Here is an 88,461-nt window from a genome sequence, read left to right as displayed (position 1 = left end):
TTTTAGCATCTCTCATCATTCTTTCTACTGGGTATTCTTTAGTGTAACCATATCCACCAAAGATTTGAACTGCTTTAGTTGTAACTTCCATTGCAACATCTGCAGCAAATAATTTAGCTCTTGCAGCATCCACTGAGTAAGGCTCACCAGCTTGCTTCTTTGTTGCAGCTAAGTATACTAAGTATTTAGCAGCTTGGATTTTAACATCCATTTCAGCTATATACCATTGTAATCCTTGGAATGCTGATAATGGTTTACCAAATTGTTTTCTTTCTTTCATATAGTTAACAGCTTCTTCAAAAGCTCCTTCTGCAATACCTAAAGCTTGAGCAGCTATACCAATTCTTCCTCCATCAAGAGTTTTCATTGCTATGCCAAATCCCTTACCTTCTTTGCTAAGTAGGTTTTCTTTTGGTACTATACAGTTTTCCATAACTAACTCAGTAGTTGAAGATGCTCTGATTCCCATCTTATTTTCTAATTTTCCTATTGAGAATCCTGGGAATGACTTTTCTACTATGAATGCAGAAATTCCTTTTGTTCCTTGACTCTTATCTGTCATAGCAAATATTATGAAAGTTTCAGCAACTCCACCATTTGTTATGAAGATTTTTGAACCATTTAATACATAATGGTCTCCTTCTAATACAGCAGTTGTTTGTTGTCCTGCAGCATCTGTACCAGCGCCTGGTTCTGTTAATCCGAAAGCACCGATTTTCTTACCACTACAAAGATCTGGCAAATATTTTGCTCTTTGTTCGTTAGTTCCATTTTCATTAATTACTGATGCACATAATGATGTATGCGCTGAAAGAATAACTCCTGTAGTACCACAAACTTTTGATAATTCTTCCACAGATATTATATATGAAAGAACATCTCCGCCTGCTCCACCAAATTCTTTAGAAAATGGGATACCCATCATTTTAAGCTTAGCCATTTTTTCAACGTTTTCCATAGGGAATCTTTCTGATTCGTCGATTTCAGCAGCTATTGGCTTAACTTCATTTACTGCGAATTCTCTAACCATTTGTTGTACTAATTGTTGTTCTCTAGTTAATTGGAAATTCATTAAATTACCCTCCTTGTTAATTAAACCTATTTGATACAAACTATATATAAATCTCTAATAGATTTTTAACTAATTATTAAAAAATTATTTATTTTGAAAATTCTTTTCTGCTCTTCTTTCTAAGAACGCAGTCATTCCTTCTGTTTGATCTTCTGTTGCAAAGCACTTTCCAAAGTCTTCTGCTTCTATTAATATAGCTGCATCTATATCAACTTGCATTCCTCTGTCTATAGCATCTTTACAATATGCAACTGCTTTTGGAGCATTAGCTGCAATCTTGTTAGCCATTGCTTTTGCTTCTTCCATCAATTTTTCTAATTCAACTACTTTATTAACTAAACCTATTCTATAAGCTTCTTCTGCCTTTATAAGGTCACAAGTATAAATTAATTCTTTAGCTTTTCCTGGCCCTACAATTCTAGCTAATCTTTGAGTTCCACCAAATCCTGGAGTTATTCCAAGTCCTGCTTCTGGTTGACCAAATTTAGCTTTAACTGAAGCTATTCTTATGTCACATGACATAGCAAGTTCACATCCACCACCAAGAGCAAATCCTGATATAGCTGCGATAACTGGCTTATCCAATTTTTCTAATCTTCTGAAGACATTGTTTCCTAAAATACCAAATTCTTTACCTTGTTCTTCATTAAGATCTTTCATTTCTGAAATATCTGCTCCAGCAACAAAAGATTTCTCACCAGCACCTGTAACTATAACTGCATACACATTGTTGTCTGCTTCTAAATCTTCTAAAACAGCGTCTAAATCCTTTAATGTTTCTGAATTTAATGCATTTAGTGCTTTGGGTCTATTGATTGTAATAATAGCTAGATGTCCTTCTTTTTCAAGAATCACATTTTTTAGTTCCATTTTAATGACCTCCTTCAAATTTGGTTATTTATTTTTTAAATTTAATTTTTAAGTATCTACCACCTTATCTATTAATGAAAACATATTTCACTATGCATATAGGAATACGAAATTGTTTACAAAAGATATCCTATCCTTAAATAGCAAATAGCATTGCACTAAAGATTGTGGAAAAATTAAGTTATATATATTAGTTCACTTACTACTCCCGTTAATTTTATTATTAGCAATAAGCATGCCAATCATATTTTTTCCATGAAACCTTATATATTGTGGTTTTCGTAATCAATTCCTAAATATATCAATTTTATTTATGTCTATATTTTGTACACCTTTAATTATATTTCTTAGAATGACTTCTTCTAGATTGAGTTTCCTAATTTTTTGAAGAGTTAATTTTCTACTTTCTTAACGAGATTTAGTATACAACTCGTTGTTCTTTATTTTTAATTCTTGTTCATATATCTTAATATCACAATTTGAATCCGAATATTCATTTAAAAACCTCATAATTCTACTGTTTTCATCTAACTTTAACAGCATACATATTGTATAAAAATATGCTATTGAAATAAATGCGCCAATCAATCTATTATTTCTAAATATAAAGAGAATGAGAATGATTGGTACTACATAAAGCAAGTTGCTTAATCTTAGTGCATACTTAAGTATTTTTGCTAAAAATATTTTATTCTTTAATTTTTTAATTTGCTGCTTATACTGTTTATTTTCTTCAACGTGTTTCAATAAGCGTTCCGTTTTATCCATAAATTCCCTCCTTGATAAATTTATTTATTTTCAAGTGTTACTTTTATTATTAGCAATAAGCATGCCAATCACTTCTTTTTTATGAAACCTTATATATTGCTGTTGTCGCAACTAAGTCCCTTAATATATCAATTGGATTTATGTCTATTTTTTTTACATGTCTTAACAATATACATATGTAAAAATGGAGATATCTTATCAAAAGATAAATTTGCTGAGGAGTTTAAGCCTTTAGTCATTAATATTTCTAATAGAATCTCTAATAAATAGCCATATATCTTTTAAGAATAAACATAAAAATACTTCTAATAAACTGCCAAAAAAGGATTTATAATTTATGGCTGGAAAAAGAGCCGCAAAGGTTCCTAAAAATGATTTTGAATATGATGAAGGTGAAGTGTGTGGTTTTTCTAGTGAAGCTCCTTTAACTGGTGACGATTCTCATAAAATAACTAAAAAAGGCAATAAACACTTGATGATGTTTATTGCCTTTAATTTTAAAAATATTATTTGTTATTTACTTGAAGTAACCCCAATATTTATACATTAAACTGTAACACTTCCACTTCTTTGAGTGAGAGATAACAGCACGATCCTTGACGAGGTACCTTTTGAGGATATAAGTTCAACTAAGATTCAGCTTGAGATCAAACCACACCTGAATCTTAGTTGTTTAACTTGATAAAGTTATTTTGAAACTCTTTTTAATGTTTCCTTATTGCAGCTGCCTAAAAAGAGCGGGACATTTTCAATATCAACATCACTAGTATCAAGTCCAAACCATTTTGTCGGAGAAACAGTAAATCTTTTTATAAACAACTTAGCTCTGTATATGAAGGATTCCCAAAAATTCAATTCTGTTTCATATGAAAGCTGTTCTACAATTAAAGAGAAACGAAAATCGCCAACTTTTCTATCGGGCATAATAGTATAGTTTCTAGATTGAATATTTATTTCTCCACTTTTAACTAATTCAGTAGAAATCTGACGTAAATACATATTTAATCTCTGTTCCATTCTAAAACCAAGCCTTAATTGAACTTTTACTATATAAAATGTTCCAAAGGTTTCCACTTCATATTCCGCATCATAAGGATTATCAGTAACAACAATATTAACAAACCAATACACATCTGCTTTCTTAGGTCTTTTATCTAAGATAGAGTACATTATATTTCTTTCAATTTTCTCTGCATACTCTGAATTAGTTAAATATACAAGATTTGTTGCGTATTTAGGTCTATCAGTATCTTTTCGCAAGAGATTTAGCTGTGCTTTATAATCTTCAATTTTTACATACTGTAATAAGCGAATTTTAGTATAGTGACCTTGGATCCATATATACATAACAGATAAGAACGTTAACGCAATTAAAACTGCTACATATCCACCATGCATAAACTTAACAGCATTTGCAATAAAGAAAGAAACTTCAAATGTACCAAAGAAAACTAACATACTAATGGCAATGGCAGATGAAATCTTTTGTTTTAATAAATAGTTAAATAGTAGAATAGTTGTCATCAGCATAGTGACAGTAATTGATAATCCATAGGCACCTTCCATATTTTCAGAACTTCTAAAGTGTAGAATAAGTCCAATACAAACAATCCATAAAAGTTTATTAATTGAAGGGATATACAATTGTCCTTTATATCTAGATGGATACATTATATGTAATCTAGGAAATAAATTTAATTTAATCGCTTCAGAAACAAGAGTAAACGATCCTGAAATTAATGCTTGAGAAGCAATAATTGTAGCCAAAGTTGAAATTATTATACTACAAATCAAAAAGCTATGTGGGACCATTTGAAAAAATGGATTTAAGCCTTCTACATTTGTATACATTGGGTTTCTTATAGCAGATAAAACCCAAGCTCCTTGACCAAAATAATTTAATAATAAACAGATTTTAACAAAAGGCCAAGATGCATAAATATTTTTCCTTCCAGCATGCCCAAGGTCCGAATACAATGCTTCCGCACCTGTGGTTGCTAAAAATACGCTGCCCAGAATAAAGAATCCTAATTTATTTTCATTGCTAAGAAGAATCTTTATTGCATAGTATGGAGACAATGCACGTAATAGTGTCCAATCATGAGAAATTTGCATAATTCCTAAAATTGCCAACATTGAAAACCACACAAGCATTACTGGTCCAAACATTTTTCCGATCAAATCAGTTCCAAAATGTTGAATAAAAAAAAGTATACTTAATATTACTATTACAATGGTAATAATAATATCTTGATTACTGCCAAAAAGAGCGTTAAAACTTGGAATAAGCTCTAATCCTTCAACCGCCGAAGTTACAGATACAACAGGGGTCAACATCCCATCAGCAAGTAAGGCCGAACCACCAACCATAGCTGGAATAATAAGCCACTTTGCACGATTACGAACCAGAGTAAAAAGAGAGAAAATCCCCCCCTCACCTTTATTATCCGCCTTTAATGTAACAAAAACATATTTTATTGTTGTTAAAATAGTTATCGTCCAAAAAATTAATGATAAAGATCCAAGAATAAAATTTTCAGATATATTTTCCAAACCACCATTACCTTGAACAATTGATTTCATTACATAAAGAGGTGAAGTTCCAATATCTCCATAAACTACGCCTAACGCAACTAAGATTCCTCCTAGACTTAATTTACTGACATCATTATGTTTTATAGTTGATTTCATATTAATCATCCTTTGCAATAAATATAAATATATTATGTCTTGTTCTAAATACAATTTCAATGCTTTTTCTAACTTTCAGATTTCCACCATTAAATCTCGTCATAATAAGCAAGTTTTCTACTAATCTTATAAGCCACTCAGTGTCATCATAAATACCTTGAAGGAGCTCTCCTTTAGTTTCTTCTGATATAATTTAAAGGAATATAATATCCTTTTGCTCCATAAAAAGTGTTAGTACCTGCACCAGATTCTTTATCATTTACAAATGTCCAATACGCAGCAGCTTCTTCATCCTCATTTAATAAACTTCTATCTTTTCCCCCTTTAATTACTGTATAAATAAATGAAGTTGATAGCTTATTTTCTTGTGCCAAGTAGCAGATAACTGTTCTTTCTAGTAACCTAGATAAGTATTTTATACCTATCCCTATAACATCTGATGTGCCTGTTGCACTTAATAATTTTCTGCTTACTCTATATAAAATTTGAGTTGTATTTTCTCTTGCTAAAGAATTTTCTGCTTCTCTTCTTATCTTATTTGTAAGTGTACCTATTGTAAAAGCTACTATCAGCATTATCGGAAATGTAACCAAATAGCTTTTATCATAAAATTGTAATGAATATCTAGGTTTTGTAAACAGATAATTAAATAAAATCACGCTAATTGTAGAACATATAAATCTTAAAATATACCCTCTGGTTTTAATATTTACAATAATAACTCCTAAAATAAAAATCATAATAACATTAGCTTAGCCATAGCCTAACTTATCAATAAATAATGTAGCCAACGCAGAAATTAACATTATTAGGCTTGATATTAAAATTTCTTTTAACGATATAATAAATTTGGTCTTATTCTTTTTTATATGATTTTCATTTCTTCTGATTGCTATTGAATTTGGTATAACATATACATCTATATACGAATTGAATTCCATAATTTTATCAACTATATCTCTTGCATAAAAACGAAAAAATACATTTGGCTTTTTGAGATTTTTACCTATAAGGTTCAATATATCCAATTACTATGTCGTGCCCTAATTTTTTCATATTATGAGCTTCCATAAGCATAGCATAACTTTTTCCGAAGCCAGCTGCATACCCAAAAAATATCTTGAGTTTTCCTCTTGAAGACTCTTTTTCTTCTTCCTTTATTTGATTTAAAAGATAATCTGGATTTTATTTTTTATCAATATCTACTTAAATCACTCCTAACTTTCACTTAATTTTACCCTATACCTACAAAATTATATAGATATATATAAAATAAAGCTAGTATTATTCTATTTTTGAATATACGCACTCTTTTCCTTCTTGTATATAATCATAAAATACTATATTACTTCCTTTAACTTTCCCTTTTAAACTTTCAACATTTAAGTAATTTCGTTTATCTTTATCAAAAATTATTTCTATTTCATTATCGCTTATTGTATATCGACCATAGGTGTAAAATACATCTTTATAAAAATTATTTATAACCTTGCATTTTCCAGTTGAATTAAGTTCTAAAATAGTATTATTTGAAGTTATGTATTTGCCACTATAAGGATTACTACTCCTCCCCATCATAACAATACTAATAATTGCAAAAAATAAAAATATAGAAACTATTTTTTTCATTGTATCCTCCTTACTCCTAGAAATAATGATATAACGGAAAAAAATCAAAATTAGTAAGTGTATAAGCATAAAATCTAAAATTGTTTTCATCTTGTCAGAATTCAATCTTAAATATAAATAATACTATTTAAGGTATAAAGATTGGATTAAAATTCTTATATTCGTATAAAGATTATATAAAGATTGTAGTGTTTTATGAATAAAAAAATATAACAGTCAACTTATACTCGTAACTGCTATATTTTATTTAAGTGCATATTCAAAAAATATATAAAATAAACTTTATTCTTCAAATATATAGTGTTTCTTTTGAATATCTATGATGCTACTTACATCTTCTTAATAATTTTTATTAAAATTCAGTTTAACAATATACTTCCCGGCAAATTTAATATTTCTTCAATTCAGAAAGTCTTGGAAAAAGTATATTGTTTTCTAAATGTATATGCTGAAATATATCTGATTCCATTTCTTCAAGTTTAGCATAAGTTAATTTATAAGTATTGCATCCATCTGATGGAGCTTTATAATCATTAGTCACTTTTCTTAATTCTTTAAGTATATCACCTGCTCCAGTGTGCTCGTCTTGCAATTGATTGATTATATTTATTGCCTTATCTAAATCCACTTCACTGTTGCTTCTTAAATACTCCTTAATTGCCGGATATTGAATTGTTTCTTCTTCTATTAAATGAGCTTCCAATTCCATTTTTACAGTATGAAATAACTTGTGTACTTTTGAAAGTTCAGGATGATTTCCTCCATGTACTCTCAATATTTTAGTTGTTAATTCACTTATTTTAGGAAGATTCTCATAAAGATATCCATGATGGACATTTACAATATGATCAACTAATTCATCAAAAGGTGCTTCTACCCAATTTTTATTATTTGTGTAAAGCTTATTTTGTAATTTTTCATATGAAGCATTTATTTTTTCTAGTATTTCTGCTTCATTAACTCCTTGCTCATCAATTGCTGTAATTAACGGTCTATCTCCACCACAACAAAAGTCAATTTTATATTCTTTAAATATATCTGCAGCATTTGGAAACTTAGTTACTATCTCTCCAATTTTTTGATTACTATTAAATGTATTCATTCTTATTCCTCCTCAAGTTCTATCTTATGAATTAATTATATTATTAATAAGAAAATACATCTTTGATTTAAATCACGTTTTAATATTTTTCGATAATTATTTGTCTATACCTTTTTGAGAACATTTACCACAATTCATTTATTCGAGTTTTGATACTCTATCAAATGGACATAAGATAAAAAATTACCCTCCTCCGATAAAAAACCGAGAGAGGGTATAGTATTTCTCATTTAGGCTATCTTTGCTACCGCCTTAACTTGGTGAAGGTGAAGCCTGACCTTTAAAATTCACAATAAGTTAACATCTATTAACATTTACCACTACCATCTATAGAGCAACTATTTACAACCTTCTTAGGCTTTTCTATATCCAAATGATCAAATATGTCTAACGTTTTTGTTCCATCTTCTAAAATAAAAAATGGGATACCTATTTTACCCTCTTTAACAACATTAGTAAACATTTTATCATTATCACGATAAGATAAAAATTCCTTTAATATTTTAGTACTCTCAGTAATATTTTTATAATCTAATTCTATATCTTTATGTTTTTCTAAAATAACTTTTGCTTCAACACAATCTGGACAAATTGCTGCCCCATACATTGTTAGTTTCATGTTATTTTCCTCCCTTTTTTTAAGTATTTAATATGCTTATTTTTATAATTATGCTTTTTGTATTAATCTAACGAACAAATATCAAGCCTATTTATGCTTCTATTACTACCAAAAAATATGAATAGAGCGACAAGTAATGTACTCTTCAGCAATATTTTTGTTCATAATCAATTCCTCATCTCTTTATTATAGCAAATATACCATTACTAAATTCAATTATTGTCAATTTTAATTTACTATATTACTTATCTTATTATTTCCACTTAAATACCATAATTATTTTGTAAATTGGCTTATTATACGTCACCCGCTTTACTTAATACAATAATTCTTACAGAAACATTTGATTGAGTGAATTATAAAACTTTTTAAACCCTTTTTACATCTCTTAACCTAGAATTTTCTTTTATAATACTTTCTATAATTTCACAAAATAACTACTAGAAAAGCTAACTAAATTGATTTAATAATTTGCCTTTGATATACTATTATAAAAAACTAGGAGGATATATATGTTTGAAGAAGATAACTATGAAGAGAATGTAAAGTTATTTGAAAAAGTGATTTCTACACAAGCAGAAGAATTATTATCTAATGAAGACTTAGCTGTTATCTATATTGGTCGTGCAACATGCCCATTCTGCCGTAAATTTACTAAAAAATTAAGTGCCTTGACTAATAAAATTAACACAACAATTTACTATGTAGATAGTTCTAATTTTTCAGATAATTTAATTGACTCATTTAGAGAAAAATATAATATTGTAACTGTACCAGGATTTATTGTTAGTAAAAATAGAGAAATAGAAGTTCGTTGCGATTCTTCAATTACAGAAAACGAAATATTGGACCTGTTAAAATAAATAATCAACGAATTTAATTATTATAAACTAAAGATACGCTAATTATAATAATACAAAAAGGGTGATAGTGCTTTTCTATGGTAATCATAAAAATTTTAGCACCTGTAATATTTTTAAAGGTAGCAGTAAAATATCCTAGTAAGGCATAAATAAGCTTTACTAGGATATTTTAATATGTCTAATGTCTCAAATTCGTATTATTAGCCTAATGAGAATATGAATAGTGTCAAGTTTAATTATTAAGATTTATATAAATTACAAAGTGCTAAAATAGAAAAAATAATTAAGAACCGATTTATTAAACACATAAGAATTGCTTGCTTTATGTACAATTTTCTTTGATTATATCAATCCTTTATGCATGAATAATATAGATACATTTAATAAATAGTCGGTACCATTCCTCCATCCATGCGAATTGGAGAACCTTTAAATGCTCCTGCACAAGGACTGCATACAAATGTAGTTAATCTACCTATTTCACTTGGCCTAATAAAACGCTGTATTTCAGATTTAGGTAAATTTGCAGCCATAAATTTTTTCTCCTTTTCTTCAAAAGTCATATTTGGTTCAGAATATACACTATCAACTATTTCATATACATTTTCAGAAAGTGTTGGTCCTGGCATAATTGTATTAACTGTAACTTCTTTTCCTATGGTTAATTTAGATAAACTCTTTGATAGTGATAATAACATTGATTTTGTCATGCAATATTGTGGCATTTGTCCAGAAGGCATAATTGCTTCTTCACTTGCAATAAAAATAATACGACCGTAATTATTTTTTAACATTTTAGATAAATAAAATTTACATAATCCGTTTGCAGCAAGAACATTAGTTTTAAAGTATTTTTCCCATATTTCATCTTCAACATCATTGTATTCCATAATTTCATAGATACCCATATTATTAACTAAAATATCAATGCTAGAATATTTCTCAAATAAAGCTTCTCTTTGTTTAACATTTACTATATCTGCTGTAGCATTTTGAGGAGAAGTAGTTGGAAATTTTGATTTAATTTCATTTACAATCTGTTCTACTTCTTCATAATTTCGTCCATTAATTAGTACATTAACACCTTCCTTAGCAAGTTCCATAGCAATTGCTTTACCTATACCTTTTGTTGATCCCGTAACTAAAGCTGTTTTATTGCTTAATCCCATATCCATGATACATTTCTCCTTTTAAATTATTTATTAAGATTTTAAAAAGTTAATGCAAACAAATACTCTTATTCTTTTGTAATTTTTATTAGATTAACTTTTTTATAATATAGTGTTATACATTTTACTTTTCAGACAAAGTGAATTTATCTAATTTTTACCTACATGCTCAGCACGCCAATTTGAAGGAGTATTACCTTCCCAAAGTCGAAAAGCGCGGTAGAATGAATTTTTGTCTTCATATCCAATCATGAAGGCTACTTCTTTAATGTCGAGAGATAAGTCTGTCAAATACTCTATTGCCTGCTCATGCCTGACTTGTGTTAATACATTCTTAAAGCTCGTACCTTCGTCAATAAGACGGCGCTGCAATGTACGATTGCTCATCCCCAACTCACTAGCGACGGTCTGAATATCTGGACACCCTCCTGTTAGGCTACGTTTTACAATCCACTTGACCATCTCAGTAATTGAATAGCTTCGTTGTCTCTCATCCAGCGATTGTTCAAGTGCTGGAGTCAGAATCTCTAGCAACTCTGCATTATATGAAACAAATGGGCGGTCCAAATCTCCTCGATGTAACGTCAAGCGATTACAATTTGCACCGGTCTGAACTCGGCAGCCAAAGTAAGCTTCAAGCACTTGTACATTACCCATAGAATCTGAGAATTCTACCAATTTAGCTCTTAAAGGTTGAGCTGTCCCTCTGCGACCTAGCTCCAGAAGAAATGCCAAAGTAATACCAACCAAAATCGGTGGACCAGGCTGTTCAACATACAACCATTCCAATTCTATTGTACACTCATCACCTTTCTCGGTAATGCGTAAACCTTCAGGAGGACACATTTGTTTATATCGAGCCATTCGCTTTAACGCATCACGATAATCGCGAGCGTGATAAGTCGCTAAGACTGTGGGCGGATAATGGGTTGTTTCAAATACGGTCGCAAGCTTAATAATTCCTTTAGCAGTATCATCAATGATATCTGAATAAGCTTTCCAGATTGCAAAATATTGAGTGGTTGTTACAAAAGGGTCAGTAATAATTGTAAGCGGTAGTCGTGCTTTTCTAACTACATGCTTAGCATCAATCCCTAATTGATATAAACTTTCCCAAAATCCTGCCGTGATTTTAATGCGGGCATTAGATGTCATGTATATAAACCTCCTTTAAATGCTTACATATTCACTAATTTAGTTATAATTACATTTTGCATTGCTAGTTCAACATTTATTACATTATACCTATTAAATATGACTATGTAACTAGCAGAATACGACAAGTTACTTGCTAATTACGCCAAACAATATTAGTCAAAGATACAATTAACATTATTATTACCTTACTTATAAATTGAAATATCCCTATCATATAGTGAGTACAGATATCACTTAACTCTTTCTAAGAAGTGATGCTATATATATGATTAACGATACTTTAATATTATTATTTCAAAGTGGATTGTTCTTAATATCATTGTTAACATTAGTAGTGATTCTTATAGAAAAAACCTAAAAAAAATAGTAGCCTAGGTCAAATTAATATGCTACTAATTTTTTTAATAAAAAATCTTAGTGATATTAGTTCCCTAAGCAACTAGAATTATATACTATAGTGAAAAACATATTGCAGTATGTTTTCACTACTTTTATTTTGCTGCTATTTAATTATATTATCTAAAATAAAACGTACCTAAGAAATACTTCTTACCATAATATTTAAGATAGAAACCAAGAAAAAAAGGCTCCTTTCAGTAAATCTACAGTGTTATTAGTTTTTCGAAAAACTATCAAAACTAGTTTTTATCTTTATTGATAGATCCTTCAGTTAATATGAGTTTTGAATTCAATTTATTTTTCAACATCTTTTTTAATATAATCTCAGTTTTATTTAAATTTTCTTTTTGCTCTTCTACTTCCTTTATCTTTTCTTGCAAGAGTTCGATCTTTGTGTCAATTGAAATTATATTATCATTACCTTTTTGTATCTCTTTGATCTCTCTTAAAGAAAAACCCACAGAATGAACTGTTTTTATCATCAATAAATACTCAATTATATCTACAGAATAACTCCTATAGTTATTTGCGCCCCTGCTAACATATTTTTCAGGAATCAATCCTTCCTTTTCATAAAATCTAATAGTCGATATAGACAACCCAGTTTTTTTTGACACTTCATTTATTTTCATAAAATACCTCACTAATTTCCCTTGACTATAAACATTACTTCATAGTTTATACTATATTTAAACACTTTACTAGTTAATATAATAAAGAAATGGGGAATATTATCATGCAAAATATTAATAAAAAAACACGAGCTGTTGTATTAGGTGGTGGCGGAGTAACCGGAATTGCTTGGGAGATTGGAATAATTGCGGCATTGTTACAAGAGAGAATTAATTTAGCAGACGCAGATGTTATAATCGGAACATCCGCTGGTTCATTTGTTGGATCCTCATTAGCAAGTGGCTACAATATGAGAAAACTTTATGAGTCTCAACTCATCCAAAATGCATCTGAAGTAAATGTATCTGTTAGTTCTGAACTTATGATGTTATGGACCCAAGCCTTTCAATATGGTAAAGATAATAAAAAAGAAATTGGAAAGATGTTTGGAGATATTGCAAAAAAATATCCTACAAAAGTATCAATAGAAGAACGTAAATTAGTTGTTGAATCAAGGCTCACCACAACTATCTGGCCTTCAAAGTTAAAGGTCACTGCAATAGATGCAAAAACCGGTAATCTCCATGTACTCGATAAAAATTCAGGAACAACGCTAATAAATGCAGTAAACGCAAGTGGTGCAGTTCCAGGACTCTGGCCATTAGTACACTTTAATGGAATAGACTGGATTGATGGGGGAATGGTTTCGAGTACAAATGCACATTTGGCAGCTTCTTATGATAAAGTTGTAATTTTATCGCCTATGCCCCAAAAATATGGTCTAGTTCCAAGCGTTGAAGAAGATGTTGCTGAAATGCAAAAAAGCTCATCTGTTTCCCTTATTGTACCTAATAAAGATAGTATTTTAGCAATAGGAAAAAATCCTTATGACCCAACTCATACTACAGCATCTGCAAAGGCTGGATTTAATCAAGGAATAAAAGAAGCAGAAGCTATTTATGAAGTATGGTCATAATTAAAAATAAGATAGTATAATATATATTTCATTATACATGTTGCAAAAATAATTCTTCATCTTAATTCTAAAAATATTGCACAAATTTTAGCCCTAATTGTGAAATGTGAATTGCAACATATATAAATAAAACTGCCTCAAAATACAGTTTTGAAGCAGTTTTATTATATGTTAATAACTTTTTTTATACTTTAAAGTTATAATTTTCACTTTAATACTTTTAATTTATTAACTAAGTTGTTGTTCTAATTGTTCTAGATCACTTATGACCATATTTATAACTTCGATTTTAGACTTAGCATAATCATTCTTAGGAAGCCATTTCAACCCACATTCTAAGGATTCCTTTGTACTCTTATATTCTTGTAATAATTGTGTTATATTTTCTACCATACCCTTCACATCCCTCTCTTTATTCAATCCTAAATTATAATTTTCTTATTTTGTAAAATAAATTACTTTATTTATATTATTACCACCTCCGTATGAAAATATAATAAATTTTCAACTTTATATTTATATACGTTTATTATAGCATATATTACATTTAAAGCTTATATTTTTTTCTAAAAATTTTACCATTATCAAAATAATTTGCCAAAAAACATCCTATAATTGTAATATATATATAACCGATTTAAGAATTCTATTTATTAGATTGACATATTTACAAAGTTGCTAAAACTTTAGGTGCATATCTTCACTAGAAATCATAAATATATTTGTGGATACAACCTGCTGCTTAGAACCTTCAGCGATATTTTCATAGCTTTTCGGAATCAAAATATTTATGATTTCGGTAAGCTATCACTTAAATTTAATTTCAAATTTTACCATTTAATTTAAAATTAATGTTTTCAAAATAATACATATCATTTTCAACTTTTAGTAATTCCCAAAATAATTTATGCTTCTTTGCTTCATTGTTAAATTCCTTTTTAATGCTTTTATTACTTTTCTTAATGTTGTTTATGATTGTATTAATATTGTTTCTTCTCCAATTATTATAATCAAACTCCATCTCTGAAAGTACTTTAGTAGTCGATGAAAATTCTATACTTGGCCCATTTAAATCTCTTTCAAGATTTCTTATAGTATATGAGTTTTGCCCTGGATCTAAAATTATGAAATATCCATAATCAAAAGTGCTTCTAATAAGTCTACCATATATTTGCTTAGCTTTAATACATACCTGCGGATAATTCACATCCTGATACCCCTTCTTCTGGTATGTAGTAATTGCTCTTAAAATAGGATATTCTGGACTATAGTTAGGAATTTTATCTAACATAACACAGCTTAATGCGTCTCCAGGTACATCTATCCCCTCAAAAAATCCCTTGCTTCCAAGTATTATAACTTGCCTATTTTTATCATTTAAAGCTCTTACTGATTTTTTACTCATGTGTACTTCTATTTTTGTTCCTCTAGTAAGCAGCTCAAGCTCTTCACTCACAGCAGTTCTCCTTGCATTATTATTGAATAAAACAAGAATATGACCATTTATTTTTAATGCAGTATTATAAATAAATTTGGAAACATTTTTTATATATGATGGTTCATCATACCTCCCAACATCTTTTAAAGCAAAGATTTTAGTCCTTTTCTTTAAATCAAAAGTTGGTGGAATTATAAACTCCTTTGCCTTTTCCTGTCCTAAATGCTTTTTTATTTTATTAAAAGAATTTTCTATTCTCAATGTTGCCGATAAGAACGTTGTACTTTTAACATCTTTTAACATATGTTCATTAACTAGCTCTCCAACATTTAAAGGAACATTTTTAAGTGTGAATGATTTATATTCTGAGTCTACTTCTAATATTTTTGCATAGAACACTGAGCTTTCTAAAAACTTATCTAAAACATCAAATGCACTTTTAAGCTTTGCTATGAAATCAGATAAATTCTTATGGTCAATATCTCCATCTATTTCGTCATCTAAAGTTATATTATAAATATAATCATTTAACATCTTATATAGTGGATATATACTTTCTTTCAAAACTGATATCTCAGATCCTATAGCATTTGTTATTCCTTTTAAATCTTCTCTTGGAAGGAAAAATTCAGTAGTAAAATTATATTCCCCGCTAACAAGCCTTATACTTCTAAAATCATTTAATAATATATTTATATTTACTATAATGTCATTTGCTAAATACATAATTTTATCTTTTTCTATGGTTTCCCTATAACCATAGCTGGCATTTAAAGTTAAAAGCATAGCTATAATACTCGGGTGACCTTTTTCTATAAGATCTAGCAATTGTATAAATTCAGCTGACGAAAATTCCTCAGCAAAAAAATCATAACACTTTTCCATTAAGTTATGACCCTCATCAATAATTATGTGGTTAATTTTTTTCTTTTCAGTATATGGCCAGCATGCTAAAAGAGAATGATTAATAACTGTGATGTTTTCCTCAGGCAGCTCATTATACCTTTTTCTCAAAAAGCAAGCCCTTGTGCATTTATCAAGCTTACATTGTTCACTATCACAATTAACTTCCCTTATGTACTTATCCAATTCCAGATGTTTTTGAACTAGATAATTTATATTTTCTATATCTCCATAATTACCATTTTCACAAAGTCTCCTTAGAAAAAGTAATGCTAGATTACCTTTTTCATCCATCTGAAATTCTTCACATCTATTTATTCGCTCTATGCAAAGATAATTTCCTTTCCCTTTCATAGCACCGTAATTTAATTTATCATCTAATCTTAATTTTTTAAGTATAGTCGGAATATCTCTCTCAATAAGTTGATTTTGTAATTCCTTTGTATTAGTAGATATAATAAAGCTAGCATCATCTTTTCTATTTTTCTGCTTATTTAGGTACGTTTCAATAGCAGCTATTATTACATACGCAAAAGTCTTCCCACTTCCAGTTGGTGCCTCTATAAATATCCTCTCACCTTTTTCAAAATTTTCTCTTATCTTTTTTGCAAATTCCTTTTGATCTTTTCTATACTGGTATCCAAAATCCCCACCATTGTTCCATATCTCTTCATTTTCAAGTAAATCTTCATATTTCAAATAATCTATAGGAATTTTCTTTAGCTTAAGTTCCTCTTCTTTGTTCTCTAGGTAATTTACATATGTATAACCTTCATCAATGAAAAAAGGAGGCTTCAATAAATGCTTAGTCCATGGCCATTTTTGTAAATACTGATATTCTTTAATAATTAGGTTATGTAGAGATTTATTCTTTTTTCTGCTATTTTCTTCTCTATTCCATTGCCTTAAAAGTAGTGAATTAACTACTTTTAAGGTGTCTATTGAATCTGATAGTCCTCTATGTAACTCATCCTTATTTAAATTAGTAATTTCTTTAATTAAAGAATTTAAATTATATTCTTTTCTCCATGGTTCTAAAATTATTGCAAGTTCCATGGAATCCATTATTGTATTTTTTATTTCAGGAATATAAAAAGATAAAAATTTTCTTTCAAAATTTCCATTATGACATATTAAAGGTAAATCTTCTAAAAATTTCAGTACTTCTTGTTTTATTGAATTCAAACTTCTAGCACTTAGTAAATCTGCCTCCTTTAAATCACTGCAAAGACTGTAAATACTTATTGGCACGCGTCCTCTTGGTTTTATTAATGTATTATAAGTAGTTATAACTCCATTCTTAACTTTAACAGCTCCAATTTCTATAATTTCTGAGCATGTTTCATCAAGTCCAGTTGTTTCTATATCTAAATATATTACATTATCTAAAACACTGATTAAATCTTCTAGCATCTTTTCCCCTACTTACTCTTTTAAATACTGTTTTGCGATATTTAAAATTTTCTTAAAATCATCTTTATACTTCACAACATGCTCAAATAATTCTGCATGTGCTGGTTCTTTATATCTATGTGAAATTCTATTTCTAAGAAGTCTTGATTTTTCTAAGAAGTTAAACAACTCAGCATCAAGTACTTTCTCCTCTTTTAACACTTCCAAACTATCATTTAAAGTCATACCTATTTTATACTTTTTTAATGACTTAAGAGTTACTGATGTAAAGTCTTCTAGTATTGTATTAAAACTTACAAATAATTGTCTTAAACTAGATTTTGCAAGCTTAATCATTATTTTATTATCACTATTGTTTTCTAATATCTCAATGCACTCATCGATATCACTTATGCACTCTTGAAAATCTTCAACTATCTTTATAAGTCTTTCTTGATTCATGACAACACATCCCTTCTTCTAAACCAAAAGAAATTCTCATTTTCTCTATATATTATATCAACTTCTTCTTTATACTTTTCTAAAATAATGTTATTATCATTAGAATATATAATTTTCCCTTCATTTAATACATTTATCTTTAAAAATATAGTTAATTCTCTACTTCTTAAATCTATAACATCAATTTCTTTACCCAAAGTTCTTTCTAAAAATAATTCAAGTTCTAATATTTTATCTAAAGGTATATTTTCTATACCTATTACTGCTATATCTATATCTGACTCTTGAGTGAAATCATCGTTGTTAAAACTTCCAAAAGTGAGCATACTCGAAATGCTATATCTTTCTAGAAGATTATTTACTTCTTCACTTTTTAGTTTGCTCATAATTTGTTTTTTTTCATCTGCCAACTTCATCTTGTTCACCCGCCAATTTACAATAATTTATGTAATAAATTATAACACAATTTTATTTAAACATATTTATTATTTTGGACTTTATAAATAATACTATGCAACTTATATTTTTTCAATATAGATCTCCCACTCTAAAACTAAATTTGTGTGATAACTTACCGAAATCATAAATATTTTGATTCCGAAAAGCTATGAAAATATCGCTGAAGGTTCTAAGCAGCAGGTTGTAACCACTCTAGCATGCTCCCACTTTCAGTGTGACAAGCTAAAGTGTAACAACCTACAACTAAGAACCTTTAACAGCTCATTTTCAAATGTTTTCTCCACAAATATATTTATGATTTCTAGTGAAGATATGAGCTTAAAGTTTTAGTAACTTTGTAAATATGTTCATCTAATAAGTCTAAATATTAAAATTATAAAGCCCATAATTGTATTTATAGGCACCTTAAAATACTCTCATGGGCTTTTATCTTACTGGAACTCCAGAAGGAATTTGAACTCACAATACTATAATGAATGAAACAGTATACACCATTCTATTATATTATGATTGCCTAAATTCTTAATAAAAAAAGCATTCTCTAATCAGACATTCCACTGTTTGACATAATCATTAATATCAATATCAGGTTTGTACATTATCATAAATTAAGCATATTTCATTCACACATTATTTCTAATTTTACTAAAGTAATTTCTTTTCCTTTATAAGATTTCGGGATTATCCATGTTTCACTGAAATCACCCACTACATTTATACTATTATTCTTAATATAATCAGCAAGCTTTTTATAATATTTATATTTATTATAACTGTTATCATCAAATATTATTGAAACATAATAACCTTCTGGTAATATATTATAATTATTAGCATCATATTTATCATCGATATAATATCTAATATCCATATTAACAATCTTATTTTCTACTATGTATTTTTCATATAAAGTTCCAACCCCAAAAATTGAATATACTTCCCTTTGCTTGCTTTCAACATCTAAAATTGCTCTTCTTAAATTTACTTCTTGTTCTTCGATATTATTAGAAACATAATTATAAGAAATATATCTACGCTCTTTATTAAATTCTATAAATACCTCATTACTTTTCGAATTCATTGCATCAGTTATAGTAGTTCTTAACTTTTCCATAGAATTTTTTATTTCTAGCAATTCTGAAATTTTTAAATCAAATATATCTATCTGGTTATCAATAATTGACAAAGTGTCTTCTATTGAAGAATCATGATTAATAACATTTTTTATTTCTTCCAGTGACATTCCCATTAATTTAGAATTCTTTATAATATCAATAATTACAAATTGATCAATTGAATAATATCTATACTTATTTTGCTGATTAATAAGTGTTGGTTTAAATAATCCTATATCATCATAATATCTTAATGTTTTTACTGGTATATTAAATAATTTTGATATTTCTCCAATAGTAAAATATTTATTCACTTCATCCTCCACGTTGAAAATAATTTATCCTAATCATTCTATTACACGTTAAAAATAATTAATCCTAAATACATTATATTATTTTTAGTATAATTAGTCTTTTCATTAGTACTCTGTTTTATTTAGCATTGTAGCATATGAACCTACTGGGAAGTTCTTCACTTTTCCCATTTCATATGATTCATATCCATATATTTTTCCATATGAACGCATTTTATTTAAATCTAAATCCTCAATTACAGTTCCTACTGTTGGTACCACTCTCTCCAACCAAGTAAACCAATATAAATTTTCTTCTATTTTTAAATAAAAGCATCTATCAGTATCACAAAGTCCTTTTTCTATTCCACTTACACAATGCCATGTATAATAATTTTCATTTAAATATATATGCTCATAAGTATCATTGGAACTATACTTAAATAATATTCTTTCACCTATTAACTCGCTTGTAAACTTATGTTTTAATGTATTACTATTAAATTTTGTATCTATTGAAGCATGTGTAAACTCTGCTTTAACTGATGTTAATGGTAATCCCTTGTCTCCTCTTTCAAACTGCGAGATAGCTACTTCCTCTTTATTAGGTAATTCAGCTATTACTGTTGTGGCTATATTTTTATTAAAATCAATAACTGTAGTAAATGATTTAGCTTCTCCAAATGACCATATAAAATCTATTATATATATTTTTTCTCTTGGAGATACTGCTGTATAAATAGCCGATATTTTTTCCTCTACTTCTCCATTTATATATTTTACTTTTATAGTTTCATTATCTAAAAATTCATAAATCGTTTCATATCCATTTTCATAATTTAGTATTACCTTTCTTCCTACTAATTCATCCGCCTGAGGCAACTTAAATTCGCTAAATCCTTGTGATAACTCTTCAACTGTTGGGAAATCTCTTTCTTTTACTTTATTCATAAAACCGTTCTCCTTACACTTCATAATTTTCTTGTGATTACAATTATAAAGGATACAGTAGCTAGAGTGTCAATTATATTTCTATCTATAATATATTTATCAATTATTTCACTATTATGATACAATACCATATTTATATACATCCTTGTAAATTCTTCTAATGTTAAGATTTCATCTAATCTATAGTCTCTATGATACACATCTTCTAAATTCCTTTTGAACTACTCAAGGAGTGTATATCTTATTTTTTTTATGCTCTTTACAAAACGTAACTTTCTAAATTAGTCTTTATCGTAACTTATCCGCAAATTTAAATTGAATATAAATTTCAAGAGAATAAAATAAGCTTGAAATAATATTTACATTCTTCAAGCTCACTTTTTTATTTATATAATTTTCTCAATTATTTTTAGAAATGTTTTATATTAGAACATATTGTAATTGAGTTTCTACATTGTTATTCTCATTTAATGCAATTAGCTCAATAGAGTTCCACTTGCAAATTTATTATTACAAAAATAATTCTTCATGATAATTCTAAAAAAATATTGCAAGAATTTTAGCCATAATTTTGAATTGTAAAATGTGCATTGTGAATTATAGCATATATATCTAAATCAATCCCTCAATTTTTTTATTTCTTTTTAAATATGCATTTGATATTTTTAAAAACTCCTGTAGATTACAATTTCCTGTTCTTTCACCTATTCCGCCCAACGTGCAATCCACATATTTAGCACCACTTTTAACTGCCTCTAGGGAAATTGGAATCGCCATTCCAAAATCATTATGAGCATGAATTTCTATTTCTATTCCAGTATTGTTTACTAAAGTTTTAATTGAATCCTTTATAAGTGAAGGCATTGATATTCCTACGGTATCTGCATATCTTGCCCGCTTTACGCCCATACCAATAATTATTTCACACAAATTTATAAGATAGCTAATGTCTGCCCTAGAAGCATCTTCAAAACCTATAGTAACTTCATAACCTTTGTCCCTCGCTAAAAATACACATTCCTTAAGATTTTCTTCAACCCACTTTTTATCCTTTCCTAAATTCGAATATATTTGTATATCCGATGTAGGAACGCTAATATGAATAATATCTGGTTTACACTCCATTGAATGAAATATATCATTTTTATTCATTCTATTCCAAGCGGAAATTAGTGAATTTTTTCTTATTTCTAATATCCTCTTAATGCATTCTTTTTCTAAATCTCCCATTGCAGGTATACCTGCCTCTATCTGATAAATCTTCATTTTATCCATATATTTCGCAATTTCAATTTTTTCATCAATTGAAAAAGCTTTTCCTGCACATTGTTCACCATCTCTTAAAGTTGTATCTACAATATATATTTCATTGTCTAATTTTTCATTATAAATCAATATATCACCACCTTATAAAATCTAAACACACAGTTTCTTATATAATCTTTTTATTTCATCATTACTTAATCCACCACGCTTTTGTGTGCTCAATTTCCTTACATCTTCCAACATAATTGTTAAATTATCATGCTCATATTTTATGTTTAGTTCTTCTAATTTTATTTCTAATGCATTTACACTTGAATGCTTACCTATAATAATATTTCTTTTCCTTCCAATTTCACTAGGGTCATATGGTTCAAAAGTTCTTGAATCTTTAGCTATTCCATTTACATGAATTCCTGATTCTACATTGAAAATATCTTTTCCTATAAAAGGTGCATTTCCTCTGATTTTACTTTCAGTAATATCTTCAAATATACTTAATACCTTAGGAAATAGCTTATAATTACTATGATCTTTTATTTTCTCTAAAAAAGAAGACCCTCCTAATATTTCTTGAAGAGGAGCAAAGCCATCAATTCCTGCAAAAGTCGTTACAACTTTTTTTCCTCCAGCTTTAACCCATTCTAAACTCATAGCCGTAGCTGATTTATAATTATTTTTTATACTTAGCTCTATATTATTTCCAAAGAACTTTATTATCTCTAAAAAAATCTGCTGATAATCATAAAAGATAATGTCATCAAGTCCTACTATTCTTGCATTCATTTTGTTATATATATTTAGCTTATTGTCTAATATCTCATATAATACATTAACACTTTCTATTTCAATTTTATTATTGTTAGATATTATGAATTTTACATCTTGAGGCAATGGTGATAGTTCTTCATAGAGCTCTTGCGTAATTTCTATATAATCGCTTCCTATTATATATAGTAATTTTATCAATTCTCTTACCTGTGCGCTTTTCTCTTTTAACTTATCACCAAATATTTCTCTCAAAACAATTATTGTCCTATCTATAATTTCGATTTTTCTTTCATCCATAATTCCACCCCTTTTTAATTGCAAATTTTTTCTACATGTGAATATAATCTATCTAAAAGGAGCCTACTTAATATATTTATATATATTAAACAGGCTCCCTTGCCAACAAAAAATAGCCTAAAACAAAACTTCTTAGTTTGGTTTTAGACCACATTGTCTTTGTTAATATGCTATTTTATACATATATTATCACATAACCAATGCTTTGTATATATATTTATTTGAAATATTTCATGCTAGTCTTTTTTAATTCTCTTGTGCTATACAAAATTTTGTAATTTTCAATTCCTATATCATCAGCTATCTGCTTAATAATTTTGTTACAGCTTTCCTTATCTTTCTCGTGTATCATTGTGTATAGATTATAATCCCACGAACCAAAAGGTTTCCTTTCATAACAGTGTGTAACTACAGAAATGGATGCCACATATTCTCCAATTTCATCTAATCTTTCATCATCAATCTTCCAAACTACCATTGCATTAGCTTTAAATCCAGCTTTTCTATGATAAAGTATTGCTCCTATTCTTTTTAATATTCCAGTTTCACTATAATTTCTGATTTTATCTATAAGCACATCTTCATCCATACTAAGCTCTTTAGCTATATCCTTATACGGATTAGTTATTATAGGAATATCCTCTTGCAATCTACTTATTATTTTCTTATCAAAATCACTAATCATTTGTATCATCTCCTTGAAGATTTAAAGCCACTTTAATCTTAAATAACTTAACTGAAGGTAAACTCATTATTTCTTCCAAACCAGTATTTCTCTTTATTTCTTCAAGAATATTAATCAAATTCTCTTCTGAACGCGTTATCATGGTAAACCACATATTATACTCGTCTTCTCTTATATAATTGTGAGTCACTTCATCATACATATTTATATATTCTGCAACCTTTTCAATTTCATTTTCAGGCACTTTAGCTGCACAAAGAGTACTTGTATATCCAATTTTTCTCGAATTAAAAATTCCACCTATTCTTCTTATTATTCCTTCATTTTTTAACTTATTTATTCTTTTTAATACTTCATTTTCTGTAAGTAATAATTTTTCCCCTAGTATTTTAAAAGGATTCTTATCTATTGGAATTTCATTTTGCATTAAATTAAGCAATTCTTTATCTATTTTATCCATAGCAGTTCCTCCTCACTTAAAGTTTTGGAATGTCAAATAAAATCCTTGCCTTTAATTATTAAAAATGCAGATTTTATCTGATGCCATATAATCTCCGTCATTATAATATGCAGCTCTTGCTCTGCAGCCTCCACAACTTTTTTTATCTTTACAACTGTTACAAGTTCCTTTATATTCTTGAGTTCTTAGATTATTGAGTAATTCACTATTTTTCCATATTTCATCAAATGGGATTTCTCTTATATTACCAGCTACTTCTGTTAAATAAGCACAAGCCTGAACATCTCCTTTTGGATTAATAATACAATAGCTTGTTCCTGCAATACATCCACGTTTAAATCTACTATTTAAACCTAAATCTTCTGCAATTCTAACAAATTGTGGAGCACAAGTTGGCTTTATTTCTATGTTTACTTCACTTTGCTTTTTCATTATTGACGTTAATAACTCTTCATACTCTTTTGAATTTAATAATTCATCTTCTATATCTTTTCCTCTTCCTGTAGGTACAAGGAAGAATATATGATGAGCTGCTGCTCCCATAGCCACTGAAAAGTCAGTCAAAGTAATTATCTCATCTTTATTCCAATCCATGACAGTTGTATGAATTTGAAATCTAATTCCTAAATCTCTACAATTTTTCATTGCATAAATGGTATCTCTAAAAGCTTCATCATTTCCTCTAAATTTATTATGTTTTTTTGAATCAAGACTATCAAGACTTATGCCTATTGCAGAAATACCAGCAGCTTTTAATTTTTCTGCCATTTCCCTTGATATAAGGGTGCCATTTGTTCCAAGGACAGGTCTTAAGTCAGCTTTGGATGCATACTTTATTAATTCAAAAATATCCTCTCTCATTAATGGTTCTCCACCAGAGAATATCATTATTTTAAAATTAGCTTTTGCAATTTGATCTATAAGTAACTTTGCTTCTTCTGTATTTAATTCACCTTGACTTTCTTTGCCTGAATCTCTATAACAATGACTGCACTTTAAATTGCATTTATTTGTAGTATTCCATGATATTATCATTTGCATTCACTCACCTTTACATAAAATCTCATATACCCTTTTGTATTTCTTATTTCATAATATTAATTTCATCATCTGTAAGATAGCAAGCAGGATCCTCTGCCCAAAAATCATTATGTACAGCTTCAGCTCTAGTTCTGAAATTGCCATTACAAACATTTAACCATTTACAAGAAGAACATCTACCCTTTAATAATTTTTTTCTATTTCTAAGACCATTTAATATTTCATTTTCAGAATTTCTCCATATATATCCGAATTTTTCTTCTTTCACATTTCCAAAAGTATGTTGCCAAGTAAATTGATCTGGATGAACATTTCCAAAAAAGTCTACATTAGCAAAAGCCATTCCTGATCTATTTCCACCATTAGTCTTTAAAAGTTTTAATATGTTATCTGATTTATCTTTAAATTTCTCTAATGACTTTAAATATGTATAAACGGCATCTGCATGATTATCAACTGTAAGTATCTCAACACTTGGACCAAATTCTATTGCCTTACTTATGATTAAGTCTAGAGCTTGTCTTGTTTCTTCCTTAGAAATATCTTCATCTACCATTTTACTTCCTCTTCCCGAATATACTAAATGATAGAAACACACTCTAGGTATCTTTTCTTCTTTTATTAGCTTAAATATATCTTCCAATTCTTTATAATTGTTTTTATTTATAGTAAACCTAAGACCTACTTTTTGATTAACTTCAATACAGTTTCTAATTCCTCTTAAAGCACTGTCAAAAGCACCATTAACACCTCTAAACGCATCATGATTTGATCCTATACCATCAAGGCTTACACCTACATACCCAAGATTTATTTTCTTTAAAGATTTGCAAACATCTTTATCTAAAAGAATCCCATTAGTAGATATTGTACTTCTTATTTTTCTTTGACTTGCATAATCTAATAATTCCAAAATGTTTTCCTTCATCAGAGGCTCTCCTCCAGAAAACAATAATGCTGGTACGTTAAAATCTTTTAAATCGTCTATGAACTTTTTTGATTCATCTAACGTAAGCTCGTCATCATATCTTTTATTATCTGAACTTGCATAACAGTGTTTACATTTTAAATTACAAGTTTTTGTACAGTTCCAAGCAACTACAGGTCCTCTTCCTGGACTCACCCCATACTTTTCTATGGCTGCGCCTTCTACATACCTTAAGCTATCTCCATAATTATCAGAATTACACAAAAGTTTAGTTATACTTATCATTTTCAAATCTCCTTACATCATTGATTCGTTATGATCTAAGCAATTTTTTAAATTCATAAATAAAAACAAATCTAAATTTTTTAAATGAACAGAGCTATCTTAAAATCAAAACCATAGAGATAATTACTCTCTATGGCCTCAATTAATTATTCTTCATTATACCATGAATTGTTAATGCAGTAAAACAATACTATTCTAAAATATATGGCACCTTATACTATCGATACTATCCGAAATCTGTAGCATAAAATACCGCCAATACTTTTGTAATTGGCGGTATCAAATATTTTTATTTTTTCACTGTTTGCTTGACAGAGAGCAGTTCATAGTGCGACAGCTCACTTTTATGGACTAGTATAAAATTATTTTTAAATAACTAATTCTTGTACTACTTTTCCACCCTCGATATGTTCTTCTACAATTCTTTCTACATCTTCAACCTTTACATTTCCATACCAAGTTCCTTCAGGATAAACAACTACTATAGGACCTTTATTGCAAACTCCCAAACACCCTGTATTAGTTACCATAACTTCATTTATTAAATCCCTATCTTCAACTTCTTCCATAAACTTTTGTACAACCTTTACCGAATCTTTAGAATAACACATTCCTTTTTGCATTCCATTAACTCTACAACTTGCACAAACAAAAATATGATGTTTAATATCTATCATTTCACTCATCTCCTATTTTTATTAAATATTTATACTTTGATGTATATTCCATACCAGAAAGAAGAGGTACTCTTTTGTGTAGTGTTGCATTGATAATATGGCTGTAGGCATTTCTTCATTAGAAGTTGTTCCATTTTTGCTTGTCCTTAGCTTGCCTAAGGAGCATGCAGAAATGGGTGCAACTTCTAATGTTAGAAATTCACAGATATATTATCTAGCAACCGAAACAACAGAGCACCTGTTCTTTCGTTGGATATCACATTAAGCTCTTAGCATTTCTTCAACTTCAGTTCCTTTTAATATAGCTTCTGCTGCTTTTTCAACAGCTGTTTCAATGGTTTCACATGTCATAAAAACTTCTATATTCATACTTTTAAATTTTCTTTTTGGTTCATCACCAATTCTAAGACAAAGTACTCCATTGCAGTCTGAAACAACTTTTGAAAGCTTAGCAAACTTATCTTCCTCTTCCTCACAAACTTCTTTACCATTACAATATTTTTCAACATTTCTTTTTTCCAAATATCTTGGCTCTCCATTTTTATATTCATAGATATAAAATTCAGATGCATGTCCGAAATGCATGTCCACGCCTATTCCACTTTTTGATGCAATAGCAAACTTTAGTGGTTTTTCTTCTGTAACTTCCTTTACATTTGATGGCTTATTAAATTTTTGAGATTGATCATCTCCAAGTAAACCAATAGCATCTGCTCTGCATTGCTTACAATGATACATCTGTTCAATATGCTCTCCACATTTTTTTCTTAAATCCATTATTTCCTTATTACTTGTAAGAGGCATATTTTCAAAGACACTTCCTTTTACAGGAATCATTTGCATTATATTTGTTATTCCTGCTCCAAGTTCCTTTGCTTTTTTTGTTACTTCCTCTATATGATGATCATTAATTCCCTTAAGCATTACTATATTGACCTTAACCATAATTCCTCTATCAGCTAAATACTTAATACCTGATAATTGGTTATTTAAGAGAATTTGAGCTGCCTCTTCACCAGTATAAGTAACCCCTAAATAATCTACGAATTTATATACTTTAGCAGTTATTTTAGGATCAATAGCATTCATTGTTACAGTTACATGACTTACTCCTAAATTAATCAGCTCTTGAGCATAAAATGGAAGCATTAATCCGTTTGTTGATAAACAAAATGTAACTTCTGGATCATGTTCTCTTATAAGCTTCAAAGTTTCCCTAACATTATCAAAGTTAGCAAGAGCATCGCCAGGTCCAGCTATTCCAACAACTTTTAAGTTGTCCATTTTTGATTTTACTAGTTTGTATTTAGCAAAAGCTTCCTCTGGCGATAATACTTCAGTTGTTACCCCTGGTCTGCTCTCATTAACACAATCAAATTTTCTTAAACAATAATTGCAGCTAATATTACACTTTGGCGCTATAGGAATGTGCATTCTTGCATACTTGTGAGCTGATGAACAGCTAAAACATGGATGAGTTTTTGTTTTTTCTTCTACTTCTTCTCTGCTGATAATTCTTGCTTCCATCTTTTTCTCCCCCTCAATTGCTATATCTTTATTACTTATTTCAACTTCTTCCTTATAATATTCATTGTATAAATTCTCTCTAAATGTCATTTCAGTCTTAGCAAGCATAACATTAGTAATTTGATCCCCTAAATTTAAAGATCCTTCATAGCCTATAGATAATATTCTTTGTCCACCGATCCTATCGTGAATAGGAAATGACATTCGAATTAATGGAATCTTATGTTTTTCCTCTATTCTTCTTCCATCCGAGCTTCCAATCATTACATTTACCTTTAAATCTAAGGCGAATTTTTCTATTTCCTTAAAATCTGCCTCATCTATGATTTTGCATTCACCTGCAAATAACTGATTTGAAAGTTCGTCAACTTCTTCCCTTAAGCTTGGTTCAAGTTTTTTACATACATCTCCACTTGCAATAAGTACTGGTACAGCTCCGTTTTCTACAGCTAGTCTTGCAGTAGCGTATACAAAATCAGGTTCTCCAAATATAGCAATTCTAGCTTCTGCATTATATTTATGAGAATCAATCATAGCATCTAAATATCTTCCTCTTTGTTTTTTATATTTTTCTGGAATTGGATTTCCTGATATTTTAGCTAGCACTTTTAAAAAATTATCAGTATCTCTAAGACCTCTTGGAACATTAATTCTAAAATTCTTAACTCCAAAATTCTCCTCTAAATAAACTCCTACAGAATATTCTTCTTTAATAAATGTGGTTAATTCAATGGTAGCCTTTGCACCACCCATAAATTTAATTTCTTCTATACTCGTACCATTGCTTGGAAGCCTATTATATTTTTTGCTATGAACTCCATCTAAATTCTCAGATAAGTCAGGTAACAATATATAATCAATTTTAAAATCCTCCAAGATCTCTTTTATCTCCCTCATATCTGCACTACTCATTGGCCCGGCAATAACATTTACCTTTTCATTTTTATCTGGATACATTTCTACATTTTCTACAACTGCCCTTAATGCTGTAAAATATCCGCCATATTGAGTTCCACCATATCCAGGAGATTGTATTGGTATTAATTTAACTTTACTATCTGGATGTTTTTCATAAAATATCTTTGAAAGCCTTACTACATCCTCTCCTATGGTTTCTGCAAGGCAAGTTGTTGCAATACCTATAACTTCTGGGTTATATAATTTAATTAAATTTTCTAATCCTTTAATTAAATTATTTTCACCACCATAAACAGTTCCTTCTTCAGTTAGTGAAGATGAAGCAATATCTACAGGCTCATTATAGTGTGTTGCCATATGTCTTCTAATATATGTACTACAACCTTGTGATCCATGTAATATAGTCATACAATTCTTAATTCCATATAAAGCATTGCTAACTCCCATAGGCATACACATTTTGCATGGATTTACGGTTAGATTTACATAACTTTTAGATTCCTTCATTCTCTTCACTCTCCTTTACATACTTCCATACAGGACTATTAATTGAAAGATTAATTTCCTTTGCGAAATTAACAGCTCCCACAAAACCTCCAAGTGGATGCTTTCTTTCATGATTATGGTCACAAAAGGCAACTCCCAGTTTATAAGCAAGTGGTCTTTCCTTAACTCCTCCAACTAAAATATCTACATCCTGCTCAATCATAAATTTTTCTAATTCCGAAGGATTTGCATCGTCCAAAACTACTGTTCCATCTTTAACTAAACTATTTATAACTTCATAATCATCTTTCTTTCCAGTTTGTGTTCCAACCATCACTGTATCTATTCCAAGTTCATTAAACTGTTTGATTAAGGAGATTGCTTTAAATCCTCCGCCTACATATATTGCGGCTTTTTTACCTCTAAGATTTTCCTTATATTTTTCTAATATAGGCAATATCTTTTCTTCTTCTTCCTTAACAAAAGCCTTAGCCTTTGCTAACATTTCTTCATCTCCAAATAAGCTTGCTATTCTGAGTAATGAATTTTTTGTATCTTCAAGTCCCACAAAACTTATTTTAACGAAAGGAATGTCCATTTCTGCTTCCATTCTCTTTGCTAAATATGTCATGGAGCCAGCACATTGAACAACATTAAAACTTGCGCTGCTAGCTTTGATTAATTTGTCATAGCTGGAATCTCCAGTAATAGTTGATATCACATCTACTCCAATTTTCTTTAGATACTCTTTAACAATCCATATTTCACCAGCTAAATTGAAATCTCCTAACATATTAATTCCTTTTCTCTTAGGGAGAATATTTCTAGAAAATAAATTCATTAGTGCATTACATGCTAATTTATATCCTTTAGATTTATTTCCAGAAAAACCTGGCGACATAACTGGAATTACAGGTACATTGTATTTTTCCTCAGCCATTTTACATACTGCCTTAACATCGTCACCTATTACTCCAACAATGCAAGTTGCATAAACGAAAATCAACTTAGGATTATGATTTTCCATTATCCCTTCTATGGCAGCAATTAATTTTTTTTCACCACCAAAAATAACATCTTGTTCACTTAAATCTGTTGAAAAACTATTTCTATATAAATTATCACCACTTGAAAGACTTCCTCTTATATCCCAAGTGTAACTAGCACATCCAATAGGTCCATGAACTATGTGGTATGCATCTGTTATTGGATTTAATACAACTCTTGCTCCACAATATACACACGCTCTTTGACTAACTGATCCTGATACACTATCGCCATCACACTTCATAGATTTTTTGTTATGCCCCTCTTTAAAACACACAAAATCTTCTCTTTCTTCAAGAAGTGAATTACTTATTTTCTTTTCCATAATGCCACACCACCTTTTGAATTTATAATTATATATTGAGAATTGAGAATAAAGGATGAAAGTTAACTTTACTTTAAATAATGCACATAATACATTTTTTACAAATTCCTTATAACTAAATTTATTACTCATTCTACATTCTCAATTTTCAATATTAATAAGCATTAAAAGCCTTATTAATAGATAGAGCAATTGACATGCTTTATCCATGTTCAATTGCTCAATCATTGAAATTATTAACTTTTTTGAATTTAACATATCTTTTAAAATCTTAATTACATCATAGCTGCTTTTTTTATATTGTTATATATATGTTGCAAAACTAATTCGTCATCATAATTCTAAAAATATTGCAAGAATTTTAGCCTCAATTGTGAATTGCAACATATACATATGATTTGGTTTATACTATTTCACACACTCTTTCCAAATAAATAAATTTAAAAAACAAGTTTAAATTTTAGATATACACCGCACCAGAAATGGTGGGTACTTTCTTAAATAAATAAATCAACATTTACACTTAACTTGCAGTGAAAACTTTATCCAAAATACACATCTTTCCACTAAATACTTATTAAACACTCACTTCACACACTATTTTTAGATAAATAATTTTAAAAATAAATTTAAGTTTTGGAGTATACATTACACCAGAAATGATAGGTACTCTTTTGTAACCACAATGGTCATAATATGCAGTGTTGCATTTAGAATACTAATGTAGGATTTCTTCATTAGAAATCATTCCATTTTCACTTATCCAAAGTACACGCCCTTCCACTTAATACTTACTTCACAACTCTTTTAGATAAATAAATTAACATCTAAATTTAAACTTTTGAGTATATACTACACCAGAAAGTATGGGTACTCTTTTGTGCAGTGTTGCATTTAGAATATAGCTGTAGATATTTCTTCATTAGAAGTTGTTCCAAATATGCTTGTTCAAAGCATGCTTTGAACAAGCATTTTGGGCACAACTTCTAATGTTAGAAATTCACAGATATATTCTATAGCAACCGAAACAACAGAGTACCTGTACTTTCGGCTGACTACCACACAACCTTAAATTCCACATATTTATCTACATTACTAATTCAAAATCTTCATCTTTTACGTCTCTATCTTGTCTATCCATTAATGCACCAAGCATTAATTCTAATAATCTCATAGCACCTCTATATCCAACATTAGGCATATATGAATGAACATATCTATCTAATACTGGGAATCCAATTCTAACTAGTGGGATATCTTCAGCTCTTGCTATGTATTTACCATGAGTTCCACCCATTAGTAAATCAACAGATTCATTCTTAATTAATTGATGTAATTCAAAAAGATCAGCATCTTGTTTAGCTATGCAGCCTTCAACACCAAATTCATCAAACAATGCTTGCATTTGTTTTTCAAATACATTTGATGGAGTTCCTGTAATTACATACTTAGGAATCATTCCAAGCTCTAATAAGAATTTAGATAAAGCAATTAGCACATCTGGATCTCCATATAAGGCTACTTTCTTTCCATCATAATATGGATGAGAGTCAATCATTATATCAACTAATTGTCCTCTTTCTTCTTCAAGTTCATAAGGAACTTGTTGCTTGCTGAATTTACTTAATTCCATAATTAATTCATCTGTAGAACCAATACCTATTGGCATCTTTAATGTAGAGTATGGAATCTTGAATGATTTTTCAAGAGTAGATGCTCCTGCTTCTGAAGCAAAGCTCCCTAGTGCTAATGTTTTTTCGCAGTCACCTAATTCAATAATATCTTGAATCTTTGTACCACCCTTTGGATACATTTCATATTTTCCAGTCATTGGGGCATCTAAAACTCCAGTTGTATCTGGTAACATTGTAAAATCTACACCCATAAGTTTTAATAATCTCTTTACTTCACGCATATCGCCAGGGTTAACGAATCCAGGAATCACGCACATTTTTCCGTTCTTTACTCCAGTTGTTTTAGATAAACCTTTAATAAAGCCAGTAACCATATTAGAGAATCCAGTAATATGTGATCCAACATAACTTGGGGTATTTGCATGTAACACATATTTTCCTTCTGGAATATCTATAGCATCAATAAAACCTTTTAAATCATCACCAATTGTTTCTGATAAACATGTAGTATGAACTGCAATTATTTCTGGATTATACATATCAAAAATATTTTTAACAGCAGTTTTAATATTGCTACCACCACCAAATACGCAAGCACCTTCACTAAATGATGAACTAGTTGCTATAGCTGGTTCTTTGAAATGTCTAGATAAAACTGTTCTATGATATGAGCAACAACCTTGTGAACCATGACTGTGGGGCATACATCCATGAACTCCAAGAGCTGCATACATAGCACCAACAGGTTGACATGTTTTACTAGGATTAATAGTAATCGCTTTTCTTTCCTTAATTTCTTTAGGAGTTAAATCTAACATTATACCTCACCTCCAAATGTTCCTTCTAATATTGATTCAGTTTTCCATGGAGCTACAGTGTATTTCCATGCTGGAGTATATAAACTCATTGTTACATCTCTACCAAAGTTTGCAGCACCCTTAAATCCTGCATAAGGTCCACTATAATCATAAGAGTGCAATTGTCTTGATAATACTCCACCTTTTTGTATTATATATTTATCCTTAATGCCCGAGAAAAACATGTCAAGTTTTAACTTTTTAATAAATTCTTCTGTTTCAAATTCATTTAAGTCATCAACTACAATCGAACCTTTTTTCATGTCACGCATCATACCTGGATAATATTCTAAATTAATGATTTCTTTCTTTAATTCTTCTAATTCTTCATCTGTTTTAACTGGTTTATATTTACCTTCAATTTTTTCTACTTCTAATACTTCGATATTTTTTAAATCCGCATCTTCAATTATAGTTGGTATTACTTCTCTACCTTCATAGTCATCTCTATGTGCAAATTCAAATCCTGCAACTAATGTTTCTACACCTAAATCATTTAATAGCATTTGATAATGGTGAGATCTTGAACCTCCAACATACAACCCTGCCTTTTTACCAGTTAACTTGCTTTTATAATAATCCATATCATCTTTAATATCTTCAAGCTCTTCAGCTATAACAGCCTCTGTTCTTTCTGTGAACTCTGGATCATTAAAGAATTTCGCAATATCTCTTAAAGTTCTAACAGTACAATCAACCCCGATAAAATCAACTTTTATCCATGCAGTACCATATTGAATTTTCATCATTTCTGCGATATAATTAATGGAACGGTGACATTGGACTAGATTTAAATCTGCAGTATGGGCTTTTCTTATATCGTCAATGCTAGCATCACCTGTCATGACTGATATAACTTCATAGCCTATTTTCTTTAGAATTCTTTCTATTTCCCAAGCGTCACCACCTATGTTATATTCACCAAGGATATTAACTGAATGAGTTTTTGGTGTGTAATCCATAGTTCCGATTACAGATTTTATCAGCTTGTTATTTGCAATATGATGTCCTGCTGATTGAGATACACCTTTATATCCTTCACAAGGGAATGATATAACATCAATTCCATACAATTCTTTAGATTCATTTGCAACTGCTGGTAAGTCATCACCTATAAGTCCAACTGGACATGTCGCACATATAAATATTGCTTTTGGATTAAATATATCTACAATTTCTTTTATAGCAGCCTTTAATTTCTTTTCTCCACCAAATACGATATCACTTTCACCTAAATTTGTAGAAAAACAATATTGTATAAAGTTTCCGTCGCCTTTCTGTGGTATTGCTTTATTTCTTCTAGTACCCCATGAATAATATCCACATCCTATCGGTCCATGAGTTAAAAGTACTATATCTTTTAATGGTCCAAGAACAACACCTTTACATCCAGCATAACAACATCCTCTATGTGTCATAACTCCTGGTATAGTTCTTCTATTTGCATCTATTTCTTGAGTTTCCTGCTCAAGTTCAAGCATATGTTTCTTTCTGTTTTTATATACTTTGGCACTATACTTGTCCAAAACACTATCAACTTTACTCATTAACTTCACCTCCACACTTTAAATTGCCTCTTCACCTATTTGTCCATCTCTGACTCTGTATACTTCTTCAACTGGTAATACAAATATCTTTCCATCTCCTGGAGTCCCAGTCGAATTTACACTTATCACGGTATCTACTACTGTTTTTACTTCGTCATCTTTTACTACTAAAGTTATAAATCTTTTAGGTATTAATCTTCCTCTTTCTGATAAATTCTCACCATACGATGTTGGCGGTACTTCACCAGTTTCCATGTAAGCTTCAACTAAAGCTATATCAATTGATTTCTTGCCTCTTCCAAGTACTTTTCTGCAAGTAATGGATGGAAAGCCAGCTTCTGCGAGTGCTTCTTTAGTTTTATTAACTTTATTCAAACGAATAATACACATAACTTCTTTCATAAAGCTATTCCTCCTAATTCTTTTTATAATCCTGATTTTCCACTACTTACAGTGTATACTTCCTCAATTGGTGCAACGAATATTTTTCCGTCTCCAAATGCGCCCTTTTCTCCTGTTCTAGAATTTCTAATTATTACCTTTATAACATCATCTTTATCTTCATCTTTAACAGCAATTAGAAGCATCTCTTTTGGAAGTTCATCATAATATATTTCTCCAACTTTGATTCCTTTTTGTTTCCCTCTACCATAAACTGCCATCTTCGTTACTTCTGGGAATCCAGCATCCAATAATTCTGAAAGCACAGTACTAACCCTTTCTGGTCTTATTATTGCTCGAATCATATACATATCTCTCTATCTCCTTTTATTTAATATTTTGTTTTATATATTTTTCAACTTAAATTTCACATTATAAATAATTGAATTCAAAAAATCCTGAATGGAAAAGTGGTGCTCCAAAAGTGATGCTCCAAATCTTGTATTTGGATAGCATAACTTTCGCCTTGTGGGAATCTTCTATTTGTTTAGCAAAACTTTCTTTATGAGCTTCAACATTAATCAATAATTGTGAATTGTAAATTAATAATTATGCTTTTATCTTAGATATCCATTAAACCATATTCCATTAATATTTCTTCTAATCTTTCTTGTTTCATTGGTTTTGGAATAACAAACATTTTATTTTCGTTTATATTCTTAGCTAATGTTCTGTATTCATCAGCTTGATCAGCTTTTGGATCAAATTCTATAACTGTTTGTTTGTGTATCTCAGCTCTTTGAACCATGTTATCTCTTGGTACGAAATGGATAAGTTGACTTCCAAGTTCTTTTGCAAAAGCTTCTAAAAGGTCTAATTCTTTATCAACTTTTCTACTATTACAGATGATTCCACCTAATCTAACACCACCAGTTTTAGCATATTTTTGAATACCTTTTGAAATATTATTTGCTGCATATAATGCCATCATTTCTCCAGATGCTACGATGTATATTTCTTGTGCCTTACCTTCTCTGATTGGCATTGCAAAACCTCCGCATACAACGTCTCCTAATACATCATAGAATACATAATCTAAATCAGGTGTATATGCTCCTAATTGTTCAAGCATTCCTATTGAAGTAATAATACCTCTTCCTGCACATCCAACTCCTGGTTCTGGTCCGCCTGATTCAACGCATCTTATATTTCCATATCCTGTTTTTAAGATTGCATCTAATTCAATGTCGTCTCCTTCTTCTCTTAAAGTATCTAGAACTGTTTTTTGTGCTAAACCTCCAAGAACTAATCTTGTGGAATCTGCTTTAGGATCACATCCTACGATCATTATATTCTTTCCCATTTCAGCTAAAGCTGAAGTTAAATTTTGTGTGGTTGTAGATTTTCCTATTCCACCCTTTCCATAAATAGCTACTTGTCTCATATTAGTTTCCTCCTCATAATTAAATATATTATATAAGCCCAAATGGGTCATTATAACTTATTTGTATTAATATAACAATAAATTAATTTTAAAAAATAAGCCTAATTTATTTAACTATTAATAGTTATAATAAAATAGACTTCTTTGTCCTTTCATTGTAATAAAAAAATCTAAGTCGTTAACTTCCTCATTGAGTTAAACACTTAGACTCCATTGCCTTAATGACAGGTTAATATTTTTTTAATTTAAGTTATATTATTTTAAAAAAACTTGTATATAATTACTTTTTTATTAATTTCTTTTTTTCATTTGCTTGTTTTATTTATTGAAATTATAATATCACAAAAAACTGATATTGCAAACTATTTTTTTATTTTCTATAACTTTTCTAATGATAACGATATATTTTTATCAATTTATCAAAATCATTCGTGTTTTGTTAAATTTAATGAGAATTATTTATTTCTATCTCCATTAAGGGTAAAGTGTCTTTCTCCAAATGCTTTTATCTCAAATTTATTTTCTTTAATCTCATATTCATATTGTTTATCTATTATGACCTTATCATCAATAAATTCCACCTTTAAAGTTATCGTATCCAGAACTTCACTGTTAGAATACAATCTAATTTTTTTTGGAGAATGAAAAATCGTGTCACCTTCCGATGTTTTAATTGTAATTGTATTAGTAGATGTGATAAGAGATTTTATGCTTCCATCTTCATAAAATTCTAAAGAATTACTATCCCCATGAATTCCCATTGCATTAACGTCATAAGCTTCAATTTTTCCAATGGGCGTTTTTATATTTGTTGCAATTAATGGCTCACAGGATTTTATTTTTCCACTTTTATATAAAGAGACTCCTATTCTGCCTGCAAAATTATATTCTCCAACATTTATTTTAATTCTTTCTTTTGGCCACAATGTGATACTTTTAAGTTCTTGTGTTTCATAAAAATGAAGAGACATAATCTTAGCTTCAAATGATGAAAAATCAAAACTAAATTTATAAGCTTTTGCTAATTTATATTCATCATCTTCAGTCCAATACCCTGACAATCTTCCATCCAAAGGAAACAATCTATTTATTTCACCATCTTCATAGAATGTTATTTTTTCAACTTCAAATACACCTATACTAGTATTTATTACTGTCAAGTCATTTAATGAAATACTCTTAATATTGCCATTCTTAAATACCTTTACTGGTGGAAATTCTTTTCTTCTTTCATCTACAAATCCATGCAACGGTACTAAATTATAGTCTAAAACTTTTAATTCACTGTATTCTTCCACCTTATACGCTTCTGGTTCCCCAGTGGAATAATACTCAGCAATAATAGCATCATTTAAAATACCATACTTAGTTATTATTTTCTCCATAAATTCGCCTCCTAGTCTATTATTTCTTTCATGTGCCTCAAACATTTTTCTGTACAGTTACCATATAATCATTTCTTTTTATCTCATTAATGGATAATAAGATTTCACCCTTGTCCATTTTTGCAACCAGCCAAGGCGGTACATGACAACAGCGTACTTCTATTTTTTTTACATCCTCTTTTTCTAAATAAGGAATTATTGCCTTTTTAGAAGTTATTTCAGGATTTATCAGCTCTAATTCCTGTAGATCTATCATGAAATATCCATCGCCAAGTTTCTTAGCAATTTCAACTTCTTTATTTTCATTCTCCTCTTGGACCATTTCATTTTTAATAATTTCATCAAAATAATCAAATGGGTTTCCTTCCAATTCCCAAACACTAAAATCCCCCATATAAAATACACTATACGGAATTCCAAAAGCCTTTGTTACTATTATAATTTTACAATCATCCATTTCATTAATTACATTTTTGTATTCCTGTCTGATTTCATTTATTGATTTTTCACCACCTGCCCTATTAATTAAAATAGTTTTTTTTGTTTTCCACAAATATTTTTCTTTTGCAAATATTTTTACATATCGTGCTTCTTCAAAAGAACTTATAAGATCTTTTTCGTTTAAAAATACTCCTATTTCATCCATATACCATCGCTCCTTTATTTAGATATATTCAAAAAATAATCAATCATCATCTATTATTTTCTTTCATATACCTTATTTTTTAATAACAAAAAGGCACAGTAAAATTATAATATTAATCTTATACTATATCATTATTTATGTTTTATCAAGTATTTTGCCTATATCTTTTAAATCATATCCGCCTAAACTTTCAATTTCCCTCTTAAACTCTTCACTTTGAATGGTTCTAATTATAAGTTGATATATAGGATATTTTAAATCAGATTCCTTGATAACTAAGTCATATCTTTCTTCCTGAATTTTAATAAAATCAATCCCATCAACCTGGTTAGCTGCTTTTTCATTTCCTATCCCAACATTACCTTCCCCTCTTGCAATACTTCTTGCTACTGCAGAGTGGGATTGTTTTTCAATATTATATCCTTTAATTTGTTCTCTATTTATATTATTAACTCTTAATTTCTCGTCAAGCAAAATTCTTATTCCAGAACCTTTTTCCCTATTTATCATGGATATATCTTCTTTAATCAAGTCTTTCCAATTAGTTATTTTATTGGGATTTCCTTTTGGAACATAAAAACCAACATTTCTGTAAGCCAGGTTTATAATTAAACAAGATATACCTGGAACTAGTTTTCTTACAAAAGCAGTATTATATTCATTAGTATCTCCATCCCATAAATGTACTGACGATATAGAAATTTTATCATTATATAAGTCATATAGACCTGAATAGCTTCCTGTATTAGACCTAAGGACCCTTATATCATTTGCCTTTTCCATAATTTTTTCTGCTAAAACATCTAAAATCACATCTTGCCCTGATATTATAATATCATTTGAATTTTCCACTTTTTTTATATTACTCAGGTTTTCTTCTATTACTGGCTCATCTATTAATATCTTAATCTGATTATTGCTACCTTTTGTTACCTTTTGACTATTGATGTAATTCTCAACATCCTTTTTATCAATTCTAAGCTTTTTCCCTACTTTGTATCCAGGTAATTCACCTCTTTTGACCATTTCATACACTGTATTTTTAGTTATCTTTAATAGTTCAGCGACATCTACTGCCGTTAGGGATTCTTCATTATTCATAGAACTTCCCTCCTCCGTATAATAATTTATTCTAACATTTAGAGGTGAGAATTTCTAGCATTTAGAAACATTTATTTAACTTTGGAAGTAATTTGTTTATATCATTATTGCTTATAAAATCCCATCCCAACCAATTTAACTTATAATTGTTTTCTTTTAAATACTCTAAATAATCCATTGGATGAGGCAGTGCTGCATCTTTGCATACATTTTGTACTTGTTCACTAGTAAAATAATTTACCACATTTTCCAACATGTTTGAAATATCATTTTGGACTAATAATGTCACTGGACTAACTATTGCACCTTCTTCAGGCCAAACAATCTTAACATTCTTATTATTTTTAAGGAGCCTTGCATAAAAATAAGGAATAACACTAATTGTAGGTGAATTCTCAATTCCTTTCCCTGCATTCTTTACCATTTCAGCTGGATGTCCGCCAAATCCAACAAGTTCTTTTAATTTCATAATTCCATCCATACCATAATCTTTATATATCGCTAGCAATGTTGTTTCACAATACTTTCCTCGCTTTCCTCTTATGGCAACTTCTTTTTTAAATGAACTATTCAAAAGTTCTCCCCACGAGGTTGGTATATTTCTATTATTCAATTTAGTTAAATCTACTGCCATAACTAAATGATTTAATGCCATTATATAATAATTACCTTTTGGATCACTAAAATCATTTTCAATTAATTTTCCATCTTCTATGCTTTTGACTTCCTTAAAGTATTTCTCTTCTATTGCCTTAGCTCTAAAATCTTTTCTATAAAAGCTATTAACTCCGGCACTTATAATAATCTTTGGCAATTCTTCTTTTTTAGGAATATATGAAGACTCATCCATCCACATGACCTCATAATTAGCATTACCTTCAACAAGATATTTAAAATCACATTCACTTTCTAAATCATTTATCATTTCATCAAAACCAACTTCTATTGGGACTTTTATAGGACACGGTAACAATCCAAGAACATCATATTCTGATTTATCAATTATATTTTTCATCTTTCCCATATTTTTAAACCTCCATCTTATATTTTTTTCACTTATTTTTAATAAGAAGATGTTCCATTTTTGCTTGTCACGAACTTGACTCGGGAGCATGCAGAAATGGTGCAACTTCTGATGTTAGAAATTCACAGCTGTATTCTATAACAACCGAAACAACAGAGTTCACCTAATTTCGGTTGGCTATTGCATAAGTCTAAAGTCGCATTTGGATATCTATAGAAAATACTCTTTCATATCCCAGTCTATTACTTTACCACTTCTTAAGGCATTTCTGAGTTCTAACATTTTATTATCAATTTGTTTCATAATCTTAAGATTATCTCTTTCCTTTGGAACTGTTGTGATTACTTTATTTATCGCACCATTTTTTATCACAATTCTCTTATCCCCAAGTAATGCTAATATAGGGTCATGAGTAGATACAAAAACTATTTTTCCTTCTTTAACTAAAAGTTCTAATGCCCTGCTTCTATCTACCCCTGCATTTTCAATTTCATCAATTAGTACTATTGGGGAAACGCTTAATAATGCTGTATCTGCAATCATTAATGCTCTTGATTGCCCCCCGCTCAATGAAGTTATCGGTGTATCCCCAGTGAATTCCTCTCCTGCTAGTTCATTTGCATATTTTACTATTTTGTCTGTAATACTTTTTATCTCTATAACATTCCTGCTTTTTGCATGCATTCTTATAAATTCTTCTACAGATACATCCATTACAAAATTCATATTCTGTGAAAGCTCTGCAACCAGCCTGCTACAATTTAAATTTTCTCTATTTATTTTTATAATTCTTCCAGTTGGAGTATCACCACTCGCAATACACTCTATATCTTCGAGTAATCTACTTTTACCAGATCCTGTAGGTCCAACTATGCAAATTACTTCTCCTACTTTAATTGTAAGTTCAATATCTTCTTTATTTCCACCTTTATCATGTCCTCCTACAATTGTTAATGAGTTAACTATTGTGCAGTCTATTTCAGATATTTCACTATTATTGTCTAAAGAATAACTCCTTTTAAGTTCTCTGTTACCTTTAATTTCTTGGAAATTTATTTTTTTTGTATTTCCAGTTTGGTAATCTTCACCTATTATTGTTTCTCCAAGGCAATAAGAGCATAATGCTGAAGGCATTGTAAATCTAAGTTTTTCTCCTTCAAGACTCTCAATAGATTTTGCTTTTTTTATGCTTAAGCTTAATTCATAAGCGCCTTGACCAGTAAGACCATTAACATACACTATGTGTGCCTTGGGATTAGCCTCTTTTACCATAAAACTAAATACTTCTCTTTCAGCTTGAGAAACTATGTCACCTTTTGTAATTACTATAATATCCGCATATTTTAACATTGGTCCAATCTTTTTAGGAGTGTTTACTCCAGAAAGACTATCTATTACGCATACCGCTAAAATACCTTTAATATGAGGTGAGCACCTATTACATAACCCCGCACTCTCGCTTATCAACAAATCGAAACCATTCTCTGCTCCATATTTAACACAATCATCTATATTACTGATATAAAAGTGATCTGGGCAAAGATTTCCTGATAATCCTACCATAACTTCAATTCCTGCCTTTTTATAAAGTAAATCATCATAAGTTGTAAGACAGTCAAATTTTATAACTCCAAATTTTTTTTGTTCCGATTTTAAGCTCTCAATTACCTTTAATATTACTGAAGTCTTGCCCGATGATGGTGGTCCAGAAAATGTAACAAATTTCAAATTAATCACTCCATTCTTGTTCAACCTTTTAAGATACCATTATTGGGATATCATAATTTAATTTTTTATAAACAAAAAATCTCAAAGAGTTTTCTACATTTCTGCATTCTCCTCTTTGAGATCATTATTAACGATTCCGAACATTGCATATAGATATCATAAATATACACACATATACCTATATTCTTGTAGTATTGTAAAGAATTATTTTTTGATATATATCTTTTTATCTGAATATATATAGTAAACTGCTAGTAAAAAAAGAATATCTTAACTTAAGATATCCTCTTTTGATTATGATTTCATATGTAGTATAAGATGATAGCGAACTAAGCCATAACCATTACTGATGTTGCCTTAATTACTGCTGTAGCTTCTGATCCTACTGTTAATCCTAGTTCCCTTACTGCGTCCATTGAGATAGTTGCTGATATTATAATATTTTCAGCAATTTCGATTTTTACTGATGCATTTACTGCCCCTTCTTTAATTTCAACAACTTTTCCTGCCAATTGGTTTCTTGCACTTAATTTCATTTTTATTTCCTCCCCCAAGTTAAATTCAATCAATGTTGTTATGTTACTATTGATTATGTACATTATAAGATATTCTGACTAAATTCTCAACAATATTTTCCTATTGTGTTAATTTTTTTCATTTGTTAATACAATTTGAAAATAGTTTTACATCAGTATCACATTTATAAAATCCTTTATTATTTCAATAAATACAATGAGTCAAAAATATCTTGAAATAATTATAAAGGATTATGGGTAGAGGCAATAATATTACGTAATTACTGTTTCTACCTGACAAATGCAATATAGAGATGCGATATTACAAGCTATATTACTTTTACATAATTATATATTTTCTCAACATAAGCAAAAAAAAATCTCAAAGAAGCTCATACATTTCTGTAATCTCTTCTTTGAGATCTTTATCTAATAAAACATACCGTAACATCACATTACCATTAGCCTAATTATAATCATCTCCTAATAATTTTGTCAATATTTCTATTCAAGTACTTATTTTTACAATTACATATTGTTTTTCTTATAAATAAATGCTAGTATAATAATCAACAAGCAAAACGTAACGAAACATATCCAAACGTAATGAAACATGATTATAGTAAAAATATTTTTATGAATGTGAGGTTTTATTTATGAAAAAGAAAATAGGATTATTTAGTTTAGTAACTGTTTTATTAACAACGTCACTTATTGGTTGTGGAGCTCAAAAGGCATCAACTACTCCACAAAAGGAATCTGCTACTAAAGCTTCAATAGAATTAAATATTTCCGCTGCTGCTAGTTTAAAAGAAGCACTGACAGATATACAAGACGAATATAAAAAGACTGCTCCAAATGTTACTTTAACTGTTAACTATGGTGCTTCTGGATCTCTACAGCAACAAATAGAACAAGGTGCTCCTTGTGATATCTTCATTTCAGCTGGTCAAAGCCAAATGAAAGCATTAGACAGCAAATCTTTATTACTTGAAAATACTAAAAAAGACTTAGTTAAAAATGATTTAGTTTTAGTCGGACCTAAAGACACTGCTATAACCGGTCTTTCTGATCTAACAAGTGATAAGGTTAAAAAGATAGCTGTTGGGGAACCTAAAAGTGTACCAGCTGGACAATATGCTGATGAAGTTTTCACTAAGCTTGGTATTAAAGATTCTATTTCATCAAAACTTGTATTTGCAAAAGATGTAAAAGAAGTACTTGCCTGGTCGACTTCTGGAAATGCTGAAGTTGGATTTGTATATAAAAGTGATGCATTAAGCAGTAAAGATGCTAAAATTATAGAAACAATAGCAGAGGACAAGCATTCACCGATTACATATCCAATCGGAATAATTAAGGCTAGTAAAAATACTGATGCCGCAAAAGCATTTGAAGATTTCTTATTTACTGATACTTGCAAAAAGATCTTTGAAAAATATGGTTATGGAATAGCTTAATATAGTGAAAAAAAATAACAATTCAAAAATATCACTTGAATTGTTATTTTTCTTATTTTAAACTATTATAATATTATCTCCTGCTTTAATATACCCCTCTTCTAGTACTTTGGTAAATATTCCTTCTCTAGGCATTACACAATCTCCTACCAATTTTCTAATTTCGCAGCCCAAATGACATTCCTTTCCTATCTGAGTAACTTCTAGCGTAACATCGCCAATTTTAAGCTTTGTTCCTATAGGAAGTTCATATAAAACTATTCCCTCAGTAGTGATGTTTTCAGCAAACTTTCCTGGAGTAAGTCCTTCGACTCCTGATGCCTTCATTTTATCAATACTTTCAGTTCCAAGCAAACTTACCTGCCTATGCCACTCTCCTGCATGAGCATCCCCATCTAGACCATGATTAACTCTAAAGAAACCTTTTTCTATAGGATGTTTTATAACACCTTTTTTCTCACTTATATTCACTGCAATAACCTTACTCATCATAATCCCTTCCTTTCAAATATGCCTGATTTCCCTCCACTTTTTTTTACAAGCATAATATTGTTTATGACCATTTCCCTATCAATAGCCTTACACATATCATAAATAGTTAATGCTGCAGTGGATACAGCAGTAAGGGCTTCCATCTCAATGCCTGTCTTTCCTACAGTCTTAGTAGTTGCAGTTATTTCAATTTTATTGTTTTCAACGTCAATTCGAAAACTTATATCACAGCCCGATATCATTATAGGATGGCACATTGGTATTATTTGTGGAGTATTTTTAGCACCCATTATACCTCCTACCTGCGCTACTGATAATACATCTCCTTTTGAAATAGTACCTTCTTTTATTCTTTCAATGGTTTCTCTTTTCATGGAAACTGTTCCAATTGCTACTGCTTCTCGCACAGTATCAAGTTTTTCAGATACATCAACCATTCTTGCTCTTCCTTCTTCATTTATATGAGTTAGTTCCATTTTTCCTATTCTCCTATCTTATACTTCCTAAGTTTTTACATTCTATTGATGCATACTGCTATAACTTTTCCAACAGTATTTATCCTCCTATTTGAACCATGTTTTTTAATTCTATATTTTCCGTGTCGCTGCTATTAAAACCATGGTGACTTGGTTTGTTATATATTGCATTTTCAATAACTCTTTTTAATTGTTCTTTACTTATTCCACTACGTAGAAGAGGCTTTAATGCAACTCCATTATTATAATGAAGACATAATTTCAAATTTCCATCAGCAGTCAAACGAATACGATTACAAGCGTGGCAAAATTCATTTGAAATTGCACTTATAAAGCCAATACTTCCTTTAAAATCTGATAAATTATAATACACAGCTGGTCCATTACCATGTTTAATTTTTGAGTTCTGAAGAGTTCCAAAATTCTGTTCTATCTGCTCAAATATTTGTTCATTACAAACAGGTGAATAACTTTTTCCAAAACCAATAGGCATAAGTTCTATAAAACGCACATCGATTGGATTTTCTTTAGCAATTTTCAATATATCTATTAAGTCATCACCATTTAACTGAGATATTGGGACACAATTTATTTTTGTTTTCAACCCAAGCTCCACTGCTTTTTTCAATCCAAACTTCACTTTATCTAAGCAGTCTCTGCGAGTAATTTTATTAAAGTTTGTACTATTTAATGTATCAAGACTGATATTTACACTATCAAGACCAGCTTCAGCTAAACTATCTGCCATGTCACCAAAAAGTACGCCATTTGTGGTCATTGTTATCTCTTCAATGCCATCAATATCTTTGATTCTTCTAACTAAATTTACAATCCCCTTTCGTACTAAGGGTTCTCCTCCTGTAATTTTGATCTTGTGAATACCAAGCTGTGAAACAGTTTTAACTATTAGCATAATCTCCTTAAAAGTAAGTATTTCGTCATGTTCTAAGTTTTCAATTCCACATTCCGGCATACAATATACACATCTAAGATTACATCTATCTGTAACAGAAATTCTAAGGTATTCAATATTTCTACCACTATTATCTACCATTTTATTCACCTCATATCAACCAAGTTTATCACAGATAATTTTTAAATACTTATCCAAGATATTGAGCCATAGGAACACTTTCAGGCTGACCTTGTAATATTTATCTAATATTCATATGGGGATCAATCCCCACCTTAATCAAGTTTCACTTGATTAAGCTTTGTTAGTCTTATTTCCCAAAACCACAATTAGGGAATGTACAAATATCGCATGAAAGACACAATCCACCATGCCCAAGGTTTGCAATATCCTCTAAAGTTATTTTGTCATCTACCATAACTCTTGGAAGAACCAAATCAAAAATAGTACGCTTGGCATACATTACGCAGCCTGGAAGTCCAATAACTGGAAGTGTATCATTGTAATATGCTAGTAAAAACATTGCACCTGGAAGCACAGGTGCCCCATAGGAAACAATCTTTGCACCTGTATTTTGAATTGCAGTCGGTGTTGTATCATCAGGGTCTACACTCATTCCACCTGTACATATTATTAATTCTGCACCTTCTTTAATAAAATCCTTTATAGCTTCTGTAATTAATTTAGGATCATCACTTAGAATCTTCTGCCCTAAAACTTCAACATTATATTCTGCAAGCTTTTCTCTAATAACAGGCCCAAATGTATCTTTAATTCTTCCATAGAAAACCTCATTACCTGTAGTTACAATCCCTGCTTTTTTGTGGATAAATGGAAGAATCTCCATTAATGGTTTATCACCGGCCAATTTAACTGCCTCGTCCATTTTCTTTTGTTCAATTACAAGAGGAATAATACGTGTGCCTGCTAATTTATCACCTTTTTTTACTGGGAAATTACTGTGGCGTGTTGCAATCATCATTTCGCCAAGAGAATTTATTTTACGAAGCTTTTCAATATCAATTTTAAACAAACCATCTTCTGCCGCAATTAATTCAATTTTGCCTTCCTTCACCTTAGTTGCACTCATATAGTCACTTTTACATATTTTACAGAGAATTTCCGCTGCTTCATTTTCATGAAGTATTCCCTCCTTTTTTTCCCATACATAAAGATTATCTTTACCTATTGATAATAAAACTGGAATATCTTCCTCAGTAACAATGTGTCCTTTTTTAAACGCAACATCTTTTTTTTCTCCTTTGATAATTTGTGTAATATCATGACAAATTACATTACCTACAGCTTCTGTAGTTTTAATCTTTTTCATTTTTGTTCCTCCATCATTATTTGGTAATTTTGTATAAGTATAATGAATTATAAGTAAAATTTTTTTCAAAAATTTTGTTAAATATCAAGTGAAACTTGATTCAGGTGGGGTTTGATCCCCCTCTGAATCTTAGTTGAACTTATCTAGGGTCGTGCCGCTGTTATCTCCCACTTATTGAAGTGGGAGTGTTACAGCGGCTAGACATCAGATTAATTGCAACTTCTAAAATAACCTTTCAAATTCATTCTTTGCATACTGGTGTACATTCTGTTCAAATTGCTGATATTTTTCCAAAAATTCAGTACCTTCTTTTGTAAGATAAGTTTTCCCACCATTGCTCCCACCATGCTTTCTTTCAACTACTGCATAATCTAGTTCTTGTTCCAACTGATTTAACATACTCCATGCTTTACTATAAGATAATGCCATATGTTTGCATGCACTTCGTACAGAGTGGGTATCTTGAATCAGAATTAGAAGCAATTTTGTTCTTGAATCAAAAAACAAGGATTCTTTTTCAATGCTGATTTTAACAAAGGGATGAAGTATATGTTTATTATGTTTTATTAAAAGTTGATCTAATCGGCCAATATAATCAGTATCATATAGAATACCTTCATCTTCTACATCTATCCATTGTCTTTTAACTCCAATATTTTCAATGGCTCCTCGTAATCCCATATTCCCATTATATTTTAGAATCTTAGGAATCAATTCAGATGATATCAAAAGGGGATGCCCAGATTTTCCACGATATGCTGGTGAAAGTAATTTTTCATCATATTCTATCATCATTTGAAGCGTCTCTGGTGTAAACATAGGAATATTAACTGGAGTGAATAATACCTGGTCGCATTTATTCTGTAAAAAATCTAGTCCTATCTTTGCAGAATCAAACTTTCGCGAGTTTTCATATTGATCATTTCGCAAAAATACAACTCCGTAATCAGCTAAATGATGTTCTATTTCTTCAGCTTTATATCCAGTAATCACTACAATTGGTGAAATTCCAGCTTTTTGAAACGTTAAAACAATTCTTTTTACGACAGTAATGGAACCAATTTTCAATAATGGATTTAATCCATTTCTTTCTGATGTTTTTCCTGCGGCAACAATTATACCGCCTGTTGTTCTCTTCTCTTTACTCTTCATATCTATACCTCTTGCTCTACTTAAGTAGTATTATCTTATTCTTCCATAAAACTCAAATAGGCTTGTACATATCATTCAAACTTTAACAAATTGATTAATATCTTATATTTTGGTTATTAGATTCCAATTTTATCTCTCAAACTAATTGGTTATATTTTACTTTTCATACAATATTATTCTACACGTTTTTATAAAATAATTAAACCCTAAAAATACATATTATAGATTATTATTATATCTGTTTAGAATATATCCTTATTTATCAACAATTTTAATAATGAGGCATATTCAAAAAATAACGAGTCCATCTGCTACGCCTATTTTCCATCATCCTGCGTCAGCAGATTGCTCTAATAAGCCCGCTATGAGACCAATCTACTTCCTTGCTTGATGAAAAATAATCATGGCATTTTGGACTTGTTATTTTCTTTCATATGCTTAAAAAGCATTCAATCCTGTTGAGATTAAATGCTTATATTCTATTTAACTTTACCTTATATTTAGCCACTAAGATTCAGACGGGAATCAAATCATGACTAAATAAAATTTCATTTGATGCCCGAATTTTATATGAGTTAAATTCCATTACTTTCAAGAAAATCACGTAGTAAATTCATACACACAGTTTTTCTGTATTTTGCTGATACTCTACCCCTTATTGGAACAATTTCCTTTTCGTATGCTGCTAGATACTTATCCTTGAGAGCCTTAGCTTCTTCAACAGTCTTTCCAATAAGCATTGCATCAATATCTGGACGACTTATAACAACATCACTTACTGCACCAAATGCTGTCCTACAATTAAAAACCTTATCATCAACTATATTAATGATGCCAACGAAAGAAACCCTTGAAATTGCTAAAGCATTTCTTTCACCAACCTTCTTGTAATAGTAATTATTTAAATTATTTTTATTCATTAGAATCTCAACGAGGAGTTCATCTTTCTCAATCGCAGTATTCTTTCTTCCAAGGTAAAAGTCAGAAATAGGAATTACTCGTTCGCCTCTGTTACTTGCAAGACGTAGTTTAGAGTCAGTTGCAAAAAGGATCAGTGCACTATCAGCCTTTGGAGAACCATTGCATATATTTCCACCAACAGTACCAATATTTCGAATTGCTGGTGCTGCAATCTGTGAAACTGCTTCTTTCAGTACTGCTGGAATAAGTTTATTTTCAATAATATCAGTATAAGTACATGCTGCACCAATACGAATATATTCTTTATCTTCTACAATATTTTTCATTTCTGCTACTTTATCAAGGAATAAATATGTGGCATTTTCTTCTGGTTTAATCATCAAATCAGTACCTCCAGCATAAGGCGTAACACTTTCCTTTGCTAGGATGTCCAATGCTTCTTTTAAAGATGTTGGTTTATAACAATCTACCATAATCCTTTCCCCTCCTTTGCTGCAATGCCAATAGCCTTAACTATGGCATTATACCCAGTACATCTACAAAGATTTCCAGAAATACCTTCGCGAATCTCTGCTTCCGTAGGATTTGGATTCTTGTTAAGGATACATTCAGATGCAAGGATCATGCCTGGAATACAAAAACCACACTGTACCGCACTGACTGATGCATATGCCTTATCAATAACTGCAAAACGTTCAGTTTCTCTATAACCTTCAATAGTGACAACAGTACTGCCTTCAATGCTTCCAATAGCCACCATGCAAGAATTAACCAGTCTGCCATCAAGAATTATAGAACAAGCACCACATTCACCTTCTTTACAACCGCACTTTACGCCAGTAATACGAAATTCATTTCTAAGTACATCTAGTAAGCGCTCATTTGCTTTGGAATTTGATGCGACCTCTTTGCCATTAAGAATAAATTTTATCATTATTTATGCACCTCCTGTAAAACGATCATTGTATCTTCTGTTGTGAATGGAACCTTATTTAAGTTTCCACCAATGGCATTTTCCATAGCTTCAACATAAGCTGGGGCTGCACCTACGAGAGGTAACTCACCTGCACCCTTTGCTCCATATGGACCATGTGTATATGGATTATTGATTATTTCAGTAACTAGATTTGGTACATCTACTGCTGTAGGAATAATGTAATCACTAAAACTATTATTTCGAATCACACCTTTATCGTTGTAATCCATTTGTTCCATAGATGCATATCCAATCCCTTGAAGGAATCCGCCCTGCATCTGTCCTTGTATAATATTCATGTCAATAGGAACACCAACATCAAAGCTGCCCCATGCTCCCAGTATCTTTGTAGTGGCAGTAAGTGTATCTACTTCCACTTCAATAGCATTTCCCCCCCAAGAATAGGTTGGATACGCATCTCCCTTAAATTCATCAAGACTGAATGGAATTACAAAATCAGGTTCAACGAAATGTTCTTCTATAACTTGAACTTCTCCTGCTTTCCATTCTTTCTTAAGCCTCTCTGCTGCACGCCTTAATAATTCTCCAACTGTCATAAGCGAACGACTTGCAACAGTTGGGCCTGAATCAGGAACAAGATCTGTGTCTGGATTATTGATAAATACTTGTTCATAGGAAATACCAAGAGTATCCGCAACAATTTTAGAGAAAGTTGTTTTAAGACCTTGACCTATATCTGAATTACTTGCAAGAATATCTACAGTATCATCTGAATTTTTCCTTATTTTGGCAACCGCCTTAATGAAATCACGTTCTCCACTGCCAGTAAAACCGCATCCATGGAAAAATAAAGACATTCCAATACCTTTACGATATCTGCCATTCTGAATCTTATACTGGTCTCGTTTTGCACGGTAATTGCAAAGTTTATCAATCTGTTCAATCATTTCAGGTAGAGGTACATGGAAATGATATTTGCCACTAGTAGACGTAGAATCACCTTGTTTAACAATATATTCTTCCTTAAGCTTAAGGGAATCAACACCCATTTCTTTTGCAATATGATCCATAATCATTTCTACTGCAAAGAACGTCTGTGGTGCACCAAATCCACGATATGCGCCACAAGGTACAGTATTGGTCTTAACAGCACGTCCCACAACGCGGAGATTATCTACACGGTATACGCCGTTTGCACAAATTAAGCCACGCTGTAAAACCACTGGAGAAAGTGTAGTGTATGCACCACTATTAAATAAAACATCAATGTCCATGCCAGTAATCTTACCGTTCTTAATAGCTACCTTATAAGTAGATATAGATGGATGACGTTTTGAAGTAAACTCCATGTCTTCTCTTCTATCAAATATAACCTTAACAGGTCTATTGGACTTTTTAGCAGCAACTGCAACCTGGCAGGCAAGTATTGAAGGAAATGCTTCTTTTCCTCCAAATCCTCCACCAGTAACATCTTGAATTATTTGTATATCCTTTGATTCATAACCCAATGCTTTTGAAACTGCTCCATAGACATAATATGGACATTGCATAGAACCTCGTACAGTCATTCTTCCATCATGGGGATAAGCAATCATCCCCTGAGTTTCAAGGTAAGCTTGTTCTTGATATCCAGTCTGAAATGTTTCTATGAAAACACGATCAGCTTCTTTTAACGTCTTATCTATATCCCCTTTTGCATAGTTGTAATGGAAAAAAACTGTATCAGACTTACGCATATCTAAAATAGGAACTTCTTCTTCGTATGCTACAATAATCTCATTTAAAATTCTTTCAACCTCTTTTAACTCAGGTCCAACAACCATTAAAATCGGTTCCCCAACATACTCTACAGTATCTTCAGCATAAACCGGAGTATCATCTTCAACAATATGGACACGGTTTACACCCGTTACATCTTTCTTATCAACAACGAAATAACCTTCCGGTAATTTAGGAATCGAAATATTGGTGATTCGTGCTTTTGCCTTTGCTGAATGCAGTAGTTTACCATAAAGCATACCATCCATCACACGATCATCCACGAAAAGAGCACTACCCCTTATTTTAGATTCATGATCCTTTTTCTTTACAGATTCACTTATTTTTTCCATGCATAGCGCCTCCCATATATCTACTAATTATTTTTTGCAAAATTTCAAAGTCTTTAACTTTATGTTATCTTACAAAAATATTTGCAATTTATTTCCTTACTTAAAATCCAATTTTAATATATTAAAATCTCAATTCTTTTCATCCATATAATGTACTAGCCTATTATAATCTTCCTTTGTATCTGCATCTATCGTACACCCAAAATCCTCAACAGGAACTGTTACTATTTGGTCTTCAAGCTGATTCCATAATTCTCTAAGACCCCCATCTCCATGAAAATTAATGATAAAATCTATGCATTTCCAAGAAATCAAGGGTGGATGTTTTCGTTGTCCATTAATAGTAGGAAAAGCCACCATAGCACCTGTTCTGCTTATTGAATCTTTCACCATAAGGAAAGTTTTTGTTTTAATTGCTGGCATATCTCCCGGAAGAAGATAAAAGGCATCACAGTTATCCAATGCTAATACTCCAAGCTTAACAGATGCAAGCATATCCGTTTCAGCATATTTTTCATTGTATATAAATGTTAATTGTGAGCAATCATATTTATTACGTAGTAAAGTCTCAACTTCTTCAGCATTAAATCCCAAAACTATAATAATCTGATTCACTCCAGCATTAAGCATACTATCAATACTGTATTCAATTATAGTTTTTTCTTTCAATTTCAGGAGTGGTTTAAATGCCTTCATACGGCTAGATAAACCAGCAGCCACTATAATGCCATTAGTTTTCATCTAAGAATCTTCCTTTCTTAACAGCAAAAGAATAAATGCTTCCTCTTATATATTATTTATTCTTTTGTTTTTTATAAAATGTATCTTTTAGTGGCAACTGAGCACGGAATTTTCCGTCTAATCTGTAATAAGCAAGAGAACAAGCTGGAGCTGTTGGAATCAAGCATAATTCTCCGCAACCTTTGGCACCATAAGTCTCTGGAATTTTATTTTTGCTCTGTACAAGAATAACTTCAAGCTCAGGAGCCTCAGTCGCTCTCATAAGTCCTAGTGTGCCTAGTTTTGTTTTAGGATAACTTCCTTCAATTTTAAATTCTTCTGTCAAAGCATAACCTAATCCCATAACCATACCCCCTTCAATCTGCCCTTCAACAGACTGAATATTAACAGGTGTTCCAACATCATATGCTGCAACTACTTTTTCAACTTTTCCTTCTTCATTTAAAATAACAACTTGAGCTCCATAACTATAGCTTACATGACTAATTGGATTTTCTTTTATAGATCCCATTGGGTCTGTCTTTGCAGAATACTCTCCATAAAATTCTCTGCCTTGTAAATCATCAATCCCTAAGCCTTTATCTAATTCTGCTTTCAATTTTTCAGATGCTCGTCTTACAGCTTCTCCAGTTACTACAGTTTGTCTAGAAGCTGTACTAGTTCCTGAGTTAGGTGTACGAATAGTATCTGGTCTTTCGTGTATAATAAGAACCGGATCTAACCCAGTTGTCTCACATAATACAGTAGTGCACATTGTTGCAATCCCTTGCCCCATACATGCTGCAGAAGTTCGAATATGAACTTTTCCATCTTCAATTGATAAAATACAGCGCCCAATGTCTTTATTACCTACACCAGTTCCGCTATTTTTGAATCCAATAGCAATACCTGTATATGGATTTGATTCATATACATCCTTAACAGCTTCCAAACACTCTGCCATAGCAACACTTTCATCTGCTATCTGACCATTTGGCAGAACCTCCCCAGGACGAATTGCATTACGATAACGAATTTCCCATGGTGAAATTCCAACCATTTCAGCAAGTAAATTAATGTTATTTTCAGTAGCAAAGCAGCTTTGTATTACACCAAAGCCTCTAAATGCGCCCGATACAACATTGTTTGTGTAAACTGACATTCCCAAGATATCAATATTCTGATAATTATATGGTCCAGGTGCGTGAGTACATGCTCTTTGTAATACAGGCCCACCAAGAGATGCATACGCACCTGTATCGGCAATAATAACACCTTTCATAGCTGTCAAATAACCATTTTCATCGCAAGCTGTTGTAAACTCCATTTCCATTGGATGACGTTTAGTATGATAATCCAGACTTTCCTGTCTCGAGAATTTTACTTTACATGGTTTTTTCGTATACCATGCCATTAATGCCGCATGATGCTGAACGCTCATATCTTCTTTACCACCAAATCCGCCTCCAACAAGTTGTGCATGACAATGTACCTTTTCTATTGGAATTTTAAGCATATTTGAAATCTCACGTTGCTCATCATAAACAGATTGAGAACCTGAATACAACAATATGCCATCTTCTCCTTCAGGCATTGCGATTGCACATTCTGGCTCCATAAATCCATGTTCCTGAAATGGTGTCTTATATTTTCTTGTTACAACATATTTAGAATTTTTAATTGCTTCATTAGCATTACCCCGTTTTAGAATATCACGGCTCATAATATTTCCATCAGAATGGATTAGAGGTGCATCTGCCTTTAAAGCATCTGTCGGACAAGTAATGGGTTCCAATTCAGTATAGTCAATTTCAACTAATTGACATACTTCATCAAGTTTGTTTTTATGGTAAGTTGCTACTAATGCCAATGCATCTCCTACATATCTAGTTGTATCTCCTTCAGCAATCATTACATCCCAGTCCTGCTTTATATGCCCAATTTTATTGTTTGGAACATCTTTTGCAAGTAATACTTTTGCGCAGTCTGGATGCGCTTCTGCTTTCTTTATATCAATTTTATTTATAATAGCTCTTGGATATTTTGTACGTACTGCTTTTACATATAACATTCCAGGTATTTCGATATCATCTACGAAAATACCTGTCCCATTTATTTTTTCAGCTGCATCAACACGTTTAAATTTCTGTGCCATTTTTAATTCAGTAGGAGCAGTTGGAATTTTAAGATTGTCCCTAAAATATTCTGCCGCCATTAGAATAGCTTCTTCAATTTTCTTATAGCCTGTACATCTACAAAGGTTTCCATTAATTGCTTTTTTCACATCTATTCTTGTTGGTTTAAGATTAATATCTAATAATGATTTTGCGGAGATTACCATTCCAGGAATACAAAAACCACATTGAACTGCGCCTGCTTCTGCAAAACAATGTTCATAAACTTCCTTTTCTCTAGAGCTTAATCCTTCAACAGTTAAAATCTTTTTTCCTTCGAATTTTGATATCTTTTGGAGGCAAGCCTTTACTTTTTTCCCATCTACCAAAACAGTACATGCTCCACATGCCCCTTCGCTGCAACCATCTTTTACAGAAGTAATTCTCAAATCATCTCTTAAAAAAGAAATTAAAGATTTATCAATTTCAGATACTTCATCTTTACCATTTATATTTAATTTAAACATAAATAACCTCCCATCTCATATCCTTTAACAGTATTTACTATAAATAGTATAAATCTGTAAATAATTTCTAGCAAATTATTTCTCAAAAGAACTTGCTAAGTATAGCTTCTAACATTTTAATTTATAGATAAACAACTTAAGAATTAGACTTATTAGATGAACATATTTACAAACTTGCTAAAACTTTAAGTTCATATCTTTACTAGAAATCAACTACATTTTTGTGGAGCAGGCATTTGAAAATAAGCTGCTAAAAAGTACTTAATGGAAGCTTGTCTACATTAGCTTTTCACAATGAAATTGGGAGCAAGCTAATGTTGGTGTAAGCTTCCATTTAAATTTTCATAGTCCTAAGAAACAGAAATGTATTTGATTTTGGTAAGTTATCAAATAACTCTAAGTTGCATGCTAGATATCTGTAAAATTCATTCTGAAACCGAATTTTGCTTTATATTGCTTTCAATATTCCTATTACCATGATTCAGAAATGCATTAAGAATTACGGCAGTTACTGATGCCGAAACTATACCACTACTAAAAATAGACTTGAAAAATGTTGGTGTTTGGTCAAGTAACGTAGGTACAGCAGTAATTCCAAGTCCTATACCAATAGAGCAAGCAACAATCATCATATTTGCATTATTATTAAAATCTACACTTTGAAGCATTTGGAAACCTGCGACTGCAACCATTGCAAACATTATTGTTGTAGCTCCGCCTATAACAGGCTGAGGAATAATAGTAGCTAATGCTGCAAATTTAGGAATTAATCCTAGTGAAATAAGAATAATACCAGATGCTATAACAACAAAACGGCTTTTTACTTTACTTAAAGCTAAAAGTCCTAGGTTCTGATTGAATGTTGTATATGGGAATGAATTAAAGATACCTCCTAAAAATGTTGAAATTGCTTCTGCTCTAAGTCCACGTACAATATCCTTTTCAGTGATAACCTTTTCACAAACCTTGCCAATTCCAAGAAATGTACCTGTTGATTCAATCATTACTGTTAACATAACGAATGTCATCATAATTATTGAACCAATATCAAATTGAGGTAATCCAAAATTAAAAGGATGAACAATACTTATCCATTTTGCATTTGTTACTACTGAAAAATCTACTTTTCCCATAAATGCAGCAACTATTGTTCCTAAAATAATACCATTTAAAACAGAAATTGCTTGAAAAAATCCCCTTAGAAATTTATTAGATATTAAAACAATGATCATTACAAATGATCCTAGTATAAGGTTGTCTACACTTCCAAAATCTTTAGCTCCTGAACCGCCACCAATACTAGTGACCCCTACATTTACTAAAGAAAGACCTATCATTGTAACTACTGTTCCTGTTACAACAGTAGGGAAAAACTTTAATATCTTTCCATACAATGGAGCCACTAATACAACAATAATTGCAGCTACTATTATAGAACCATACGCTGTTTGCATTCCTAAACTTTTACCAATAATAATTAGTGGACCAACTGCAGCAAATGTACAACCTAAAATTGCTGGCAGCTTAATACCAACATACGGACCTATCCCAATTGCCTGTATTAAAGTTGCAATACCACAAGTAAATAAATCTGCAGCCACCAAAAATGCTAATTGCTCGGGTGTTAGACCTACAGCACCACCAATTATTAATGGTACTGCAACTGCACCTGCATACATTGCTAGTACATGTTGTAATCCTAAAATAGCAAGCTGACTTACTGGTAGCATTTCATTTACTTTGTCATCTTTTTTAATATTATTTTGCGACATAATAAACCTCCTCAATAAAATTTAGTATTAATTAATGTTAAAAAATTAACTTTCCCTAAATTATTTCAATTAGCACTTCCATAGTTCCACCACATGCCATACCTTCAGATTCAGCCACATCACCGGTCATGTCAACTTGCTCTATATAAAAACCTTTCTCTCGCATAATTTCTCTTGCCTTTTGCAATACACCAGATTCACTGCATCCTCCGCCTATACTTCCGATAGTTCTGCCATCAGGATAAGTCAACATTTTAGCTCCTGCTTTTCTCGGAACTGATCCTTTAGAAGACAGTATAGTTATAAGTGCTTTAGGTTCTGACGATTTTTTAGATATATTTTCTAATATTTCTGCATCAAACTCTGGAATAGCGAAATTTTTACCAAACTTACTCATAGAACCCTTATTTTTAAAGCTTATAAGCTGTGCTACTATAGAAATAGCTATTTCATCTGGAGTGATAGCATATATATCTATACCTATTGGAGCATTAACCAATTCAAGCTTTTCTTTAGAAAAGCCCTCCTCTAATAGCTCGCTTCTCATAGCATTTACTCTGCGCCTTGAGCCTATCATTCCAACATAACTAAGGTCATGATTTAAGACTTTACGCAAAACAACTCCATCATATCTATGCCCTCTTGTTATAATAACTACATAATCGGACTTCTTTAAATTAATTAAATCAAAGGATCTCTCGAAACTTTCACAAATAACTTTTTCTGCTTCAGTAAATCGCACTCTATTAGCAAAGGAAGGTCTATCATCTATAACAGTAATAGAGAAACCTGCTCTTGATGCAAATTCTGATAAAGGTTTTGCTATATGACCACCACCAAAAACAATTAAACGTGGTTTGGGGATGAATGGTTCAATTAAAATAGTCTCATTTTCTTCTATATTAAAATATTCAAGTTTCCCACTTTCTAAACAACTACATATTTTTTCGTAAATATAGTCATTAAGTGAAAGAGACTTTTTTTCTATATCTTCCTTTGTTAAAATAACTTTTCTGACAATGGAACCTTGTCTCGCACTATGCAAATCAAGATAAGTTAACATTACGCACTGATTACAGTTGTTAACTTCAATTAATATTTGCTTGTATATGTCTTCAAACATTTTTTCACCTTCCACCGTAAATATTCTCTTAATAATATTCTCACCATTCTCTTATCACTTTTTATAAATCTATCGTAATATTATTCCATTGTTGCAATGACTTCTATTTCAATAACTGCGTCCATTGGTAATTTAGCAATTTGAACGCAACTTCTTGCTGGTGGATTTTCTTTAAAATACGTTCCATAAACTTCATTTACTGCTGCAAAATCATTTAAATCTTTTACAAATACAGTTGTTTTAAATACTTTCTCCATACTTGTTCCTGCTTCTTCTAATATGGCTTTACAATTTTCTAAACTTTGTTTAGTCGCTGTTTTTATTTCAGTTTCTAAAACTTTTGTTTCCGGATTTAATGGTAGTTGACCTGAAGTATATACTAATCCTTGAACTACCACTCCTTGAGAGTATGGTCCTATTGCTGCTGGTGCCTTTTGAGTATTAATTATTTTTTTCATTTTTAATTCTCCTAATCTTGTTATATTTTATTTTTTATTACACTTACTTTTAACAAAGATGTTCATTTCCAAAATATTTTTTGATTAAATTCTATCCCATAGCTTTTGACTTACTTTTCTAGCTTCATTTAATATTTCATCTTCATTAACATTAAGAAGCTTACCATCTCTAACTAAAACATTTCCATTTACTATAGTTGCATCCACAGATTTTCCCATCATTCCAAATAAGATATGTGAATTGTAATTACTTTCATTCATTGGCGTTAATGGATTGTAATCTACTATTATCACATCTCCATTAGCTCCTATTTCAATAATCCCAAATTTTCCTGCAAAATGCCTTTCTGCAATACTCCTATTATTTTCAAATAGCATTAAAGGTACTTCACCCCAAGCTACTGATGGATCTTTTAAATTATGCTTATGAATTATATTTGCAACCTTCATGGATTCAAACATATCTTGAGTATAACCATCTGTTCCAAGTCCCACAGTTACACCTTTCTTTATAAGTTCAAGTGCTGGTGATACACCTACTGCATTGCCCATATTTGATTCTGGATTATGCACTACAGACGTATTTGTATTTAAAAGTAATTCTTGCTCATTTTCATTTGCATGTACACAATGTACTGCAATTGTTTTTTCTCCTAATATATTAAAATCATTTAGTCTTTCTACTATTCTCTTGCCATGCTTTTCTACACATTGCTCTTCATCTGCTAATCCTTCAGCTACATGAATATGATATCCGCAATTTAATTTTTCAGCTTCCTTTACACATTTTTTTAAAGATTCATCAGATAGTGTAAAGCTTGCGTGCATTCCAAACATTGCAGACTTCATATTATCATGCTTTTCATTGCAATAATTTATATAATCTACATTTTCTTTAATTCCCTTTTCTAAAACTTCTTCTCCATCTCTATCAGATACTTCGTAACAAAGCGAAGTTCTTATCCCAAGTTCTTCTGCTACATTTCCAATTGTAAAAAGGCTGTCTTTAACAGCATTTGGACTTGCATGATGATCAAAAAATGTTGTTACTCCAAACTTTAAACTATCCATTAATGTTGTGTAAGCACTATACTTTATATCTTCTAGAGATAAAGTTTTATCTAATCTCCACCATAAATTATTTAATATATCTAAGAAGTTTTTAGATGTTGGACCATCTAAATTCATACCTCTTGCAAAGGCGCTATATATATGTCCGTGAGTATTTATAAGACCTGGCATAATAACTTTTCCTTTTGCATCTATATATTCTGCCTCATTATATTTACCTAAGATATCACCAGTGTTTCCATAATCAATTATCTTACCATCATTTATAACTAATGCACCATCTTCAAAAAATGGATTTTCCTTGTTTTGAGTTATTAGTCTTCCATTACCTACAATTTTCATAAAAACTCCTCCATACCTTTTTATACCAGCTTTCGCCTTTTTAAATTTTGAACAGCTACTTGATTATTTATCTGATGTCTAGCCGCTGTAACACTCCCACGCACTTTGTGAAAGCGACTATGCCAAATTGCAAATTTGGAATATCTGCTTTTCTATAAGTGGGCGATAACAGCGGCACGACCCTAGATAAGTTCAACTAAGATTCAGATTGGGATCAAACCCCACTTGAATCAAGTTTCACTTGATAAAACATTCATTGTGATCTAATTATTAATATCTACCATCCCAAACTATTTCTCTATATTTCTCTGGATCTGTATCTCCTTCTGTACTAAATAAAAGCACTTTAGAATTTTCATCTAACTCTAAAGCTTCTTTTAAATCTTTATATTCATCATTAGTCATAATTTCATATAAAGCACCAGTCGTTACTGCTCCTGATTCACCTGAGATTATACATGTATCTCCCTTTAATGGATTTCCAAGAATCCTCATTCCTTTAGCAGCTACCCAATCAGGGCATGAAATAAATGCCTTTGAATAATTTTTTAATATGGTAAAACCAATTGTGTTAACTTCTCCACAAGCAAGTCCAGCCATAATTGTTTGCATATCTCCACCAACTGATCTTGCTTCCCCATCATTTGCTATTGCTGATTTATAGTAACAATCAGCAAGATTTGATTCTACTACTACAGTTTTTGGGCAGTCGTCTCCATATTGCGAAGCAAAGAAACCTTGAACAGCTCCTGCGAGTGATCCGACACCAGCTTGTACAAAAATGTGAGTAGGCTTTAAAACATTAAGTGCTTTTAATTGTTCATTTGCTTCTAAAGCCATTGTTCCATACCCTTGCATTATCCATGCAGGTATTTTCTCATAGCCTTTCCATGCAGTATCTTGAATAATTACGCCATTATGTTCTTCTGCATATTTATTTGCAAGTCTTACGGCATCATCATAGTTTAGTTCTGTGATACTAGCTTCTGCGCCTTCTGCATTTATGTTATTCAATCTTTTAATTGAGGAACCCTTTGGCATGAAAACTACTGATTTTTGTTTCAACCTATTAGCTGTCCATGCAACTCCTCTTCCATGATTACCATCTGTTGCTGTTACAAAAGTTATATCTCCAAGCTTATCTTTAACTTCCTTACAAGTCATTTTTTCATATGGTAAATCGTCTATATCCTCACCTAACTTTTCTGCTAAATATCTCCCCATGGCAAATGAGCCGCCTAACACTTTAAATGCATTTAATCCGAATCTATAAGATTCATCCTTTAAATATATTCCTCCCAATCCAATCTTTTCAGCTAACTCTTTTAAATCTATTAATGGTGTTTCATCATATTCTAAAAAGCTTTCATGAAATTTCTTTGCCTTTGATACTTCTTCTTTATTAAGAAATTTTACACTTTCTTCTTTATCAGTTTTAGGCAAGGTATTTTCTTTCCATAATATTTTTTCCATTATAATTCCTCCTATTAAATTAATTCTTATCTTACTAAAAATTTAATTACTTTATGCTAAGGCAAATTAGCTTGTTATTTTTTTGAATTTGCCCAAATATCACTTCCTCTGCTAGATCAAAATATTGATCTAGATCAAATTTCCCCTCATCAATTAAGTATTGCAGTGAAGCACCTAGCATTAAAGACACTGCTAAGTACGGTAACATTTCCAAATGCTTCGTATCTTTATCTTCGGTTTGATCACCTTTATATAAAACTTCACGAATATTGTCACGCCAAATTTCAAATGTATTTTTAAATTTTAGTTTTATTTCTTCATTTACTGTTCCTTGCACCCAATAATCAATCTGGGTATAATCAAATTCCTTTTTGTTGAGAATATCATTCTTTTTTTGATCAAAAAAACCTCTGATATTTTCAACTACACTTTTATTTTCTATATTAATATAATTCTTTCGATCATTAGAAAATTCTTCTTGTATCTTATCTAAAAGAGAAATCAATATATCATTTTTAGATGAGAAATGATAATGTAAATTTGCTTGACTCATATGCGCTTCATTTGCAATCATATGCATACGAGTACCACTAATTTTCTCTTTTGAAACCACTTTCATTGTAGCCTTTAGTATTTTTTCTTTAACGTCATCAGACATAATTAATCCCATCTTTCTTGCAACATTTTATTATGTAGAAATTTATGTTTATCCAATTGATTTTCCTCTTATCCAATAATTACCGCCTGTAAACTCTCCCAGTAGTGAATATTACAAACTTACAGATACTTGTTCTATCTTTAATAGAAAATGTCATATTAGCTGAACTAGGTGCTATAGCTTGTTTTAGGCACATGAAAATAAATAACAAGTCCAAAGTTGCTATGATTACTTTTTGAATGTGGCTTATTAAATCTAAACACCTAGTTACCTTATTTGGCACAGACATTTTAACTTATCTCCCAAGTTTTGCGATTACTATTGTTTTAACTCATAATATGCTTCCTAATAATCATTAACTGGTATATAAGTTACTATTCCATGATTTTATTCAAAGGGAAGTAAAATATATCTAAGAATGAATAATACTGCAAGTATATATACTATTGGATGGATTTCTTTTTGTCTGCCTGTAGCTATTTTTGTTATTGGATAAAAAATCATAGCGGCTGCAATTCCATTAGCTATACTATAAGAAAAAGCCATTAATGATATAGCAAAAAAAGCTGGAACTGCTTCTGTAAAATCGCTGAAATCTATATTAACAATTGCTGACATCATTAAAACACCTACTATTACAAGGGCTGGAGCTGTTGCTTGTCCTGGAACTATACCAACAAGGCCTGAGAAGAATAATGATAAAATAAATAATATTCCCACTACTGTTGAAGTAAGTCCAGTTCTTCCTCCTTCTGAAACACCAGCTGTAGACTCAATATATGTTGAAATGGTACTTGTCCCTAAAACTGAACCAGCAGTTGTTGCTACTGCATCACAAATCAATGCTTTTTTCATTCTTAAAACCTTACCATTTTCATCAACCATTCCTGCTTTTGTAGCTGTACCTACAAGAGTTCCGATAGTATCAAAAAGATCGACTAAACAAATAGTTATAACAACCATTATAACGCTAAGAAATGCGCCTCCTATTGATGTGCCTCCTTTTGAAAAAAGTCCTGCAAAATCAAATGCTGCAAACGTAGGAGCAAGTGATGGTGGTGCACTGAAAACATGTAAATTTTCAAGTGATGTGATTTTGAATGGAATTCCTATTATTGTAGTTGAAATTATTCCAATTAAAATTGAGCCCTTAATACCCCTAGCCATTAGAACAGCAGTTATTATGATTCCTATTATAGTAAGCAGTGTTCCTGGATTTGCAAAGTTTCCGAATCCAACTAGTGTTGCTGGGTTTGACACTACTACACCACCAGATTTCAATCCAATAAGAGCTATATAGAGTCCAATACCTCCGGAAATTGCATATTTTAGATTTTGAGGTATTGCATCAACTATCTTTTCTCGTATGGATGTTACTGTAATAAGTATAAATAATACACCTGACATGAATACGCATGATAAAGCCTGATGCCATGTAAAACCTAAGGTTAAACATACAGTATACGTAAAAAATGCATTAAGACCCATACCAGGAGCCTGAGCAAAAGGAAGATTTGCATACAGCCCCATTATTAATGTGCCAATGGCAGCTGCGAGACAAGTAGCTACGAAAACTGATGATACTATTGGATCAGAGCCTACACTAAACTGTGCTGCTGCATCTCCTACTGCATTTGCAGAATTCATACCAGCTATTTTTAATATATTAGGATTAACAAATATAATGTATGCCATTGTAACAAAAGTAGTAATTCCAGCAAGTATTTCTGTCTTTACATTTGAGTTATTTTCCTCCAAGTGAAAATAACTCTCCAAAAATGATGGTTTTTGTTTGGTTACATCTTTTTTCATGAAATGTCCTCCTTAAAATTATAGCTAGTGTTAGGCACAATCAAATAAATAACAAATTCATGTGCCTTATTGTTGTTTCAATTTTCTAAATCCTTGCCATACACTCCCCCTCTTGTAATGGTACATAACCTCTTCGCTTGCTATCTATTTAATTTTTAATACTAAGGCACATTCAAAAAATGACAAGTCCATTTACTAGCCTATTTTCCATCATTAAAGGAGGTTAAATCGCATGCGCAATTTAACTAAGTTCGAGAAAGCAAATACAAGATTTGGACTCTCACTTATAATAGGCCCACTATGAGGGCAATTTGCCTCCTTGCCTGATGAAAAATATCCATGGCAACTTTGGACTTGTTATTTATTTTCACATGCCTAAAGCATATAATCATACTTATCTATACACGTTTGAATTAGACTAGCCATTTCTTTTGAAACTTCTGATTGCTGCGAAGCAGTATAACTTATAATATCGCTTTCTTCAGTTCTTACTAGACAAATGCCTTTTTCTAAATTTTCAATAAAGAATCCTTTGTTATCACTATTTTCAAAATCTTCTTTACTCCAAAAAACTGTTATTTTATCTTTATATGGATTTCCTTTATGAGGACAAAAAATACCACAATTACCGCACTCATTGCACATACCATCTAAATGTATAATCTGATGATTAGAAACAAAATCACTGTTTACATTAATCATTACGTTTGCTCTATTAGGACAAACATCAACGCATAATTCACAAATGTTCTTGCACCCTAAACATCTATCAGCTTCTTCTTCACAAGACTTTGAATCTCCTAATATTCCCTTCCTTCCATATAATATCTTTTCATCAGTACAATAACCTTTTTGCTTAAAATCAGAACTCAAACCTTCTTTTGTTAGAATATCTTTTGTAACTATTTTTGCATCTGCTATTGCATTAACAATTGTAGATGGACCTTTTTTTAAATCACCAATGATATATACATTTGCAATATTTGTTTCTAATTTTTCGTTAACAATAGGAAATTCATTAGAATCCAAATTTATTTCATTTTGTCTTAATAAATTACTATCAATTTTTTCACCTGTTGCTATAATAACTGTATCTGCATCTAATGTTGTTATTTCTCCAGTACCTACAGAACTTCTTCTTAAGGATGCATCTCTATCACCTAAAATCATTTTTTCACAAGTAAGTTTTCCATCATTAATAGAAATTGGCGTAAGGAGTTCTTTAAGTAAAATACCTTCAGAAATAGCAAGTTCTATTTCTTCATTATCCGCTGGCATATATTTTTTGGTTCTTCTATATATAATAGAAACCTCTTCAACACCACTCACTCTTTTAGCTGAGCGTGCTGCATCCATGGCAACATCTCCTCCCCCAATAACACAAACTTTTTTACCTAAAGCAATCTTTCCTTCTTTTTTCTTATATTTTTCTAAAAATGAAATAGCATTAATTGCTTTATTATCGCAATCGCTTAATGAAATTTTTCCAGGTTTCCATGCTCCTATGGCCAACACTACATAATCATATTCCTTTTTTAATTCCTTCAAATTAATATTTTCATCTATACAAAATTGAAATTTTACTCCTTGCTTTTTAACCATTTCCAAATCTTTTTTAATCATTTCAGAAGAAATTCTAAACTCAGGTATAACATGTTCTACAACACCCAATGCACTCTCCTTTTTATCCCTTACAGTAACATCTACACCATTTCTTCTTAAGAAAAGAGCTAATGAAAGACCTGCAGGACCAGCTCCAATAATAACAACTTTTTTCCCGGTTCTAATATCTGTTGGTTCAATAGACTCAATAAATTTATCCTGTGCATTTAAAACTGCAATTTGTTTTAAATCTCTGATTGAAACAGATTCATCATAATCAATTCTAGTACATTTAGTCTGGCATTTATGATTACAAATAGTTGATGTAATAGCCGGTAATGCGTTATCTATGGCAATTATTGAAAAAGCCTCATCATATTTTTTTTGTCCTACTAAAGCTGTATATTGTGGGATTTGCTGATTAATTGGACATCCTACAGAGCAAGGTGCAACTGCACAATCATAAAACTGAAGGTTAGAATTAAGTTTTCTGCTATTAACAAGTCGTAGTTCTTTTCGATAATGTTTATCATTAATAGTTTCCTTGACTATGTCCTCCAGAATTTCTACATTAATTCCAGAAATTTTACCATTAAGCTGTTTCTCAACTTTTTTAGCCATTTGAGTTATTCTTTCGTAACCACCTGGCTTTAAGATAGATGTTGCAAATGTTATTGGACTAATTCCTGTAGATAATATTTTATCAATATTAAAGAAGTCAGCCCCACCTGAATAAGAAATTTGTAAATCACCATTAAATTCTTTAGCTAATTTACTTGCTAAAGATATGGATAGTGGAAATAATGCACGTCCAGACATATACATTTCTTCTCCTGGTAATTCATTATTAGTAATTTTAGCTGGTAGTGTATTAGTTAGTTTAACTCCTATTTCTAAATTCAAGTTATTTGCGACCGCCTTCAAACGTTTTAGCATTGCAACTCCATCTGAGTACTGCAAATCATTTGTAAAATGATGTCCATTAAAAACTATATAGTCATATCCCATGGCTGTTAAAGTTTCTTTAACAAACTTTTCACCTAGTAATGTAGGATTCATTTTAATATAAGTATTTAATTTCTTTTCTTCAAGAAAATAGCTAGCAATGCTTTCAATTTCATTAGCAGGACAACCATGAAGTGTTGAGATCGTAATAGATGAACAAATAGTTGGTGAAATTTTTTCCAAATCTTCCTTTGTAAATTCAGAAAACATATCTATATGAGAAAGAAGTGTTTCTTGACATTCTGTCCAAATTTTTGTAGACGATGCGTCTTGCATCCCTTTAATATAAGTGTCAATTTTAGAAGATTTTATGCCTTTCAAGTCATATCCTACGCTCATATTGAACATAAAATCTCTTTCCTTTGCAAATTTGAGCTCTTTCATTAGGACATGAAGTAAAAACCAGGCTTTTACATATTCATCAAAGGCTTCTGACACTTTTAATTCTGTAGACCACTCTACGTTGTAACCCTCATCTTGTGCATTGATGCAAGGTTTAGACACTGTAATATCTTCTCCATCGATAACTTGTACTGTTTTTAATTCAATAAAACGACTTCCAGTTAGATATGCACAAACAATATTTTGTGCTAATTGGGAATTTGGGCCTGCTGCCGGTCCAAGTGGTGATGAAAGTTTCTCATTAAATAAAGTAATTGATTTTCCAGTTTCATTATAATAAAATTTATCTTTATGCACGCCAAAAATAGATTCTTTTTCTTTTAACTCTCTAGTAATCCAAGTTAACATTTTTTCAAAATGAATGCGTTGCATTTTATCACTCATAAATAATCCCCCTATTTTCTATTTTTTTCTGTTTAAATTATATAGATAAATACAAGCTAGTACTTATTGACTAGTTAATCAAATTTTTATATAAAAAAATTCAATATTGTTTCGGTTCTTCTATCTTTTTACCTGCTACATATCTTTCCTTAATATTTCTGTCATCACCAGTGTAAATAAATTTTTCTAGTCTTTCTTCTACTGACAATGGCTTAAAGATGGATAGACTGCTATCGTCAATAATCAAGGCATCAAATTCATATCCTTCTTCAAAACTTCCCACTTTACCAAAAATTTTTCCTCCGCCCTTTGTTGCCAAATATAATAATTCTGCTGTAGTTAAAGGCTTGTCTGCTTTATTACTTTCTAGCCATTTTAACTTTGACACCTGAGCACAACTAGCAATTACATTAGTCATCGATACACTGTGACCACCTGATATATCTGTTCCAAGTCCTATATTTAAACCTTTTTTCATCAATTTTCGAATAGGCGCAATACCACTTGATAAATTGCTATTTGAATTAGGGCAGTGAGCAACGAAAGCTTCTTTTCTCACCATTAGTTCAATTTCATCTTCTTCTAACCAAATACAATGGGCCATTATAGTAGGAAGATCTCCAAGCAATCCCGCTTCATTATAGACACTTGCATAGTTTTTTAATTTGGGATGTAGTTTTTTCACAAAACTGATTTCGCTCAAATTTTCACTCAAATGAGATTGCACTGGAACATTATATTTTTTTGATAATTCCCCAAGACTTTTTAAGAGCTCAAAGCTGCATGTTGGAACAAACCTTGGTGTAATAATAGGTTTCACTAATTCATATTTTTGCCCATATTCATCTAATAGTTCTTTAGTATTATGAATGGACTCCTCCGTACTTTCTAATAAATATTCTGGTGCATTTCTATTCATATTAACCTTTCCTACATATGCACCTAATCCTGCTTCTTCAAACAAATCCATTAATAACTTTGTTGAATTCTTATGAATGGTAGCAAAAACGCAAGATCTAGTAGTACCATATCTCCATAAACTTCTTACAAAAGCAGAATACACTTTTTTTGCATAGTCTATATCTGAATATTTTTTTTCTTCTGGGAAGGTATATGAATCTAACCATGGCATAAGTTCCTTATCTAATCCTAATCCTAAATTAGGAAACTGCGGTGCATGTGAATGAATGTCAATAAATCCTGGTATTATAAGTGCAGGTCCATAATCTAAAATCTTCAGTTTACTGAATTTTTCAGGCAGCTCTTTATAAACACCTTTAACAAATTTACCATCAATAACAATATATCCACTTTCAAATATTTCATATTTACCTAATTCTTTAGTAAAAATAATATTGCCTTTAACAATATACTCATCTTGCATCACAAGACCTCCTAATAAGGCACATTCAAAAATGTAATTTTCTTTCATGTACCCAAAATATACATTACTAATGATCAAAGGTTCACTTTTATGCATTAAATATAAATTAATAAGGAAACGTTTACTATATTGTCAATTTGACGAACTAGTCCTTTCTTGTTTTTATTATTACTAACTGACTAGTTGATCAATTTTAATTATATTCCATATATTGGTATTTTTCAATCAATTTATATATGTCAGTAATACATTTTTCTAAGCTTATTTATTTTACATATGAGTTCCATTATTATATATATCTGATTTACACAGAATTATTACTTATTAAATTAATAATCTACAGAATGAAAGACTAATTGTTAAATTTTTTATTAATCCTTTCAAATATTTTACAGTAATATATTTAATCCTCATTGTTATTTAAATAACTGTAAAGTGAATATTTTGAAATATCATAGAACTTTGAAATTTTATCTCCCGATCTTTTAATTAAAAGCGCACCTTTACTCTCTAAATATTTAATGGCTTTCATTTTATCTTCTTTAGTCATAACCGCAACAGGTTTTCCAATTAATTGATACGATTCCTCAATTAAATCTTTGAGGAGTTGATTAACATCGGTTGGAATTGTAACATCACCTTCATCACTGCGTTCTACTTCCTTTATTGAAACAAAATCTTCTATAATCTTATTAGATACCATTAGCTGAGTGATATCATAATTAATACAAAGAAGTGCTTTCGCTTTACCATTTTCATCTGGAATACATATAGTAGTAGATTTCAAAATACGTCCGTCATTTGTACGGGTACTATAACTATAATGGTCTTTATGCTGAAGATTTGAGTGAATTGTTTCCATTGCAATTCGCGATGCAACATCCCCAACTTTACGTCCTGTAACATGACCATTTTCAATCGCTATAATGCTATGTTCATATCCTGCTTTTAGATCATGAATCGCAACTTCACAGTTTGGACCAAACTCTTCCGCAATCCCTTTAATAAGCCTTTTAAAAAAATCCAAATCATCATATACATTCATGTTTAAATCTCCTTTATCATCTTATATTTACATTACAATATAAATATGTTTTGTTATAATTCAAAGCATACAACCAACTATTGTGGCCACTGTGCTTAATATATTAAATAAACAATATACTATTATTCAATTACTTTTCTCTTAATAAATTTTCCATCACCTTTTTTCCCTAAAAACTTATTATTTTTATAAGCTACTTTACCACTCTGTATTACAATATCAATATCTCCCTTTAATGTCATGCCTTCAAAGCATGTGTAATCTACAGCTCCATGAAGCATACTTCTTGTAAGAGTATACTCAGAATTTGGGTTAATTATAGTAATATCAGCATCCCCACCTGGAATCAAAGAACCCTTTTTAGGATAAAGTCCATAAATCTTTGCAGGATTTGTACATAAAAGTTCTACAAAACGCTTAATTGAAATTTTCTTTTTCATAACGCCTTCAGAGAAAATTACCCTTACTCGTTCAGCAACGCCAGGAGCTCCATTAGGGCATTTTGTAAAATCGTTAATACCCTTTTGTTTGTCACCCTTTAGATTGAATGAACAATGATCAGTAGCAATTATATTAATTACACCATCTTGTACACCTTTCCATAGAGCAGCAATATCATTACTTTGACGCAAAGGTGGAGACATTACATATTTTAGTCCATTATTGTCTGGCTCAAGATATTTTTTCTCTGTCATTGTTAGGTACTGAGTGCAAGTTTCAGAAAAAATATTCTTTTGCCCCTGCGCTCTTGCTTTTCTTATCTCATCCAATCCCTTTTCAGTAGAAATATGAACAATATAAATTGGGGCATCTCCTGCCAATGCTGCAAGATGTAGCACTCTGCTAATTGCCTCTGCTTCACAATGGTCTGGTCGTGATTTTGCATGATATATTGTTTCTAAACAGCCATTTGAAACATAATTTTCTCTAAGGTAATTTATAACATCATTGTTTTCAGCGTGTACAGCAATAATTACTCCCAATTCTTTTGCTTTTTTTAATACTTTTAAAATTGAGACGTCATCCAGTTTAAAATCATATGTCATATAAATCTTAAAGCTAGAAATTCCTTCTTTAGCCAAAGACTCCATTTCAGATAAAACCTCATCATTTACATGCTGTATTACTCCATGGAATCCATAATCAATTACTGCTTTTCCATTAGCCAATTTGTGATATTCGTCAATTTGATGGCGAAGAGTACAATTTTTAGGACCAAAGGCTACATGGTCAACAATACTTGTTGTTCCACCACAAACAGCTGCAACAGTTCCAGTATAAAAGTCGTCTATTGATCGACTATTTCCAGATTGCAAATCCATATGAGTATGAACATCCACTGCTCCAGGAATTATATACATTCCCAAAGCATCAATGATTTCTGCATTATCATTGGATAAATTTACCCCAATACAAGATATTTTATTATTTTCTATCATAATATCTGAACAATAACTTTCTGATTCAGTCACAATAGTTCCATTCTTAATAATAATCATTCATAAGCACTTCTTTCATTTTAGGCACATGAAAATGAATAACAAGTCCAAAGTTGCCATGGATATTTTTCATCAGGCAAGGAGGCGAATTGCCCTCATAGCGGGCCTATTAGGTCAATTTGCCAACGTAGGATGATGGAAAATAGGCTGGCAAATAGACTTGTTATTTATTTGATTGTGCCTGATATTTTTGTGATTATTCCTTATATGTAGTTGTATTCCTCTCCTCCTAAATCTCTAGTTAAACTTATATCCTCAACGAGTACAATGTCCAACAGCTAGCTGTGGAGCAAAATATTTATGATTTCAGTGAGTTATTTCATAAGTCTAAGTTTTGTTTTGGATATCTATATAGATAAGCCAATTATAAGTTAGATTTATACTATGAAATATATCCCCACTAGAAATGGGTAATATATTTTTGTGGAATGTTTCATTGGTAATTTTGATGGATGTGATTCTTTGGCTATAAGTTGTTCCAAATGTGCTAGTTCAAAGCTTGTCCTTTGAGGCTAGCACTTTGGGTGCAACTTTATAGCCTTAGAATCCCATCAGAATTACCTAGAAACTGGAACAAAAGTATGTTATTCATTTCGGCGAGTTATATGCATAAGTTCAGGTCTTAGTTGGGTTATCTATAGCATAATGCATAAGTTTAACTTTACATTTTAAAGTGAGTACCTGTTTTACCTAGAATTCCATCCTGTACTTTACTTAGAAGCGTAATAATTGCAGTCCTTCCTTTTCCTGAAGAAACAAATTCTAAAGCTGCTTGTACTTTTGGAAGCATAGATCCTGGTGCAAATTGGCCTTCTTTAATATACTTTTTAGCTTCTTCCACTGTAAGTGAATCCAGCCATTTAATATTTGGTTTACCAAAGTTTACAGCAACTTTTTCTACTGCTGTTAGAATAATCAAACTATCTGCATCTATCTCTTTAGCTAACAATGCTGCTACAAAATCTTTATCAATTACTGCTGGTACACCTTTTAAATGATTGTTTTCTGTTTGAATAACTGGAATTCCACCACCACCACATGCAATAACTATTTCTCCAGCCGATACTAGCTCTAAAATCGTTTCCTTTTCAATTATATCAATAGGTTTTGGAGAACAAACAACTTGCCTATATCCCCTACCTGAATCTTCTTTCATCACTATTCCAGTCTTCTCTAATTTTTCAGCATCCTCTTTTGAATAAAAACCTCCAATTGGCTTTGTAGGGGTTAAAAATGCGTTATCATTAGGATCCACAAGAGTTTGAGTAATGAGAGTTGTGACAGGGTTATTTAAATTACGTGATAAAAGTTCTTCCCTAATCGCATTTTGCAAATCATATCCAATATACCCTTGACTCATTGCAACGCACATTGTTAATGGTATTTGAGATTTTTTAACAAACTCCATTGCTGAGTTTATCATTCCCACTTGCGGTCCATTTCCATGAGTAATAACCACCTGGTTTCCACCTTCGATTAAATCTACAATACTTTCAGCAGTTAATTTTACTGATTTCATTTGTTCATCTAGTGTATCTCCCAGTGCATTTCCTCCTAACGCTATTACAATCTTACTCACCATATATCCCTCCAATTCTCTTTTTAAATATTTAGGCACTAGAAAGAAAATAAAAATTCAAATTATATGCCATGAAATATTCTTATATGCGGCATAGCTGCTCTTTTTAAATAAAATGTTCTTATATGCAGCATAGCTGCTCTTTTTAAATGTGTATATTTTTTTATTAGTTCCTAACCCTTGAATCTTATATCCTCACTTTGAGCCATTTTTTCTAAAACTTCTGCAGGATTCTTTACCTTTGCTAGAAGAATCATTGCTGCTATAATATATGGCTTATAGCTTGCTTCTTTATAAAGTGGAACTCTGTAACGGTCAAATACAGAATCTTCAACTTCACCTTTCTCACATGACAAATTACTAATATCAGCTGGTAAGCAATGTAAATAAAGTGCCTTTCCATCTTTAGTTGTTTTCATTAATTCCTCTGTACATTCCCAATCTTTATGTTCTGCATTTTGAGCAAGAAGTTTTTTCTCTAATTCTTTAATACCTTCAGAATCGCCTTCTGAATAAAGATCAGTACGTTCTTTCATTGCTGCAAAAGGAGCCCAGCTCTTTGGATATACTATATCTGCATCTTTAAATGCTTCTGCCATATTATTAGTTTTTGTGAATGTTCCACCTGATTCCTTAGCATTATTACGAGCTATATTTTCAACTTCTTCCATTACTTCATAGCCTTCTGGATGTGCTAAGCAAACGTCCATACCGAAACGTGTCATTAATCCTATAACCCCTTGTGGTACAGATAATGGTTTACCGTAAGATGGTGAATAAGCCCAAGACATAGCTATTTTTTTACCCTTTAAATTTTCAATGCCACCAAACTCATGTATGATATGTAGCATATCTGCCATAACTTGAGTTGGATGGTCAATATCACATTGTAGATTTACTAATGTTGGTTTTTGTTCAAGAACTCCATCTTCATATCCTTCCTTTACTGCATCAGCAACTGTATGCATATATTTATTTCCCTTTCCAATATACATATCATCACGAATTCCGATGACATCAGCCATAAATGAAATCATGTTAGCTGTTTCCCTTACAGTTTCACCATGAGCAACTTGACTTTTACCTTCATCTAAGTCTTGTACTTCAAGACCTAAAAGATTACATGCACTAGCATATGAAAAACGAGTACGTGTTGAATTATCACGGAATAATGAAATTCCAAGTCCACTATCAAATAATCTTGTTGATTTGTTATTTCTACGTAATTCTCTTAATGCATCTGCAACTTCATAAACTGCCTTTAACTCATCTGTAGTTTTTTCCCATGTAAGAAAAAAGTCATTTTTATACATTTGATCAATTTCTAAGCTTTTTAATGCATTAACATATTTATCTACAATACTCATAATTTTAATATCCCCCTTAATTTTCGCTAACAATATTTATTTATTTGAAGTATATATAGTTGGAACAGCAGCATAAACTGCAGCACATTTTACTAAATCTTCTTTCCATGTCTTTTCATTAGGAGCATGTGCTTGAGCTTCTGCACCAGGTCCAAATCCTATTACAGGAATTCCATTACGTCCCATAATTGAAACACCGTTTGTAGAGAATGTCCATTTGTCAGTAAGCGGACGAGCTTTTCTCATTGCTTCATTTTCACCAGCACCGATTCTTGTTGTGCCGTAAAGGCCTTTATATGCCTCTTCTAATGCTTTTGTTACAATATGATCTTCTGGAATTACCCAAGTTGGGAAGTAGCATTCAATTGGGTATACTAAACCAGTGTAACTTGGTCTATCGTAGTTATACATACTTACTGTTGCATTGTATTTTTTAACAGCTGGAAGTTGACGAATTTCTTCTAAACAGCTTTCCCAAGTTTCACCTGCTGTCATACGACGGTCTAATGAAATTGAACATGAGTCAGCAACTGCGCAACGGCTTGGGGAAGTATAGAATACTTGAGAAGTTGTAACAGTACCTCTTCCTAAAAAGTTAGCCTCTTTAAATTCCGGGTTATATTTTTCATCTAACATTTTTACTAAGCCCTTGATTTCTTTATTATCAGCTGCATCATTTTCGTTAAGGTCACGAATGTTCATTAATATTTCAGCCATTTTGTAAATTGCGTTGTCTCCTCTTTCTGGAGCTGAACCGTGGCATGAAATTCCTTGAACATCAACACGGATTTCCATACGGCCTCTTTGTCCTCTGTAGATACCACCATCTGTTGGCTCTGTAGAAACTACAAATTCAGGTCTGATTTTGCTTTCTTTGATTATATATTCCCAGCAAAGTCCATCACAATCTTCTTCTTGAATTGAACCAACAACTAATGCTGTGTATTTTTCATTTAAAAGGCCTAAATCTTTCATTATTTTTGCACCATAAACAGATGAAACGATTCCGCCTAATTGATCAGAAGTACCACGTCCACCTATTTCAGTTTCTGTTTCATATCCTTCGTATGGATCAAAGTCCCAGTTATCTCTGTTTCCTACACCAACTGTGTCAATATGAGCATCAAAGCCTATTAAAGTTTCCCCTGTACCCATATATCCTAAAATATTACCCATTGGATCTATTTCTACTTTATCAAATCCAACGCTTTTCATTTCTTGTTCTATTCTTTTTATAACACCTTCTTCTTCTGCACTTTCACCAGGTATTGCAACTAAATCACGAAGAAATTGGGTCATATCCTCCTTATAGTTTTCAGACTTTGATTTAATTTGATCAAAATTCATATTCTCTTCCCCTATCTTAATTAATATTTTATTTGGAATCATATTTATAACGGAAATAAATGCTTGTCTACTTTGTTTGTAATGATATTCAGCAGCCTATAAAATCCACTTCTGAAATATTATTATTAAATTAATCTCCTATATATTCTACAAATCATTTCCTTACCTAAAAAAAATTTTTTATACCAAATTTATTTTTATGGTAATATCATACATCTTTTCAATTAAATTGTAAATATTTTCAAGTTATCTTTTTTAATAATATTTCTATTATTTTTTTACTATAAGAAAACAAAATTAATCATATGTAATACACTATTGTATTTTTATAGAATTAATGCTAATATTATAAAAATCATAATAAAACCGAACTAAACATTATCAAACATGACTATATAAAACATATTTAAATATTTTATTATATATTTATTCTATTTTGCATTGATTTTTAACAGTTGTAATCTACTATAATTAAAATTTTTTAGATTGACTGCTACAGAATTATGTTATATTTTTTGACAATTTTTTAGTTTGTCTAACTTTTAAGGAGGAATTAATATGGATTTTTCACCTTTATGGATTTCTATAAAAACTGCTACATTATCAACAGTAATAACATTCTTTTTAGGAATTATAGTTTCTTATTGGATGTCAAATTTCAAAGGAAAATCTAAAGGAATAATAGATGGGTTATTTACTTTACCTTTAATTCTTCCTCCAACTGTTGTAGGCTTCTTTTTATTGCTTATCTGTGGTAAAAATGGTCCTATAGGAAAGCTACTAGATCTCTTTAATACTTCTTTAATTTTCAGCTGGAGTGCTACGGTTATTGCTGCTATAGTGGTTTCATTTCCTATGATGTATAGAACCACACGTTCTGCTTTTGAGCAAATAGATATTAATATTCTTTCTGCTGCCAGAACTCTTGGCCTTAGTGAATTTAAAATATTTTATAAAATCGCTATTCCATTAGCCATGCCAGGTATTATAGGTGGACTAGTTTTATCTTTTGCAAGAGCTATGGGTGAATTTGGCGCAACACTTATGCTAGCAGGTAATATTCCTGGAAAAACTCAAACTATGCCACTTGCAATATTCTTTGCAGCCGAAGGTGGAGATATGCAAAAAGCAATTCTTTGGGTTATCATAATTGTTACTTTATCATTATTTCTAATTCTAATATTAAACTATTGGTCAGAAGTTCAGTTAAAGCTTATGGGAAGGGGTGCTAGATAATGTCATTATATGTAAATATAGAAAAACATCTTTCCTCATTTAATTTAAATGTGAATTTTGAACATAAAAGCGGTGTTCTAGGTTTCTTAGGTTCATCAGGATCCGGAAAAAGTATGAGTTTAAAATGTATATCTGGATTAGTTACTCCTTCTAGAGGAAAAATAATTGTAAATGATAAGATTTTTTTTGATTCAGAGAATAAAATTAATTTAACTCCACAGAAAAGAAAAATCGGTTATCTATTTCAAAATTATGCTTTGTTTCCTAATATGAATATAATTGATAATATTGAAATAGGCATTTCTAAGATGGAAAAAGATCAAAAGGAATCCTTAATCAAAGAATATATAGAAAGATTACATCTTGGTGGACTCGAAAAACGCTATCCTTGGCAGTTATCTGGCGGGCAGCAGCAAAGAGTAGCTTTAGCTAGGGCACTTATAACGTCCCCTGATATTTTACTTTTGGATGAGCCTTTCTCTGCTTTAGATCAACATTTAAGAAATGATTTAGAAAAAGAATTAATGTCTATAGTAAAAGATTATAGTGGTAATGTTATCTTTGTTACTCATGATATAGCTGAGGCTTATAGAGTTTGCGACAATATAATTGTTTATGAAAATGGAGTTTCTTTAGAAAATCGAGAAAAGAAAGACTTATTTAAACATCCTAAAAGTCTTACAGAAGCTACATTAACAGGATGTAAAAACATATCTAAAGCTAAAAAGACTGGGAAAAATACCATTTATGCTGAAAATTGGGGCCACGAATATGTTATTAATGACGAAATTCCAGACAATATCCAATATATCTGCATAAGAGCTCATGATATTGAAATATGTACAAACAATAATGAAAACATTAATACTTTTCCTTATACCATTGATACTATTATAGAAAACCCCTTTGAATTTACTATATATATGAAAAACAATACTAAAAAAGATGCAAAATTGATTGAATTTAAGGTAGAAAAAAAGAATATGAATTTCTCTCTAAACACTAGTGTATATCTCAACTTTCCAAATGACAATCTATTTTATTTTTAGACTTAAGTCATTTACTACTATATATATAATTAAAAAGTCCCATTTTAAATTTATGTGAATATACAAAAGGTGATGGATAAGCTTAAGTTAACTTTTCCATCACCTTTGTATAAAACTGCAAATCAAGACTACAATAATCTTCTTATATAAATAGAAAGAGGTGAATTTTAATATAATTTCTAAATTCATCTTTTTCTTAATAAATACTATTTAATAACCTTGAATTCATATCCCTGTTGTTTTAAATATTCTATAATTCCTGGTAATGCTTTTGCTGTTTCTTCTTTACCGTAAGTATCATGCATCAAAATTATTGCCTTTTCCCTTCCTGCTGTAGTTTTTATAACTTCCTGCTTTAATTGCTCTGCATTCTTAGGTGCACCTTCCGCATCCTGAGATAATGAATTCCAATCTATTTGATGATAATCTTTTTCATGTAAAGCCTTGTCCATAGTATCCATACCAACTGAATCTTTATTCTTCCAAGTCATATGCCCACCTGGAAATCTAATAGCTCTAGTTGAAAAATCTTCTCCTAAAACCTTTTTTAGAGACTCATTTGTTTTTTCAATGTCAGACATACAATTCGATAAGTTTATCTTTCCATTTGGATATAAATAATTATAATTATGTGAATAAGTATGATTACCTATAGAATTTCCTTCAGATAATTCTCGTTTAACTATATTTTTAGTGTTCTCATCTTTATCTAGTGATTTTCCCACAATAAAGAATGTTGCATGCACATTCTCCGACTTCAAAATATCTAGTATTTGAGGTGTAACTGTTTCCGATGGACCATCATCAAATGTTAAATATACTACTTTCTTACCGTCTGCTCCATCTGGCTTTTGCCCCTTCATTTGCTGATTCAAATACTTTTCAATAAATGAAGAATCTTCTACTTCTGAATTACTCTCAACATTCAGAGAATCTCGGTTATCCTTTTTATCATTTGAATTTGAATCTGAATCTCCACTTTGCTTAGTGTCATCAAGTGCTTGTACTTCTTGTCTATTTTTGGAAAACTTCGCTGCAATGAGAGAGCTACCTCCGACTATTAAAAAAACTATAGTCATAAATAAAATAATTATTCTAGCTTTTTTTATGTTATTATCTTTACTTTTATTATACCTATAATTTTTTCTCATATATTTATTTCCTCCTATAGCTAGATTAATTCACATTTTTATAAGTATATCATATTTGTTTTACTTATTGCACAGAAGTTCGACTTAAATATAAATTATGTAATTTTTTGTAATAATCTATATATTTTCTGTCGTTTTATTGTATACTTTTCCATAAAAATCACTTCACTACAATATACGACATTATTTATGCTAATTTAGCTATTTACAAGCTCTAATATATGTTACTAATAGTATATACTAACTCAGCATGTACAATACTATTATCAATTAGTATTCTAATTCCATATTACTTTAAAATAACCATAAATAATTTATTCAAATCCAAAACCGCTATTAAGAAATTTATAATTTTTCTTTTATTTTTTTAGTCTGCCATCATACTGACACAATGATATACTAAAATAAGTACATAAAGTTAATAAAATCTTTTTTTCATAAATATTTACCCTATAATATAAAAAACAAAGAGCAACATTCATATTACCCCTATGTATGTTGCTCTTTGTTTTTATAGTTTTAAATAATAATGCTAAAGCATTATTACAGTTTATCTTATTTATAATAAATATCATATTTTTATATTTAAAACCGAAGTGATAAGTGTTTTAAGCTTTATATACAATCTAAAGCCAATATACGCTGACGACTTTCTAGCTACTTCTTTATATTGATTGTCAAGCCACTCGTAATCATAAATTTTAAAAAACATATCATCAATTTCTTTATCATTCATTATCTCACCTGCTTATATATGCTCTCAATAAAATTGATAATTATTAATAATTTTCATATTTATTGCTATTTATATAATAATCTCCCTTTGCATGTCCTTCTTTTTCTCCTATATAAATGTCAAGCGCTCTTATACCTCTATTAGCTAGCTTTATAAATAATATAAATGCATAAATTGATAAAGCGAATATTACTATTGATAATATTAAATATACTATAATTAGTATGGCACTTAATATTGTAGTACTTGCTGAATGCATAAAAAATTCATCCCCCATCTATCATTAATTAAAATTGCTTTTAAGATTATACCATTAATTACCTATAACCACAATCATCTATAAATATTATTATTAGGTTACTTCTATACTTTTTCTATATCAATTTAAAATAAAATTTTATAACGTCAAAAAGAACCCTATTTCTAGAGTTCTTAGTTAAGTTTACTCTCTATATCATTTCTCATTATTACACCTTGGCACAATAATATAAAACTTATTTAAAGCTTTACATTCGGGACATTTCACTTTAATATCATATTTCCCTTCTTTAGCACTTACTAGTTTAGCACTAGCTATTGATGAAGTCTCTCCTTCAAAATTCAATACTCTTTCTGTTTCTGGAGTCGTGTATTCCCATGCAAAACTTATATCACACTTAGAGCATTTCTGTATTGAACTTAATAACATTAATCCTTCCTCCTCTTATATAACTAATTGTATATAAAGGCTACGCTATCCATATGCACCTTTCCTTTTTGACCATAAATATCGCCTCCTCTCATATAAGTTAATTATACAAAAGTTGGAATATTCCTTCTGTAAATTTTAATAAATAAATATTAATCTACAAATACAAAAATTCATCCTTAAATAAAACTTGCCACCAATTTGATAAGTGGTGGCAAACGGGTGGAAACTCCCGTAATATTTTTAATTAATTTCTTGTACAAATAACTATTCTCAAGCTCTTGGATGAGTATGCATGTATATATAGTTTATTTTATCATTATTGATTATCTCATAGTACGTATCCATATATGTTAATACCTGATTACCGAGTAACTTCTGAACAGCCCTAACATTTGCTCCATTTTGAAGAAGATGAACAGCAAATGAATGTCTGAAAGTGTTTAAATTAACGTCTTTATCTATACCAGCTTTTCTAGAGTATTCTTTAACAATTCTCCAGATACCCTGTCTTGTGAGCTTATTACCATTTAGATTTACAAAAAGATTAGACACACCGCATTGTGCAATCTTATATCTTATGCTTAAATATTCTGTTAATGCTTTACAAGCGCTTCTTCCTATAGGAATAAGCCTTTCATAATGCTTGTTATCTGTACATTTTACAAAATTTAAATCAAGATTAACATCATCTACATTTAATCCAATAAGTTCTGAAACTTTCATTCCAGTAGCGTACATTAACTCTAACAATGCATTATCACGAATTCCTTTTGAGCAGTCTTTTTCCACTATTCTAATTATCTTATCTACTTCTTCAATGGTCAAAATTTGTGGCAATTTTCTATTATTTTTTGAACTCTTATATTCAATTTTAGGAACTTCCTTAATTAAAGTTTCACTTTTCAAATATGAATAGAAATTCCTTAGACTTATAACTATTCTATTTATAGATCTTTCTGATTTTCCTTGATTAGTGAGATTTTGTATATATGACATAACCGTTGATTTATCACTTTCATATAAGTCTATCTTTTTTCTATTTAAGAATTTTAAATAGAGACTAACATCTGTTACATATGCATATATAGTATTCTCACTTTTACCACTCTCAAACAAATAATTTTTATAATTATTTATACTATTTATCATTATTAACTCCTATACCATTGATTATGATTAGCATTCGACCAAATCGTCATTTTTCTTTCCTTATTTAAAATCATCTTTTGTTTTATAAATAGAATTTATTAGCCACAAATCTTATCAAAGATGGTGATATATAAGTTTCAATTAATATGCCTATTGTAAATAATATTAGGATGACAATTAATTTATTTAATACACCATCTAAAAAAGGATCTTTTATCTTTCCATGTTTGAAAAATCTTCCCTTAAACCTTTCTGTAGACATAGATAAACTAATAACACTTAATGCTATGAAACATGGAATATATATTAAATTCTGAGGAACAATAGATATTAAGGCTAGTCCAATCCCTTTTCCTTGAAAAGTAGTTATCATGAAAGAAAAAGTATACCCTAATGTAAAACCTTTTAATAAGTCCAAAATTAATATTACAGGAGCTCCAAAAAAAGTTAAACCTAATATAAATATAGGTATAATAATTAGTATATTTTTCTTTATAACCTCGAATAATAAATTTCCATAATTGATAGGATGGCTACCTATAGAATTAGTAAAACTAAAAAAATAATTTGTTAAATCCGTTTTATCTGATTCCCCCATATATTTAACAGTGTAAAGCCCAAAAGATATTCCTAAACAAAACATTATCAGTACAATGAAAAAATAGGCTTTCTTATCCCTAAAAGTATCATTTAGTTTAGTAAGTAAAAAATTCATCTCTTATTCCTCCTTTAGTTACTCTACTTTATACTATGTTTTATATTTGAAGTTTATTCCAGCACCTAATTATAAATATGTAAATCCGAAAAAAAAATCTTATGCATATAGAAAATAACTTCTATATACATAAGATTTAAAATATTTTTATAACGTATTAAATACTAATTATTATCATATCTCCATCCATTATCATCGTTATATATCATAAGTTTTGTCATTCCGCCATCTATATTAATATTTTCTCCATTAATAAAGCTATTTTCTTCATTACACAAAAACATAGCTGCTCTCGCTATATCTTTTGGATTCCCTATTCTGCCTGATGGATGCTGCAATAAATCACTCTCACTATACTTTGGTACATATTCTTCATCATAATAAGCACCTGTATCAATCCAACCTGGGCTAATCGAATTCACCCTGACTTTATTAGAAAGACCATGAGTCAATGCCAAAATTCCGCCTTTAGCAGCTGTATAACTTTCTGTATCAGATTGTGACATATAGGCTCTAGTAGATGAAATATTTACAATTGCACCATTTTTATTAAAATTATTCATAAGTAACTGGGTTAATATGTATGGCGCGGTTACTCCAACTTTAAGTACATAATTAAAATCTTCATATGAACATTTAGAAATAATTCCTTTTTTATTAATACAAGCATTATTAATGAGGTAATCTATATTTTTATATTTTTTTATTATAAACTCTGCAAACTTATATAAAGTATCCTCTTCTGCAATATCGCCTAAAAAGAATTCAACTTCTCCACCTTTTCTTTTTATATATTCTACATTTTCATTCCCTGCTTCTTTATTTTTATCAATGAAGATAACTTTAGCACCGACATTTGAAAATTCTCTTGTTAAACATCTTCCTATCCCTAAAGCTCCTCCAGTAATTATGCATACTTTATTTTTATAATCCATAATATATCTTAGTGCAAGAGTTAAATCACACTAAAAATTCACCTCCGTAAATAAGTCAAAATAATAAACTATTATAGTTGCTAATATTATAACACACTAGTGAATTTTTAATGATCAATCTTATTTTAAACTAAATAATCATATTCGTGAACTATAAATGAATTATTTAAGAAAATGCTTTACATACCTATTATATGTGTTTCAGAATATCTTACACAGGTTGTAAAACTCTTAGCTTTTCATAAGCTTTTTGAGTATAAGGGGTAGGAACTCCCAAATCTTTTCCCATCCTACATAAATCGCCACAAAATAATTCAAGCTCAAATTTTTTTCCAGATACTACATCTCTATGCATTGAACTTATACTTTTTTTAGATAAGCTTTTTAGTGTACTTATTGCATTCTCATAAATATTAGGATGAAGATTTATTCCCTTACTTCTAGCAACTTCTTCACATTCCTTTGCTACATTACAAAATGTTTCAAATTTCATTTTATCTTCTAATATTCCTTTTACTTTCACATCGTAATATGAATCAGTTACATTAAAAGCACAATTAAATACGTAGTTATTCCATGCAAAAATTTCTGCATCTCTTCTTACCTCACATAAAATATTTGATTTAGTTAAAACATTATAGATCCGTTCTAAATCTCTTTTATACATAGGGCGTTTTTTATTAGATGATATAAATATTCTAGTATTTTGGCTAGTATGCTTAATAACTCCATCACCTTCAATTTTTGAGCTAATTGACATAATAGCATCTGTTACTTTTCCTTTTCTTAAGTAAGAATATAACTTATTTCCGCCGTCTACCCCATTAATTATAGGAATAATTAAAGTATGATCACCTACCATAGGTAAAATTGCTTTTGCTGCCGCCTTTAAAGAATATCCTTTTACGCAAACAAAGATAATGTCAACAACACCAATTTCATCTGAATCATCTGTTGCAAGTGTAGGAAAAACAGTAAAACTTCCATTTATTTCACTTTTCAATGAAATTCCATCAGTCTTTATTTTATTTAATGTTTTTCCATAAGCTACAACATTAACATTTTCTTTACTTCTACAAAGCATAGCAGCAATATACCCACCTATCGCTCCCATTCCAATTATTCCAATCTTCATAATATATTCTTCCTTTCTTTTATATTTTTAATATAAATTCAAATATTTTTCTAGCTTATTACTATTTTAGCTTGTCTTAATGTATAATAAAAATATATATTAGTTATGAATACTATAATTAGGAGTTATACTATGATTTTTGATCTAAATCTTTATAAAGTCTTTCTCACAGTGGCCAAATGTAAGAATATATCCCGTGCAGCTGAAATTCTTTTTGTTTCTCAACCTGCTGTAAGTAAATCAATAAAAACACTAGAAAATTCTTTTAATGTAACCTTATTTTCGAGAAGTTCAAAAGGTGTGACCCTAACACCAGAAGGAAAAATATTATTTAATCACATAGAAAATGCTTTTGATAAACTTAACCTTGGAGAGAATATTTTGGAAAAGCTAAAAAATAAAGAAACTGGTACAATTAACTTGGGTGTAAGCACAACCATTGGGAAAAATTATTTTTTACCTAGATTTCGGGAATTTATAAAAGAATATCCTTACTTTAAGACCAAGATAATAAATAAACCTACTTTGGATACAATAAAGTTAGTTCAAGAAGAGAAGTTAGATTTAGGCATAATCGGTACTACTTCCACCCAAGATGATCTTAATTTTATAAGACTTTGCAAAATTCAAGATATCTTAGTAGCAAGTGGTACTTATTTAGAAAAACTAAACTTGAATTCTGCTGATGATACATTAGCTGAAGGATCTTTTATGCTTCTTGAAAATCCTAACGCTACACGAGAACATATAGAAAGCTATTTTAATAAACATAATATCAATATCATTCCAGATATTGAAGCCAGCAATATGGATTTTTTAATTGAATGCGCAAAAATGGGACTTGGTATTACTTCTGTTATAAAAGAGTTTTTAAATGATGAGCTTGAAAATAAAATCCTTTTAGAAATTCCTCTAAAAGATGAGATCCCTCCCAGATACATAGGTGTGATCTATAAAAATTCAAATAATCTGTCAATAGCCGCTAAAACACTTATCGATTTCCTAAAAAAGTGATTTAAGTAATTATATAAAATTAAAAATTATGTAATTGAACTTTTATTCTAATAGCTTTAAAATAAGTATAAATTATTAAATAAAAAAATTTATAGGAGGCAAGCATATGTCATTCAAAGAAATTGAAATTAAAAACCTAAATATAAATCCATTCACTCTCATCGGACACGAATGGTTATTAATCACAGCTGGTACTGAAAATAAATTCAATACCATGACCGCAAGTTGGGGAGGACTAGGCGTATTCTGGGGTAAAAACTCAGCTACTGTATACATTAGACCTGGACGTTACACAAAACAATTTGTAGATTCAAATGATACATTTACATTATCATTTTTTAGCGAAGATTATAGAAAAGCTTTAAATATTTGTGGAAGTCTTTCTGGAAGAGATAATAACAAAGTTGAAAAAGCAAATTTAACTCCAATTTTTGATGAGAATAATACTTACTTTAAAGAAGCAAAAATGGTGGTAGTATGCAAAAAGATGTATCATACAGAAATTAAACCTGAGAACTTTGATAATCCTTCTTTTGATGAGAAAATTTATCCTGAAAAAGATTATCATACAATTTATATTGGAGAAATCGTAAAAGTATTGGTTAATGAATAGACCTGCTACAAAACAAAGATCATATCTAAAATTCTTAATTTAAGATATGATCTTCTAGATTCACACGATATATTTTATATTAAAGATTCTAACTTATTGAATATTTCTTTATTTACCTTCTTTAAGTTAATTATCTTAAAGTCATTGTTAACAAAAACATGTAATGTACTTCCTTTAGCAATTTCTTTTTGATCATTTTCTCTGATAACTGAATAATTAAACTCTACCTTAACAGGTGTTAGTTGCTTAACCCATGTTTTTATGATTAATTCATCTTCATATTTTGCTCCTATAATATATTTACAATTACTTTCAGCTAAAGGTATTAGTATGCCATTTTCCTCCATTTCACTGTAACTTATATTACTTCCTTTTATGAAATCAGTTCTCCCTGCCTCAAACCAAATAAAGTAATTAGAATGATGAACAATTCCCATTTTATCTGTTTCTGCATATCTTACTACAATCTTTGTTTCACTTATATACAATTAAAGCACTCCTTCTTATGATAAATATACTATTTATTTCATAATTTCTGTATAAAAAAAAGACAGTCATAATGACTATCTTTAATACTTACCTCGCAACGTCCTACTCTGCCACACAGTCTCCCATGCAGTACCATCGGCGCTATAGACCTTAACTTTC

82 protein-coding genes are annotated in these 88,461 nt (G+C 30.5%); 10 read left to right on the top strand and 72 right to left on the bottom strand.

From position 1 onward, the window contains the following. The 3 genes from L3B96_RS22365 to L3B96_RS22355 all read right to left on the bottom strand — a co-directional run. Window positions 1-1,072, bottom strand: a 1,072-nt coding sequence (locus L3B96_RS22365) for an acyl-CoA dehydrogenase (protein ID WP_238948621.1), incomplete at its 3' end; no start/stop codon positions are given. Between the two features lie 84 nt (window positions 1,073-1,156). After that, entirely contained in the window at window positions 1,157-1,942 is a 786-nt protein-coding gene (locus tag L3B96_RS22360; protein ID WP_238948620.1) for a short-chain-enoyl-CoA hydratase, read from the bottom strand. Between the two features lie 408 nt (window positions 1,943-2,350). Continuing rightward, entirely contained in the window at window positions 2,351-2,710 is a 360-nt protein-coding gene (locus L3B96_RS22355) for a hypothetical protein (RefSeq protein ID WP_238948619.1), read from the bottom strand. Window positions 2,711-3,047: 337 nt separating this feature from the next. Here L3B96_RS22355 and L3B96_RS22350 point away from each other — a divergent pair, with 337 nt between their 5' ends. Beyond that, window positions 3,048-3,260, top strand: coding sequence for a hypothetical protein (locus L3B96_RS22350; RefSeq protein WP_238948623.1), 213 nt, complete (start codon window positions 3,048-3,050; stop codon window positions 3,258-3,260). Window positions 3,261-3,397: 137 nt separating this feature from the next. On the opposite strand, the gene L3B96_RS22345 is transcribed toward L3B96_RS22350, so the two are convergent. The 6 genes from L3B96_RS22345 to L3B96_RS22320 all read right to left on the bottom strand — a co-directional run bounded on the left by L3B96_RS22345 (window position 3,398) and on the right by L3B96_RS22320 (window position 8,751). After that, window positions 3,398-5,401, bottom strand: a complete 2,004-nt coding sequence (locus tag L3B96_RS22345) for a KUP/HAK/KT family potassium transporter (RefSeq protein ID WP_017210212.1) — start codon at window positions 5,399-5,401, stop codon at window positions 3,398-3,400. A gap of 173 nt (window positions 5,402-5,574) precedes the next feature. Then, window positions 5,575-6,141 (bottom strand): DUF4118 domain-containing protein, encoded by a 567-nt coding sequence (locus tag L3B96_RS22340; protein WP_238948618.1) that lies wholly within the window; start codon window positions 6,139-6,141, stop codon window positions 5,575-5,577. A gap of 12 nt (window positions 6,142-6,153) precedes the next feature. Further along, window positions 6,154-6,342 carry a hypothetical protein gene (locus tag L3B96_RS22335; RefSeq protein ID WP_238948617.1) on the bottom strand — a complete coding sequence of 63 codons (189 nt, stop codon included), beginning with the start codon at window positions 6,340-6,342 and terminating at the stop codon, window positions 6,154-6,156. 343 nt (window positions 6,343-6,685) lie between these two features. Next, window positions 6,686-7,030, bottom strand: coding sequence for a hypothetical protein (locus L3B96_RS22330; RefSeq protein WP_238948616.1), 345 nt, complete (start codon window positions 7,028-7,030; stop codon window positions 6,686-6,688). 388 nt (window positions 7,031-7,418) lie between these two features. After that, entirely contained in the window at window positions 7,419-8,132 is a 714-nt protein-coding gene (gene ric, locus L3B96_RS22325) for an iron-sulfur cluster repair di-iron protein (protein ID WP_238948615.1), read from the bottom strand. A gap of 307 nt (window positions 8,133-8,439) precedes the next feature. Further along, window positions 8,440-8,751, bottom strand: a complete 312-nt coding sequence (locus L3B96_RS22320; protein WP_012058251.1) for a glutaredoxin — start codon at window positions 8,749-8,751, stop codon at window positions 8,440-8,442. Between the two features lie 512 nt (window positions 8,752-9,263). On the opposite strand from L3B96_RS22320, the gene L3B96_RS22315 reads away from it, so the two are divergent. After that, window positions 9,264-9,614, top strand: coding sequence for a thiol reductase thioredoxin (locus tag L3B96_RS22315; protein ID WP_238948614.1), 351 nt, complete (start codon window positions 9,264-9,266; stop codon window positions 9,612-9,614). Window positions 9,615-9,994: 380 nt separating this feature from the next. Here L3B96_RS22315 and L3B96_RS22310 read toward each other — a convergent pair whose 3' ends face one another. Both L3B96_RS22310 and L3B96_RS22305 read right to left on the bottom strand, forming a co-directional pair. Continuing rightward, window positions 9,995-10,789, bottom strand: coding sequence for an SDR family NAD(P)-dependent oxidoreductase (locus L3B96_RS22310; RefSeq protein ID WP_238948613.1), 795 nt, complete (start codon window positions 10,787-10,789; stop codon window positions 9,995-9,997). 144 nt (window positions 10,790-10,933) lie between these two features. Then, the gene (locus tag L3B96_RS22305) at window positions 10,934-11,938 is read right to left on the bottom strand and encodes an AraC family transcriptional regulator (RefSeq protein ID WP_238948612.1); all 1,005 of its coding nucleotides are present in this window, start codon (window positions 11,936-11,938) and stop codon (window positions 10,934-10,936) included. A 268-nt stretch (window positions 11,939-12,206) separates the two neighbouring features. Here L3B96_RS22305 and L3B96_RS27510 point away from each other — a divergent pair, with 268 nt between their 5' ends. Further along, the gene (locus tag L3B96_RS27510) at window positions 12,207-12,299 is read left to right on the top strand and encodes a putative holin-like toxin (protein ID WP_343073106.1); all 93 of its coding nucleotides are present in this window, start codon (window positions 12,207-12,209) and stop codon (window positions 12,297-12,299) included. Window positions 12,300-12,579: 280 nt separating this feature from the next. On the opposite strand, the gene L3B96_RS22300 is transcribed toward L3B96_RS27510, so the two are convergent. Continuing rightward, on the bottom strand, window positions 12,580-12,972 hold the full coding sequence (locus L3B96_RS22300; RefSeq protein ID WP_238948611.1) for a MerR family transcriptional regulator: 393 nt from the start codon (window positions 12,970-12,972) through the stop codon (window positions 12,580-12,582). 104 nt (window positions 12,973-13,076) lie between these two features. Between L3B96_RS22300 and L3B96_RS22295 the strand changes: the two genes are divergently transcribed. Next, window positions 13,077-13,928: a patatin-like phospholipase family protein gene (locus L3B96_RS22295; protein ID WP_238948610.1), complete on the top strand. Its 852-nt coding sequence runs from the start codon at window positions 13,077-13,079 to the stop codon at window positions 13,926-13,928. 228 nt (window positions 13,929-14,156) lie between these two features. On the opposite strand, the gene L3B96_RS22290 is transcribed toward L3B96_RS22295, so the two are convergent. The 13 genes from L3B96_RS22290 to L3B96_RS22230 form a co-directional block, all read right to left on the bottom strand. Continuing rightward, on the bottom strand, window positions 14,157-14,321 hold the full coding sequence (locus L3B96_RS22290; protein ID WP_017212855.1) for a hypothetical protein: 165 nt from the start codon (window positions 14,319-14,321) through the stop codon (window positions 14,157-14,159). A 430-nt stretch (window positions 14,322-14,751) separates the two neighbouring features. Next, window positions 14,752-17,682 carry a helicase C-terminal domain-containing protein gene (locus L3B96_RS22285; RefSeq protein ID WP_238948609.1) on the bottom strand — a complete coding sequence of 977 codons (2,931 nt, stop codon included), beginning with the start codon at window positions 17,680-17,682 and terminating at the stop codon, window positions 14,752-14,754. Window positions 17,683-17,694: 12 nt separating this feature from the next. Beyond that, window positions 17,695-18,123 carry a HepT-like ribonuclease domain-containing protein gene (locus L3B96_RS22280; protein ID WP_012058245.1) on the bottom strand — a complete coding sequence of 143 codons (429 nt, stop codon included), beginning with the start codon at window positions 18,121-18,123 and terminating at the stop codon, window positions 17,695-17,697. Further along, entirely contained in the window at window positions 18,120-18,539 is a 420-nt protein-coding gene (locus L3B96_RS22275) for a nucleotidyltransferase domain-containing protein (protein ID WP_236898712.1), read from the bottom strand. Before L3B96_RS22275 ends, L3B96_RS22280 begins: the two co-directional genes overlap by 4 nt. Window positions 18,540-19,201: 662 nt before the next feature. Next, window positions 19,202-20,011, bottom strand: a complete 810-nt coding sequence (locus tag L3B96_RS22270) for a helix-turn-helix domain-containing protein (protein WP_238948608.1) — start codon at window positions 20,009-20,011, stop codon at window positions 19,202-19,204. Window positions 20,012-20,116: 105 nt separating this feature from the next. Continuing rightward, entirely contained in the window at window positions 20,117-20,941 is an 825-nt protein-coding gene (locus L3B96_RS22265; RefSeq protein ID WP_238948607.1) for a molybdenum cofactor biosynthesis F family protein, read from the bottom strand. Between the two features lie 612 nt (window positions 20,942-21,553). Then, entirely contained in the window at window positions 21,554-22,336 is a 783-nt protein-coding gene (locus tag L3B96_RS22260; RefSeq protein ID WP_238901081.1) for a homocitrate synthase, read from the bottom strand. A gap of 21 nt (window positions 22,337-22,357) precedes the next feature. Further along, complete coding sequence (locus tag L3B96_RS22255) at window positions 22,358-23,272, bottom strand: isopropylmalate synthase (RefSeq protein WP_238948606.1); 915 nt, start codon at window positions 23,270-23,272, stop codon at window positions 22,358-22,360. A 217-nt stretch (window positions 23,273-23,489) separates the two neighbouring features. Next, window positions 23,490-23,957 (bottom strand): Lrp/AsnC family transcriptional regulator, encoded by a 468-nt coding sequence (locus L3B96_RS22250; RefSeq protein WP_012058241.1) that lies wholly within the window; start codon window positions 23,955-23,957, stop codon window positions 23,490-23,492. Continuing rightward, window positions 23,950-24,417: an AsnC family transcriptional regulator gene (locus L3B96_RS22245; protein WP_012058240.1), complete on the bottom strand. Its 468-nt coding sequence runs from the start codon at window positions 24,415-24,417 to the stop codon at window positions 23,950-23,952. Before L3B96_RS22245 ends, L3B96_RS22250 begins: the two co-directional genes overlap by 8 nt. Before the next feature lie 51 nt (window positions 24,418-24,468). Further along, window positions 24,469-25,452, bottom strand: a complete 984-nt coding sequence (gene nirJ2 / locus L3B96_RS22240) for a putative heme d1 biosynthesis radical SAM protein NirJ2 (protein ID WP_238948605.1) — start codon at window positions 25,450-25,452, stop codon at window positions 24,469-24,471. Window positions 25,453-25,501: 49 nt separating this feature from the next. Next, on the bottom strand, window positions 25,502-26,671 hold the full coding sequence (nirJ1, locus tag L3B96_RS22235; RefSeq protein ID WP_238948604.1) for a putative heme d1 biosynthesis radical SAM protein NirJ1: 1,170 nt from the start codon (window positions 26,669-26,671) through the stop codon (window positions 25,502-25,504). A gap of 368 nt (window positions 26,672-27,039) precedes the next feature. After that, complete coding sequence (locus L3B96_RS22230; RefSeq protein WP_012058237.1) at window positions 27,040-27,348, bottom strand: 2Fe-2S ferredoxin; 309 nt, start codon at window positions 27,346-27,348, stop codon at window positions 27,040-27,042. 97 nt (window positions 27,349-27,445) lie between these two features. Between L3B96_RS22230 and L3B96_RS22225 the strand changes: the two genes are divergently transcribed. Then, the gene (locus L3B96_RS22225) at window positions 27,446-27,613 is read left to right on the top strand and encodes a hypothetical protein (protein WP_238948603.1); all 168 of its coding nucleotides are present in this window, start codon (window positions 27,446-27,448) and stop codon (window positions 27,611-27,613) included. On the opposite strand, the gene nifB is transcribed toward L3B96_RS22225, so the two are convergent. The 13 genes from nifB to L3B96_RS22160 all read right to left on the bottom strand — a co-directional run bounded on the left by nifB (window position 27,610) and on the right by L3B96_RS22160 (window position 43,934). Next, a complete protein-coding gene (gene nifB / locus L3B96_RS22220; protein ID WP_238948602.1) occupies window positions 27,610-30,300 on the bottom strand; it encodes a nitrogenase cofactor biosynthesis protein NifB in 2,691 nt (896 codons plus the stop codon). The genes L3B96_RS22225 and nifB overlap by 4 nt on opposite strands. Further along, the gene (nifE, locus tag L3B96_RS22215) at window positions 30,287-31,651 is read right to left on the bottom strand and encodes a nitrogenase iron-molybdenum cofactor biosynthesis protein NifE (protein WP_077856920.1); all 1,365 of its coding nucleotides are present in this window, start codon (window positions 31,649-31,651) and stop codon (window positions 30,287-30,289) included. The genes nifB and nifE overlap by 14 nt, the downstream gene beginning before the upstream one ends. Before the next feature lie 1,087 nt (window positions 31,652-32,738). After that, entirely contained in the window at window positions 32,739-34,103 is a 1,365-nt protein-coding gene (nifK, locus tag L3B96_RS22210; protein ID WP_012058234.1) for a nitrogenase molybdenum-iron protein subunit beta, read from the bottom strand. Then, window positions 34,103-35,689, bottom strand: coding sequence for a nitrogenase component I subunit alpha (locus L3B96_RS22205; protein WP_023976170.1), 1,587 nt, complete (start codon window positions 35,687-35,689; stop codon window positions 34,103-34,105). The genes nifK and L3B96_RS22205 overlap by 1 nt, the downstream gene beginning before the upstream one ends. An 18-nt stretch (window positions 35,690-35,707) precedes the next feature. Then, window positions 35,708-36,091, bottom strand: coding sequence for a P-II family nitrogen regulator (locus L3B96_RS22200; protein ID WP_012058232.1), 384 nt, complete (start codon window positions 36,089-36,091; stop codon window positions 35,708-35,710). Between the two features lie 23 nt (window positions 36,092-36,114). Beyond that, window positions 36,115-36,441: a P-II family nitrogen regulator gene (locus L3B96_RS22195; RefSeq protein ID WP_023976171.1), complete on the bottom strand. Its 327-nt coding sequence runs from the start codon at window positions 36,439-36,441 to the stop codon at window positions 36,115-36,117. A 251-nt stretch (window positions 36,442-36,692) separates the two neighbouring features. After that, on the bottom strand, window positions 36,693-37,514 hold the full coding sequence (nifH, locus tag L3B96_RS22190) for a nitrogenase iron protein (RefSeq protein WP_012058230.1): 822 nt from the start codon (window positions 37,512-37,514) through the stop codon (window positions 36,693-36,695). A 455-nt stretch (window positions 37,515-37,969) separates the two neighbouring features. Next, the gene (locus L3B96_RS22185; RefSeq protein ID WP_038457442.1) at window positions 37,970-38,899 is read right to left on the bottom strand and encodes a hypothetical protein; all 930 of its coding nucleotides are present in this window, start codon (window positions 38,897-38,899) and stop codon (window positions 37,970-37,972) included. A 37-nt stretch (window positions 38,900-38,936) separates the two neighbouring features. Further along, window positions 38,937-39,545: a Fe-only nitrogenase accessory AnfO family protein gene (locus tag L3B96_RS22180; RefSeq protein ID WP_238948601.1), complete on the bottom strand. Its 609-nt coding sequence runs from the start codon at window positions 39,543-39,545 to the stop codon at window positions 38,937-38,939. 135 nt (window positions 39,546-39,680) lie between these two features. Next, window positions 39,681-40,646 (bottom strand): helix-turn-helix transcriptional regulator, encoded by a 966-nt coding sequence (locus L3B96_RS22175; RefSeq protein ID WP_023976174.1) that lies wholly within the window; start codon window positions 40,644-40,646, stop codon window positions 39,681-39,683. A gap of 61 nt (window positions 40,647-40,707) precedes the next feature. Beyond that, a complete protein-coding gene (locus L3B96_RS22170; protein WP_238948600.1) occupies window positions 40,708-41,670 on the bottom strand; it encodes an ABC transporter substrate-binding protein in 963 nt (320 codons plus the stop codon). Window positions 41,671-41,880: 210 nt separating this feature from the next. Continuing rightward, window positions 41,881-43,407 carry a GTP-binding protein gene (locus tag L3B96_RS22165; protein WP_238948622.1) on the bottom strand — a complete coding sequence of 509 codons (1,527 nt, stop codon included), beginning with the start codon at window positions 43,405-43,407 and terminating at the stop codon, window positions 41,881-41,883. Between the two features lie 320 nt (window positions 43,408-43,727). Then, entirely contained in the window at window positions 43,728-43,934 is a 207-nt protein-coding gene (locus L3B96_RS22160) for a TOBE domain-containing protein (RefSeq protein ID WP_238948599.1), read from the bottom strand. Window positions 43,935-44,569: 635 nt separating this feature from the next. On the opposite strand from L3B96_RS22160, the gene modA reads away from it, so the two are divergent. Next, complete coding sequence (modA, locus tag L3B96_RS22155) at window positions 44,570-45,373, top strand: molybdate ABC transporter substrate-binding protein (RefSeq protein WP_238948598.1); 804 nt, start codon at window positions 44,570-44,572, stop codon at window positions 45,371-45,373. A gap of 57 nt (window positions 45,374-45,430) precedes the next feature. On the opposite strand, the gene L3B96_RS22150 is transcribed toward modA, so the two are convergent. From L3B96_RS22150 to L3B96_RS22030, 25 genes are all read right to left on the bottom strand, one after another. Next, entirely contained in the window at window positions 45,431-45,862 is a 432-nt protein-coding gene (locus L3B96_RS22150) for an MOSC domain-containing protein (protein ID WP_041896032.1), read from the bottom strand. Then, window positions 45,862-46,341 (bottom strand): cyclic pyranopterin monophosphate synthase MoaC, encoded by a 480-nt coding sequence (gene moaC / locus L3B96_RS22145; protein ID WP_023976180.1) that lies wholly within the window; start codon window positions 46,339-46,341, stop codon window positions 45,862-45,864. The genes L3B96_RS22150 and moaC overlap by 1 nt, the downstream gene beginning before the upstream one ends. Window positions 46,342-46,420: 79 nt before the next feature. Further along, window positions 46,421-47,395 carry a GTP 3',8-cyclase MoaA gene (gene moaA / locus L3B96_RS22140; protein WP_238948597.1) on the bottom strand — a complete coding sequence of 325 codons (975 nt, stop codon included), beginning with the start codon at window positions 47,393-47,395 and terminating at the stop codon, window positions 46,421-46,423. 169 nt (window positions 47,396-47,564) lie between these two features. Beyond that, window positions 47,565-48,584, bottom strand: a complete 1,020-nt coding sequence (locus tag L3B96_RS22135; RefSeq protein WP_238948596.1) for a molybdopterin-binding protein — start codon at window positions 48,582-48,584, stop codon at window positions 47,565-47,567. 222 nt (window positions 48,585-48,806) lie between these two features. After that, window positions 48,807-49,736: an NTP transferase domain-containing protein gene (locus L3B96_RS22130; RefSeq protein WP_238948595.1), complete on the bottom strand. Its 930-nt coding sequence runs from the start codon at window positions 49,734-49,736 to the stop codon at window positions 48,807-48,809. A gap of 575 nt (window positions 49,737-50,311) precedes the next feature. Next, complete coding sequence (locus tag L3B96_RS22125) at window positions 50,312-51,130, bottom strand: FAD binding domain-containing protein (protein WP_238948594.1); 819 nt, start codon at window positions 51,128-51,130, stop codon at window positions 50,312-50,314. Then, a complete protein-coding gene (locus L3B96_RS22120) occupies window positions 51,124-51,591 on the bottom strand; it encodes a (2Fe-2S)-binding protein (RefSeq protein ID WP_238948593.1) in 468 nt (155 codons plus the stop codon). The genes L3B96_RS22125 and L3B96_RS22120 overlap by 7 nt, the downstream gene beginning before the upstream one ends. Beyond that, on the bottom strand, window positions 51,591-53,705 hold the full coding sequence (locus tag L3B96_RS22115) for a xanthine dehydrogenase family protein molybdopterin-binding subunit (RefSeq protein ID WP_238948592.1): 2,115 nt from the start codon (window positions 53,703-53,705) through the stop codon (window positions 51,591-51,593). Before L3B96_RS22115 ends, L3B96_RS22120 begins: the two co-directional genes overlap by 1 nt. Before the next feature lie 129 nt (window positions 53,706-53,834). Next, window positions 53,835-54,446: a nucleotidyltransferase family protein gene (locus L3B96_RS22110; protein ID WP_238948591.1), complete on the bottom strand. Its 612-nt coding sequence runs from the start codon at window positions 54,444-54,446 to the stop codon at window positions 53,835-53,837. A 52-nt stretch (window positions 54,447-54,498) separates the two neighbouring features. Further along, a complete protein-coding gene (gene xdh / locus L3B96_RS22105) occupies window positions 54,499-57,066 on the bottom strand; it encodes a selenium-dependent xanthine dehydrogenase (RefSeq protein ID WP_238948590.1) in 2,568 nt (855 codons plus the stop codon). Between the two features lie 425 nt (window positions 57,067-57,491). Then, a complete protein-coding gene (locus L3B96_RS22100) occupies window positions 57,492-58,838 on the bottom strand; it encodes a nucleobase:cation symporter-2 family protein (protein WP_017212888.1) in 1,347 nt (448 codons plus the stop codon). A gap of 55 nt (window positions 58,839-58,893) precedes the next feature. Continuing rightward, window positions 58,894-59,961, bottom strand: a complete 1,068-nt coding sequence (locus L3B96_RS22095; RefSeq protein ID WP_238948589.1) for an XdhC/CoxI family protein — start codon at window positions 59,959-59,961, stop codon at window positions 58,894-58,896. An 80-nt stretch (window positions 59,962-60,041) separates the two neighbouring features. After that, on the bottom strand, window positions 60,042-60,419 hold the full coding sequence (locus L3B96_RS22090) for a RidA family protein (protein WP_039773855.1): 378 nt from the start codon (window positions 60,417-60,419) through the stop codon (window positions 60,042-60,044). Between the two features lie 84 nt (window positions 60,420-60,503). Continuing rightward, complete coding sequence (gene ssnA, locus L3B96_RS22085; RefSeq protein ID WP_238948588.1) at window positions 60,504-61,832, bottom strand: putative aminohydrolase SsnA; 1,329 nt, start codon at window positions 61,830-61,832, stop codon at window positions 60,504-60,506. Window positions 61,833-62,102: 270 nt separating this feature from the next. After that, a complete protein-coding gene (gene dpaL, locus L3B96_RS22080; RefSeq protein ID WP_238948587.1) occupies window positions 62,103-63,305 on the bottom strand; it encodes a diaminopropionate ammonia-lyase in 1,203 nt (400 codons plus the stop codon). Window positions 63,306-63,351: 46 nt separating this feature from the next. Beyond that, on the bottom strand, window positions 63,352-63,963 hold the full coding sequence (locus L3B96_RS22075; protein ID WP_238948586.1) for a TetR/AcrR family transcriptional regulator: 612 nt from the start codon (window positions 63,961-63,963) through the stop codon (window positions 63,352-63,354). Between the two features lie 79 nt (window positions 63,964-64,042). Further along, on the bottom strand, window positions 64,043-64,252 hold the full coding sequence (locus L3B96_RS22070) for a hypothetical protein (RefSeq protein ID WP_238948585.1): 210 nt from the start codon (window positions 64,250-64,252) through the stop codon (window positions 64,043-64,045). A gap of 98 nt (window positions 64,253-64,350) precedes the next feature. Continuing rightward, complete coding sequence (locus L3B96_RS22065) at window positions 64,351-65,775, bottom strand: NCS2 family permease (protein WP_012058205.1); 1,425 nt, start codon at window positions 65,773-65,775, stop codon at window positions 64,351-64,353. Between the two features lie 375 nt (window positions 65,776-66,150). After that, window positions 66,151-69,168: a putative selenate reductase subunit YgfK gene (gene ygfK / locus L3B96_RS22060; RefSeq protein WP_238948584.1), complete on the bottom strand. Its 3,018-nt coding sequence runs from the start codon at window positions 69,166-69,168 to the stop codon at window positions 66,151-66,153. Window positions 69,169-69,268: 100 nt separating this feature from the next. Continuing rightward, window positions 69,269-70,552 carry a guanine deaminase gene (gene guaD / locus L3B96_RS22055; RefSeq protein WP_238948583.1) on the bottom strand — a complete coding sequence of 428 codons (1,284 nt, stop codon included), beginning with the start codon at window positions 70,550-70,552 and terminating at the stop codon, window positions 69,269-69,271. Between the two features lie 403 nt (window positions 70,553-70,955). Further along, window positions 70,956-71,597 (bottom strand): helix-turn-helix transcriptional regulator, encoded by a 642-nt coding sequence (locus L3B96_RS22050; RefSeq protein WP_012058202.1) that lies wholly within the window; start codon window positions 71,595-71,597, stop codon window positions 70,956-70,958. Window positions 71,598-71,719: 122 nt separating this feature from the next. Continuing rightward, entirely contained in the window at window positions 71,720-73,096 is a 1,377-nt protein-coding gene (hydA, locus tag L3B96_RS22045) for a dihydropyrimidinase (protein WP_238948582.1), read from the bottom strand. Window positions 73,097-73,757: 661 nt separating this feature from the next. Continuing rightward, entirely contained in the window at window positions 73,758-74,678 is a 921-nt protein-coding gene (gene arcC, locus L3B96_RS22040) for a carbamate kinase (protein WP_238948581.1), read from the bottom strand. A gap of 170 nt (window positions 74,679-74,848) precedes the next feature. Then, window positions 74,849-76,042 (bottom strand): knotted carbamoyltransferase YgeW, encoded by a 1,194-nt coding sequence (ygeW, locus tag L3B96_RS22035; protein ID WP_012058199.1) that lies wholly within the window; start codon window positions 76,040-76,042, stop codon window positions 74,849-74,851. Between the two features lie 36 nt (window positions 76,043-76,078). Next, window positions 76,079-77,389 (bottom strand): YgeY family selenium metabolism-linked hydrolase, encoded by a 1,311-nt coding sequence (locus L3B96_RS22030; RefSeq protein WP_238948580.1) that lies wholly within the window; start codon window positions 77,387-77,389, stop codon window positions 76,079-76,081. A gap of 552 nt (window positions 77,390-77,941) precedes the next feature. On the opposite strand from L3B96_RS22030, the gene modB reads away from it, so the two are divergent. Together modB and L3B96_RS22020 are read left to right on the top strand one after the other, a co-directional pair. Further along, the gene (gene modB / locus L3B96_RS22025; protein WP_085953359.1) at window positions 77,942-78,625 is read left to right on the top strand and encodes a molybdate ABC transporter permease subunit; all 684 of its coding nucleotides are present in this window, start codon (window positions 77,942-77,944) and stop codon (window positions 78,623-78,625) included. Then, complete coding sequence (locus L3B96_RS22020) at window positions 78,625-79,674, top strand: ATP-binding cassette domain-containing protein (protein WP_012058196.1); 1,050 nt, start codon at window positions 78,625-78,627, stop codon at window positions 79,672-79,674. Before modB ends, L3B96_RS22020 begins: the two co-directional genes overlap by 1 nt. A 206-nt stretch (window positions 79,675-79,880) precedes the next feature. On the opposite strand, the gene L3B96_RS22015 is transcribed toward L3B96_RS22020, so the two are convergent. The 8 genes from L3B96_RS22015 to L3B96_RS21980 form a co-directional block, all read right to left on the bottom strand. Then, window positions 79,881-80,825 (bottom strand): polysaccharide deacetylase family protein, encoded by a 945-nt coding sequence (locus tag L3B96_RS22015; RefSeq protein WP_012058195.1) that lies wholly within the window; start codon window positions 80,823-80,825, stop codon window positions 79,881-79,883. Between the two features lie 571 nt (window positions 80,826-81,396). Continuing rightward, complete coding sequence (locus L3B96_RS22010; RefSeq protein WP_017212905.1) at window positions 81,397-81,561, bottom strand: hypothetical protein; 165 nt, start codon at window positions 81,559-81,561, stop codon at window positions 81,397-81,399. A 43-nt stretch (window positions 81,562-81,604) separates the two neighbouring features. Continuing rightward, window positions 81,605-81,820 (bottom strand): hypothetical protein, encoded by a 216-nt coding sequence (locus L3B96_RS22005; protein WP_238948579.1) that lies wholly within the window; start codon window positions 81,818-81,820, stop codon window positions 81,605-81,607. A 195-nt stretch (window positions 81,821-82,015) separates the two neighbouring features. Further along, complete coding sequence (locus L3B96_RS22000; RefSeq protein ID WP_238948578.1) at window positions 82,016-82,249, bottom strand: hypothetical protein; 234 nt, start codon at window positions 82,247-82,249, stop codon at window positions 82,016-82,018. 273 nt (window positions 82,250-82,522) lie between these two features. Next, window positions 82,523-83,401: a tyrosine-type recombinase/integrase gene (locus tag L3B96_RS21995; protein ID WP_012058194.1), complete on the bottom strand. Its 879-nt coding sequence runs from the start codon at window positions 83,399-83,401 to the stop codon at window positions 82,523-82,525. Window positions 83,402-83,483: 82 nt separating this feature from the next. Further along, on the bottom strand, window positions 83,484-84,116 hold the full coding sequence (gene spoIIM / locus L3B96_RS21990) for a stage II sporulation protein M (protein WP_012058193.1): 633 nt from the start codon (window positions 84,114-84,116) through the stop codon (window positions 83,484-83,486). Window positions 84,117-84,280: 164 nt separating this feature from the next. Continuing rightward, window positions 84,281-85,051, bottom strand: a complete 771-nt coding sequence (locus L3B96_RS21985; protein WP_238948577.1) for an SDR family oxidoreductase — start codon at window positions 85,049-85,051, stop codon at window positions 84,281-84,283. Between the two features lie 211 nt (window positions 85,052-85,262). Then, on the bottom strand, window positions 85,263-86,186 hold the full coding sequence (locus tag L3B96_RS21980; RefSeq protein WP_012058191.1) for a 2-dehydropantoate 2-reductase: 924 nt from the start codon (window positions 86,184-86,186) through the stop codon (window positions 85,263-85,265). Window positions 86,187-86,318: 132 nt separating this feature from the next. Between L3B96_RS21980 and L3B96_RS21975 the strand changes: the two genes are divergently transcribed. Continuing rightward, window positions 86,319-87,200 carry a LysR family transcriptional regulator gene (locus L3B96_RS21975; protein ID WP_238948576.1) on the top strand — a complete coding sequence of 294 codons (882 nt, stop codon included), beginning with the start codon at window positions 86,319-86,321 and terminating at the stop codon, window positions 87,198-87,200. A 106-nt stretch (window positions 87,201-87,306) separates the two neighbouring features. Then, window positions 87,307-87,813: a flavin reductase gene (locus tag L3B96_RS21970; protein ID WP_012058189.1), complete on the top strand. Its 507-nt coding sequence runs from the start codon at window positions 87,307-87,309 to the stop codon at window positions 87,811-87,813. A 74-nt stretch (window positions 87,814-87,887) separates the two neighbouring features. Here L3B96_RS21970 and L3B96_RS21965 read toward each other — a convergent pair whose 3' ends face one another. Further along, window positions 87,888-88,301: a thioesterase family protein gene (locus tag L3B96_RS21965; RefSeq protein ID WP_012058188.1), complete on the bottom strand. Its 414-nt coding sequence runs from the start codon at window positions 88,299-88,301 to the stop codon at window positions 87,888-87,890. Window positions 88,302-88,461 lie beyond the last annotated feature (160 nt).

This window comes from Clostridium sp. YIM B02569 (assembly GCF_022320765.1).
In the GTDB taxonomy this organism is placed as follows: domain Bacteria; phylum Bacillota; class Clostridia; order Clostridiales; family Clostridiaceae; genus Clostridium; species Clostridium beijerinckii.
Note: the sequence above shows the minus strand (reverse complement) of the source record. Positions and strands in the feature narration are given on the sequence as shown.

Bases quoted from the DNA above. Each gene is read 5' to 3' on its own strand.
- L3B96_RS22360 (WP_238948620.1), bottom strand. From the start codon at position 1,942: ATGGAACTAAAAAATGTGATTCTTGAAAAAGAAGGACATCTAGCTATT.
- L3B96_RS22355 (WP_238948619.1), bottom strand. From the start codon at position 2,710: ATGGATAAAACGGAACGCTTATTGAAACACGTTGAAGAAAATAAACAG.
- L3B96_RS22350 (WP_238948623.1), top strand. From the start codon at position 3,048: ATGGCTGGAAAAAGAGCCGCAAAGGTTCCTAAAAATGATTTTGAATAT.
- L3B96_RS22345 (WP_017210212.1), bottom strand. From the start codon at position 5,401: ATGAAATCAACTATAAAACATAATGATGTCAGTAAATTAAGTCTAGGA.
- L3B96_RS22340 (WP_238948618.1), bottom strand. From the start codon at position 6,141: ATGATTTTTATTTTAGGAGTTATTATTGTAAATATTAAAACCAGAGGG.
- L3B96_RS22335 (WP_238948617.1), bottom strand. From the start codon at position 6,342: ATGGAATTCAATTCGTATATAGATGTATATGTTATACCAAATTCAATA.
- L3B96_RS22330 (WP_238948616.1), bottom strand. From the start codon at position 7,030: ATGAAAAAAATAGTTTCTATATTTTTATTTTTTGCAATTATTAGTATT.
- ric (WP_238948615.1), bottom strand. From the start codon at position 8,132: ATGAATACATTTAATAGTAATCAAAAAATTGGAGAGATAGTAACTAAG.
- L3B96_RS22320 (WP_012058251.1), bottom strand. From the start codon at position 8,751: ATGAAACTAACAATGTATGGGGCAGCAATTTGTCCAGATTGTGTTGAA.
- L3B96_RS22315 (WP_238948614.1), top strand. From the start codon at position 9,264: ATGTTTGAAGAAGATAACTATGAAGAGAATGTAAAGTTATTTGAAAAA.
- L3B96_RS22310 (WP_238948613.1), bottom strand. From the start codon at position 10,789: ATGGATATGGGATTAAGCAATAAAACAGCTTTAGTTACGGGATCAACA.
- L3B96_RS22305 (WP_238948612.1), bottom strand. From the start codon at position 11,938: ATGACATCTAATGCCCGCATTAAAATCACGGCAGGATTTTGGGAAAGT.
- L3B96_RS27510 (WP_343073106.1), top strand. From the start codon at position 12,207: ATGATTAACGATACTTTAATATTATTATTTCAAAGTGGATTGTTCTTA.
- L3B96_RS22300 (WP_238948611.1), bottom strand. From the start codon at position 12,972: ATGAAAATAAATGAAGTGTCAAAAAAAACTGGGTTGTCTATATCGACT.
- L3B96_RS22295 (WP_238948610.1), top strand. From the start codon at position 13,077: ATGCAAAATATTAATAAAAAAACACGAGCTGTTGTATTAGGTGGTGGC.
- L3B96_RS22290 (WP_017212855.1), bottom strand. From the start codon at position 14,321: ATGGTAGAAAATATAACACAATTATTACAAGAATATAAGAGTACAAAG.
- L3B96_RS22285 (WP_238948609.1), bottom strand. From the start codon at position 17,682: ATGCTAGAAGATTTAATCAGTGTTTTAGATAATGTAATATATTTAGAT.
- L3B96_RS22280 (WP_012058245.1), bottom strand. From the start codon at position 18,123: ATGAATCAAGAAAGACTTATAAAGATAGTTGAAGATTTTCAAGAGTGC.
- L3B96_RS22275 (WP_236898712.1), bottom strand. From the start codon at position 18,539: ATGAAGTTGGCAGATGAAAAAAAACAAATTATGAGCAAACTAAAAAGT.
- L3B96_RS22265 (WP_238948607.1), bottom strand. From the start codon at position 20,941: ATGAATAAAGTAAAAGAAAGAGATTTCCCAACAGTTGAAGAGTTATCA.
- L3B96_RS22255 (WP_238948606.1), bottom strand. From the start codon at position 23,272: ATGGATGAAAGAAAAATCGAAATTATAGATAGGACAATAATTGTTTTG.
- L3B96_RS22250 (WP_012058241.1), bottom strand. From the start codon at position 23,957: ATGATTAGTGATTTTGATAAGAAAATAATAAGTAGATTGCAAGAGGAT.
- L3B96_RS22245 (WP_012058240.1), bottom strand. From the start codon at position 24,417: ATGGATAAAATAGATAAAGAATTGCTTAATTTAATGCAAAATGAAATT.
- nirJ2 (WP_238948605.1), bottom strand. From the start codon at position 25,452: ATGATAATATCATGGAATACTACAAATAAATGCAATTTAAAGTGCAGT.
- nirJ1 (WP_238948604.1), bottom strand. From the start codon at position 26,671: ATGATAAGTATAACTAAACTTTTGTGTAATTCTGATAATTATGGAGAT.
- L3B96_RS22230 (WP_012058237.1), bottom strand. From the start codon at position 27,348: ATGATAGATATTAAACATCATATTTTTGTTTGTGCAAGTTGTAGAGTT.
- L3B96_RS22225 (WP_238948603.1), top strand. From the start codon at position 27,446: ATGGCTGTAGGCATTTCTTCATTAGAAGTTGTTCCATTTTTGCTTGTC.
- nifB (WP_238948602.1), bottom strand. From the start codon at position 30,300: ATGAAGGAATCTAAAAGTTATGTAAATCTAACCGTAAATCCATGCAAA.
- nifE (WP_077856920.1), bottom strand. From the start codon at position 31,651: ATGGAAAAGAAAATAAGTAATTCACTTCTTGAAGAAAGAGAAGATTTT.
- nifK (WP_012058234.1), bottom strand. From the start codon at position 34,103: ATGTTAGATTTAACTCCTAAAGAAATTAAGGAAAGAAAAGCGATTACT.
- L3B96_RS22205 (WP_023976170.1), bottom strand. From the start codon at position 35,689: ATGAGTAAAGTTGATAGTGTTTTGGACAAGTATAGTGCCAAAGTATAT.
- L3B96_RS22200 (WP_012058232.1), bottom strand. From the start codon at position 36,091: ATGAAAGAAGTTATGTGTATTATTCGTTTGAATAAAGTTAATAAAACT.
- L3B96_RS22195 (WP_023976171.1), bottom strand. From the start codon at position 36,441: ATGTATATGATTCGAGCAATAATAAGACCAGAAAGGGTTAGTACTGTG.
- nifH (WP_012058230.1), bottom strand. From the start codon at position 37,514: ATGAGACAAGTAGCTATTTATGGAAAGGGTGGAATAGGAAAATCTACA.
- L3B96_RS22185 (WP_038457442.1), bottom strand. From the start codon at position 38,899: ATGGAGAAAATAATAACTAAGTATGGTATTTTAAATGATGCTATTATT.
- L3B96_RS22180 (WP_238948601.1), bottom strand. From the start codon at position 39,545: ATGGATGAAATAGGAGTATTTTTAAACGAAAAAGATCTTATAAGTTCT.
- L3B96_RS22175 (WP_023976174.1), bottom strand. From the start codon at position 40,646: ATGAATAATGAAGAATCCCTAACGGCAGTAGATGTCGCTGAACTATTA.
- L3B96_RS22170 (WP_238948600.1), bottom strand. From the start codon at position 41,670: ATGGGAAAGATGAAAAATATAATTGATAAATCAGAATATGATGTTCTT.
- L3B96_RS22160 (WP_238948599.1), bottom strand. From the start codon at position 43,934: ATGAAATTAAGTGCAAGAAACCAATTGGCAGGAAAAGTTGTTGAAATT.
- modA (WP_238948598.1), top strand. From the start codon at position 44,570: ATGAAAAAGAAAATAGGATTATTTAGTTTAGTAACTGTTTTATTAACA.
- L3B96_RS22150 (WP_041896032.1), bottom strand. From the start codon at position 45,862: ATGAGTAAGGTTATTGCAGTGAATATAAGTGAGAAAAAAGGTGTTATA.
- moaC (WP_023976180.1), bottom strand. From the start codon at position 46,341: ATGGAACTAACTCATATAAATGAAGAAGGAAGAGCAAGAATGGTTGAT.
- moaA (WP_238948597.1), bottom strand. From the start codon at position 47,395: ATGGTAGATAATAGTGGTAGAAATATTGAATACCTTAGAATTTCTGTT.
- L3B96_RS22135 (WP_238948596.1), bottom strand. From the start codon at position 48,584: ATGAAAAAGATTAAAACTACAGAAGCTGTAGGTAATGTAATTTGTCAT.
- L3B96_RS22130 (WP_238948595.1), bottom strand. From the start codon at position 49,736: ATGAAGAGTAAAGAGAAGAGAACAACAGGCGGTATAATTGTTGCCGCA.
- L3B96_RS22125 (WP_238948594.1), bottom strand. From the start codon at position 51,130: ATGGTAGATTGTTATAAACCAACATCTTTAAAAGAAGCATTGGACATC.
- L3B96_RS22120 (WP_238948593.1), bottom strand. From the start codon at position 51,591: ATGATAAAATTTATTCTTAATGGCAAAGAGGTCGCATCAAATTCCAAA.
- L3B96_RS22115 (WP_238948592.1), bottom strand. From the start codon at position 53,705: ATGGAAAAAATAAGTGAATCTGTAAAGAAAAAGGATCATGAATCTAAA.
- L3B96_RS22110 (WP_238948591.1), bottom strand. From the start codon at position 54,446: ATGAAAACTAATGGCATTATAGTGGCTGCTGGTTTATCTAGCCGTATG.
- xdh (WP_238948590.1), bottom strand. From the start codon at position 57,066: ATGTTTAAATTAAATATAAATGGTAAAGATGAAGTATCTGAAATTGAT.
- L3B96_RS22100 (WP_017212888.1), bottom strand. From the start codon at position 58,838: ATGTCGCAAAATAATATTAAAAAAGATGACAAAGTAAATGAAATGCTA.
- L3B96_RS22095 (WP_238948589.1), bottom strand. From the start codon at position 59,961: ATGTTTGAAGACATATACAAGCAAATATTAATTGAAGTTAACAACTGT.
- L3B96_RS22090 (WP_039773855.1), bottom strand. From the start codon at position 60,419: ATGAAAAAAATAATTAATACTCAAAAGGCACCAGCAGCAATAGGACCA.
- ssnA (WP_238948588.1), bottom strand. From the start codon at position 61,832: ATGAAAATTGTAGGTAATGGAAGACTAATAACTCAAAACAAGGAAAAT.
- dpaL (WP_238948587.1), bottom strand. From the start codon at position 63,305: ATGGAAAAAATATTATGGAAAGAAAATACCTTGCCTAAAACTGATAAA.
- L3B96_RS22075 (WP_238948586.1), bottom strand. From the start codon at position 63,963: ATGTCTGATGACGTTAAAGAAAAAATACTAAAGGCTACAATGAAAGTG.
- L3B96_RS22070 (WP_238948585.1), bottom strand. From the start codon at position 64,252: ATGTCTGTGCCAAATAAGGTAACTAGGTGTTTAGATTTAATAAGCCAC.
- L3B96_RS22065 (WP_012058205.1), bottom strand. From the start codon at position 65,775: ATGAAAAAAGATGTAACCAAACAAAAACCATCATTTTTGGAGAGTTAT.
- ygfK (WP_238948584.1), bottom strand. From the start codon at position 69,168: ATGAGTGATAAAATGCAACGCATTCATTTTGAAAAAATGTTAACTTGG.
- guaD (WP_238948583.1), bottom strand. From the start codon at position 70,552: ATGCAAGATGAGTATATTGTTAAAGGCAATATTATTTTTACTAAAGAA.
- L3B96_RS22050 (WP_012058202.1), bottom strand. From the start codon at position 71,597: ATGAATGTATATGATGATTTGGATTTTTTTAAAAGGCTTATTAAAGGG.
- hydA (WP_238948582.1), bottom strand. From the start codon at position 73,096: ATGATTATTATTAAGAATGGAACTATTGTGACTGAATCAGAAAGTTAT.
- arcC (WP_238948581.1), bottom strand. From the start codon at position 74,678: ATGGTGAGTAAGATTGTAATAGCGTTAGGAGGAAATGCACTGGGAGAT.
- ygeW (WP_012058199.1), bottom strand. From the start codon at position 76,042: ATGAGTATTGTAGATAAATATGTTAATGCATTAAAAAGCTTAGAAATT.
- L3B96_RS22030 (WP_238948580.1), bottom strand. From the start codon at position 77,389: ATGAATTTTGATCAAATTAAATCAAAGTCTGAAAACTATAAGGAGGAT.
- L3B96_RS22020 (WP_012058196.1), top strand. From the start codon at position 78,625: ATGTCATTATATGTAAATATAGAAAAACATCTTTCCTCATTTAATTTA.
- L3B96_RS22015 (WP_012058195.1), bottom strand. From the start codon at position 80,825: ATGAGAAAAAATTATAGGTATAATAAAAGTAAAGATAATAACATAAAA.
- L3B96_RS22010 (WP_017212905.1), bottom strand. From the start codon at position 81,561: ATGAATGATAAAGAAATTGATGATATGTTTTTTAAAATTTATGATTAC.
- L3B96_RS22005 (WP_238948579.1), bottom strand. From the start codon at position 81,820: ATGCATTCAGCAAGTACTACAATATTAAGTGCCATACTAATTATAGTA.
- L3B96_RS22000 (WP_238948578.1), bottom strand. From the start codon at position 82,249: ATGTTATTAAGTTCAATACAGAAATGCTCTAAGTGTGATATAAGTTTT.
- L3B96_RS21995 (WP_012058194.1), bottom strand. From the start codon at position 83,401: ATGATAAATAGTATAAATAATTATAAAAATTATTTGTTTGAGAGTGGT.
- spoIIM (WP_012058193.1), bottom strand. From the start codon at position 84,116: ATGAATTTTTTACTTACTAAACTAAATGATACTTTTAGGGATAAGAAA.
- L3B96_RS21985 (WP_238948577.1), bottom strand. From the start codon at position 85,051: ATGGATTATAAAAATAAAGTATGCATAATTACTGGAGGAGCTTTAGGG.
- L3B96_RS21980 (WP_012058191.1), bottom strand. From the start codon at position 86,186: ATGAAGATTGGAATAATTGGAATGGGAGCGATAGGTGGGTATATTGCT.
- L3B96_RS21975 (WP_238948576.1), top strand. From the start codon at position 86,319: ATGATTTTTGATCTAAATCTTTATAAAGTCTTTCTCACAGTGGCCAAA.
- L3B96_RS21970 (WP_012058189.1), top strand. From the start codon at position 87,307: ATGTCATTCAAAGAAATTGAAATTAAAAACCTAAATATAAATCCATTC.